Source organism: Eubacteriaceae bacterium ES3, assembly GCA_030586155.1.
GTDB lineage: Bacteria > Bacillota > Clostridia > Eubacteriales > Eubacteriaceae > Acetobacterium.
Genome location: CP130741.1, coordinates 692,059 through 807,401, shown reverse-complemented (window position 1 = coordinate 807,401; position 115,343 = coordinate 692,059). Strand labels below are relative to the sequence as shown.

Below are 115,343 nucleotides of genomic sequence, written 5' to 3'. Positions count from 1 at the left end.
TTCTACCAACAAGAATCATTTTTTTCATTGTTTACCTTCTATGTCGTCGTTATTTCACAAATAGTAAATTTAAGTGTATCTTTTAAGTATGACAAAATATTCTTAATTGCAGACTGGACCTCTGATATGCGCCCCGTAAACATCAGTGTTCCGCTGAATCGATCAATAAACCCCATATCTATAACCGCAGTTTTAATAGCAAGGTCGCCAGCGATAACTGATATCTCAGCCGGTGTCATGCTCAATATACCAATTGCTGCTTTCTGGTAGTCCACACTAGGATTAAGACCTAGCTTCTTATAGACAATTTCATCAGGTCGGGATATTATATGTGCCAGGGTGACTTGTTTGCCGGGAACGGTTTCCTGGATGATCCGTAATTTTCCTTCGTTCGAATCTAAAATACCTTCCATTTGAGTCCTCCTAAATATATGATTCAAATCATTATATCATTTTTTAAGTCCATTTATCTAATTGATTATCAGACAGTTTTAAGGCTTGTTTTGGTAATTTTTAGTCAAAATGTTGCTAGTCGAGTAATATTAAGCAATTAATTCACAAAAATATTTAACCATAGGTAAGACTTTATAACTTTGATAATTTTTCAAACAGTTTCTCTTCAGCCTGATAGCTACTTTTTTTCATCTCATACATCTCGATATCGGAAACATGAAGCAAAACATCAATATTATCACCATCATCTGGAAACAGTGAAGTTCCAATACTGAGAGTTAAGCTCTCCTTTAATTGGTTCAGGTTAAATTCTTTTTCAAAACATTCTGTTAACCTTTCACGAGCCACCAAAAGAGTCTTTCGGTCCTTAATTTCGGGGAGAATAATTAAAAACTCGTCTCCACCTAAACGAAAAGCGGCTTCATTTTTTCTGGTTCTCAGTCTAAGAATACGTGCAGTTTCAACTAAAACCATGTCACCCACATTATGTCCATAAGTATCATTGATTTTCTTAAAACGATTCAAATCCATACTCATAAACCCAACATGTTCATTATTTCTTTCTGCTAAAGCTAAGACCATATTTTGATATTCATTTAAATAATGTCGGTTATATAAGCCTGTCAAAGAATCATGGCTTGATAGTAATCTCAGCTTTTCATTTGCTTTCAAGGTTTTATAAGTAATAAAACCACTTCCAAAAGAAAGAACAAGAGCGATAATAATCAGGCAAAAACACATAAACCAATTGTTCGTCCAGCCATTAACTGGAGACACAATAACGTGCCAGTTAATTAATTCGGGTTCTATATCGAACGTTAAAAATTCATTCCCAACTATCTGCTTTGAGCCATAAAAAGGCTCCACTTCTGTATTATCATTAAATATTGCAACATTTAAAGCAGCCTCCTCAGCAAATTTATCGATTTCTTTAATCACCTTTTCGCCAACAAGAACCACACTTATTTGCCCCCAATACTCAGTATCATTATATACAATTGGCAAGCGCATAATAAAACCGGTACCACCCTGCACCAGCTCGACCGGTCCCTGCATCATTGGCTTAAGCTCATTTTTTACTGCAAAAATTAAATCTTTCTGGTTATCTACTTGTCCTAGATCTACTCCAATTGCCACTGAATTTGCTTCTTTGGGGTAATTCCAGATAATAGTTGTATCCTGTATAACACCGATATTTCTGACCTGGTTGTCATTTTTTGATAAAAGATTTTCTAGATAAATATAAGCTTCTTCTTCATTAAGATCCGGATTGACATTAATATAGGCTTCAAACCCGTCGATTAAAGTTTTATTGTTAAAAACCAGTCGTTCTATCTGGCTTTTGAAATTCATAAATTTATCTGTCGTTTGAATTATTTCCTGCTGTTTAAGATTATACATATACATGCCAATGATAGTTGATAATACCACTAGTATAAAAAGCGAGATAGCTATCGAAATAAAAATTTTCAGGGATCTTTTAGGCAGACCGGGATTTTGATCCATTTTTTTCTCCTATGATTCACTTCATCTTATCTTTATTATTCTAACATCAATTCAATTTAGGTTCCACTCTATTTTTTTCATATTTTTTTATAAAACACACTCATAATTTGAAAAAGTCTAAACCTAAAAGAACTATTTACAGTTGACATATAAAGCTAATAGTCAATGAATTTAATTGATTTTCCTGTAAAGGTTAATTTATAATAAATAGAAAAAAAGAGGTGAATTATGGCCGGTTTTAAACTTAAAAGAAAAATAAATGCTCCAGTAGAAAAAGTATGGGCAGCTGCAGATTTCACAACATCAGTAGATCCATATCGGATGGACGTACTCACAAAAGGTGATCCCAATAATAATTTGATCGGATTCACTCGAAAAATGTACATCGGAAAAAGAACTGCAGTTGAGCGACTACTGGAAGTCGATCCTTTGCATTCTTATACTTACACTTTAGATGAAGGAATTCCTATAAAAAACGACTATCGTGGAGTTGTAACATTTGAGAAAGTTAGAAACAAAACTAAATTGACCTGGAAGGTTAAATTTACTCCCAAAATTCTTGGTTCAGGTTGGTTGATAGCTCTAAAAATTAAAGGAATTGTAGGAGATATGATTGATGAGATCGAGAAGAAGTGCTAACTTCAGTAAAACTCTGAAAATACTACATAAATAAAACAGGTCTTCTATGATAAACTTAAAAATCATAGAAGGCTTTCTTATTTGTTTTGAATCTAAAACTAAACTTTATCTGAAGAAAGCAAGGAATCAGTCACAGACAATTCCTTGCTTTCTTAATCGAGCGCTAAACTCGTTTTATATTGAAATGGTGACCCATGGGCGACTTGAACGCCCGACACCCTGATTAAAAGTCAGATGCTCTACCAACTGAGCTAATGGGTCATGAATGTATTTAATTTTTGATCGTCTTCAGCCGGACGCACAAGCACTTTGTCTGCCTGACTTAGCGATTCACACAAAAATGTTCACTCCTGTCGTCGTGCATTTTTGGTTCTCTGCTTATACCAACTGAGCTAATGGGTCATATATTAAAAATGGTGGGAGAAGATGGATTCGAACCATCGTAGACGTTGTCAACGGATTTACAGTCCGCCCCCTTTAGCCACTCGGGCATTCTCCCACGATATTTAAACAAAAAAATGGAGCTGATGAACGGACTTGAACCGTTAACCTGCTGATTACAAATCAGCTGCTCTGCCAATTGAGCCACATCAGCTTAAATATATAGTGTTGCTATTCTTCTGTTGAGAAATGGCGACCTGGAAGAGACTCGAACTCTCGACCTCCAGCGTGACAGGCTGGCATTCTAACCAACTGAACTACCAGGCCGCATTATTGGTGACCCCTAGGAGAATCGAACTCCTGTTACCGCCGTGAAAGGGCGGTGTCTTAACCGCTTGACCAAGGGGCCTTATTAAATTTAGCGGATCTGAAACGGTGTCTCACACCCGCTTGTTTGACTAAATGGCTCCCCAGGCTGGATTCGAACCAGCAGCCTATCGGTTAACAGCCGAGTGCTCCACCGTTGAGCTACTGAGGAATATTCATGCCCCGCAACGTCCTATCCTCCCAGGCAGTCACCCACCAAGTACTTTAGGCGCTAGAGGACTTTACTTCTGTGTTCGGTATGGGAACAGGTGTGACCCCTCTGCTATCGTTACGGAGCAAATTAGCTTATTTATTTTTCTTTCCAGTGACATGGTCACTCGAAACAGCACAGTGTATAAATTCTTTTGGATCAAGACCTCGGCTGATTAGTACTGGTCCGCTCCATATGTTGCCATACTTCCACTTCCAGCCTATCGACCTGGTCGTCTACCAGGAGCCTTAACCTTGCGGTGAGATATCTTATCTTGAGGGGGGCTTCGTGCTTAGATGCCTTCAGCACTTATCCCTTCCAAACTTAGCTACCCAGCTATGCCCCTGGCGGGACAACTGGTGCACCAGTGGTTTGTCCATTCCGGTCCTCTCGTACTAGGAACAGCTCCTCTCAAATATCTAACGCCCACGACGGATAGGGACCGAACTGTCTCACGACGTTCTGAACCCAGCTCGCGTGCCTCTTTAATGGGCGAACAGCCCAACCCTTGGGACCTGCTTCAGCCCCAGGATGAGACGAGCCGACATCGAGGTGCCAAACCTCCCCGTCGATGTGGACTCTTGGGGGAGATAAGCCTGTTATCCCCGAGGTAGCTTTTATCCGTTGAGCGATGGCCCTTCCACTCGGTACCACCGGATCACTAAGCCCGACTTTCGTCCCTGCTCGAGATGTCTCTCTCGCAGTCAATCACCCTTTTGCCTTTGCACTCTAACAGATGGTTTCCAACCATCCTGAGGGTAACTTTGGGCGCCTCCGATACATTTTTGGAGGCGACCGCCCCAGTCAAACTGCCCATCTGACACGGTCCAATGTCCGGATTACGGACACTTGTTAGAATTCCAATAGTACAAGGGTGGTATCCCAACAGCGGCTCCTTCGAGACTGGCGTCCCAAACTCAATGCCTCCCACCTATCCTGTACGTCTACTACCAGAATCCAATGCCAGATTGCAGTAAAGCTCTACGGGGTCTTTCCGTCCTGTCGCGGGTAACTCGCATCTTCACGAGTACTACAATTTCACCGGGTGTGTTGTCGAGACAGCGCTCAAATCGTTACGCCTTTCGTGCGGGTCAGAACTTACCTGACAAGGAATTTCGCTACCTTAGGACCGTTATAGTTACGGCCGCCGTTTACTGGGGCTTAAATTCGCACCTTCGCGTTACCGCTAAGCACTCCTCTTAACCTTCCAGCACCGGGCAGGCGTCAGCCCCTATACGTCATCTTTCGATTTAGCAGAGACCTGTGTTTTTGCTAAACAGTCGCTTGAGCCTCTTCTCTGCGGCCCCCCTAAAGGGGCACTCCTTCTCCCGAAGTTACGGAGTCATTTTGCCGAGTTCCTTAACAACACTTCTCCCGCTCATCTTAGGATTCTCTCCTCGCCTACCTGTGTCGGTTTACGGTACGGGCACCTTCTCTCTCAATAGAAGCTTTTCTCGACAGCGTGAAATCAGCGACTTCCCTACTTGTTTTTCGTTCCCCATCACGCCTCAGCCTTATAACAAAGGGGATTTGCCTCCTCTGTAAGCCTCGACGCTTGGCCCGGCTCTTCCAATCGCCGGGTTCGCTTATCCTTCTGTGTCACTCCATCTCTCAAACAATTAAAGGTGGTACAGGAATTTCAACCTGTTGTCCATCGCCTACGCTATCCAGCCTCGGCTTAGGCCCCGACTTACCCTGAGCGGACGAGCCTTCCTCAGGAAACCTTGGGCTTTCGATGGTGAAGATTCTCACTTCACTTTCGCTACTCATGCCAACATTCTCTCTTGTCTGAAGTCCACCTATCCTTACGAATAAGCTTCGCCCCGCAGACATTGCTCCCCTACCACTATGGTAGTACCATAATCCATCGCTTCGGTGCCAGATTTTAGCCCCGTTTATTTTCGGCGCACAACCACTCGACCAGTGAGCTATTACGCACTCTTTAAATGTATGGCTGCTTCTAAGCCAACATCCTGGTTGTTTATGCAGTTGCACATCCTTTCCCACTTAATCTGGACTTCGGGACCTTAGCGGATGGTCTGGGCTGTTTCCCTTTCGACTATGAAACTTATCTCCCATAGTCTGACTGCCGTATATAAGTGTATGGCATTCGGAGTTTGATATGGTTCAGTAAGCTCTACGCCCCCTAGCCAATTCAGTGCTCTACCTCCATCACTCTCTCTACAACGCTAGCCCTAAAGCTATTTCGGGGAGAACCAGCTATCTCCGTGTTCGATTGGAATTTCACCCCTATCCACAACTCATCCAAGCCTTTTTCAACAGACACTGGTTCGGACCTCCACTTGGTTTTACCCAAGCTTCATCCTGGTCATGGATAGATCACACGGTTTCGGGTCTACGGCATACAACTAGTCGCCCTGTTAAGACTCGGTTTCCCTGCGGCTCCGTGCCTGAAGCACTTAACCTTGCTGCATACCGTAACTCGTTGGCCCGTTCTACAAAAAGCACACCGTCACTTGCGCTCCGGCTGCTTGTAGGCACAGGGTTTCAGTTTCTATTTCACTCCCCTTCCGGGGTTCTTTTCACCTTTCCCTCACGGTACTGTTCGCTATCGGTCACTCAGTAGTATTTAGCCTTGGGGGGTGGGCCCCCCATATTCCCACAGGGTTTCACGTGTCCCGTGGTACTCGTCGATTACCCACTCCTATTCCTTTCGCCTACGGGGATCTCACCCTCTTCGTCCGGCCTTCCCAGGCCGTTCGGCTAAAAATAGAAATTTGTTGTAATCCGGGCTCTTCCTCTTTCGCTCGCCGCTACTCAAGGAATCGATGTTTCTTTCTTTTCCTCCGGGTAATGAGATGTTTCAGTTCCCCGGGTTCCCTCCATGAACCTATGTATTCAGTCCATGGTGACTGACCTTCTGTCAGCCGGGTTTCCCCATTCGGATATCTGCGCTTCAACGGTTATGTGCACCTTCACGCAGCTTTTCGCAGCTTGTCGCGTCCTTCATCGGCTCTGAGTGCCAAGGCATCCGCCCTGTGCCCTTCATTTCTTGATCCTTAACTACTGACAGTAGAACTTCGTCAATAGTCTTGTAGTCCCTAAAGACTACGATCCTTTAAACTTACGTTTTTCATGTTGTTACATCTGAAATTGTATGTTTTCTTTTATACACTATGCTGTTTTCAATGACCATGCTTCCAATGACATTCCGTTCAAATAAAACAGAACATCCTGAAAAGTTATTCTGGTGGGCTTGGGAGGACTTGAACCTCCGACCTCACGCTTATCAGGCGTGCGCTCTAACCACCTGAGCTACAAGCCCGGTAAAAAAATGGTGGAGATGAGGAGACTTGAACTCCTGACCCCCTGCTTGCAAGGCAGGTGCTCTCCCAACTGAGCTACACCCCCACTTTTGACGTTTATGACAACTTTCATCCCTTATATTAACAAGGTAAATTGACAAAAACTACGTTCCTTATTATGCTGATTGCTTATGTATTTGTATAACCATAGGTCATACAAAAGAAAATAGTACCATGACTCCCTGTTTTCCTTAGAAAGGAGGTGATCCAGCCGCACCTTCCGATACGGCTACCTTGTTACGACTTCACCCCAATTACTGACCCCACCTTCGGCAGCTGGTTCCTTGCGGTTACCTCACTGACTTCGGGTGTTGCCAACTCTCGTGGTGTGACGGGCGGTGTGTACAAGACCCGGGAACGCATTCACCGCGGCATTCTGATCCGCGATTACTAGCAACTCCAACTTCATGCAGGCGAGTTGCAGCCTGCAATCCGAACTGAGATCTGTTTTAAGGGATTAGCTTCACCTCGCGGCTTCGCAGCCCTCTGTTCAGACCATTGTAGCACGTGTGTAGCCCAGGTCATAAGGGGCATGATGATTTGACGTCGTCCCCACCTTCCTCCGTGTTATCCACGGCAGTCTGCTTAGAGTGCCCAACTTAATGATGGCAACTAACCACAGGGGTTGCGCTCGTTGCGGGACTTAACCCAACATCTCACGACACGAGCTGACGACAACCATGCACCACCTGTCTCTCTGTCCCCGAAGGGAAAGTCCTATCTCTAGGATTGTCAGAGGATGTCAAGACCTGGTAAGGTTCTTCGCGTTGCTTCGAATTAAACCACATGCTCCGCTGCTTGTGCGGGTCCCCGTCAATTCCTTTGAGTTTCAACCTTGCGGTCGTACTCCCCAGGCGGAGTGCTTATTGTGTTAACTGCGGCACTGAGTTCCCCCAACACCTAGCACTCATCGTTTACGGCGTGGACTACCAGGGTATCTAATCCTGTTTGCTCCCCACGCTTTCGCACCTCAGCGTCAGTATTTGTCCAGCAAGCCGCCTTCGCCACTGGTGTTCCTCCTAATCTCTACGCATTTCACCGCTACACTAGGAATTCCACTTGCCTCTCCAATACTCAAGTTCTCCAGTTTCAAATGCATTTCCCCGGTTGAGCCGGGACCTTTCACATCTGACTTAAAAAACCGCCTGCGTGCCCTTTACGCCCAGTAAATCCGGACAACGCTTGTCCCCTACGTATTACCGCGGCTGCTGGCACGTAGTTAGCCGGGACTTTCTCCTTGGGTACCGTCTTTGTTCTTCCCCAATAACAGAACTTTACGATCCGAAGACCTTCTTCATTCACGCGGTATTGCTGCGTCAGGGTTTCCCCCATTGCGCAATATTCCCCACTGCTGCCTCCCGTAGGAGTCTGGACCGTGTCTCAGTTCCAGTGTGACCGTTCGCCCTCTCAGACCGGTTACCCATCGTCGTCTTGGTGAGCCGTTACCTCACCAACTAACTAATGGGACGCGGGTCCATCCTATGGCACCGGAGTTTTGATGCAAAAGCCATGCGACTTCTGCATATTATAAGGCATTACACCCAGTTTCCCGAGGCTATTCCTTTCCATAGGGCAGGTTACCCACGCGTTACTCACCCGTTCGCCACTTTCCGATTATTCTCTCACCCGAAGGCTCAATCATAATCTTCTCGTTCGACTTGCATGTGTTAAGCATACCGCCAGCGTTCGTCCTGAGCCAGGATCAAACTCTCTATAAAAAGTTTGTAAAGCCTTTCGGCTTAAGCTCATTTTTAACGTGATTTCACGTGTTGACATTTTTTAAAGAGTGCCGCTCTTATTGTTGTTGACCTAAGTCAACTGATTTACAGGTTTTATGGTACTATTCTCTTTTCTATGACCCTGCGTAAACGTTTAAGTTTCCGCCGCCTCTCTTAAGAAGCTTTTCTATTATATCGTCTTTACTTTATACTGTCAAGCACTTTTTAATTTTTCTTTTTTCATAAGTTTCTTAATCCGTGCCGCTGTCTCACGAGACAACTTCATTATTATACGAACATCTATCATTTTTGTCAATACATTTTAGAAAAAAAATTTTTATTTTAATTGCCTTAACTTTTCTATTTTAATGCCTCTTTCTTCTGATTAATGACTCATCGGTTCATTAATAAATTCATCTTATAATTAGTTACTCTATCCCTTCTAAAATTTGTTCCTCAGCCAAACACCTAAACTTTTTCACCAGAATATTTTGATATCTTACTAATCTAACAAAGCATTATAAGTTACTCCATCCTGTTTACCGTCATAATACTTTCTAAGCACCGTTTTAAAAATAGGATCATCACTAACCATCCCAAACAGAGTCATCGACGATTTAAGTTTTAAGTTATCCGGCCACCCCATCACTGCTTCCGGATTAGAAGATTTTAATTTCAATAATTCAGTTGAAATTTCAATCAAACGCTTTCCGAGAATGGGATGTTCCAGATATCTTATCGCCTCTGCCCTATCTTTAATTTCATAAAACTTTGCAGTTTCACTCCGACCCAATCCTCTTATTTGAGGAAAAATATACCACATCCAATGACTTTTCTTATGCCCGCTCTTTATTTCGTTCAAAGCTTGCTCATAAACATTTTCCTGCGCCTTTAAAAATCTTTCCAGTCCTTCCATTGCTTTAATCCTTTCTTTAATTCCTTTAACTGCTGAAAAAAATTCTCTCCCTACATGTCTATGTCCTTCTTCAGTAATTATTCTACATTTTCACTATTAACTTTAAGCCGACTTTTTTTATCGCATTCCAGATAAACGAATATTATAATACCGATGAAGTCAAACTGAAGCCTGTTCTTTTGTTGCTTGACAAGTTCTTAATTGGGTTGTATAATGCATTATAAGTAATAATGAGTTGTAATAAGTAATATTAAAATTTAAAGGAGGTATAACAATGAACGTTTTTAAATCTAAAAAAGGAAAAGAAAAAATACTCGGCTACTATAACAGTATCCTAAGTACCTTACCACTTACCCAAAAATATGTGGATACAGAATTCGGGAAAACATTTGTCCTGGAAGCTGGAGACCTAAAAAACCCTGCAGTTGTTCTTCTACATGGTTCATGCAGTAACAGTGCAGCCTGGCTTGGCGATTTACCAGCTCTGAGCCAAACTTATCATGTTTATGCGGTAGATCTTCCCGGCGAACCTGGAAATAGTAACGATAGACGTCTGAATTTTAATTCGGACGAATATCCCTGCTGGCTTAAGGACGTCCTAGATGATCTTGGTGAAGAAAACGCCATTATTATTGGCAACTCGATGGGTGGTTGGCTAGCTCTCCACTTTGCCGCCAATTTCCCGGATAGAACAAGAGCTCTGGCGCTTTTATCCCCATCCGGACTGATCCCACCCAAACAAGACTTTCTTGAGCAAACCGCTGATATCGCGAGCGATCCAAAAGCATCTGCAAATTCAAGCAGTGCAGTCATTGATCAGATTGATCTGCCAAAGGAAGTACTCGAATTTATGACACTAATCATGGAAAATTTCAATCCGTTTACTGGCGCTTTACCGATTCTTTCTGATGAACAGATGAACAATTTAAATATACCCGTTTTTTATATGGCGGGAAAAAATGATATTACCATGAATACTAAAGAAGCATCTCAGCGCCTTGAAAAGTTTGTTCCCCATGCTAAGATTATTCTTAATGATGGGGCTCATATTATTACTAGCGCTGCCGATTCCATTATCCCATTTTTAAAGGAGGCATTATCTTAATGAACATTATCAATCACAATGGTCAGAAAATTGCAATTGTTGATCCGAACATACAGATTAAAGACACTCAGGATGCCATGGATCTTATGGCAACTGCACAGTACAACGGTGGAAGTGGTACGCTGATCATCCATAAAGAATGTTTTACCGAAGATTTCTTTGACTTGAAAACCCGTCTGGCCGGCGAATTATTACAAAAGTTCGCAACCTATAGGATACGGCTTGCTATTATTGGAGACTTCAGTCAATATCAAAGCAAGGCACTCCATGATTTTATTTATGAATGTAATCAGGGGCGGCAGATCTTGTGGACTAATTCCGTCGATTTTGCATTAAATGCTTTGACAACAAAGTTCTAAACAATCAGGTCTGCTTTCCAGTTATCAGCTTAAATTATCATTTAACGGCTACTGGCTTTAATAGCAGCACGACAACTTTAAAACTTAAACCATTTTAAGAGATATTTCTGCAACCTGATCACGACGTTTCCTTCGTTCTGGTTGCAGAATATTTTTTATTATTTCTACCTTCTTAATCCTATATTTAGAAACAAGCAGCATATGAGATTTTATGACCTGACTTTACTTGACATATCAATTATTTGCATTATAATAGTTGATATGTCAAGTAAATACTGGAGGTCCTCTATGTCTAATGACTGCAATAACTCTGAAAAAAGCATCGGAAAATGGATATCATTATTACATCGCCAATTCCAAATTTATATCAATCATGTATTGAGTCCTTATCAAATAAATTCTTCGGAATATATTTATATTATGAATCTTACTGAAGAAAGCAGCATCAATCAGAAATCACTTTCTGAAAAAATTATAGTCGACGAAGCAGCTACCACAAGAGCACTTAAACGATTAGAAGCAAAAGGATATATATTGAGAGAACGTGATGCATTAGATAAGCGTCTTTATCGGGTTCGTTTAAGTTCAGAAGGAGCTGAAATAAAGCCGTTCATCCAGCAAAAGCTTGATTTCTGGACTGCCAAGCTATCACAAAATATGAATGAATCAGAAATTGATAAAATGATTACCACGCTTAAACATATGTCTGATTATGCTGTTTCTACTGCCAAAGGAGCGAAAAATGAATAAACTAAAAATTACTGTCTTGTCTTTATCTTTACTCACTGTCATGGCGGGTGCCGCTGTCGCCCCTGCACTGGGAACCATCGGCAGTTATTTTAATAGTGTCAATCCACTTATAATTAAGTTAATTATTACACTTCCAGCCTTAATGATCATTCTGACCTCTTTTTTCTTTGGTCCATTAAGCAGAAAACTTTCATCAAAAAAAATCGCACTGATTGGTCTTATGCTGTACATTATCGGGGGATGCGGTGCCGGTTTTGCAAACAATATTTATGTTTTGCTGGCTTTTCGGGTCTTTTTAGGTATTGGCGTCGGAATGATGATGCCTTTATCTACCGGACTTATCGCCTATTTTTTCAATAAAGATGAACAATCAAAAATGATGGGCTTTTCTTCAGCAATGAACAACCTTGGTGGAATTATCGCCACTGCTTTATCCGGACTACTTGTATCACTGAATTGGCGCGCCAGCTTTCTCATCTATCTAATGGGATTCTTTGTTTTCATTCTGGTTGTTCTGTATCTCCCAAGTTCTTCAGTTAGTCAAGCGCATCATAAAACAGATAAAAAAATGATTAAAAAAATCGCTCCCTTTTTATTCGCAATTTTTTTAACAATGGTTATTTTCTATGCCCTGCCGTCAAACTTCGCAATTATTGTTAATCAAGAAGGCGTCATTCCAACTTCGCTGGTCGGTCTTATCATGTCTGTCCAGAATATTTGTGCTTTTATCACAGGGCTGACTTTTACAAAGCTAACAAGTAGATTTGGCAAGTTTTCACCTTACTTCGCTGCTATTGTTTTGAGTCTCGGTTTTTTCAGTTTAAGCTTTTCTGAAGCACTTTTACCTCTATTAGTCGGCTTATTTCTAGTTGGCATCGGATTGGGTACTCTGGTACCAATCATTAATTCCCAGATCCCTTATTTTGTAGAGAAAGAAAATATCACCTCAGCAATGGCTCTGGTCAGCGCCGCTTTGTATTCTGGTCAGTTTTTATCTCCTTTCATCCTTGATTTTCTCAAGAATCTGTTTAACATCAATAATCTGTATGCACCTTATTACTTAGCCAGCTTATTGGGCGTTGTCCTACTAGTCTCACTGATTCCTACACCTTTTGTAATCAGCAATTCTAAGCATATTTCAAAAGAAACGGTATCTGATCAGGATTAATTCTAATCAGATACCAAAAATATATCGTCACCATCATAAATAGGTCTTTTATTATCCGGACAGGCCACTTAGTTTATAGGCAAAATAAAGACTGTAATAAGCAATAAAAAGAAAACCTGCTCTTTTAGTCAATTTGCCTTTCAAAAAGGATATCGCTATCAACAAAGCAGAAGCACCAATCATCACCAGAATATCAAAGTATACTTCCGTATTTGGAATCACAATGGGATTTATAAGTCCGCTGATTCCCAAAACAAATAAAACGTTAAAAATATTACTCCCAACAATGTTGCCTAATGCAAGACTGTCCTTTCTTTTGCTGACTGCTACGATACAGGTAACCAGCTCCGGAAGCGAGGTACCAAAAGCAATTACTGTAAAACCAATAAATTCTTCACTCCAGCCCATCTCATTAGCAATCTCCACGGCGCTGCTAACGACAAGTTCAGCCCCTAAAATCAGGCCCGTCAGTCCAAGCAATAGAAATATTACCTGCTTTTGCATAAAACGTCCGTTTTTAGCTCCACCACGCTTTTCTTCATCAGCAATACCAGCCATTACTTCTTCATCTTCAATGTATTCAAACAGTTCCTGTTCAAAAACCGAGTCAGGTTTTTCTTTCCTGGAAATCTGTGCCATCTCAGAAATCAGATAAACGCAAAATCCAACCATTCCCAGAAGCAGTACAACCGCCTCTATTCTTGTTAAGGCATGTGATGTAAGAAGCATCACTAACAACAATAGCTGAATCCCGACCGACAGTAAAAGGCCCCTTCTTAAAACTTGAGAATTTGCCTGGACCGTGAAAATTAATGCTGTCAGGCCTAAAACTAAAGCAATGTTTATAATACTGCTGCCCACGACATCTCCCAGGGTTAAAAGATTGTTCCCCTGAATCCCGGAAAATACACTAATCGCAGCCTCTGGTGCACTAGTTCCGATTGCCACCACCAATACACCAATGATAAACGAAGGAATCCTGAAAATTTCGGCAACTTTAGAGGCTGCGCTAATAAGACTGTCTGCACCTTTTACCAAAACAATTAATCCAACTGCTAATGTAATGTATGTAATAATCAATCTACTCCCTCCTGCCTTTCAAACCATTATCAACCTTACAACCAGCCAAAAAAGATATTAAAAGAAGCCTGCGACGACAAAACAACCTCTTTAAGTCACAGGCTTCATTTAATTAATTTTCTTTCCGCTTATCCAAATACTTATCTTTTTTTTCTGGCTTTATTAATTTTAGCAATATTTTTAAATTTTTCTTTCTTCTGTTCCATATAGTCAGCTTTGTTTTCTATATACGCATCTTCACTTTTAAGTTTTAGATATGCCTGCCAGCGCGTTTCTGATAAGTCGCCGCGTTCAATCGCTGCGACCACCCCGCAGCCAGGCTCAGTCGTATGGCTACAATCACGGAAACGGCATTGACCAAAATAACTTTCCACATCAGCAAAGGTTTTTTCAAGGCCTTCATCGGCGTTCCACATCCCCAGTTCTCTCATCCCTGGTGTATCAATGATCATTCCACCATCAGGTAATAATGTCAATTCACGACGAGTTGTTGTATGCCGCCCTTTATCATCACTTCTAATTCCCTGCGTATCAAATAATTCTTTTCCAGTTAATCGATTGATCAGAGTCGTTTTGCCAACACCGGAAGACCCCAACAGAGCAATCGTCTTTCCCTGCGCTAAATACGCCTTGACGTCCTCGTAACCATCTTTTTCAAAACTGGAAATACCCAGAATATCCACACCCATGGCAACTGAATCAACTGCCCTGAATTTTTGAAAGATGTCGTCTGTCAAATCGATCTTAGTTAGAACAACTACTGGCTTAGCACCACTCTCCCAGGCCAGGCTCAAGTATCGTTCCAACCGCCGCAGATTAAAATCCTGATTGACTGACATACAGATAAAGATGATATCGATATTTGCAGCCACTACCTGTTTTTCAACTGTTTTACCGGCAGCTTTTCTAATAAAATTGCTTTTTCGCGGTAAAACATAATGAATGATACCATGACCCTTTTCATCAGTATCCCGATCTAACATCACAAAATCTCCAACTGCTGGATAATCAGTCTGATGGATACTTTCAAATCTGAATTTTCCGGATATTTCGGCAAACAGTTCGCCCTGTTCAGTGATTACCCGGTAAATTCCCTTTGATTGAGAAAGAACTCTGCCCGGAAAAAGTTCAGGATATTTTTTTGCCTCTGATGAAAATTTCTCAGTCATTCCATACTTTTGCATTTCATTCATGGTTAAGTCCTCCAGACATCTCAGATTGTTTCTCTTCAATTCCCAAATCGACACTTTCTAGAGGAAATGGGGGATTTGCCAATGGATTCAATGCAATAGACAATAGTTTTATAGGATTATCATCAGCGGCAATTCGATTAAAACTCAGGTGACCGCACCGCCGACAACGATGAATGATTGCCCATTCTCCATTTTTTCGCACCCAGATACTGATTGCTTCCATAAGCCCACTGCAATTAGCCGCCCGATCACCCGGACACTCATCCACATGAAGACTTGATAAACAATAGGGACAATGATTTCGATGCTGACTTCCTGCACCATCTGGAATAATTGTCTTTCCACAATTTTTACAAATAAAATTTTCCTGACAGGGATGATTCTGATAATACGCTTTTCTTCTATATTTCAATTTTTATTTTCCTCCTTAAGTTTTTGCTTAACATATGGAGGTTATACCGAGATTATTTCGTGTAAACCTCCCGGCTTACCACACTTCTCAATAATTTATTCATAAACGTCTCCTTTTTTTAGTTTTGTTTATATTATAATCCAATTTTTTTTAATTTACCATAAATAAAAGTATAAAGACACTATAAAAACCCCTGAGCTTATAAGCTACTGGGGTTCTAAAAATTAAAATACATATTTTTTAAGCGTTAATCTCACCTGCTTCAATTTTCTTGATAATAATTGTTTCGCCAATTTCTTCAAGTTCCTTAGTCATCAGGGTGATATCGTAATTAATATCATTAATGAAATATTTACTTAAGATTTTGTGAACCTTTTCTTCATTATCCGCATTTTTTAACCATTCTTTTGGAATATAGATCATTATTTTCCCCTCCAATCTATTGGTTTTAATCTATTTTAGTGATTCTTATCTTTATATACCACCTTTACCTTTATTACAAACATCCTAACATTTATTATTTTTCTTTTCCTTATCTTCAGACACCTTTCAAATTACTTGGAACGCCATTGACAAGATAAGAAAAAATGCTATCATATTTTTAACACTTTCTCTTCCCATTCGCAAATAGACAAAATTTCTACCAACAAATATTTCTGTTTTTTAAAACAACAGTTTTAACTAAGCGATGCTACAAAAAAAGAAAATGAGGTTATTATGCATTTAAAAAAAGTTTTTAATGAGTACAGTCAAGACTATGATGCCAATCGAAAATATTTTATTCCTCTTTATGAAACATTTTATCAGGCTGCGGTTTCTCTTCTTAACTTTAAAACCCAAGCACCCAAAATCTTAGATTTAGGTGCGGGAACAGGATTAATGTCAGCCTTTGTTCTAACCGCCTATCCTCAAGCTCAAATTACTTTAATTGATCAGGCCGGAGATATGCTGGATCTAGCTAGAGATCGATTTGCCGGAAATGGCAATATTCAGTATATTGCTGACGATTATCTCACACATAATTATAATGAACACTTTGATGGAATCGTATCTGCCTTATCGATTCATCACCTAGAGGATCAAAAAAAGAAACAGCTCTACAAAAACTGTTTCTCAAGCCTAAAAGCTGGTGGAATTTTTGTTAATGCCGACCAGGTTTTAAGTCCTGATCCACAAATTGAAACTCAAATCATTTCAATTTGGCATGATTTTGTTAAAAAAAGCAATGTCTCCCAAAATGAACTTGATTCTTTTTATCACCGAACCTCGTATGATCAAACAGCTCCACTTTTCGCCCAACTAAACTGGCTTTCAGAACTGGGTTTTACAAAGACAGACTTCATTTACAAATATCTCAACTTTGCGGTATTTTTTGCAATTAAATGATGGGATGGGAAAAGCTATCTTCCCATCCTACAACAATCGATACATATGATTTAAGGGCCCGCTGCCCTTACCTAAATCTAAATCGGCCTCCAGCGCCCCTGTCAAAAATTCCTTAGCTTTTCTAACACTCTCCGACAACCCCATACCACTGGCCAAATTACAGGCTATTGCTGATGACAATGTGCATCCTGTACCATGAGTATTTGCGGTTTCAATTCTTCGGCTCTTAAAACGATTAAGCTCACCGTCTTTGTACAAAAGGTCTGTTGCATCTTCTCCCAGATGACCACCTTTTACAAGGATCGCACCATTCAGACTACGGCTTATAATCTTAACAGCCTTAAGCATGTCCGTTTCATCCTTTATCTCGATTTCACTTAATACTTCTGCTTCGGAAATATTTGGAGTAATAACAGTCCCAAGTGGCAGAAGGTTTGTTATCAGTGCCTCCATTGCATCATCCGAAAGCAACTTCGAACCACTCGTCGAGATCATAACCGGATCAACGACTATATTCTCAGCTTCATACTCTTTAAGCTTTTGGGCAATCACTTCAATAATTTCGTTACTTGATACCATCCCAATTTTAACCGCATCAGGTCGAATATCTTTAAAAATACAGTCAATCTGCTTTCCCACACATTCAGGTGAAACTTCCATGACACCATAAACACCCATTGTATTTTGGGCAGTAATTGCCGTAATCGCACTCATTGCATACATCTGATGTACTGTGATCGTTTTGATATCTGCCTGTATACCTGCCCCGCCACTTGAATCAGACCCAGCTATAGTCAAGATTTTTTTCATAACCATTTATCACTCCATTCTTTGTATGACGTTATGTATTCATCACATAATTCGATAATTTGAGCACTTTCATCCGATGATGATCTGTCATAGACTCCCGCAACTGTAAAACCTGCATTTTTAGCTGTTTCCATAGCATATAAAGCGTCTTCAAATACTAGTGTAGAGGCCTTATCAGTCCCCAATAGCTCAAGAGCCTGCTGATAAATTACCGGCAAATTTTTACCTGCCCCAACTTCTGTGCAGGTTAATATGCTGTAAAAATACTCATCAATCTGATGGTTCTTCAGCGTTGATTCAACCAAATATCTATCCGTAGCTGTCGCAGCACATATTTTTATATTTTTTTCGTTCATTATATTGAGCATTTCAGATACATAAGGTTTTAGCTTTACTTCACTTGCATAGATATTTTCAATCATCTGATTAACACCATCAATTATTGTTTGGACACTGTCTGTAAGACCATAGACCTGCTGATAATATTTGGCAGCCTCAACAATGCTCATTTTTTTAAATTTTTGATCAAGACCCACTTCAGGCTCTATACTCCGAGAAATCAGATACTCTGAACCAACAGATTCCCAAATAAACATTGAGTCAAACAAAGTACCGTCTAAATCAAAAATTGCTCCAGTTATTTTCACATTTTCACCATCTTCCCTGATAAAGACAGTAATGCTCTACATTCATTCTCGATGTCACGACTCGCAAAGATCGCACTCACCAACGCTACACCATCGATGCCCGTTCCTGCCAACTCCATCATATTTGCTTTACTAATCCCCCCGATAGCAACAACGGGAATAGAAACAGTATCACAAATAGCTTTAAGCGTTTGCTGACTGACCAGATCTGCATCCAGCTTTGTCGATGTCGCAAAAACTGCACCGACACCAAGACAATCAGCTCCATTTCTTTCGGCTTCCAGGGCCTGATCAACGGTCTGTACTGAAACACCCAGTAACATTTTGCTGCCAATTTTTTTCCGTACTTCACTGACAGCCATATCTTTTTGCCCAACATGAATTCCATCGGCACTACAATTTATAGCAACATTAACATTATCATTGATAATAAAGGGCACCCTATAACGACTGCAGACTTCTTTAATCATCACCGCTTCAGATAAGAATTCTTCATCACTTAGTGTTTTTTCTCTTAACTGAATACAAGTCGCACCACCTTTTATAGCCTTCTCAACCTGATTTGCCAGAGTATTTCCATCTAGCCAAGCGCGATCTGTAACAGCATATAGGAGCAGATCTTTTTCAGTGAATTTCATAATTCGCCCCAGTTTCCAATGAATCACCATCCAAATTATAGACTGCGTCAATCAGATAATTTCGATAACTTGAATTTCCATCAGCTTGACTCATTCGTTGAAATGCAATTTCTCCGCAAAGCCCCATAGAGCAAACTGCCGCTATTACTGCCTCAAAAATATTATCCTGATTGGCTACTATATAGGCAGCCAAAAGCGTACTTAACATACAACCTGTCCCTGTAATTTCTGACATCATCTGATGCCCGTTTTTTATCACACAAGCTCTTTTCCCATCTGCAACAATATCTATAGCCCCAGTAATTACTATGACTGATTCCATATCTTTTGCAAACTGATTAGCAAAAGCAATAACTTCTGCTAGTGTTTCAACAGTCACAGTATCTGCAACATCAGCATCAACACCTTTGGTCGTCCCAGTACCCAGCGCTAATGTCTTAATCTCTGATATATTTCCTTTAATAACAGAAAATTTAATATCCTTAAGGAGCTGATTAGCCGTTTCAGTTCGAAGTTTCGAAGCACCAGCCCCTACCGGATCCAATACAACTGGATGACTGAGCTCGTTTGATTTTCTTCCAGCAGCCAACATAGCCGGAATCGTCTTCGTGTTTAATGTTCCAATATTAATATTAAGACCACCACAGATAGCTGTAATGTCAATAACATCTTCTATCTCATCAGACATAATTGGTGAACCTCCGCAGGCAATTAAAATATTGGCGCAATCGTTGACCGTTACATAGTTAGTTATATTATGAACGAGTGGAACCGTATTACGCACATTCTCGAGTATTTCTTTCAGCATTTTTCTTTCCTCCAAATAATTTATTCATTCCAAAGCATATTAATCCTGTTATTATCATTACCGGCAAGGTATTACCGACGGGGGTATCAATAACCATAAATCCCCGATAAATTGAGAAACCTAGCAGCCAAACAATCAGATTTATCAAATTAAAATTTTTTTGAGAATAGTCAGATTTTAAAATAAAGTAGTCCACAACTTGAATCGCCATCATTGGTGCAAACACTGAACTGATCAAATACAAAAAGTTCTCAAATTGATTCGTTGGAGTAAAGATTGCAATGGCCATACCGATTACACTTATAATAATCGCGGCCTTTTTCTCACTGACTTTTTCAGATACACTATAAGCACTTACACCAGCTGAAAACACATCTAAAAATGTTGTTGTAACGGTAGAAAATACGATTATTATCAAACCCGCAACTCCGAACCCGGCTTTTAGCATGATATTGGCTACATCTGTTTCCCCAGTAAATGAAGCTGCTCCCATACCAATAACAAACATCCAACAGCTTACAAGCGAATAAACACCTGCACTCCAAATTGCTGATGCCTGCTTACGTTTTGCAAAACGAGTATAATCAGAGATTAGCGGCAACCATGAAATTGGCATTGCGGCACTTAATTCAACAGCTGCTCCAAAACTCATGGCTGAATTAGAAATTTCAACCAAATTATTGTCTTTAAAAACAACAATACTCATAACAATTGTCAAAATAAATAATGCACTCATAGCAACAATATTAACTTTATATAGTTTTTTAATCCCTATTATTATCCAGACCGTTATAAGCCCTCCAATAATCATAGACCAAACCCAGTTACCTCCCAGATCCCAAATCGCTCCAGCTGCACTCGCTGCACTAACAATCATAACCGCTGTCCAACCAATAAGCTGAAGAACATTAAGTGACGAAAATAAAATTGAGCCTTTTTCGCCAAAAGCCATTTTTACAGTTTCCATTGAACTTTTTTCCGTTTTTGCTCCGATTATTCCGGCCAGGTACAGCAGCACGCCTCCAATTAAATGACCTATTATTATTGCGGCAAACCCTCTGCTAAATCCAAGTGGAGCTATTAGCATACCGGTTAGAATCTCCGCAATTGAAACCCCCGCCCCAAACCAGATCAAACTGTTTGCAAAAACTGAAGTTCTTTCATTGTCCATAAACCAATTCCTTTCTCTTTGTTATGCAGTTTAAGGGCTTTACCTGAATTTAAAATCTATATTTCACCGTAAACAAATGTCAGCTGCAAGAGAAATCACGGCCTTAATTAATGACTTTTATTGTAGTTAATTTGTAAAACGATGTCAAAACGTTATTTTAATTCGGAACATTTTTCATAAACAGCCAAAAAAGACTTCCGATTTACGGAAGTCTAACGACAAGCAGTTTTATCCACTTCCTACGACGGCATTATCCGTATCAGGTAAAGGGTCGAAGCTATATACTTCCTCTCAGCCTGTCATACAAGCTCCCCTGTGCAATTTTAAATTTTATTAATTATAACATAGTCATGCATATTGTCAACAATTATAATTTTCGTTAGCCGCAACTTTTCATAAATGTAAAGATAATGAAACTGGCTGATAATCAAATTTTCCAATCATTGTTTCGAATAACTTATTTACCGCTATCTCAATTGAATGAAACTTAAAGAACATTAATACTAATTATGGTCCGGTTTCCAATAACGGGAACCATTGACCGTACGTTTTAAAAGTCCATAGTCAATCAATTCTCTTCGCAATATAAAATAATCATCAAAAGTATGCCATACTTGACACATTTCATTGACCTCTTTTTCTGTATAATCCTTGTTTAGGTCAAATTTCTGAGTCAAGTAAGTTAAAATTTCTAATCTTGTGGTTTTCTTTTTAGGTAGCTGATTTATTCTACCACGCTCATCAAGAAACTTACTGATATTAATATTAGTTTTTAAATTGTTTGCTTTAGTCATTTGACAGCGCTCTCCAATCGTTTAATTTCCTAAGAAAATCCTAACATTCATCTTTAATTTTCTACTTATCTTTTTATTTTAAAAATAAGACATAAATTTAAACACGCACTCAAGACATTATGTCTTTTTAACCACCCAATAAATGGTCACTGAGCTTATTATTACTTTAAATTTTCTTATGCTATAATTATAAACTCAGTCTAATAAATTGTTCAATAAACGCTCCGTAGAGTTTTGATGAATTAGGAAAATGAATCCGTGCACTCGTTACGCTAACGCTGCACTCGTCGCGGGCTTCTCCCTATAAAAAAATAGAGCACCAAAACTGATTATTAAGCGAGCTAATCAAATAGGCCATTGAACATACTGCAGCGAAACAACGAACCATGGGGCACTCGGTTCCGCTAACGCTCCACCTCGTCGCGTCAGTCGCCAGATGGCTCCTTCCTACTGTAAAATAAAAAATGAGCTTTAAAACAAACACGCTTGTAAGTTACAGAGTCGAAAATGAATCCGTGCACTCGTTACGCGCAGTACGCACTCGTCGCGGGCTTCGCCCTATAATCCCTTTTAACATACTGCAGTGAAACAACGAACCATGCGGCACTCGGTTCCGCTAATGCTCCACCTCGTCGCGTCAGTCGCCAGATGGCTCCTTCCTTCTAAAGAATAAAAAAAGAACTTAAAAACAAACACGCTTGTTTTTAAGTTCTTTTTCTATTTTTTAGAGCCGCATGGCTCGTTGTTTCACGCAAAAAAAGCCCCGCAACGTCCTATCCTCCCAGGCAGTCACCCACCAAGTACTTTAGGCGCTAGAGGACTTTACTTCTGTGTTCGGTATGGGAACAGGTGTGACCCCTCTGCTATCGTTACGGAGCAAATTAGCTTATTTATTTTTCTTTCCAGTGACATGGTCACTCGAAACAGCACAGTGTATAAATTCTTTTGGATCAAGACCTCGGCTGATTAGTACTGGTCCGCTCCATATGTTGCCATACTTCCACTTCCAGCCTATCGACCTGGTCGTCTACCAGGAGCCTTAACCTTGCGGTGAGATATCTTATCTTGAGGGGGGCTTCGTGCTTAGATGCCTTCAGCACTTATCCCTTCCAAACTTAGCTACCCAGCTATGCCCCTGGCGGGACAACTGGTGCACCAGTGGTTTGTCCATTCCGGTCCTCTCGTACTAGGAACAGCTCCTCTCAAATATCTAACGCCCACGACGGATAGGGACCGAACTGTCTCACGACGTTCTGAACCCAGCTCGCGTGCCTCTTTAATGGGCGAACAGCCCAACCCTTGGGACCTGCTTCAGCCCCAGGATGAGACGAGCCGACATCGAGGTGCCAAACCTCCCCGTCGATGTGGACTCTTGGGGGAGATAAGCCTGTTATCCCCGAGGTAGCTTTTATCCGTTGAGCGATGGCCCTTCCACTCGGTACCACCGGATCACTAAGCCCGACTTTCGTCCCTGCTCGAGATGTCTCTCTCGCAGTCAATCACCCTTTTGCCTTTGCACTCTAACAGATGGTTTCCAACCATCCTGAGGGTAACTTTGGGCGCCTCCGATACATTTTTGGAGGCGACCGCCCCAGTCAAACTGCCCATCTGACACGGTCCAATGTCCGGATTACGGACACTTGTTAGAATTCCAATAGTACAAGGGTGGTATCCCAACAGCGGCTCCTTCGAGACTGGCGTCCCAAACTCAATGCCTCCCACCTATCCTGTACGTCTACTACCAGAATCCAATGCCAGATTGCAGTAAAGCTCTACGGGGTCTTTCCGTCCTGTCGCGGGTAACTCGCATCTTCACGAGTACTACAATTTCACCGGGTGTGTTGTCGAGACAGCGCTCAAATCGTTACGCCTTTCGTGCGGGTCAGAACTTACCTGACAAGGAATTTCGCTACCTTAGGACCGTTATAGTTACGGCCGCCGTTTACTGGGGCTTAAATTCGCACCTTCGCGTTACCGCTAAGCACTCCTCTTAACCTTCCAGCACCGGGCAGGCGTCAGCCCCTATACGTCATCTTTCGATTTAGCAGAGACCTGTGTTTTTGCTAAACAGTCGCTTGAGCCTCTTCTCTGCGGCCCCCCTAAAGGGGCACTCCTTCTCCCGAAGTTACGGAGTCATTTTGCCGAGTTCCTTAACAACACTTCTCCCGCTCATCTTAGGATTCTCTCCTCGCCTACCTGTGTCGGTTTACGGTACGGGCACCTTCTCTCTCAATAGAAGCTTTTCTCGACAGCGTGAAATCAGCGACTTCCCTACTTGTTTTTCGTTCCCCATCACGCCTCAGCCTTATAACAAAGGGGATTTGCCTCCTCTGTAAGCCTCGACGCTTGGCCCGGCTCTTCCAATCGCCGGGTTCGCTTATCCTTCTGTGTCACTCCATCTCTCAAACAATTAAAGGTGGTACAGGAATTTCAACCTGTTGTCCATCGCCTACGCTATCCAGCCTCGGCTTAGGCCCCGACTTACCCTGAGCGGACGAGCCTTCCTCAGGAAACCTTGGGCTTTCGATGGTGAAGATTCTCACTTCACTTTCGCTACTCATGCCAACATTCTCTCTTGTCTGAAGTCCACCTATCCTTACGAATAAGCTTCGCCCCGCAGACATTGCTCCCCTACCACTATGGTAGTACCATAATCCATCGCTTCGGTGCCAGATTTTAGCCCCGTTTATTTTCGGCGCACAACCACTCGACCAGTGAGCTATTACGCACTCTTTAAATGTATGGCTGCTTCTAAGCCAACATCCTGGTTGTTTATGCAGTTGCACATCCTTTCCCACTTAATCTGGACTTCGGGACCTTAGCGGATGGTCTGGGCTGTTTCCCTTTCGACTATGAAACTTATCTCCCATAGTCTGACTGCCGTATATAAGTGTATGGCATTCGGAGTTTGATATGGTTCAGTAAGCTCTACGCCCCCTAGCCAATTCAGTGCTCTACCTCCATCACTCTCTCTACAACGCTAGCCCTAAAGCTATTTCGGGGAGAACCAGCTATCTCCGTGTTCGATTGGAATTTCACCCCTATCCACAACTCATCCAAGCCTTTTTCAACAGACACTGGTTCGGACCTCCACTTGGTTTTACCCAAGCTTCATCCTGGTCATGGATAGATCACACGGTTTCGGGTCTACGGCATACAACTAGTCGCCCTGTTAAGACTCGGTTTCCCTGCGGCTCCGTGCCTGAAGCACTTAACCTTGCTGCATACCGTAACTCGTTGGCCCGTTCTACAAAAAGCACACCGTCACTTGCGCTCCGGCTGCTTGTAGGCACAGGGTTTCAGTTTCTATTTCACTCCCCTTCCGGGGTTCTTTTCACCTTTCCCTCACGGTACTGTTCGCTATCGGTCACTCAGTAGTATTTAGCCTTGGGGGGTGGGCCCCCCATATTCCCACAGGGTTTCACGTGTCCCGTGGTACTCGTCGATTACCCACTCCTATCCCTTTCGCCTACGGGGATCTCACCCTCTTCGTCCGGCCTTCCCAGGCCGTTCGGCTAAAAATAGAAATTTGTTGTAATCCGGGCTCTTCCTCTTTCGCTCGCCGCTACTCAAGGAATCGATGTTTCTTTCTTTTCCTCCGGGTAATGAGATGTTTCAGTTCCCCGGGTTCCCTCCATGAACCTATGTATTCAGTCCATGGTGACTGACCTTCTGTCAGCCGGGTTTCCCCATTCGGATATCTGCGCTTCAACGGTTATGTGCACCTTCACGCAGCTTTTCGCAGCTTGTCGCGTCCTTCATCGGCTCTGAGTGCCAAGGCATCCGCCCTGTGCCCTTCATTTCTTGATCCTTAACTACTGACAGTAGAACTTCGTCAATAGTCTTGTAGTCCCTAAAGACTACGATCCTTTAAACTTACGTTTTTCATGTTGTTACATCTGAAATTGTATGTTTTCTTTTATACACTATGCTGTTTTCAATGACCATGCGCTTAAAAAATGCACCCGAAGATGCTTTCTTTAAACTTTTTTGTATAACCATAGGTCATACAAAAGAAAATAGTACCATGACTCCCTGTTTTCCTTAGAAAGGAGGTGATCCAGCCGCACCTTCCGATACGGCTACCTTGTTACGACTTCACCCCAATTACTGACCCCACCTTCGGCAGCTGGTTCCTTGCGGTTACCTCACTGACTTCGGGTGTTGCCAACTCTCGTGGTGTGACGGGCGGTGTGTACAAGACCCGGGAACGCATTCACCGCGGCATTCTGATCCGCGATTACTAGCAACTCCAACTTCATGCAGGCGAGTTGCAGCCTGCAATCCGAACTGAGATCTGTTTTAAGGGATTAGCTTCACCTCGCGGCTTCGCAGCCCTCTGTTCAGACCATTGTAGCACGTGTGTAGCCCAGGTCATAAGGGGCATGATGATTTGACGTCGTCCCCACCTTCCTCCGTGTTATCCACGGCAGTCTGCTTAGAGTGCCCAACTTAATGATGGCAACTAACCACAGGGGTTGCGCTCGTTGCGGGACTTAACCCAACATCTCACGACACGAGCTGACGACAACCATGCACCACCTGTCTCTCTGTCCCCGAAGGGAAAGTCCTATCTCTAGGATTGTCAGAGGATGTCAAGACCTGGTAAGGTTCTTCGCGTTGCTTCGAATTAAACCACATGCTCCGCTGCTTGTGCGGGTCCCCGTCAATTCCTTTGAGTTTCAACCTTGCGGTCGTACTCCCCAGGCGGAGTGCTTATTGTGTTAACTGCGGCACTGAGTTCCCCCAACACCTAGCACTCATCGTTTACGGCGTGGACTACCAGGGTATCTAATCCTGTTTGCTCCCCACGCTTTCGCACCTCAGCGTCAGTATTTGTCCAGCAAGCCGCCTTCGCCACTGGTGTTCCTCCTAATCTCTACGCATTTCACCGCTACACTAGGAATTCCACTTGCCTCTCCAATACTCAAGTTCTCCAGTTTCAAATGCATTTCCCCGGTTGAGCCGGGACCTTTCACATCTGACTTAAAAAACCGCCTGCGTGCCCTTTACGCCCAGTAAATCCGGACAACGCTTGTCCCCTACGTATTACCGCGGCTGCTGGCACGTAGTTAGCCGGGACTTTCTCCTTGGGTACCGTCTTTGTTCTTCCCCAATAACAGAACTTTACGATCCGAAGACCTTCTTCATTCACGCGGTATTGCTGCGTCAGGGTTTCCCCCATTGCGCAATATTCCCCACTGCTGCCTCCCGTAGGAGTCTGGACCGTGTCTCAGTTCCAGTGTGACCGTTCGCCCTCTCAGACCGGTTACCCATCGTCGTCTTGGTGAGCCGTTACCTCACCAACTAACTAATGGGACGCGGGTCCATCCTATGGCACCGGAGTTTTGATGCAAAAGCCATGCGACTTCTGCATATTATAAGGCATTACACCCAGTTTCCCGAGGCTATTCCTTTCCATAGGGCAGGTTACCCACGCGTTACTCACCCGTTCGCCACTTTCCGATTATTCTCTCACCCGAAGGCTCAATCATAATCTTCTCGTTCGACTTGCATGTGTTAAGCATACCGCCAGCGTTCGTCCTGAGCCAGGATCAAACTCTCTATAAAAAGTTTGTAAAGCCTTTCGGCTTAAGCTCATTTTTAACGTGATTTCACGTGTTGACATTTTTTAAAGAGTGCCGCTCTTATTGTTGTTGACCTAAGTCAACTGATTTACAGGTTTTATGGTACTATTCTCTTTTCTATGACCCTGCGTAAACGTTTAAGTTTCCGCCGCCTCTCTTAAGAAGCTTTTCTATTATATCGTCTTTACTTTATACTGTCAAGCACTTTTTAATTTTTCTTTTTCACAAGTTTCTTAATCCGTGCTGCTGTCTCACGAGACAACTTCATTAGTATACGCTCTTTACCTTCCACTGTCAAGACTTTTTTAAAATTATTTTTTATTTCTCCTGACAGTCATATAAATACCCGCCACTTATCACTCTAAACATCCTTTTTAACATTATTTTAATAATTTTTAACATCCTGCGATTCATTAGCTAATATTCAGGTTTGACCAAAATAAAAGCGGGTATACCAACACTATAGCCAATAGCAAATGTTTAAAAAATTAAAAAAGAGGTGTGAAAATGAAAAGACTTATTTTGATTGGCATTCTTCTACTTACCGTCACAGGAATTCTAACTAGTTGCAGCTCTTCAACTGGAACAGATACCCAAACTACTGCTACAGCCAGCCGTTACCAGGTAAATGAAATTCAAGAATACCAGGGAACAAATCTTGACCCTTCTATTGGACCCAGAGATAATTCTATTAAAGGCGTTCAATTTGTAGATATCGATTCGTATACTCTCTCCGTATTCGGTCTTGTAGATACACCCATATCATTAACTTATGACGAAGTATTAAAACTGGATTCCTACGAGCGCCTGATCACCCTCCACTGCGTAGAAGGTTGGGATGCAACGATACTTTGGAAAGGGGTTCTTTTAAAAGATATAATGGATTTATCTGGAGTTCAGTTCCAGGCTAACACCGTAATTTTTCATTCTGTCGATGGCTACACTACTTCATTACCTCTTGAGCAAATTGTTTCTCATAATCTTATTTTGGCATATAGTGCAAATGGAATTGATCTGCCTCCAGAGATGGGCTATCCTTTCATTGTCGTAGCTGAAGACAAACTGGGTTATAAATGGGCTCGATGGGTTTCAGGAATTGAACTCTCTGATGACCCTAATTATTTGGGTTATTGGGAGAGTTTAGGCTATAGCAACGATGCAACTTTAAACTAAAAAATGTCAGCTGACATTCCCATCTTTTCTAATTTGTCCAAAACTTTAATTATCGTCATACAAAAATAACCTCGCCAGTTAAAGTCTCTATCTGGTGAGGTTATTAATTTCTTATCAGTGGCTTTCACAAAGATAACTTTTTCATATTAAACTTCTTGCATTTGATTTTAATAAACTTAATTATCCACTGGTTTCATCGTCGGGAATAAAATAACGTCACGAATGCTGTGTTGATTTGTAAACAACATCACTAAACGGTCAATTCCGATCCCTAAACCACCTGTTGGAGGCAAACCCACTTCCAGCGCATTAATAAAGTCTTCATCAAAAGGATGGGCTTCATCATCACCTTCAGCTTTTTTCTGAACTTGTGACATAAATCTTTCTTTTTGATCAATAGGGTCGTTTAGTTCTGAGAACGCATTTGCACATTCTGCTCCATTAATATATAACTCAAAACGCTCTGTATATCGAGGATCTTGCGGATCTCGTTTTGCCAATGGTGAGATTTCCACAGGATGCATTGTTACAAAAGTAGGTTGAATAAGTTTATCTTCTACATATTGATCGAATACTTCAGCCATAATTTCGCCAACAGAATTCTGGTCTTCAACATCCACATTCAGTTTTTTCGCCGCTTCTTTAGCCTCAGCCACATCAGTCATCACGTCAAAGTCAACCCCAGTATGTTCTTTGACCAAATCCACCATTCGCTCCCGTTTAAACGGTGCTTTCAAACTAATCTGCTCTTCTCCATATTGAATGAGTTCAGAGCCGTTAACCTCTTTACCCAGATAGCTGTACAATTCTTCCAGCATATCCATAAGGTTATGATAGTTAGCATAGGCTTCATAAGATTCAAGCAGAGTAAACTCTGGGTTATGGGTTGCATCCATCCCTTCGTTTCTAAACACCCGGCTAACTTCATAGACTTTGTCAAAGCCCCCAACAATCAATCGTTTAAGCGGTAATTCCAATGCTATTCGCAAATATAGTGGAATATCCAGGGCATTGTGATGTGAAATAAATGGTCGGGCATTGGCACCACCAGCTAGATTTGACAGAACTGGCGTTTCCACTTCAATAAATCCACGGTTGTCATAAAACTCCCGGATTTTTCGAAGCAGCTGTGATCTCACCTGAAAAACTGTTTTAACTTCAGGATTTACAATCAAATCTACATAGCGCTGTCGATATCTCAGTTCCATATCTTTCAGTCCGTGGTATTTTTCAGGCAAAATTTGAAGCGATTTACTAAGAAGCGTAAGCTCCGAAACCCGTACGGAAATCTGCCCCATTTTAGTTTTAAAAACCTCACCGGAAATGCCGACAATATCGCCAATATCATAGGTTTTTATTTCGTCATACCGTTCAGAAAGATTGTCTTTTTTGAGAAACATCTGAATTCTTCCAGTCGAATCCTGCAGATCATAAAAAGAAACTTTCCCCTGTCCACGTTTTGACATAATCCGTCCAGCCATGGACACTTTTACTTCTTCATACTGTTCATAGTTCTCTTCAATCTCTTTTGCATAGGCACTGATATCGTAATGTGTTTCTTTAAAAGGATCTTTTCCAGCTTCCTGAAGTTTTTTTAACTTATCCCGTCTGATTTCCAATAATTCACTAAGATTTTCTGTTGACAACTGCTTTACTCCTATCTTCTGATTTCCAGAATTTGATAATCTACTTCACCATCTGGAATCTGAACTTTAACAACTTCTCCAACTTTTCCACCAAGTAAAGCTGACCCAATAGGCGATTCATTAGATATCTTATTGTTCAGCGGATCTGACTCGGCAGATCCGACAATTTTATACTCAGCAACAATATCCATCATCGAATTTTTAATTTTGACAGTACTTCCGACGCCTACATCTTCAGTATGAATTTTTTCATCATCAATTACTTCAATGATTTTTAGTTGCTGTTCCAGCTCAGAGATTCGACCTTCAATGAAGCCCTGTTCATTTTTCGCTTCATCATATTCAGCATTTTCACTTAAATCACCAAACTCACGTGCAGTTTTGATTCGTTCTGCCACTTCATGACGTCTCACAGTTTTAAGATGGTCCAGTTCCTGTTTCATTTTATTAAAACCATCTTGTGTAACCATTTTTCTATTATTTGCTTCCATTTTTACTCCTTCAACCATTTCCGGCTTATGCTCAAATTATGTGAGTCATTATAATTAATAACCGTTTTTATGTCAAGTTATTACCTTAACATGACCAATTATTTTCCAATCGTTTCTATTCCCCACATGGCGTGTACCAGTTTTTCTGGTACTGTTACTGTTCCATCAGCATTCTGATAATTTTCCAGTATTGCTGCCAGGGTTCGTCCAACTGCCAGTCCCGAACCGTTTAGCGTATGAACAAATTGCGGTTTTTTCGTCTTTTCGTCACGGTACCGAATATTTGCCCGGCGAGCCTGATAATCCTCGAAGTTTGAACATGATGAAATTTCCACATATCGATTGTAGCTCGGCATCCAGACTTCAATATCATAAGTCTTAGCAGAACTGAATCCCAAATCTCCAGTACAGAGCTCCACTACACGATAAGGGATTTCCAGCAACTGAAGAATTTCTTCCGCATCGTTTGTCAGTCTTTCAAGCTCCTCATAAGAGCGATCTGGATGGGAAAACTTGACCATTTCCACCTTATCAAACTGATGATTTCTAATTAACCCTCTGGTATCACGCCCAGCCGATCCGGCTTCCTGTCTAAAGCATGGCGTATAGGCTGTCAGATACTGTGGCAGATCATCTTCTGTAAGTATCTCATCACGATAGATATTTGTCACTGGCACTTCTGCGGTTGGCACCAGAAAATAATCTTTAGAAGGCAAATGAAAGGCATCCTCTTCAAACTTGGGCAATTGTCCAGTTCCCGTCATACTGTCACGATTAACCATGAATGGTGGCGAAATTTCAGTATACTGATGTTTTGTACAGTGAATATAGAGCATGAAGTTAATTAGTGCCCGTTCAAGCCTTGCCCCTTCGGCCTTGAACATCGAAAATCGTGCACCAGTAATTTTTGCTGCCCGTTCAAAATCAAGAATATCCAGGTCAACACCAATATCCCAGTGAGCTTTTATTTCAAAATCAAAAACTCTCGGCTCACCCCATTTACGGACTTCCTTATTAAAAGAATCATCTTTCCCAACGGTCACATCAGGATTGGGGACATTGGGTAAGCTTAACAGCTGAAAGCGCAGTGACTCGTCAACTTCTCTGATTTCGCCATCCAGTTCTTTAACCCGGTTGGCAAGCTCTTTCATTTCTTCAAAAATTTCGGTACAGTCTTTATTTTCTTTTTTCAGTTTTGGAATTTCTTTATTAACCTGATTCTGACGTTTTTTCATTTCCTCTACCTGCTGTAACAGGCTTCGTCTTTTCTCGTCCAGTTCCAGAACCGGCTGCAAATCATAATCTCCCCGCTTATTCAGGCCTTCCTGAACAAGTTCCATATTCTCTCGAATTCTTTTTATATCAAGCATTTTAACCTCCTGCTTTTTACTCTGTAGTTTGGTTTTGCATATTTTTCAGAACCGCTTCCAGTTCATCTAATTTTTGGCCATAAAGGGCCCAGTCGCCAGCCTGCTGAGCAGCCTGAGCTTCATCAAATAAGGCGTTTGCCTGCGAAACCAGACTGGTCGAAACATTTCCATCCTGCTGCACTGAAGATGATTCTTCAGGCTGTCCATCTGATGTAACACCAAATAACTGTTCAATTCCTTCACCTAGTGAATCCGCCATAATCATTCGATCCTGATAGGACAGAATAACTTTCTTCACTTCCGGTAAATTATTATCGCCACTAGAAGCCTGAATATACACCGGCTCAACATAAACTATAGCATTCTCAATTGGAATCGGCATCATGTTTCCGCGAAGCACCCGTGATCCCTGCTGACTTAAAAGCGTCAGCTGCGGCGATATTGTGGTGTCCTGATCAATCCGCTGCTCTATTTGCATCGGACCATAAATCAGCTGTTGCTTAGGGAACTGATATAAAATCAGTTTTCCATAATCCTCACCATCAGAAACACCTGCCAGCCATGCATTCATATTATCTTTATTCTTAGGTGTAAACGTTGTGGTCAACATGAATTCCTCTTCCCGCTCAGGAAGTTTCATCATAATATAGGACGAAGGCAGCAGCACTTCAGATTTCTCTGTTTCATAAAACTGAGTCGCTGTTTCCCATTGGTCTTCCTTGTTATAGAACACCTGCGGGTTAGACATATGGTATGTCTTATAAATTTCTGACTGTATATCAAATAGGGTTTTAGAATACCTGGTATGAATTCTAATTGACTCCGGCATTTCAGAAAGGTCTGTCAGCCACTCCGAATAAATGTTTCCAAACGTATCAATCAAGGGTTCATCTTCAACCTGATAAAAGGTAACATCACCATTATACGCATCTACTACAACTTTAACAGAATTTCTGACATAATTATCCCCCGCTTCATTAAAAGACTGGGAATAAGGGTAACGATCACTGCTGGTAAAAGCATCGATTATCCAGTACAAACGTCCATCAGCAACGACGAGATAAGGATCACTATCGTAAGATAGGAATGGCGCAATGGTTGAAATCCGATCAATGAGATTACGTCTAAAAATCATCTTGCTGTCCGAAGTGATTTCATTAGCCAAAAGAAGTTCCGGCGAACCATAATAAAGGGCAAAGGATAACCGGTTGAAAAACGACATATTGATTCCAGCCGAGCCGGAATATATTGTTTCCTGATTGTTCTCCCCTTGTGGGTAATCAAACTCAGCGGTAGTACAGTTGGTTATAATGTAATCATCATCACTTTCCCCAAAATATATCCGCGGTTCTTCAATCGTAAGCTCTGAATATTCTGAACTTGGCGGAATATCTTTAATAATCAACTCCGGTTGCCCAGTAGCAGTCGTTTTATTTACTGGTGACATGGCTAAACCAAAGCCGTGAGTGTATTTAAGGTGTTGATTAACCCACGTTTTTGCTTCATCCGGCAAAAGATCGTTGTTCATCTCACGGGCTCCCAAAAACACCTGGGTATATTCGTCATCAATCATGTAACGATCTACATCAACATCATAAAACTGATAATAGTTTCTGATCCCCTGCAAAGAGTTGTACATATCCTGGGTAGGATCCTGATCATTTATTGGAATATTTTCTATCGTTATCTCATTTTCGGCGATATCTTCAGCGGTTAATGTCTGATCACCCGAGAATTCAACTACTTCTACCTCCAAAAGATCATAGGCTGTCTGGGTAAAATTAATATTATATGCTATATAAGCTTCTTCCTTAACCAACTGGTTCGGCACCACAATCAATGACTCATACGCTGCCTGACCAAGAGTTCCAACCACTGTAATCACAATCAAGACAACCGGACCACTAAGAAGCAGTCTGAATTTCTTCTGATATCCGGCCCAAATCACCATAAGACCCATTGCAAATGCAAGCACAGCCTTTATGATCACAACTTTTAAACCCACATCAACATCACTGGCTCCAGCTCCCACTACAATACCACTGCTTGAATAGAGCAAATCAAAAGCTTCAAAAATATACTGCGGTACCAGTAAGATTAAGAATATCCCAAGGAGGATACCAACAAGTTTTATATTATTGGTAATCAGGTCTTTTATAAAACGTCCGGAATTATTTTTAAGATCTTCTAGATTCTGCTGATTTGATAAATCAAAGTGATTTTTTAGCGATAAATAACCATAAGCCACCAAAACAATCAGTGCTAACCCAGTATAAAAGAAACGTATAATATTATATAGGCTCTCAAGAAACGGCACAGTATAAATATAAAACCCTAAATCCTTATTAAAAATCGGATCTGTGACATTAAAAACCGTCTGATTAGTGAACTCCAGAAATTCATACCAGATTCTGTTGATGACAAAAACCGTCATCAACAAAGAAACCCCTAAAACTAGGAGTGCATAAAAGAAAGTAATCCATGATTTTTTTGTCTTGTTATCACCAATGGTTAAGCCAATTTTTCCTTTTAAAAAGCGAATAAAGAAAAACATAATCACCGACAGAACGATAAAAATAGGAATACCTAATTGCAGTTTGGTGATCAGCTCTTTAAAAAATATTTCAGTATATCCAGCTTCATCAAACCAGAGATAATCAACATAAAAATGATTCAACGATAGAAGTACCATCAATAAACAGGCTGCTACACCAAGGCCAATCCACAATCCTCTTTTCTTAATTGTCATCTCTCCTCCTCTATATAAAGCATATCAATTTTATTATTATAACATAAATTTGAGGAAATGGAGACAAATTCCAATAGTTTCACAGAGATTTTATCTAATGATGAAATCAAAACAGATTTTTTTATATGGTTCATCTTTTAATGTGAAATGCCACCATTCATATTCAAAAGGAACAAATCCTTCTTGCATCATAATATCTCGTAACCAGCATCGGTTTTTCTTCTGGATTTCAGACAAGTTTTTATAGTCAAAATATGATACTTCTGAAAAAAAATCAAATGATCCACCCATATCGATATCCTGATGGCTTTTCAAATTTATCAGTGTAAGATCTACAGTAGAACCTCTTGAATGAGCAGAAGGACTGGCAATAAATCCTTTCTCAAAAATTTCATTTCTAGTAAAATCTGGATAATAATCAGCTTTTGTTAAACCATTTTCATGCTCCTGTCCCCATTCAAAAAAAGCTTTCACTGCTCGTACAGGGCGGTAAGCGTCAAAAATCTTTAAGCCATAACCACTTTTCACAAGCTTATCCTGAACTTTTTTTAACGCCAGTGCAGTTCTCTTTGTCGCATAAGCTATATCTGCTTCATAGCCTTCAATCCGTTCCCCAACAAAGTTATCGTTGCCAAAATATTTCAAATCTACCAAACAATCTGGAATCACAACTTTTAGGTCCACAAAATCATCCGATCTTTCTCTTATTATTTTTTCCATACCATTTATCCAGTCTATCATTATTTAATATTTTATTGTAACTCCAATAATACAATTTTGCATTAAAAAAACAATCTGCTTTCCCTTTAAAAGGACTCAGATTGTTTATAATTAATTGAAGAGCTCCGCTCCACTTTCTTCCAACTGCACATTCGATAACCCGCATTCATGGCAGAACCTAAGTTCGTCAAGGGTTCCTTTTCCATGAGGCACCAGAGTCGCGCCGGAGTCACTTCCAAGTGCGATTTTCACTCCCAACTCAATGCCTTTTCTGACTGCTTTCTTATGTCCTTCAAAATACATCATTGAAACCTCTCGATATACTGCCATCGGATGATCTTTAGGGCAGTTTGCAATATTGGCAAAGGGGGCCAATGTCGGTACCCAGATCGTCTCACTTTGAGCCAATAGTTCCAGACAAGAATCATCAATGCAATACCCATGCTCAATCGTATCAGCCCCAGCCTTAATTGCCATCTTGATGGCCTCCGGTGTATTGACGTGAACCATCGCCTTTAAACCTAGTTCATGGGTATAATCAATCATTTTTTTTAATTCTGTTTGAGAAAATTGTACCGGATCAGTCTGACCAAATACGTCAAAACTCATGATTCCTGTTAAGACAATTTTTATAAAGTCAGCTTTTTTTTCCTTAAGTTCCCTGATCCTTTTGCAGGCTTCATCTCCATTTTTAACTGCCTGACCCAAAAATTCGCCATAACACCCGTCTTTATATATTGCAAAAATTGGAGTTAAAAATGTCACTGGATATTCATCTGCGATTTCTTTCAAAATCAGACCAGCCTCCCATTTGTCTCCGCCATCCCTAATCCTGTCTATCCCCATATCCAGATAATTCTCCAGCATCTGCCTAAAACCTTTTTTAAGCTCTTCACCATCGAGATTTTTAACTGAAAAGGGCTGACCTAATCCACAATGAATGTGCGCATCATATAACATTTCTCCTCCTTACAAAAACAAGCCTTAGCCTTTATGAACGCTAACCCCATGGACATCATGGAGAGCTTCCATAATAGCTTCTGATAAAGTTGGATGGGCATGAATCACATCACCCACCAGCTCAGCTGTTAATCCGGCATGAACCGCCAAACTTAGTTCACTCAGTAAATCCGTTGCATGAGCGCCAACTACCGCCGCGCCGATAATGACATCATCAGAATCAACTATGACTTTGACAAACCCCTGAATTTTCCCCATCGCCTGCGCCTTACCAAGTGCTCTAAAATCAAATTGTCCGATTTTGTACTCGATCCCTTGCGCTTGACAATCTTTTTCTGTTAAACCAACCGATGCCACCTCCGGATCGGTATATACGCAACGTGGCACAGCTTTATAGGATATTTGCTTGTCAGCCGACTTAACCGCATTATAAACCGCTACAATTCCTTCTTTCGAGGCAACATGAGCCAAAAATGGAGATGCGACAATATCACCAATCGCGTAGACTCCGGCTACGCTGGTTTCCATTTTATCATTTACTATAATCCGTCCCCGGTCATCCATTTCAATCCCGATAGCCGAAGCATTAAGCTGATCGCAGAAACTTCTACGTCCAATTGCCACTAGCATTTTTTGCGCTTCGACAATTTTATCATCCGATAGGGTTGCTGTAACTCCTGAACCAGTGACTTCTACACCTTTAATTCCATTACCGGTGATTACTTTTATTTTTTCCTTTTTAAATTGTCTGGCTAACTGTTTGGCAGTTTCATCATCTTCCAATGGCAGCAGCTGTTTTTCCATTTCAACTATGGTAATCTGGCATCCCATTCGCTTTAAAAATTGTCCGATTTCGCAGCCGATAACCCCACCACCTACAATAATCAAGGACTCTGGCACTTCTTCCAATTCCAAGACTTCATCACTGCTTATCACTGTTTGACCGTCATATTCAAACATTTTGGGAATAACCGGCACCGAACCCGTCGCCAAAATAATTTTATCCCCTGTTAATGTCTGGGTTTGACCATCTTCAGCAGTAACTTCGACTGTATTTTTATCAACCAGACTGCCGACTCCTTTAACCATGGTTACATTATTGGCTTTAAATAAAAACTCAATCCCTTTTACCAAACCACTAACAACCTTATTCTTGCGTTCCATAACGGCTTTAAAATCAGCTTCTGCTTTTTCATTCAGCGTAAGCCCGAATTGTTTAGCATTATGCATAATATCCAGTGCATCAGCTGTTGCCAATAACGCCTTAGTAGGAATACAACCACGATTTAGACAAGTACCACCTGGCAGATTTTTTTCTACTACCGTTACTTCTGCTCCCAGTTTTGCAGCCATGATTGCCGCTTCATATCCGCCTGGACCGGCACCAATTACAATTATTTTCATTTCTATAACCTCAAATTCTTAAACTTAAATACAGACATATAGTGTTAATCCACCGCTATTTTCTTCTGCCTAATTCTGATTTCAGTAATCAAATGGAAGACTAAACACATTTATAAATTATTATACATGAAATATGTGTTTTTAAAACTATTTCAACTCATCATTTTATACATAAAATTGAAAACTCTACCCAACTGACTTTCTTAATAAATATAATAATTATACTGCATTTTTTCTTATTCTATATTATCTAAGCCGATTTGTCCAACACTTCCTGTTTTATAAAAACGTCTTTTCGCCAAAAGAAAAACTCCTCTTTGGATACTGCTTATTATGAAACCGCAGCATTTCTAAAGAGGAGTTTTCTTAAAGTTTATTTAATTATTTAATCGGTGCTACACCAGCAAGGTCTAGTATTTCAGGAATTCTATTTTCCCATCCAAGAGACATAATATGAACACCCTGACAATGGTCCTTACACTCTTTAATTATTTTAGCGCAAAGTTCAACTCCAACATCACCAGACTTAGTACGTTCTTTGTCTTTTTTAAGCTCTTCAATCATATCTTCAGGAACATGAACGCCAGCGACATTAGCATTCATATAGCGACACATTCCAACATTTTTAGGAATGATCACCCCTAATTGTACTGGTACATCAAATTGTTTTGCTCTTTCCATAAAATCAAAGAATTTTTCTGGTTCATATACTCCCTGAGTTTGGAAATATTGAGCTCCAGCTTTGACTTTTGCTTCCATTTTTGCAAGCTGAACATCAACGGAATCGCTACAAGGAGAAACAACAGCACCTTTAGCAAACTTTGGTGGTGTTCCATCCACTTCGTTACCAGCAAGGTCAAATCCTTCCTCAAGACGTTTAACAGCATAGGTTAAAGATACAGAATCAAGATCAAAAACCGGTTTCGCCTGTGGATGATCACCTAATGTTGTGTAATCGCCAGTTAAAAGCAGTAGATTTTCAATCCCCAGAAGTGCTGCACTTAGGATATCTGACTGCAAAGCAATTCTATTTCGGTCACGGCAGGTAACCTGGAAAATCGGCAGCAAGCCTTCATCTTTTAATACTTTACAAGTAGCCAGCGAACCCGTTCTCATAACAGAAGACTGATTATCAGTTACATTTAGTGCATGAACTCTGGTTTTTAAATATTCATGCGCATCTTTAATCAGATGATCAATCTCAACCCCTTTTGGTGGCCCAACTTCGGCAGTAACTACAAACTCACCTTTATCGAACAATTCAGTTATTCTCATTTATCATTACTCCTCATCATCAAAAATTATTGCTTTTCTTCAATTTCTTCATTTGGATTCCAATAATTACGCACTTTCGGAGCATATTTAAGGGTATCCAGTTTATCAAGTTTTTCCAGCTTTCGGTAGATTCGTTCCCATCCACATTCCATATCTTTGTCAACCTCGCACATACCATTTTTGGCACCGCCGCATTGACCATTGATCAGACTCTTAGAACAGGCTGTAATTGGACAGATCCCACCAGTATAATTCAGATAGCATTCTCCGCATTGTCCACAATCAACATTCAGAGGAGTGACGCCCTGGAAACCCGGCAAGGGATATGTATCACAGCAGGAATAGACGCGTTTTTCAGCGAACATATTGGCAACCGTCTGGATTCCAACTCCACATGAGAATACCAGAATGGTATCACAGGCTTCTATTGTTTCCATATGTTTTTTAAGCTGAAGTTTTAGGTTATCCGGATTACATATATAATCAGTCGTTACAATTTGTGTAACCTCTTTGGATTCCGCTAACTCTTTTTGCATTGTATCTGCTTCATGTTCTGCAAAATAGACTTCTTTACAGCCATGACAATTGATGATAACAGTCTTCCCTTTTGTCAGAGATTCGATGACTTCTTTAGATTTTAGTTGGGTAATCAGCATATTATTTACCCTCCCTTATGGCAGTTTTTCCAATTTTAATGCGTTCAACAATTGGAATTTTTGATGAGCAGATGTACTCACAACATCCACATTCGATACAATCCATGACGTTCTGTGTTTGAAAGCCTTCCCAGTTTTCAGTCGTTGCATATTTTGTATAATATAATGGTCGTAATTCCATTGGGCAAACATCTGCACAACGACCACATTTAATACACTCAACAGCTTCTTTAACCGTCGTTTCAACCGCAATTACACCGTTTGAGCATTTTAAAACCGGAACATTCAGATCCGACACTTCAAATCCCATCATCGGACCGCCGATTTTGATGGTCGTATCATCGCCCTTTACGCCACCACACTGATTAACGACTTCTTTAACAGAAGTACCAATTTTAATCACGAAGTTTTGTGGTTCCACCATCCGTTCTCCAGATACTGTTACAACCCTCTCAATCAAAGGCATGCCTGTCTGAATTGCGTCCGCAATTGCTTTGGCAGTACTTACGTTACTAACTACTGCTCCCACATCCATCGGTAGGCCACCACTTGGTACTGATTTACCCATCACCCGTTTAATCAGCATTTTTTCAGCACCCTGAGGATATTTAGTTTTAGCTACAACCACTTCGATATTATCTAGTACTGCTGTTTTTTGCTCAAGAAGTTCTACTGCATCCGGTTTGTTGTCTTCAATCGCAATAACACCTTTAGGCGCACCTGATGCTTTCATCATAGCCTGAAGTCCATAAACAACCTCATCAGCATATTCTAACAGTACACGATGATCCGCAGTTAAAACCGGTTCACATTCACATCCGTTTAAAAGTACCAGTTCAATTGGTTTTGGCGCTTTAAGTTTAACAGCTGTTGGGAATCCGGCTCCACCCATTCCGACAATCCCTTTATCTCTAACCAATTCAATGATTTCATCAGCCGATAAACTGTCAATATCACCAGCAGGTTTAATGGATTCGTCAAGAGTATTCTTTCCGTCTGATTGAATAACAATTGCCAGGGAATCCAGTCCACTGACGGTATGGCGTCTCGGTTCAACAGCAACTACCGTACCACTTACGCTTGAGTGAATATTGCTGCTGATTAAACCATTTGCTTTAGCAATTAGCTGACCCATTTTAACCTGATCACCAACTGCTACAACTGGCTCAGCTGGCGCACCGGCATGTTGAGACATTGGTATTACTATATTTAAAGGATCCGGGAATCGTTTTAAACCCAATTCTTCGCTTAGTTCTTTGTGTTCAGTAGGATGAATTCCACCATAGTAACCATCGTAACGGGATTCGCGAACTGCTTTTACGTATTCATTAACAAATTTATGATTAACTTTCGAATAATCACGGATTTCCACAGGTTTTTGCAGCCATTCTTCCAGGCGTCCCTGTTTTTCCAGCCGTTCATAAATCATCTGCCATCCGCAGTCCATCTCTTTATTAACTTCACATTTACCGTTCTTAGCGCCCCCGCACTGACCATTTAACAAGCTTTTCGAACAGTCAACAATGGGACATATACCACCTGTTTCATTGAGATAGCACTGGGCACAGGCTTCACATAGCGTTTCTGTCAGCGCCATTCCGTGCTGACCATCAACTTTAATGGTATCACTTCCTGCATAAACTGGAATTTCTGCCATATCAGCGATGGTTTGAATACCAAGGCCACAAGAAATGACAACTATATTTTTCGCTTCTCCAGGAAGAACTGATTCAAATGTTTTCTTTGTCAGAGGTTCATTACAAAGAAAATCAACTTGTACTGAGCCGACAATATTTTTACCCTGTCCTTTTGCAAGTTCCGAAAACTGTCCGCATTCCGGCTCATCAAAGTTTTCAAGCTCTTTGTAGCATTTACTGCAAGCCATCACAAACAGTTCATTTTTATCTGCCAGAAGTGCTTCAAGTTCTTCCTTTCCTTTTAGTTTAAATTTCGTATAATCCTCCAATTACATGCCTCCTCTATATTATTTTTTTATTTCTAAAGCAAGTCGTTCTGGATTTTACAGGCTTTAATAACATGTTTTGCAAGTAATGCGGTGGTAATTGGTCCGGTTCCTCCACCACAGCCTGGTGTTGCCGAAGTAATCATTGCTACTTTTTCAAGACAATCTACATGAGCATCACCGGTTCGGATTTTTTTACCTTCTTCATTTAAGACAAATTCTTTGTTTTCATCTTTCATTTGAGCCATCGCTACATCAATCAGGATACAGTCTTCATTAAGCATATCAGGTTTAACCAATCCATAGATCCCTGCTGCTGTTACAACGATATCAGCTTTTTTGGTGTATGAAGGCGTATCTTTAGTAAATACGTGACACATAGTTACAGTCGCAAATTCGTTAGTTAACATGATTGCCAGCGGTTTACCCAAAACATTTGAGTTATTAATAATAACAACATCTTTGCCTTTTACTTCAATGTCGTAATATTTGAACATTTCCATAACACCTTCAGCAGTACAAGGGAAGAAACCACGCTCGTCTGCAATCATTAATTTACCAAGGTTGGTTGGATTTAAAGCATCCGGATCTTTTTCAGGACTTAAAATGTACTTGATTTTTTCGGCATCAATCTGTTCTGGAAGCGGCTGGAAGATCAATACAGCATGAATATCTCGGTCTTCGTTAATAGCATGCAGTTTATCAATAAACTCCACTTCAGTTACATCAATTGGAAACTGAACCGATTCTACTTCGATATTGGAGTTACCCATTCGTTTAATGATGCTTTTTTCATATGAAATGGATCCTGGATCTTCACCCACTCGCATAATTGCCATCTTAACCTGGATGCCTTTTTCTTTTAATTCATTTGCATCCTTTAAAACTTCTGCCAACATGGACTCACTAACTTCTTTTCCACTTAACAATTTTGCTGCCATTTTTTTCTCCTCTTATTTCAAAATTTTTATTAAAGCAGTTGTTTTTCAACTTCTGTATAAACACGGTCACAAATTTCGACACCTTTTTCCATCATCGGTTTGATTCTATTATTCACATCATCAACATAATCCTGATCTTTAATTGTTTTGATGTTAATCAGCACATTCACCCAACCACTAATCATTGCCGCCCGTAAGCATTGTACACCGCAGGCCACATCACTAATCGCCAGTTTTGATCCTTTGCCAACCAGTTCTTCTTGTAATAGAACTGCTTTATAACATACTTCAACAATTTCCAGTGGAATACTGCATGCCACTTTCGTGCATTCTTCCAGCGTTTTTTCCTTGTAAGCTTTTTCTTCTTCAGTTTCCTTAGGCAGTCCATAAGCTTTTGATAAAGGTAAAAAATTCTTTGCATCTTCATCTATCATCGCCATCAGACGATCCTGAAGCACCTGAGCATCTTTTAAAATACGCTGAATATCATCTTCAAACTCAGCATATTTTTTCTTGCCAGTAGTCAGATTTCCAACCATACCTGCCAGTGCCGTGCCTACTGCTCCAACTAAAGCTGCAGCCCCACCACCGCCGGGAACAGCAGCTTTACTGTATAAAGCTTCCACAAATTCCGTACATTTTTTTTCCGCAATTATTTCTACATTTACTGTAGTATCGAATTCCATATTTTCACCACTTTCCTTATTTATCCAAGTAACCATCTGATCTAATCGTTTATTCTTTTTTATCTAAAAGAAGGCTAGTCAATATAATGCTCAAACATGAAGATTAACCGGCGATTAAATTATTTCACCTACATCAATACGCTCTGCTATCGATACTTTCGTCAGTTATTTTAAAGACATTATCTACTTGTGACTTATACAACCTTACGTCCATACTACCTCATAGCAGATTAAGATTTCTGGTAACTTCTCGAATCTTCTACGGTGTCTCGTCCTGCGCAATCTCGATGTCAGATCTAAAACCCATAACATCTCCTCCAATACTTTGATAAATTTTTAACATCTACAACAATAATAGCTGAAATCATTTTGAAAATCAAATACTATGTATGACAATTTTTTATTGTAAATTTCATGAATTTGTTTTCAAAATTAAGGGTTTTAAGATGGCTAAGAACAATAATTTACTCTATCTTTGTTACCTAAATAACAAAGTCGATAATTAGTTTCTTTTTTCTACATAAATAGGTATTCATTTCTATGTAATTTCTTTTTTATCGATATTTTAATCCTAAAATGATAATTTTTATTTTTCGTAATTACTCTTATTTTAGCGATACTTTTAACTTTTTTTTAAAATCCACGCAGCCTAATAAACTTCTTCAGATTTCATCCGCAACTTTTAATAAAAATAGCCTAGGTATCAATGCCTTTACTATCATCATATAAATCTATTTTTAGGAATAAAAATAAGCCGAGGAAGGTCCTTCCCCTTCTTCGGCTTTAATCGTCTTAGAATAATCCGGAAATTAGACCATTTTCACTTACATCAATTTTTTCAGCTGCTGGAACTTTAGGCAGTCCAGGCATTTTCATAATTTCGCCAGTCAATGCTACGATAAATCCGGCTCCTGCTGAAATATTTAATTCTCTAACAGTTACTCTAAACCCTGTTGGTCTACCCAGTTTTTTCTGGTCATCAGTTAATGAATATTGAGTTTTAGCCATACAGATCGGCACATTATCAAAGCCAAGACTTGTCAGTCGTTCCATTTCTTTAGCTGCTGCAGGTGCAAAATCAACACCATCTGCTCCATAAATGCGAGTCGCAATGGCTTCAATTTTTTCCTGAATAGACATATCTAAATCATAGCTATATTCGAAGCTGCCGTCATTACCTTCAACTAAACGTATAACTTCGCTGGCAAGCGCTTCTCCACCTTCGCCACCTTTTGCCCAGACCTGAGAAATAGCAACATTAACACCAAGTTTCTGGCATTCACTTTTAACCAGCTCCAGCTCAGCTTGTGTATCGAACGGGAATTCATTAATAGCAACCACAGCCGGTAATTTAAAGACCTGTGTAATATTTTCAACATGTTTTAACAGATTTGGAAGTCCGTTTTTCAATGCATCCAGATTTTCGTTATTTAAATCTGCTTTGGCTACGCCACCATTATATTTAAGGGCTCGAACTGTTGCAACAATAATAACTGCGTCTGGTTTTAAACCAGCCATTCGACATTTAATATCAAGGAATTTTTCAGCGCCAAGGTCTGCACCAAATCCAGCTTCAGTAACTACATAATCTGCAAAATGCATTGCCATTTTAGTCGCAATCAGAGAGTTACAGCCATGGGCGATATTGGCAAAGGGGCCACCATGAATAAATGCTGGTGTGCCTTCTAATGTCTGAACCAGATTTGGTTTCAGGGCATCTTTTAATAATGCTGCCATTGCTCCATTAGCTTTTAACTGCGCTGCAGTAACAGGTTCTCCATCGATTGTGTAAGCAACGATGATTCGACCTAAACGTTCTTTTAAATCTGTAATATCATTAGATAAGCAGAAAGCTGCCATAACTTCAGATGCAACCGTAATATCAAAACCATCCTGTCTAACAACACCATCACCTGATGTTCCCAGACCATCGATTACATTACGTAGCTGACGGTCATTCATATCAACACAACGTCTCCATGTAATCTTTTTCAAATCAATCTTTAATTCATTCCCCTGTTTGATATGGTTATCAAGCATTGCAGCCAATAAATTGTTAGCCGCACCAATAGCGTGGAAATCTCCGGTAAAATGAAGGTTAATATCTTCCATCGGAACTACCTGTGCATAACCACCGCCGGCAGCTCCTCCTTTAACACCAAATACTGGTCCCAAAGATGGCTCACGTAAAGCAACCATAGTATTTTTACCCAGACGTGATAAAGCATCTGAAACACCAATTGTCGTTGTGGTTTTACCTTCTCCAGCCGGGGTAGGATTAATCGCAGTCACAAGAACCAGTTTAGCATCCTTGCCCGTTTCTTGTTTCAGTAGATTGTAATCAACTTTAGCTTTGTATTTTCCGTATAAGTCCAGGTCATCTTCTGTTAAGTTTAATTTTTTTGCAATCTCACGAATGTCCTGCGGTGTAGCTTCCTGTGCAATCTCAATATCTGATTTAAAACCCATGTTATTTCCTCCACTTTTTTCCAAAATTATTTTATTACCATTTTAACCATTTCCCTGTAAAACGATTACTTTTAATCGTTTTCGCTTTAATTTAATTAGTATGACGCCATTAATTAAATTTGTATATAGATGACTTGCCTTTGCTGTTTACTTGTATATACAATTTAGAGTAAGATTATCACTTTTTATTATTCTTGTCAATATATTTTCTTTTTATATCTATATTTTTTCATTTTTGTTTGTTATTTCTCAAACAATATCAACTTTGTATATATTTTAACAGGTTTGGAGCCTCATTATGAGCCTATCTTGTTAAATATAAGTCAATATTTTACTCATAAAAAAACAGACCAAAAGATATTGATAATTAATTATCAATATCTTTTGGTCTTGATTCAATTCAGCTATTTTTTTAAACAAGCAAAGTATGCTACAAAAGGAACTAGTATTCCTCCACCAATAATATTTCCAATCGTAACTGGAATCAGGTTATTTAAAACAATCTGTCCCCAGCTAATATCTGCACCGACAAAATATCCCATTGGAATAAAGAACATATTAGCAACGCAATGCTCAAAACCGGAAAGTACAAACAACATAATCGGGAACCAGATAGCAAATATTTTACCAACAATGTCTTTTGCGCCAGCCTGCATCCATACAGCTAGAACCACAAAGATATTACAATATATCCCCCTAATTACAGCTGCCCCAAAGGGAATCGCTACTTTAGCTTCTGCAATACCAATGGCTTTAGCCACCATTGCTTCACCATATAAACCTGATTGAAGAAACAGCCAAGCTAAAAACACCGAACCAATAAAATTGCCAATATAAACAATACCCCAGTTTTTTAACATCTGCCCCATTGAAATTTCTTTTGTCAGAAGTGAAATAGTCATTAAATTATTGCCTGTAAAAAGCTCTGCACCAAAGAAAACGACAAACATCAAACCTACCGGGAAAACGCTGGCACCTAAAAATTTGGCCATTATCGCCTCGAAACCGGTAGCAACCCCAGCATTAGCCACGGTACATCCATACGACCCAAAACCAATAAACATACCTGCACATATACCAAGAATCAACATTTTCGCAACTGACAGGTTAGCTTTTTTTTTCCCTACATTTTTAAAGCTTTCCGCGATTTCTTTTGGTGTTAAAAAATTACTCATTTTTTCTCCTCGTTTTCACTTTTGATAGAGTTTTATTCTGTTTATCAAAATTTTGGCGTCAACTAACGAGATTAAATATGAATGACCTCCTGTGCTGCTTACCTGTATATACAGTTTATGTAAAGCATAACATCTGCAATAAGAGTTGTCAATATTATTTCATTTTAATCCAATTTTTTACTCTCTTCGTTTGCTATTTCTCAAACTAATTATAACCAAATCTACCTACCCCAAATACAAATTTCACCACAAGCAGTCTTCTCTCTAAATCCCTCTTTTATAAACGCCCTATAATAATCATAAGAAAAGAGAAGGCAAGGCCTTCTCCTTTATATCTTTTTTTTAGAATAGACCGGCAATTACGCCATTTTCATCAACATCAATCCGCTCTGCTGCTGGCACTTTTGGAAGACCAGGCATTTTCATAATTTCTCCAGTTAAGGCAACAATAAATCCTGCACCAGCAGAAATTGTCAACTGGCGAACGGTAATTCTGAATCCGGTTGGTCGTCCCAGCTTAGTCTGATCATCAGTCAGCGAATACTGAGTTTTAGCCATACAGATCGGCACTTTGTCAAGTCCCAGGCTAGTCAGTCGTTCCATTTCTTTTGCTGCTGCTGGGGTAAAATCAACGCCATCTGCTCCATAGATTCGAGTTGCAATAGCCTCTATTTTTTCTTTAATAGTCATATCCAACTCATAGCAGAATTCAAAAGTTCCTTCGCTTTCTTCAATCAGCTTAATGACTTCTTTAGCTAATTCTGTTCCACCTTCACCGCCTTTTGCCCAGACCTGTGAAATAGCAACATTAACGCCCAGTTTCTGACATTCAGTTTTTACCAGATCCAGTTCTGCCGGAGTATCCAATGGGAATTCATTGATGGCAACTACTGCCGGTAATTTAAATACCTGCGTAATATTTTCAACATGTTTTAAGAGGTTTGGCAACCCTTTTTTCAGAGCTTCCAGGTTTTCTTCATTTAAATCAGCTTTGGCTACACCACCATTATACTTAAGAGCCCGAACTGTTGCTACGATGATTACAGCGTCTGGTTTTAAACCAGCCATCCGACATTTAATATCCAGGAATTTTTCAGCACCCAAGTCAGCACCAAAACCACCTTCTGTTACCACATAGTCTGCAAAATGCATAGCCATACGAGTCGCAATTACTGAGTTACAGCCATGTGCAATATTGGCAAAAGGTCCCCCATGAATAAAGGCTGGTGTTCCTTCCAGTGTCTGTACCAGGTTTGGTTTAAGCGCATCTTTTAGCAGCGCTGCCATTGCCCCATTAGCTTTTAATTGAGCTGCTGTAACAGGTTCACCTGTTACACTGTAGCCGACAATAATCTTGCCAAGACGTTCTTTCAGGTCAGAAATATCGCTTGATAAACAGAAAGCAGCCATAACTTCAGAAGCAACTGTAATGTCAAATCCATCCTCACGCACCACACCATCTCCTGAACCGCCCAGACCATCGACGATATTTCGCAACTGTCTGTCATTCATATCGACGCATCGTCTCCAGGTAATTTTCTTGGGATCAATTTTTAACTCGTTGCCCTGTTTAATATGGTTGTCAAGCATCGCAGCCAGCAGATTGTTTGCTGCTCCAATTGCATGAAAATCTCCGGTGAAATGCAGGTTTATGTCTTCCATTGGCACTACCTGTGCATAACCGCCACCAGCGGCTCCCCCCTTAACACCAAACACCGGACCCAGCGAGGGTTCACGAAGAGCAACCAGAGTATTTTTCCCCAGCTTAGATAATCCGTCTGCCACCCCAATGGTAGTAGTAGTTTTTCCTTCACCTGCAGGTGTCGGGTTAATCGCCGTTGTCAAAATAAGTCTGGCCTTTTTACCTGTTTCTTTTTTTAAAAGATTATAATCGACTTTAGCCTTATACTTGCCGTATAGATCCAAGTCATCTTCCGTCAGATTCAGTTTTTTTGCAATCTCCCTGATATCTTGAGGTGTCGCTTCCTGCGCAATTTCAATGTCCGATTTAAAACCCATAACATTTCCTCCAATACTTTGATAAATTTTTAACATCTAAAATAATGATAGCTGATTCCATCGTAAAAATCAAATATTAGGTATGATATTTTTTTGACAATATATTCCAATTATTTTTCTAATTCCCCCGTATTTAGAAGAAAACTCAGCAAAATATTATCATTATTCTGCTCCTCCCCATAAATATTCTTCAAATTATCAGTTCTTATTATTTTTTTATATCGATTATCTTATTTGATGTGTTCTATTATTTCATATTTTTAGTAAGTTATTTATATTTACAATTTTTCTCTATGCTTTATTCTTTTTTTAAAATTCAAAAATTTAATTTACTATGATTTTTACTTATCCAGCATTACAATTTATAAACCCGCCTTGTAAACGTGTTCGCAAAAGCGTATAATACTATCTGATATAAAAATTTATCAATTCGGCTTTAGAAAGGATTAACTATGTCTCACTCGATTGAAGTTTTATTCCCTCTGCTGCGAAAAAAAATTCTCTGTGATCCTGACATTACAGTTGCCGAAGCCTGTTCGCAGGCCGGCTACCCAAGAAATCTTGTTTGCGGTGGAAAAGGAACCTGTAAAAAGTGTCTTGTGTCAGTCAAAGAGAACGGCATCATGACAGAAGTACTAAGCTGTCAATATCATATTTCTGACGGAATGGAAGTATTTATCTCTCAGGAAGCAGTCCAATCACAAATTCTGGAAACTGGTAATCAGGAAGATTTTTCTTTCGACCCTCAGTTGAAGGTTTATACTGTTGCCTATGATCAGATAAAAACCAGTTTGGGTTCTTACGACTTGGAAACAATCAAAAAAATTACCGCTGCTAATCTGAAGTTTAAAAAGATTGCTCTGCAACAACAGGCCGTCTCAACCTTTCATCAAAAAAATGTAAAATATTTGCACTTGGTAACTTTTAATGAAGAAATCATTGATCTTGTCCCCTCAGATAATAGTATTAACGCCTATGGAATTGCGTTCGATATCGGAACAACTTCTGTTGTAGGCTATCTTTATGATTTGACTAACGAAGTACTTATCAATCAGCATTCTACCTTAAATCAGCAAATTTCTTTTGGCGGTGATGTTATTTCACGTATTGATTACGCATCCAAGTCTCAAGAAAATTTGAACAAAATTCAAAAGTCAGTTCATTCAACAATTAATGAAATTATATCAAATCTTTGTTCAAAAAGTGCTATTTCACCTGAGCAGATTTATCACTGTGTTTTCTGCGGTAATTCTACAATGGCTCAGCTTTTCCTCGGTATAAATCCGAATTACCTTGGTATTTCGCCATTTACTGCGGTTTCTAAGGATGGTGTAATGCTTGAAGGTGCATCAACCCACTTCCCAATGCATCCTAACGGAAAAGTCGAATTTTTACCATTACTCGGTGGGTTTGTCGGTGCTGATACCACCTCCGTGCTTTTAAGTCTGCCGAAAGACGATAAACCTCGCTTAATGATTGATCTTGGCACAAATGGTGAAATTGCCGTTGGTAATCATCAACGTTTTTACTGTGCTTCTACCGCCTGCGGGCCTGCTTTGGAAGGGGCTGGAATTCATATGGGGATGCGCGGAACCCATGGAGCTATTGAAAAAATCAGCTTTGATGGCTCGAAAATCCACTGCAAGGTCATCGGCGATGCCGCTCCTGAAGGTTTTTGCGGTTCTGGAATTATCGATGCTATTGCCTTTTTATACCGTGAAAAACTCATTTATGCTAAAGGAAATTTTATAAAGGATAATGATCTGGATGCCCACCCTTTAAAAGAACGCTTCGGTATCGATGAAAATAACCAACGTTACTTTAAAATTGTAACTGCCGAAGAAAACCCCAGCGGCAAAGAAATGATTATTACACAAAAAGATATCAGACAGGTTCAACTTGCTAAAGCAGCCATTTATACCGGATGCAGCCTTTTAATTAAAGAGTTCGGAATAAATGGCTGCGATTTAGAAGAAGTTGTGCTGGCAGGAGCTTTTGGTAATTATATTGATATCCAAAATGCTCAATTTATCGGACTCCTTCCTGAAGTTGAAGGTGTGCCTATCCGTTCCATTGGTAATGGTGCAGGAACAGGTGTTCAGCTCTATCTGCTTTCACACGATGAAGCAAGTTTTTGCCAAAACATTCCTCCAGTTACAACTCATATTGAACTGGCTACCAACCAGGACTTTACAAATACTTATATGATGAATACAACACTTGGTCAAAACGACCCGCTATAAACAAATAAGCCCTTTTTAGAAGGGCTTTTCTTCATATGAAATCATGTTATAATTGCTTTATTCCTATATGAAAGGCTTTTAATATGCAAACTAAAGAAAAAATTCTACTTGTTTTAACTGGCGGTACTATCGGCAGTGCTGTTTCTGAGCATTGTATAGATGTGAGTGAAAATAGAGGCGACGATTTAATATCTCTTTTTAAAGAAAAAAGTAATCTTGCGGTTGATTTTGAAGTCCTTCGTCCTTTTCAGATTCTAAGCGAAAATGCGGATCCCTCTCACTGGCTAATGCTAATTAAGCTACTACGCGATACTAATTTAACCGAATATGCGGGAATTCTTATCGCTCATGGCTCTGATACCCTTCCTTATACTGCGGCAGCAATAAGCTACGGTCTCGACACTCCTAAGATCCCAATCGTTCTAGTAGCAGCTAACTACGCCATTGGCGAGCCCGGCAGCAATGCGTTAACTAATTTTTCTTCCAGTGTTTCCTTTGTAATAAACCTGAAACTTCCTGGTGTATTTACACTTTATGAAAACAGCGATCAAAAAATAAACGTCCATCTTGGAACACGCTTGCAAGAAGCCGACTGGATCCACGATGATTTTCAAAGTTTTGGCGGTGCTTTAGGTGTATACAATCATAATGGTTTATGTTGCCAACCTCTCAAAACCAACCCTTCAATGCCAGAATTATACAACCCAGAAACGCAGCTGGTTCCTCTGGTCGAATCCATCAAAAATCAGATTTTTGCATTACGTGCCTATCCAGGCCTTGATTATTCCTGTATCGACCTTAAGGCAAAACCATTTCGGGCTGTACTCCATTCATTATATCATTGCGGAAGCGGAAACGTAACAGGAACTAACGGGCTGTCACTAGTAGAATTCATTCGAAACAACCCTCAACTTGACCACTATATGATTTCATACAAAGATGTACGAGGTAACCTTTATGTCTCCAGCCGCACGCTAATTGATGCAGGGGCCATTCCTTTGGAGAATATCTCCTTTGAAGCAAGTCTTGCCAAACTTTTCTTAGCCTACAATCAATTTGAAATGTCACCCCTGCAATATATGAAAAAAGAATTTTTTCATGAATTTGTGAGGGAGCGTAAAGAAACCGGGTATATATTTTAGAAGACTAAAAATAAGGAGAAAATTATGTACGATATTATCATTATTGGTGCAGGCGCAGTTGGAACCTCAATCGCCCGTGCCTTAAGCCGTTATCAATTGAAGGTAGCCTTAATCGAAAAAGAAAATGATGTTTCAATGGGTGCAACCAAAGCTAACTCAGCTATCGTTCATGGCGGCTATGCTGAAGCCCACTCAAAAGTCAAAGGTCGATTGTGTTATAAGGGTCGGCAACAATTTGATAAACTCAATGCAGAGCTCAATTTTGGATTTGACAAAATTGGTTCATTAGTACTGGCATTTGAAGATGAACAGCTTGATAAACTCAAAGACCTTTATGAAAACGGTCTGAAAAACGGTCTCACTGATTTGGAAATTTTAAATCATGACCAGATAATGAAACTCGAACCAAATGTAAACCCTGAGGTAAAACACGCTTTATACTGTAAGGGCGCTGGGGTCTGCTGTCCCTTCAGTTACACGATTGCTCTTGCTGAAAATGCTGTTGCCAATGGCGTCGAACTGTTTCTTAACACCGAAATATCGTCAATTAAGAAAGACAATGATAGTTTCACTTTAACTGATCAAAACAGTCAGAGTTATCAATCAAAATTTGTGATAAATTGTGCCGGCGTTCAGTCTGATTTGATTGAACAGATGGTTGGCCTCAGCAACTTTACCATCACTCCCCGTAGCGGCGAATATATGCTGATGGTTCGTGGATCCGGTAAAATTGCAAATACTGTACTTTTCCAGATGCCAACAAAAATGGGTAAAGGCATTCTTGTTTCACCAACCTATTACGGTAACCTGATTATCGGACCGGATGCAGTCAACCTTAATGAGGGTGATAAATCAACCCACACTGATCGACTACTAAACATCTATAAACAAGCTCGCCACACTACTGACAAAATAAATATTAAACAGTTTATTAGAAGTTTTACAGGGGTAAGAGCTGTCAGTTCCACAGATGATTTTGTGATTGGTAAAACAGAAGTTGAAGGCTTCATTAATTGTGGCGGCATTCAATCGCCCGGTCTAACTTCTTCTCCAGCTATTGCTGATATGGTCCTTGACTTACTGGATCAGGAAGGATGCAAGTTCATCAAAAATCCAGAATTCGATCCATATCGTAAACCAATTATTGAACGAAAAACATTTAAATCACCACACGAAATCGAACCTCTGGTAAACCTGGAATCGGGACCAGAAAGAATTATCTGCCGCTGCGAACAAGTCGAAGAAGCTACAATTATTGATTCTATGAATCGTGGTATCCCTGTTACAACAGTCGATGGAATCAAGCGCCGCACTAGAGCAGGAATGGGCTGGTGTCAGAGTAGTTTTTGTCGAGAACGGGTTGTTGCTGTAATGGAAAGTGTTCTTGGTCATCCTGTCGATCCCGGATTTGATATTGAACACAGCGGGATTAATAGAGTCGGGAAAAATGAAATCGTTGATTATATTAATTCGCAATCCGAATAAAAAAAGGAGCAATGCTCCTTTTTTTTATTTGAAAATTTGATAATTAGACTAATCCTTTTTTTTAAACGTCAAAATAACTCCTTCTGTTGTACTGTTGGCCCATCCACCGTCGTTTGAAACGACAACATGCTGACCTTGTATAAGCGGTGTAACAGAAAAAAGATCATAGCCTTTATCGTCGTATTCATTTGCTTTATCATCAATTAAAAGCGCCAAATCAACCGCCTTGCAACGCCTAAGTCCTTTGTTATAGTCATTACCGGTGGCTTCAACCTGATCATCAAGTACTATACTAATGTATTTCTTCATTATTGTCTCCTTTATAATAAAAAACGCCCCTATTCAGGGGCGAAAAATTCAATTTATGCTTTGTACCAAAGAACTGATCTAATGGTACCAAAATCTTTTTTATTTTATATACAATCTTAGTCTTCGATAATTTTAGCAACAACTCCAGATCCAACAGTACGTCCACCTTCACGAATAGCGAATCGCAGTCCTTCTTCGATAGCGATTGGTGTGATCAGGGTGATTTCCATCTGAACGTTATCTCCTGGCATTACCATTTCTACGCCTTCTGGTAATTTGATTACACCAGTTACGTCAGTTGTTCTGAAGTAGAACTGTGGTCGGTAACCATCAAAGAATGGTGTATGTCGTCCACCCTCTTCTTTTGTCAGTACATATACTTCTGACATATAGTGGGTATGTGGTTTGATTGATCCTGGTTTAGCCAGTACCTGTCCACGTTCGATCATTGTTCGGTCAATACCTCGAAGCAGGGCTCCAACATTGTCTCCCGATCGTCCTTCGTCCAGTAATTTTCTAAACATTTCGATTCCGGTTACTGTTGTTTTCTTCACTTCGTGAATACCAACGATTTCCACTTCTTCACCAACTTTTACAACCCCACGTTCGATACGTCCGGTTGCTACTGTTCCTCGTCCAGTGATTGAGAACACGTCTTCTACTGGCATCAGGAATGGTTTGTCTGTATCTCGTTCCGGTTCTGGAATCCATTCGTCTACTGCTTTCATCAGCTCAACGATTTTATCTCCCCATGGTCCGTCTGGATCTTCCAGTGCACGAAGGGCTGATCCCATGATGATTGGTGTATCATCGCCTGGGAATTCATATTCATCCAACAGTTCCCGAACTTCCATTTCTACCAGTTCAAGCAGTTCTTCGTCATCTACCATATCTACTTTGTTTAAGAATACGATGATATAAGGAACCCCTACCTGACGGCTTAACAGGATATGTTCACGCGTCTGAGGCATTGGACCATCAGCTGCACTTACTACCAGGATTGCTCCATCCATCTGAGCAGCACCAGTGATCATGTTTTTTACGTAATCGGCATGGCCTGGGCAGTCTACATGGGCATAGTGACGGGCATCTGTTTCATATTCAACGTGGGCTGTTGAAATAGTGATTCCTCGTTCTCTTTCCTCAGGTGCTTTATCAATGTTTTCAAAAGCAACTGATTCACCTGTGCCGTATCGTTTGTTTAATACGGTTGTGATTGCTGCTGTTAATGTTGTTTTACCGTGGTCTACGTGACCGATTGTTCCAATGTTAACATGGGGCTTGGTTCTTTCAAATTTTGATTTTGCCATTTGTTCTTCTCCTTAATTAATATAGTTAAACAGAGTTCTATTTTCTGCCTTCAATAATTTCTTCAGAAACACTTTTAGGAACAGCTTCATAATGTGAGAATTGCATTGTATAAACGCCTCGTCCCTGTGTTTTACTTCTTAGTGTTGTCGCGTATCCAAACATTTCAGCCAGTGGTACATAGCCATTAATAACCTGGGCGCCACCGCGCATTTCCATTCCTTCAACACGGCCTCGTCGAGAGTTAATATCCCCCATAACATCACCCATGTATTCTTCAGGAATAACAACTTCCAGTTTGAAAACAGGTTCAAGAATAACCGGATCAGCTTTTCTCATACCATTTTTGAACGCCATAGATCCGGCAACTTTAAATGCCATTTCTGATGAATCGACATCATGATATGAACCATCATATACTGTTACTTTTAAATCCAACACGGGATATCCAGCCAATACACCATTTTGCATTGCTTCTTCAATCCCCTGGTTAATTGGGTTAATGAATTCTTTTGGAATTGATCCCCCAACAACTTTATTTTCAAAAACATAACCAGTACCTGGTTCAACAGGTTCCATACGGATTAAACAGTGACCGTACTGACCACGACCACCTGATTGTCTTGCAAATTTACCTTCTGCTTCAACAGCTTTAGTGATTGATTCTTTGTACGCTACCTGTGGTGCTCCAACATTGGCTTCAACTTTGAATTCTCGAAGCATACGGTCAATAATAATATCCAGGTGAAGTTCACCCATTCCTGAGATGATTGTCTGACCAGTTTCTTCATCAGTACGCGTTCTAAAAGTTGGATCTTCTTCTGCCAATTTCTGTAAAGCAGTAGACATTTTTTCCTGTCCTGCTTTTGTTTTTGGTTCAATCGCTACATGGATTACCGGTTCAGGGAATTCCATCGACTCAAGAATAACTTTTGCTGAATCATCACAAAGTGTATCCCCTGTTGATGTATCTTTTAAACCTACTGCAGCAGCAATATCTCCGGTATAAACCGTAGAAATTTCTTCACGGTGATTTGCATGCATCTGAAGAATTCGACCAATTCTTTCTCTTTTTCCTTTTGACGAGTTATATACATAAGAGCCAGAGTTTATCGTTCCAGAGTACACTCTAAAGAATGCCAATTTCCCAACAAATGGGTCTGTCATGATCTTGAAAGCCAATGCTGCGAAAGGCTCATCATCGCCAGCTTTACGCACTTCTTCTTCTTCTGTATCCGGATTAACACCAGAAATTGGTGGTACATCCAGCGGTGATGGCATGAAGTCAATAACTGCATCCAACATCAGCTGCACCCCTTTATTTTTATAAGAGGATCCACAAACTACTGGAATAATATCTACATTAAGAGTCGCTTTACGAATTGCTGTTTTAAGTTCTTCAACACCAATTTGTTCGCCTTCAAGGAATTTCTCCATGATAGCATCATCATAATCAGAAACTGATTCAATCAGTTTTTCACGATATTCTTCAGCTAATTCTGACATATCTTCTGGAATGTCAACAATATCAATTTGTTCTCCCAGATCATCGCGATAAATTCGGGCATTCATTTCAACAAGGTCAATAATGCCTACAAAATCGCTTTCTTTCCCGATTGGTAACTGGATTGGAACAGGATTCGCACCCAATCGATCAACCATCATATCCAAAGCGTTATAAAAATCAGCCCCTGTGATATCCATCTTATTGATGTATGCCATTCGTGGAACATGATATTTATCAGCCTGTCTCCAGACAGTTTCTGACTGCGGTTCAACCCCACCTTTAGCACAGAATACTGCTACCGAACCGTCAAGCACTCGAAGTGAACGCTCAACTTCTACGGTAAAATCAACGTGGCCTGGTGTATCAATAATATTGATACGATTTTCTTTCCAGAAACAGGTTGTTGCAGCTGAGGTAATGGTAATCCCTCTTTCCTGTTCTTGCTCCATCCAGTCCATCTGGGCTCCCCCTTCATGGGTTTCACCAATCTTATGGATTTTTCCGGAATAAAACAAGATTCGTTCTGTGGTGGTTGTTTTTCCTGCATCAATATGTGCCATAATACCAATATTTCTTGTTTTTTCTAAACTATACTCTCTAGACACCGATGCTTTCCTTTCTTACTTTAAAATGAATTCTACCAACGGTAATGTGCAAATGCTTTATTAGCTTCTGCCATTGCGTGAGTGTCATCTTTTTTCTTCACAGCTGCACCACTGTTGTTGAGTGCATCCATGATTTCTCCAGCTAAACGATCCTTCATAGTTTTTTCAGATCGTTTTCTTGAATAGTTTACTAACCATCGTAATCCAAGAGCCTGTTTACGATCTGCTCGAATTTCAATTGGAACCTGGTATGTTGCCCCACCAACACGTCGGGCTTTAACTTCCAGCACAGGTGTAATGTTTGCTAAAGCTTCCTGAAAAGCTTCTAAAGCATCCTTACCTGTTTTCTCACTGACTTTTTCAAAGGCATCATAAACGATTCTCTGGGCTACCCCTTTTTTCCCGTCAAGCATAACGTTATTTACTAGTTTAGTAACAACAACGCTACCATAAATCGGATCGGGCAATACTTCTCTTTTTGGAACTGCTCCTTTTCTAGGCACTTTACTTCCCTCCTTAACATTATTTTATGTTCATCGGTACTCGACATCCAACGTAAGTTGTTGTGCGTCTAGTGTCACTAGCATATATGTGGTCTCTTTTATTGAGCGCTTTAATATGCAGCACTATACACTACTACTTCTTAGGCTTTTTAGCCCCGTATTTGGATCGAGCTTGTCTACGCGCGTCAACACCAGCAGTGTCGAGCGCACCACGGATGATTCGATAACGAACCCCTGGTAAATCCTTAACACGACCGCCTTTAACAAGAACGATACTATGCTCCTGCAGATTATGTCCAATACCTGGAATATAAGCGGTTACTTCCATTCCGTTTACTAAACGAACTCTGGCAATTTTTCTAAGAGCCGAGTTTGGTTTCTTTGGTGTTGATGTTCTAACTGCTGTACACACGCCTCGTTTTTGAGGATTCGCTTTTAACGCCGGTGTTTTGGTTTTATCTTCCGAACGTTCTCTTCCTTTTTTTACAAGCTGATTAATGGTAGGCATTTAGTCCTGCACCTCCTTTTTAATATTTATATTAACCTCTCAATGAGCTGCTAATCACTTTAATGGCAGGCCGCAAGCAGCCTGCCTATTACTTTAATATTGCTACAACTGCGGCAGAACGGTCTATTCCAACCACTTTACCCAGTCCCAACTTGGTATCAAAATATTTTATCATGACCTGATAGTCTTTACAGGCATTTTGGATATCCTGTTTCAGCTTTTCGTCAGTATCTTCGGCTAAAATAACCTGCTGTACTTTACCTTCTTTAACAGCTTTAAGTGTCTGCTTGGTGCCAATCACCTTACTAGCTCCACTAAAATCATTCAACCCATTCACCTCCTGAAATGCTTCATAAAAAACATACCAATTTACTATACACGTTTCAATAGCAATTGTCAAGAATTATTGTTCATCCAAAAAATCTATATCGAACATATCCAAATCTGAAATAACATCATCTTCAGCCTGTTTCTGTTCTTCTTCTACATGAGCATTAATTATTTCATCATCAAACAGAATGTCCGAAGTTTCAACTAAATCAGGCGATTCCTCAATTTCATTATAAATTTCTTCCTCTTCACGCTCGTAAGTCAGCTCTATTTCACCATAGGTTTTTACACCAGTTCCAGCCGGTACAAGCTGCCCGATGATGACATTTTCCTTAAGACCAATTAAAGGATCAACTTTACCTTTAATTGCTGCATCTGTCAATACTCTGGTTGTTTCCTGGAATGAAGCAGCAGACAGGAAGGAATCAGTAGCCAAAGAGGCTTTTGTAATCCCCAGGAGTTCTCGGCCAGCCGTTGCAAGATTGCCTCCTGCTTCCATCGCTGCCTTATTCTCTTCTTCAAAGTTAAAAATATCAACCATACTGCCCGTGAGGAGATTAGTATCACCCGCATCTTCAACTTTTACTTTTCGAAGCATTTGTCTGATAATCAGCTCAACATGTTTATCACCGATATGCACACCCTGCTGACGGTAGACTTTCTGAACTTCCTGAAGTAAATACTGCTGTACTTCGTCAATTCCCTGAATTCTTAAGATATCACTTGGATTAATTGAACCTTCAGTGATCTCATCACCAGCTTTAATCACGTCGCCTTTGTGAACTCGTAAACGAGAACCGTAAGGAATCAGATAGACTCTGGTATCGCCATCTTCTCCAGTGATAACTGCTTCCTGTTTTTTCTGGGTTTCCTGAATATCAACTTTACCGTCGATTTCTGAAATGATCGCCTGACCTTTTGGCTTTCTGGCTTCAAAAAGCTCTTCAATACGTGGAAGCCCCTGGGTAATATCGTCTGCTGAAGCCACACCACCGGTATGGAAGGTACGCATGGTCAACTGAGTTCCCGGCTCACCAATTGACTGAGCTGCAATAATACCGACTGCTTCCCCAATTTCAACTGGCCGCCAGGTGGTTAAATCAACACCATAGCATTTTTTACAAACTCCGTACTGCGACTGGCAATTAAAGACAGCCCGAATCAATACTTTTTTAATGCCGGCATCAACAATACTTGCCGCCACCGCTTCAGAAATGATTTCATCACCTTTAGCCAGCACCTCTCCGGTTTCAGGGTGGAGGACATCTTCAAAAGCATATCGGCCAATCAGACGTTCTTCCAGACCTTCAATCATGCCGCCGTGATCATTAATTTCCGAGACTTCATAGCCTCTGGTCGTTCCGCAGTCATCTTCTCTAACAATTACATCCTGGCTGACATCGACAAGACGTCTAGTCAGGTATCCTGAATCGGCTGTTCGCAGAGCAGTATCCGCCAAACCTTTTCGAGCCCCATGAGTTGAGGAGAAGAATTCCAGAACATTAAGACCTTCTCGGAAAGATGATCGAATCGGTAACTCGATGATTCGTCCGGTCGGATTCGCCATCAGTCCACGCATTCCCGCCAGCTGCTTAATCTGGTTTTTGCTACCTCGAGCTCCAGAATCCGCCATCATATTAATAGAGTTAAGTCTGTCAAGATTTGCAAGCAGGGCATCAGCTACTTCATCAGTTGCCTTATTCCAGATTGAAACAACATTGTTATAACGCTCCTCGTCACTGATGAAACCCTGACGATACATCATCATATTTTCAGCAATTCTTCCATCCGCTTTAGCCAGAATCTCCTGTTTGTTGCTCGGCACTTCCATATCGCTGACTCCAACAGTGATGGCACCCTTAGTCGAGAAGGTAAAGCCCAGCCTTTTAATATTATCCAGCACTTCCGAGGTAATCGTCGGACCGAAGTTTTTATAACATCGTTCAACAATCTGCGACAATGTTTTCTTGGTTACCTGCATATCAATTTCCAGCTTAAACGTATCGTCTAATGTTTCACGTTTCTGAAAACCCAGTTCCTGCGGAATAACCTGATTAAATATAAATCGTCCTACCGTACCCTCGACCAACCGAGTCACTGGTGTCCCATCAAGCTCTTTGGTAATTCGCACTTTAACCCTGGCATGGAGTTCCACTTCATGGTTGTAGTATGCCATTTCCATTTCATCAAGGTCTTTGAAAACCGATCCGACACCTTTGCAGTCATCTTTTTCCATGGTCATATAATACGAACCAAGGATCATATCCTGTGTTGGTGCCACTACCGGAGATCCGTCCTGCGGTTTTAGAATATTGTTTGAAGCCAGCATCAGGAATCGAGCCTCTGCCTGAGCTTCAACCGATAAAGGAACATGGACAGCCATCTGATCTCCATCAAAGTCAGCGTTATAAGCTGTACAAACGAGAGGATGGAGTTTGATCGCCTTTCCTTCTACAAGGATCGGCTCAAATGCCTGAATACCCAATCGATGCAGTGTCGGTGCACGATTTAATAGTACTGGATGCTCCTGAATAACATCTTCCAGGACATCCCAAACCAGAGGATCTAGTTTTTCAACCATTTTTTTTGCACTTTTAATATTCTGTGACAGGCCACGACCTACCAGCTGACGCATTACAAATGGTTTAAATAATTCGATCGCCATTTCTTTAGGCAGTCCACACTGATACATTTTCAGTTCCGGACCAACTACGATAACTGAACGGCCTGAATAGTCAACACGTTTTCCCAGCAGGTTCTGACGGAAACGTCCCTGTTTCCCTTTAAGCATATCACTGAGTGATTTAAAGGGTCGGTTACCAGGTCCTGTTACTGCCCGCCCGCGACGTCCGTTATCAATCAAAGCATCAACCGCTTCCTGAAGCATACGTTTTTCATTCTGAACAATAATATCAGGCGCATCAAGCTCCAACAATTTCAGAAGCCGATTATTTCTGTTGATAACACGACGATACAGATCATTAAGATCCGAAGTCGCAAATCGTCCACCATCAAGCTGGACCATCGGTCTCAGTTCCGGCGGAATAACCGGAATTGTTTCAAGAATCATCCACTCCGGACGGTTTTCAGAACTTCTAAAAGCTTCTATTGCCTCTAAACGTCTGGCAATCCGAATTTTTTTCTGTCCTGAACTGCCTTTTAAATCTTCTTTTAAAACTTCCGCTTCCTGATCCAGATCCACTGTTCTTAATAGTTCCTGAATTGCTTCAGCCCCAATACCGGCAGTGAATTTATTACCAAATTCAGCTTTGGCTTCTTTATATTCAGATTCGGTCAGAATCTGTTTATAATCAAAATTACTTTCACCAGGATCCGTCACCACGTAAGATGCAAAATAAATAACTTTTTCCAGATTTCTCGGAGACATCTCCAGGATCAATCCCATTCGACTGGGAATCCCCTTGAAATACCAGATATGAGAAACTGGTGAGGCCAACTCGATATGCCCCATCCGTTCACGTCTGACCTTAGCTTTTGTAACTTCTACCCCACAGTTTTCACAGACAATGCCCTTGTGGCGGATTCGCTTATATTTCCCACAATTACATTCCCAATCCTTCTGAGGTCCAAATATTTTTTCACAAAACAATCCTTCTTTTTCCGGTTTTAATGTCCGATAGTTGATTGTTTCAGGTTTCTTGACTTCGCCTCGTGACCATTCTCTGATTTTATCAGGTGAGGCCAATCCGATCTGTAAAGATTTGAAGGTGAATTCCTCGTTTAACAAATGGCTCGCTCCCTTCTATAGTTCACTCAAAATATTATTCAAAAAAGATGTCGTCATCTTCATCGCCTTGTTCATCGTCTGCTGAGCTTATCTGGTAAGCATCATTTAATTTCTCTTCATCTTCCTCAGAAATTTCCGCTTTGCCAATTTCGCTTGTCAGTTCTTCAATTGGATCTGGCTCGTCCATCTCTTCATCCAGAAGTCTGATCATTTCCTGATCATTGAGCACATTTACATCCAATCCCAAACTCTGGAACTCTTTCATCAATACTTTAAAGGATTCCGGAATACCTGGTTTCGGAATATTCTCACCTTTAACAATGGATTCATAAGCTTTTACACGGCCAACCACGTCATCCGATTTAATAGTCAGGATTTCCTGCAGTGTATGAGCTGCCCCATACGCTTCCAGGGCCCAAACTTCCATTTCACCAAAACGCTGACCGCCAAACTGAGCTTTACCACCCAGCGGCTGCTGTGTTACCAGTGAATATGGTCCGGTTGAACGGGCATGCATTTTATCGTCAACCAAATGATGGAGTTTTAAGATATACATATAGCCAACAGTAACCGGATTATCAAAAGGCTCACCGCTTCGACCATCAAACAACTGGATTTTTCCATTTTCCGGCAATCCCGCCTGATCAAGCAGTTGCATAATATCATCCTCATGAGCACCGTCAAATACTGGTGTCGCAATATGATAGCCAAGTTCTCGCATGGCCAGTCCCAGATGGACCTCCAGAACCTGCCCAATATTCATTCGCGATGGCACCCCCAAAGGATTTAAAACAATTTCAAGTGGTGTTCCATCTGGCATAAAAGGCATATCCTCTTCCGGCAGAATTCTCGAAATAACCCCTTTGTTACCATGTCGACCAGCGATTTTATCACCTACCTGAATCTTACGTTTAACCGCAATCAGGACTCGAACTAGGGTATTTACGCCCGGTTTTAAGTCTTCATCTTTATTTTCTCTGGAGAAAACTTTAACATCCAGAACAATACCAGATTCACCATGAGGTACTTTTAATGAAGTATCTCTGATTTCACGCGCTTTCTCACCAAAAATCGCCCGCAGAAGCTTTTCTTCAGCCGATAAATCAGTTTCGCCTTTCGGCGTTACTTTCCCAACCAGAATATCTTCTGATTTAACTTCAGCACCAACATAGATAATTCCACGTTCATCAAGGTTCTTAAGCGAATCTTCGCTGACATTTGGTATATCTCTGGTAATTTCTTCTGGACCTAATTTGGTTTCTCGAGCTTCACATTCAAATTCCTCAACATGAATGGATGTAAATACGTCTTCTTTTAATATTTTCTCATTAATCAGAATCGCATCCTCGTAGTTATAACCTTCCCAGGTCATAAAGCCGATTAAGATATTCTGACCAAGGGCCAGTTCACCCATCTCTGTTGAAGGTCCATCCGCAATAATATCGCCAGCTTCAACACGTTGCCCTTTTGAAACCAGAGGCTTCTGGTTCATACAGGTTCCCTGGTTGGAACGTTTGAATTTAATCAGTGGGTATTTGTCCAGGTCGCCCTCATCATTTCTGATATAGATGCAGGCCGCTTCGACCCGTTCAATAATCCCTGATTTTTTGGCGATCGCACAAACACCGGAATCTTTGGCAGACTTATGTTCCATCCCTGTACCAATTACTGGCGCTTTGGGGATTAACAATGGCACAGCCTGACGCTGCATATTCGCTCCCATCAGGGCTCGATTGGCATCATCATTTTCAAGGAAGGGAATTAATGAAGTCGCGACTGATACAACCTGTTTGGGCGAGATATCCATATAGTCAACGCGATCAGCGGCAATCAATACAAAATCACGCTTGCTGCCGGCACGCCCAGTAACCTGTTTACGTACGAATGCACCATTTTCATCTAACGGTTCATTGGCCTGAGCAATTGTATAGCGGCCTTCTTCATCGGCGGCAATATAGTCAATTTGTTCAGTTACAACCCCATTCACAACTTTACGGTAAGGCGCTTCGATAAAACCGTACTCATTCACTCGGGCAAAGGTACTTAGTGAACCGATCAGCCCGATGTTAGGACCTTCAGGCGTTTCAATCGGACACATACGACCATAATGGCTATGGTGAACATCACGGACTTCAAATCCCGCTCGCTCTCGACTAAGACCACCTGGTCCCAAGGCCGATAAACGTCTTTTATGTGTCAGTTCTGCCAGAGGGTTAGTCTGATCCATAAACTGAGACAGCTGGGAAGACCCAAAGAATTCTTTTAAGGCCGCGTTAACTGGTCGTGTGTTGATCAATCCCTGCGGTGTTAAAACTTCATCATCCTGAACCGACATTCGCTCACGAACTACTCGTTCCATTCGAGATAAACCAATTCTGAACTGATTTTGCAGCAACTCTCCTACTGACCGCAGACGTCGATTTCCTAAGTGGTCAATATCATCGATCGCCCCAATATCGTAATTAAGTCCAATAATATAAGAAATAGATGCATGAAGATCTGAGATCAAAACGTGTTTTGGAACCAGTTCATCCATCCGTTTTTTCATTGTTTTTTTCTTTTCTTCATCACTTATGTCAGCTTCGAGGATCTCTTGGAGAACCTCATAACAAACCATCTCAGTGATATTCAGATCAGTTATATCAAATGGTATATCCTGTGCATAAATATCCACAAATCCGTTTCCGATAATTCGTGCTACCATTCCTTCAGGACGATCTTCTGTTCCTTCTTCGACTCGTACATCCACCACGTTGATACCGGCGTTTTGAATATCTACAGCAACATCACTTGAAATAATCTCCCCTGCTTCAACAAACACTTCTCCGGTTTCGGTATCAATGATTGTTTCTGCTGCCCGTTGACCAGCTATTCTGGTTGACAGAGCCAGCTTCTTATTGTATTTATGCCGTCCGACTTTCGCCAAATCATAACGGCGATCGTCAAAAAACATGGAGTTCAGAAGTGATTGAGCACTTTCTACCGTAGGGGGTTCGCCTGGTCTAAGTCGCTTGTAAATCTCAATCAGCCCGTCTCGGGTTGATTTCATATTGTTGTTTTCATCTTTTTTGATAGTTTCGATCAATCTAAGATCTTCACCATAAAAATCAAGTATTTCCTGATTAGTTCCCAGACCAAGTGCTCTGATTAAAGCAGTAATTGGCAATTTTCTGGTCCGGTCAATCTTAACGTACATAATATCATTGGAATCTGTTTCGTATTCCAACCAAGCCCCTCGGTTTGGGATAACTTGGGCAGAAAACAGTTTTTTTCCAAGTTTGTCTCGTGTCAGTGAAAAATATGCGCCTGGTGAACGCACCAACTGACTAACGATAACCCTTTCAGCTCCATTTACAATAAACGTCCCGGTATCGGTCATTTTATGTAAATCAGCCATGTATACTTTCTGTTCTTTTACTTCGTTCTTTTCCTTGTTGATCAGTCGAACAGTTACTTTTAGAGGTATAAAATAGGTTTGATCCCTTTCTTTACACTCTTCTACCGAATACTTTGGTTTCCCTTCAATGGAATAGTCCACAAATTCCAAAACTAAATTCCCAGTGTAGTCTTCAATTTTGTCAATGTCATCGAATACTTCCTGTAGCCCTTTTTCAATAAACCAATCATAAGAGTCTTTCTGGACTTCGATTAAATTAGGCATCTCAATAACCTCTTTAATCTTGGAAAAGCTTTGGCGTGTTCTCAATCCATTTCTCTCAGGATGCATTATTTCCATCCGCTATCACCCCTCACAAAAATACTCGGCAACTGATGATTATAAGCTCAGCCTGCAAGATACGTTTCATCAAAATTTGCCTGTTGTTTTTCATCTCTCCATGTGTTATTATAAACAGGAAATCAGCCTGAATCTTTTCGAAAACCATCCCCTTTGATCAGTTTTGGTCCCTCGAAATATTCGCCGGATTTCGCTAGTTTTTAAACGCACGCAGAAGCATAGAAACCTCATTTTAAAAGATACCAATGCAATTTTATATACTATCACAAGTTTTTTAATTTGTCAAGATAACCAGTGGGAAAATAATAATATTTGTTCTTCACACACAAATATATCTATCTCAAAGAATGAACCGCAAGAAAATACTGCTTTAACAGGCATTTTCTTGCGGTTCATTTTTTTATTCTTATTAAATCCAACGGTCAAAATCAACAAATTTATTGCCGATATCTTTGTAATTATTATTGATATCGCTTAAGTCGGAAGTGTTTTTTTGTTTTTTCTTTCTCGCGAATAATACTCTTTAAGAATTCACAAGTTCTCTGCTCTTTAGGGTTTAAGAAAATTTCATCCGGCGACCCTTCTTCCAGAATAATTCCGGAATCCATAAACAAAACCTTATTGGCCACTTCTCTGGCAAAACCCATCTCATGGGTAACCACCACCATGGTCATATGCTCTTCAGCAAGACTTTTCATGACATTTAAAACCTCTCCGGTTAATTCGGGATCTAAAGCTGAAGTCGGTTCATCAAACAGCAGTATGTCAGGGTTCATCATCAAGGCTCGAGCAATCGCCACACGCTGCTTTTCCCCTCCAGACAAAGTGGACGGCATTGCATCAATCCGCCCAGATAAGCCTACTTTTCTCAAATAGGTTTCACATTTTTCTTTCATTTCCGAGGTTTCCTGTTTTTTAACGACTTTAGGCGCCAATTCAAGATTTTCCCGTACGGTTAAGTGCGGAAAAAGATTGAAATGTTGAAAGACCATCCCCATCTTCATAATGATTTCCCGAATTTCTGATACTGCTGGATAATTCCCTTCTTTTAACAATGGTTTTCCCTCAATTAGAATGTCTCCCTGATCTGCTTTTTCGAGATCGATTAAACATCGTAAAAGGGTTGATTTTCCAGATCCCGAGGATCCGATAATCGCCACCACATCACCTTTATTAACGGAAAAAGAAATGTTTTTAAGCACATGATTTTCGCCGAAACTTTTATTTAGCTGATTAACTTTAATTACTTCCATTTTTTCTCCTAAAATTCATATCTGGTCTCAAGTTTTTTGAAGATTAATGTAATGACAAAGTTAATTGCCAGATAGATCAGCGCTGCCACTATAAAAGCAAAGGTATCTGCTTCGCGATTCACCGTGGTCTTGGCATAATGCAACACTTCAGCCACTCCAATTACCGTAACCAATGCTGTATCCTTAACTAGCGTTATAGTTTCATTGCTGATGGACGGCAGGCAAACCCTAACCATCTGAGGAATGACTACCCGAGTCATTGTTTCAAACCGAGTCAGCCCCAGTACCTTGGCTGCCTCATATTGTCCTTTATCAATGGCCAAAAGTCCTCCGCGAAAAATTTCCGCAAAGTAGGCTGCATAATTCAGGCAGAAAGCAATACAGGCAGCCTGAAAACGTCCGAAAATCAGAAAATCACCAACCACGGGCAGCAGTGGCAAACCAAAATAAACAAACATCAATTGCAGCAAAAGCGGAGTTCCCCGCATCACATAAATATAAAGCCTGGCAAAAGCCTGCAGCGGTTTAACCCGACTTTGCACCATCAATGTAAACATAAAGCCAAGGGGAATTGAACAAACAATGGTCACTCCAAAAACGCCCAGTGTTGCCCCTAACCCCTGTAAGATTGGCAGGGTAATCCTTAAAAAATAGCTTATAAAATCCGACATATATATCTCCTGAAAATAGTCATAATAGTTTAACAATGTGAACAGAAAAAACATAACCATCGTCTGTGCTTGAACGCCACACAGGTTCTATTTTTTCCGGTCGCAAGGTTACATTTCTGACGTAAAAAATCGGATAATTCTATCCGATTTTTACGTCGATAATTTTTATCTCATTAGTTCTTTAAAACAATATCTTCGCCAAACCAGTTTGTTGAAATTTCTGCGGCTGTTCCATCCTCATTCATTGCATCAAGTGCTTCCTGAATCTGATCCAGAAGTTCCGTGTTGCCTTTTTTAACCGCTACACCGTACTCTTCCGGTGCCAGGCTTTCTTCAAGAATAGTAAACTCAGCATTTTCTGATGTAATATAGTATCTGGCGACAATCGAATCTACAATTACTGCATCAATTCTACCAATACCCAGGTCAGCCAAAGCTGATACATTTTCCGGATATTCCGTCAGATCAGCAACCTCAGTACTGATTTCATCAGAGGTGAAAGCATCATATGCAGAGGATCCTTTTTGAACACCAATATTTTTTCCAGCCAAATCTGCTTTGGTCGCAATATCTGAACCGTTTTTCACCACTATTACCTGATCATTTTCCAGATAAGGTTTGGTGAAATCCATCACTTCTTTTCTTTCTTCGGTAATCGTTAGACCATTCCAGATAACGTCAATATTTCCTGAGTCCAGTTCCAGCTCTTTTGTGTCCCAGTTAATTGGCTGCAGTACCACTTCCATGCCTAAGCGCTCACCGACCTCTTTGGCCAGATCCACGTCAAATCCCACGATTTCATTGTTTTCATCTCTGAAACCCATTGGTGGGAATGAATCATCCAGACCAACAACAAAGGTCTGATCGTCATTGTCACCAGTTGCTTCAGCTTCGGTTGAATCAGAGCTCGAGCAACCCGCCAACAAAACAGCAAGGCTTAATAACAGCAGCAATAAACCAGCAATACTTTTCTTTTTCATTCCTGTTTCCTCTTTTCCTAAAATATTACAGAGCCTATTATACACTTTATCACGTTAATTTGCCAACCCTTTACTGCAAACGTCTTATATTTTTTATCAGTGCTTTATCATCTTTTTAACTTCTTTAAAACAGCTAAGAACATCATACTTTCATTTTTCCTCCCAGAGGGCATTTACCATTCTTTTTACCCTATCAAACACCACTTTAATCAATATAAAAAAGAGAGCTATTCCGACAAGATATTTTATCCCTTCGTCAGAACAGGTCTCTTTTGCATTATAGTCATTTCATGATTTACGGCATGTTATTGTAAAAAATTGCCATAATGGCCGCACTGGAAGCTGAACCAGGATCTCGGTGACCGATCGCTCTTTCACCTAAACGCATTGCCCGACCTTTTTTAGCTACCAGCGGAATAGTCGAATCCGAACCTGCTTCTGCCACTTCAACCGCTTTTTTCATCGCTTCCTTGGGTTCAAGACCGTCTTCAGTGTAAGCTTTCTTCAAAGCATCAATGGCCGGTCGCAAGGTATCAACCATTGTTTTATCACCCACTACTGCTTTGCCTCGTTTTTCAATAATAGCGATACCCGCTTCCATCATTGCCAGATAGTCATCAAAAGTCACTTCTTCTTTTCCTTTGATTGGCACGCCCATTTTAGTAAAAAAGCCACCATAAAGAGGACCTGACGCACCGCCAACTTTATCAAGCAGAGCTGTACCAACATTTTTAAAAAGCGAACTGATATCCCCATCCTTCCACTCTTCCAGATTTTTATTAACTTCCCTGAAACCAATGCTCATGTTCATCCCATGATCTCCATCTCCGATTGCTGAATCAAGCTCCGAGAAGTATTCCTTTTTTTCTTCCGCTAAAGTGATCAAATCAGTCATCACATTAACAAAATAATCTTTATTTAAAATATATTCGCTCATCTTAATAGCCTCCTTAAGTAGTTAAAGGGCTGGCAGCTTTCTGCCAACCCGAATAATAACAAAGTTATCGCGGGCATATTCCCTCGTCTCTGTTATCTGTTATCTTAATCTTTTACCGTCTTATTTAAAACTGTTTAAAATAAGGTGTATCACATGGATAGTCTAGCAATTCCTTCATTTCATCGTCTAGTTTTACTAATGTCACAGACATTCCAGCCATATCCATAGAAGAAGCAAAAGAACCGATCAGCGATTTATAAATAGTAATCCCTTTTTCAGCTAAAATCTGAGAAACTCTTCTGAAGCAGATATGCAGATCCATTAAAGGGGTTGCGCCAAGACTGTTGACCAGAACATAAACTTCGTCTCCACTTTCATACGGAAGATCAGCAAGAATCGGTTCCATTATCTGATCAATCACCTTATCAGCGGGCTCAATTTTTCCTCGACGCACGCCTGGTTCCCCATGGATCCCCATACCGATTTCCATATCGCCATCTTCCATTTCAAAAATCGGACCACCTTTAGATGGCAGAGTTGCTGACGACATGGCTACACCCATGGTTCTGGTCACATCATTACATTTTTTAGCAGCAGCAACAACTTCATCCAGATCTCCACCCATTTCAGCTTTTGCTCCAGCAGCTTTGAAAACAAAGAAATCTCCAGCAATCCCACGACGATCTTCAATATTTTCAGAGGAAATAACATCATCAGTTACCAGTACCGTTTCAACCCGGATACCATCTTCTTCATCAGCTTTTTCAGCACCCATATCAAAGTTCATGACATCACCAGCGTAGTTTCCATAAAGATAAATACAGCCTTTTCCGGTATCAATCGCCTTAACAGAAGCATAGCACGGATCTGGAGAAGGAGATGTATTGATATTTCCGATAACCGCTGCATCTGCAAAACCTTTTCCGACATAGCCTAAAAATAGCGGTTCATGTCCCGATCCACCACCAATGATTACACCGACTTTGTCTTTTTGCTTAGCAGACTTGCTAACAACAACCCTTCCCTGGGCTTCAGAAGACTGGTCCATGACCACATGATCTTTGTGCGCTGTTACATAACCTTCAAGCATTTCTTCCACTACATCATAAGCATCATTAATTAACCGTTTCATTTTATCCTCCTAAATTTTATCTGAATACGTTTTCTATAAAGCAAATAATATGCCAATCAAAAATCGGCCTAAAATAAGGCTTTCACTTCTTTTCATCAACAAATTGATGGGGAATTATTCCCATCCGGGTGTTTATTCCCCATTAGTTAACTTTTTTAATGGTCGCACCCTCTTTAGCGGTATTAATAATGGCATCAAGGTCATCAGAAATTGTTGCCTGTACAACGCCTCCAACTACCCCTTCTACAAGCGGTGCATCCACAATATGCACTTTCTCCTGCAAGCCCTCGTCATCCAGCATTTCAATAGCTGTTTCACTGCAAATCACTGCTGACCCCAAATCCACAAAAATAAGAATCTGATCCTTATCATGCAAACTTTCAATCGCATTTTTAATTCTGTTGGTATTCGTCCCAATTCGGCCGTCACCAGTGCCTCCCGCGGCAATTATTTCCACACTGCCGTCATTCATTTCCATCACAATGTCGCGCAAGCCTTCTGCCAGCTTTTCACTATGGGATACAATAATCACACCTGTCATTAATGCTCCTCCTTTTCTGGTTATTGGCATTTTAAAAAGCAAATTTTATGCCAATCTTATAAAAGCTGATATTTCCTGGCTTTTGCCGCAACCGTTTTATGATCAATCCCCAGTATTATCCCTGCCTGACGGTATGAACCAGCTTTTTCCAGGGCTTTTGCGATCAATTCTTTTTCCATCTCCTCCAAGCTGGGTAAATTCTCCCCACCCCAATCCAAGGCCGCTTTATCTCCTTCATCAGGCTGCCTCAAATATGCCGGTAAATCTTGAAGTGTTACCCAGTCATTATTTGACAAAGTTACACCGGACTCAATAATATTCTCCAGTTCTCTGATATTTCCCGGAAAATGATATTGTTCCAGAGCTGCTAAGGCTTTTTTAGTCATTGTACAACGAGGAAGATCGTATTTTTTACTGATCTTCTCCGAAAAATGATCCACCAGAAGCGGAATATCCCCTTTTCGCTGACGCAAAGGGGGAAGCATTACCGTGATAACATTTAAACGATAATATAAATCGTTTCGAAATCTACCTTCTTCCATCAATTTTTCCAGTGGTGCATTGGTAGCCGCAATCACCCTTACATCAATCTTTATCGGTTGGATACCACCAATACGCTCAATTTCCTGTTCCTGCAAAACCCGTAAAAGTTTTGCCTGCATCATCTTATCCATATCTCCAATCTCATCTAAAAATATGGTTCCGCCATCAGCTACTTCAAATTTCCCTCTCTTTTCCTTGTAAGCTCCTGTAAATGCACCTTTCTCATACCCAAACAGTTCACTCTCCAGGAGATTAGGCGGAATCGCTGCACAGTTCATGCTGACAAAAGCTTTTTTCCCCCGGCTACTGGCCCGGTGAATGGCTCTGGCCACCAGTTCTTTACCAGTCCCACTTTCACCTCTAACCAAGACTGTTGCGTCAGTCCGGGCCGCTTTAGAAGCAATTGTCAAACTTTCAATAAGCGCTCCGCTTTTCCCCATTATACAATTAAAGGAAGGATTAAGTTCTTCTTTCTTGGATAGCTCATCCTGGAGATAAGACGCTTTAGCACTCAATGCTTCCACCCGCTCCACCAGCTTTTCAATCTCCGTCAATTCCCTCGCTACCAGTACATTGCCTCGACGTTTGTCTTCTATAATAATCGGCCGGGACATCATAATCAGCTCTCTGCCATTATCAGATTTAATCATCAGATCCTGAAGTCCATCAAAAAAAGCATCAGTAAAATTTTCCCCGATAAATAAATCATCAATCGCGCGTGACAAGACCTGTGTTCCATCCTTTTTGAACATCTTAACAAAAGGATAATTGACATAAGTAACCCTTCTTTTCTGGTCAATCATACAGATCCCATCGTCAACCGTTTCCAGAATGGTATTGAGTTTCTCTTTCAGTTCTTTGATACTGTGCAGCTCCCAGGACATTTCTTCTATCTGCGAAATATCCTGAAAGACGACCACACCACCGACAATTTCATCTCCAGCAATAATCGGGCTTTTATTGGTGACCACCCATTTTTTTCCAATCTTGTGCTTTAGTCCCAACTTTTCATCTTTAGAATGCAAAAGATCCTGCAGATTAAAGTTCGGCACCCAGTCGTCACCTTTTTTTCCAATAATATCACTGGCTTTAATCCCAGTAATTTCCTCGGCAGCCCGATTGAAAATATTAATAATCCCTTCACTATCCATGGCAATCAGACCGTTATCAATGCTTTCAAAAATTTTCTCACTGGCCAAGGTGCTTTCTTGCAGTAAATTATCGACTGCTTCGATTTCCGGTAATTCAAGCAGTGGAATTTGTTCTAAGAAGTCAATCAATCCCAAAACGGCATTTTCTCCATCTGAACTGTCGCTATAAATTGTTGCCTCTTCGCCATATTTTATTTTTAATGATACCAGCGGTAAAACTGAATTACAGGGCACTCCCGTCCGCGAACCGAAACGTTTAATAAACAATCGACAATTATAAGTTTTTTCAATGCTTTGAGACTGCCTTGCTACCATGGCTGCAACACGGGTATGTAGACCATTTTTATTTTTAATCACTATCGTTTTTTCCATTATTACTCCAATTTTTCAAAAGCTTTTTCGTTACCGTTACTTCAATTCTTACCTAGTCAAATTATAGGCCATCCTCAGCATCCCACTCATTAACACAAACATAAGAACATCAAATTTCTTTGTCTACGGCTATTAAATTTATACTAATTGCTAGTCTTTACAAAGACTAATGTCTGTGACATAATGATAACGTATTGATAAAAGCAATACCTTAAACGCTATACGAAAGCCATTGTTAGGAGGTTTTTAGCATTCCATGCTAAAAACCTTCCCCACATAACCTTTCAATCCCACCATAAAATAAGGAGAAAATTATGAAAATTGCCATTGATTGTGATGATGCTGCTATTGATTTTAAAGATCAAATTTTTGAATACCTAAAGAATGCCGGCTACGATATAACAGATTTAAAATATTCATCTACTCATGAATGCGATTATCCGGATATTGCATTTAATCTGGCCGAGACTATCAAAAACAAGGAATTTGATCGTGGTTTTATTTTCTGTGGAACCGGACTGGGAGTTGCCATGATGGCCAACAAAGTCCCAGGCGTTTTTGCCGGGACCTGTCACGATGTTTATTCAGCTGAACGCCTGGCCAAAAGTAATGATGCCAACATCCTGACAATGGGAGCCCGAGTAATAGGCGTCGAATTGGCAAAAATGATTGCTGAAGCCTGGTTAAAGAGCAGCTTTCAGGGCGGGGGCTCAACTCGGAAAGTCGAAAAAATGCGTGATTTGGAAAAAACATATATGAAGTAGGTCCGGGATGAAAAAATTTTTATTGGGCACCAATTGGAAGATGAACAAAACCCTCGCTGAAGGGCTAGAATATACAGAGCAGTTAATGCAAATTATTAAGTCTTATGAGGACTTCGACTTTTTTATTATCCCACCCTATACCCATCTCTGGAAGATCAAAGAACTGATTGAAGAAAAATGCAGCCCACTTAAACTTGGCGCTCAGAATATGCACGAAGAAGATTTCGGCCAGTTTACCGGTGAAATCTCACCGATAATGCTAAAAGAAATTGGCCTGGATATTGTTGAATTGGGGCACTCAGAACGCCGACAGTATTTTAATGAAACCGATGAAGCCGTTAACCGAAAAGCTCTGTCAGCCCTCAAACACGGATTTACTCCCTTAATCTGCATCGGCGAAAGAATCGAAGACAAGCATTATGGCGTTTCCAAAGAAATGTTGGCTAAACAACTAAAGATTGCCTTAACAGGTTTTTCTACTGAAGCAATCGGGAATTTCTGGATCGCTTACGAACCTGTCTGGGCAATTGGAGTAGGCGGCACACCAGCGGAAACTCCTTACGTCAAAGAAATCCATGATTATTTACGGACGGTTCTCATCGAACGATTTGGAGAAAAAGGCTCGCAGATCCCTTTATTATTCGGTGGAAGTGTTAATATTCATAATGCCAGCGACTATGCCGCACTCGAAAACGTAAACGGCCTGTTTATTGGTCGCAGCGCCTGGCAGCCCGACCTATTCAAAGAAATTATGAAATCGGTCCTTCATACTTTAAGCAATTAACGTCTCCTAAACTGATTTTTCACAAAAACAAGCCTGCATATTACTATGCAGGCTTATACTATTTTACAATTAGTACCGGTTGGCTGGCAAATTTCAGAATTTTCGAAGTGACACTGCCAATCAATAATTGATGAAGCATTGAAACTCCTACTCCGTTAGACCCCATGACAATCATATCAACCTCATGTTCGTCAAGGTAATCTTCAATCCGCTCAGCTGGATCGCCATATAAAAGAACAGTTTCAATTTCACCAGCAAATCCCTCAACGCTGTTTCTTGCATCCTCTAAATACAATTCTGCATTTGTCTTAAACTTAGAAACATACTCCTGCATCTCCAGACCTTCTTTGATTACTTTATTAGATGTTTCCTTTTCCGGTGGGGTCGAACCACTTGCCACACTGAGAAAAATCAAATCGGACTGAAATGCTTCTGCCATTTTTTTCGCCTCGGCAACCGCTTTAACTGATAAAACCGAACCGTCAACGGGAACAAGTATTTTTTTCATCTTTTCCTCCCTTTCTGTCAAGTTGCTTTTCATCCATTTTGAAAAGCCAAGACACAACACTTCTTTGAAGTCTTACTTAAATAATTTCCGGGAATGCTTTAAGAAAACTGCGAATCCGTTCTTCTATTATTCCACATCCACCAACTTCGTCTGATTCAATATTAAGGGGTAAAATCGGATCATGCAGAGACAACCTCAACAGACACCAGCCATTACCCGCAGTTTCATTACAATTAACCCGAACCCCTTCAAAATTGGGTTCTTCAAGACTCCAACCCGACTGCTTTTCTGCAAAATCTGAAAAAGCGTCGAGCACCTTTTGTCCATAGGTCTTAAAATCATCAGCTTCAATTTTTAGTCTGATTTCTTTAGCTTCAACGGGCTCTTTTAACTTTGTTAGTACCGAGCTGATGGTTTTTCCTTCTTTTAATAACTGAGCGTAGCGGATTAATACCATGGTCACCAAATAAGCACCATCATCCAGAAAATAATTTTCTTTTATCGCACCGTGACCACTGGTTTCCATAGCCAAGTGAGTTTCCACCCCTGTCTCATTTAAACGGATCGCTTCGTTGATAACATTTTTATACCCACGTTTAAAGCGATAATGCTTTCCACCCAAAAATTTTATATATTCCGCAAGCCCAGTGGAAGTCACTGAATCTGTCACAATTGTCGATCCCGGATACTGTTCAAGCAGGATTCCGGCTATAAAAGCAATAAATCCGTTACGGTTTATTGCCTTCCCAGTTTCATCAATTATCGCAGCCCGATCTACATCTGTATCGAAGATGATACCCAGGTCAGCCTGATTTTTAAGGACCGCTTCTGTAATATGGGCAATTGCTGTTTCATCCTCAGGATTTGGCACATGGTTGGGAAAGTTTCCATCAGGCTCAAGATACAGGCTGCCTTCAGTGTTAGCACCTAATGGTTTTAAAACCATATCAGCGAAGAAACCGCCAGCTCCATTGCCGGCATCCACCACAATGCGACTGTTGCTTAAAGGTCTTTCTTCTCCGGTTTGATTTCTGATGATTTCAACAATCCGATTCGCATAAACTGCAATAAAATCAAAATCCTCTGCCTGTCCGCCGGGAAGAAAATCAGTCACAACTGTTTCAGCAGTTTTCAGAATTTCAGCAATATCTTCTTTGTTCAAACCGCCATCACGATCGAAAAATTTCAAGCCATTACGATTAAAAGGTAAATGACTGGCGGTTACCATAATCGCACCATCCGCTTTCAAATTTTTATCAACAGTTGTCATGAACATTGCCGGGGTCGTAGCTATTCCACACCGATAAACTTTTGCTCCACGGCTCACGAGCCCCAGTGCTGCTGCCTGCATTAGGTGTTCTCCTGTAATTCGACTATCTCTGCCAATTGCAAAAGTCAACTGTTCCTTACCCAGCTTTTTAGAAAGCCATAGTGCAAATGAATAGGCAATTTTCATCGTCATATCCTGGGTAAAATTAACCGCTTCTCCGGGAACACCTTCGATGGCAATTCCTCTGACATCCGATCCATTTTGAAGCTTACTGATTTCTTTTATTTCCATTTTTCGTTTTATTCCCCCACCAGTGTTGCACACATTACCGCTTTAATAGTATGCATCCGATTTTCCGCTTCATCAAAAACCAGAGAATGCTGACTACGGAAAACTTCGTCTGTCACTTCCATCTCAGAAAGACCAAAGCGAGCCTTCACATCTTTAGCCACTTCTGTTTCCAGGTCGTGGAAAGAGGGCAGACAATGAAGAAAGATCACATCAGGGTTTTTCGTAGCTTTTACCATATCCATATTGACCTGATAGTCCTTTAATAATTCGATTCGCTCGGCCATCTGAGCTTCTTCACCCATCGATACCCAAACATCGGTATATAATACATCAGCCCCTAAAACACCCGCTACAATATCTTCGGTGAGAGTGATTGAACCACCTGTTTCAAGACAAAGTTGTTTCATTTCTTCAACCAGTTCATCTTCAGGAAATAAAGACTTTGGGGCTACTGCCACAAAATGCATCCCCATTTTACTGCAGCCAATCATCAAAGAATTCCCCATGTTATTTCTGGCATCCCCCACATAAACTAACCTTCGCCCTTTTAAAGCACCAAATTTTTCCTGTACTGTTAAAAGATCAGCCAGCACCTGAGTAGGATGGTACAAATCTGTTAGACCGCTCCAGACTGGGACTCCGGAATATTCGGCTAATTGATTAACCGTTTCCTGTTCAAAACCACGAAACTCTATTCCATCATAGAAGCGTCCTAAAACTACAGCTGTATCTTCAACGGATTCTTTTTTGCCCATCTGGCTATTGGTTAAAAAGGTTACATTGGCTCCTTCATCAAAAGCAGCCACTTCAAAAGCACATCGTGTTCGAGTCGAAGTTTTTTCAAAAAGAAGCACGATATTTTTGCCTTTTAACAGCTCTCCTATTTCACCTGATTGTTTTTTCTTTTTAAGTCGTCCCGCGAAATCAATTAAATACTGAATCTCCTCCGGGCTGAAATCTTTCAATGTCAATAAATGACGTCCTTTTAAATCCATTGTGCTCCTCCGCAATTCATATCTTTTTTATATTTTAACTGATATTCTTAATTTTTAACAGTCTTATTTATTCAACAAAATGAATACAATTATATTTTTTCGCGATACAAAGGCATGGTCATACACCTTGGACCACCTCTTCCCCGCACCAGTTCAGAAGCCTCTATTCCTATTACTTCTACACCGTTGTCTTCAAGCACTTCATTGGAACGCTCGTTTCTGGCGTAGGCCACAATCACTCCCGGCGCAATCGCCAGGGTATTAGTACTGTCATTCCACTGTTCCCGGGCTGCCACTACCGGATTTCCACCACCGCTTTCAATTAGCTGAACCTGTCTTAAACCCAACACCTCCGCTAAAGCCTTTTTCAGCGTTTCTTCTTGATGAAACATCAGACTATTATTCTTTCCACGACTAATAATAACGGTTTCCACCTGATCTAAAATCCCCGGAAAGACGATAAACTGATCTCTATTGACCATCGTAAAGACCGTATCCAGGTGCATGAATGCTCGATTATTGGGAATTCTCACCGCCAGCACCTGTTCTATTTCTTCATTATCTTCAAACAGATTTTTGGCCAGCTCTTCCACTGCCTGAACTTTTGTACGTTCGCTACATCCGACAGCTACAGCTTTTTCACTTAAAACCAATACATCTCCACCTTCTAAAGAGAAAAATTTCTGATGAGAATAGTATTTTTTATCATTTGCTCCTATAAATAAAGGATGTTGGTCGTAAATGGCATCCAGGTATTGACTTTCCCGTTTACGGGTTTTTGTCGCCATCGATGAAATACACATACCATTTCCAATAGTCACCGCCGGATCACGCATAAAATAAAGATTAGGCAGAGGATTCAAATAAAATGCATAAGGTTCAGGATCTTTTAAATAATCCGTTAACACCATATTTCTTTCTATATGATCGAGTTCTTTCTGCAGCACTCCCGCGATTAAGGCTTCTGAAAGCCGCTCACTCTCCATTCCCATCAGATACTCAGTTAAGAATCCATCAATATAATTCCCGGAAGATGGATTCTGATCAATTACCTCAAGGATAAGCGCTTCCCTCACAGTCTTATTTTTTAAAACTTCCTTAAGCAGATCTTCAACATACAAGACTTCGACACCACGACCTCTTAGAATTGCGGCAAATTCATCGTGTTCCTCCTGCATCCGCTTAAGCCAGGGAATATCCTCAAAAAGCAACTCCTTTAAAGAATCTGGTACAATCCGTTCAAGTTCTTTTCCCGGTCGGTGAAGTAGCACCCGTTTGAGGGGTCCAATTTCTGAATTTATATTTATAAAGTTCTTCATTTTTTCCTCATTCTATCATTTTTTCGTATTATAACATTTTTTTCAACACTTCCCAAACGAATCCTTAATGACTCAGAAAACAATTATATCTTTTTGGGGTTTGCTAAATCTTTTTATAGTTGCGAAAAACTACAAATTTATTTTCTCAAAAAGAAAAACAATCATCAAACGCATTGCGTTCTGATGATTGCCTCTTTTATCTTATTACTAGGATGCCAGTATCGACTGATCGCTTCCATTCTCATCCAGTAATACAATTTTGACACTTTGGGTCAGTAAATCAGAATAGCTGAAAGACAGTTTCTGTTCTTTTCGCTGATCCTCCTGAATCCGAACTGTAAAAATGCTGGGATATGTTTCCGCTAAAATCCCTTCTTTTTGGTAGAGCTTTTTCTTGCTTTTATGTGCTTCCAGTTTGACTCGTCTGCCCAGATAGTTTTCCACCTCGCGTTTAATGTCCATTATCGTAGCTTTTGGCATAAACTTCACCTCTCTGTGGTATTCTCTTAGATAGTATAACACAAGATAGGCAAAATGTAAAATTTTTTATTATAACAACCTGCTTATTCTTTGTCAATATGAAAATTGCATTTTTATTTTCAAATTGTTTTCGTTTACAGTTTATTCTTTTCCCAATAGCTTTTTTTCTCCTCATGCGGATGCTTTTCTGGCTCTTCATTAAATACATGATATAATTCTTTACCATAGCGCAGAGCATCAACAACACGCATAGGGTTATGAATCCATATTGCATCATCAAGAGCCGTAATCACATCAATATCTTCAAAACCCCAGGTACACAGAACGCACAGCATTCCAGCGTTTTTCGCGGTTTCATAATCAACCAGAGAGTCTCCTACATAAAGACAGTCTGAAGGCTCCAATCCCATTTCCCTACACATTTTAAAAACTGTTGCAGGGTCAGGCTTACGCGGTTCCTGATCCGTCTCGCCAATTACATCCACAAAGTTATATTTTTTCAAAACAGTTTTGACCAGTGATTTGGCCATAGGATCCGGCTTATTTGTACAAACGCCAAAAGGCAATTCATGATAGGTCAGATAATCCAATAACTTTTCAATTCCCGGATAAGCTTTCGTTTTTTTAGTGTAATTATTTCCATACTCTGCCCGCATCATATCTGTCAGTTCATCGAGGAAAACATCGTCTTCCCTGTATTCTTCAGGAATCGCCATTTTCATGAGGTTTTTCAAGCCCCTGCCGATCAATTTTTTCCCTTCTTCATAACTATGGGTTGGAAACTTATGATATTTCATGATTTTATTGCAAGAATCCATTATATCATGCAATGAATCTACCAGCGTTCCATCCAGATCAAACACAACTCCTTTATAACGATGCATCTTGATCCCTCCTCTTCTTTTTCCATTTCAAATGACCAGACCAGGCATCACCCCATTGTAAAGCTGTCTGAGTCATCTCATAGAGTATTATACCCATTTTTTATTTAATATTTTATTTTTTGAAACTTTTCGTTTATAATAATATAGAATTTAACATTTATTTAACGGAGGTATAACTTTTGGGGTTTAAAGACGAGAATTATCAGAACCTGGCTCAGTCTCTGATTAAACGGTTTGAAAAGCGAAAATTTGAAGGATATTATTGCAAAACAAAGGCCGAGGCCTTAGAACAATGTTTAGAACTAATCCCACAAGGAGTGTCTGTCACCCATGGCGGATCTGAATCAATTAAAGAAATCGGTTTACTGGATGCGATTAAAAACGGAAATTTCGAATATATTGACAGAGGAACAGCTAAAAATTATCAGGAGACACGGGAAGTCATAGCCAAAGGGATGCTATCTCATACTTTTTTAATGGGAACAAATGCGATCACTATGGACGGCGAGCTGGTCAATGTCGATGGCAACAGCAATCGGGTCAGCCTTTTATGTTTTGGACCAGAGCAGGTAATTGTCCTGGCCGGTATGAACAAAGTTGTTGCCAATACTGATGCTGGGGTTTATCGGGCCCAGAACACCGCTGCTCCAGTGAACGCCATCCGCTTGAATAGAAAGACTCCTTGTTATGACAAAGGACAATGCTACAACTGTTATTCCGAAGACTGTATGTGCTCCAATATTGTCATTACCCGCCAGTCAGGTATTCCCGGACGCATCAAGATCATTCTGGTCGGCGAAGACCTGGGTTATTAAAATGGATTATCTCAAATCACTTAATCAGGCTTTTTCTGACTATCCTTACACACTGGAAGAAAATCCAAAAGTTGCCTATGCTGGTACTGCCGGTTCATACGGCGAGGAAGCTTCACTTTCTTTTTTTAATGATAATTGTGAACTCAAGCCTTTTCAGAGCTTTGATGAGGTTTTCGATTGTATTCATAACAATCAATGTGATTACGGGGTTTTACCAATTGAGAATTCTTCTACCGGTTCAATAGCCAGTGTTTACGATCTACTGTCAAAGTATCATTATTATATTATCGGCGAAGAAGAAGTCCGGGTAAAACACTGTCTGCTGGCACCTCCCGGAGCCACTATCGAAAATATTAAAGAGGTCTATTCCCACCCCCAGGGTTTTTCCCAGTCCCAGCTTTTTTTAAAAGACTATCCGGACTGGATCTGCATCCCTTATCACAATACAGCCATCGCTGCTGCTTATGTCGCTGAACAGAACGATCTGACAAAAGCAGCTATCGCCAGTAAGAAAACCAGCACTCTTTATGACTTGGATATTTTAGCTGATGATATCAGTTTTTCTCAGACTAATGTGACAAGATTTGTGGTGATTTCCAAAGAACTTAAACTAAGAAATAATCCTTCCCGGGTCAGTATGGTGTTTAACCTCCCCCACCGACCTGGCGCTCTTTATGAAATTATTGGGATTTTTTCGGTATTTTCTCTTAATCTCTGCAAGATTGAATCCCGGCCGCTTTTAAAAGAGAACTGGGAATACCTGTTTTTTATGGATTTTACCGGTGATATTTCTCAGAATACCCTGATGAGTATTTTACCTATTATTGAAGAGAAAACGGAAACCTTTCAGTTTCTGGGGTATTATCCGCAGTACGATAAACAATAAATCAAATTTTAGAATGCTTTCATCTCATTGATAAACACTACAGAAGAAAGTCGGCTTAGCAATCTTCGTCTACTAAACGTAATCTATTATTCTGAAAAAATAAAACCCCAGGTTGTCCGACCAAAAGTCGTAAGCCTGGGGTTTTTAAATTTCTTTAATCATAAAAGGCGATTCTCACCTTTCCGTCTTTGTCTGTTACTATACTGTAGTCAGCTGAGCCACATTTAGGGCATCTCGCTTTAGCATTTAAGCGGTAGTGACCATTTTCACATGTTCCAGCAATCGCTTCAATTTTCTCATTGCGGCTTAAGGTTTGATTCTGGTCCGGTAATGCTTTTTCAACTTCTTTGGTGCTCAGCTCTTTTTCTTTACCGCAGCTATTGCAATGCAGCAAATAAAAATTTAGGCCACCGCCTTCTCGGACATCAAATTCAGTCTGACAAACATTACATCTTGCTGTAAACTTTTTTCCCATCTAAATCGCCTCCTTTTACGCCAGTAACTGCATTACCCCTTGTGGTTGCTGATTAGCCTGAGAAAGCATGGCCTGGGCAGATTGCATCAGGATATTCTGCTTGGTAAGGGTCATCATTTCATTAGCCATATCCACATCTCTAATCTGAGACTCTGACTTACTTAAACTTCCTGAGGCAGACATAAGATTAGACGAGGTATGCTCTAATCTGTTCTGATAGGCCCCAAGCCGAGAGCGTTCGGCAGAGACCATAGTCATGGCCGAATCACAGGTACTGATCGCTGTATTGGCCTGAGAATGTGATGTCACCCGGATCTCATCAAGACCCAGAGCTTCGGCCCGCATGTCACTGGTACTGATGGTCATTTTCTGCCCTGTATTGGCACCAATCTGCATGGTAAAGGATTGGGCTACTGAATCAGATAGATTTGGCCAGATAACTGTGAAATGATCTAAAGGTTGTTCTTCCTCAGCACCAGCAGCTCCACCTGTTTCCGACATAATATCTTCAGCATTCAAATCTCCACCAGTCCCACCTTCAGATCCGGTAGCTGAACCGGTATCATCTTCGGCACCAGCATCTAAAATAATGCCAGTTTCTGCAACATATGTAGCATCAGAAACAGATGCGGTAAAATCAGCGACAAAAGATGCTGAATCATTAAATGTAAGGAAAACATAATTATTCTTTGCATCTGCCAAAGCATCATCAAGCGTATCGTTTGGATTATCTTTTAAATACTGAAGTACTTCTTTAACCCCCGTTCCACCTTCCGCTTTGATTTGTTGATCCATATAACGCACAGCCAAATATGCCGATCCATAATCATTTGCTACACCATTCCAATCCGATTCTGCGCCGGTACCAAAGTTTGCAACTACCGCGTTAATACTACCAAGTGAAGCAATTGCAGATTCTAATCGTTCATCGCCACCATGGGTAAATTCAGCAACACCTTCAGAGAACCAAGTTGAGAGATCTCCAAAATTCATGGTCCGCATCATGACTGCATGGGTCATTTCATGAGCAATCACCCGATCTACATACTGAGGATAGGTTCCTCCATCTGCCGTATCAGTCGGCTGAGAATAAGCCATATTAATTTTCAATGTCAGATTTGAGCCCTTTCCAGTGATATCCTCTGCACCGACTGTATCACCCGGCACATAAGTGTAACTTCCTACAACCATTGCCGCATAGGAGCTGGATGTATCATTGGTAAATTCAACAGTCAATGAAACATTGTCAGCCGTTAAGCCATAACTATCTTCCACCAGCTTTTCAGCATCGAAAAGCCAGTATTTTTTTAGACTGGAAATCAAATTCTGCTGGTCAGCCATTGACATCGACGCATTTCCCTTATTCAAAAGCTTTATAGTGTTATATTCGGTATTGTTACCGATCCGGTCGACATCTTTGACCAGCTCATCAATTTCCAATTGAATGGCTTCCCGATCTTCTGTCGCGTTGGTATCATTGGCCGCCTGAACAGAAAGTTCACGTATCCTTTGAATGATTGAATGGGTTTCATTTAGAGCACCTTCGGCTGTTTCGATCATCGAAATAGCATTCTGAGTGTTTTTGTCTGCCTGATCTAAGCCTCTGATCTGACCACGCATTTTTTCGGAAATTGCAAGGCCCGCTGCATTGTCGCCAGCCTTATTGATACTAAGTCCAGAAGATAGTTTTTCGATAGACTTTGCTACTGCAGTGTTATTTTGATTGAGCTGGCCATAGCTGTTCAATGCCGTCATATTATGATTAATTCGCATACTCTAACCTCCTTTCTTCAAGATTATCAATAACTGTCTGTATCTCATTACCGACTATAATACCATTATTTTGACCAATACCGTCGCCGGCATATTATTACAGTCTTTATTGATTAATAGTAATATCGGCACACTTATTATTTTACATTAGAGCATTTCGCAATTTTCCCAATATTTTTATTCTTATGCTTTTTAAATAACATCACCGCTCTAATTGCTGTCATACTTTGCCTTTACTATATTACTCCCTTCCTGATGAAATTTAAAGCCCACATCGAAGATTATTTAAACTTCGACGCAGGCTTTGAATATTATATTTATTTAATTTTTAACCTAAATTTTTTCAACACCCACTTTTACATCATGCCCATTCAAATTAAAAACTTCCCCATCATTAGAAACAGTAATCTGATCTGCCAGGGTTTCTTTCATAATAAAATCTTCATACTTTTTAACAGCAGCGGTGAATTCTTCATCCGCCGCATAAAAGATTTTGATATGGTCCATCACTTCAAAACCGCTTGACTTTCGCAGCTGCTGGATTCTTGATACCAGTTCTCTGGCATATCCTTCATCAAGAAGCTCCTGATTCAGGCCAGTATCGAGGATGATAAACTGGTTGTTAAGCATCTGAACATTAAAGCCTTCTTTAGCTGAAATTCGAACATCAATGAAGTCTTTTTTAATCAGCAGCTTTTCTCCTTCAAATTCGATGGTCATTTCACCATCTGCCTCCAATTTTGAAACGACTTCCATCGGATCAACTGTTGCTAATGCTTTACCCAACAGTTTTACATTCTTGCCCAATACTGGTCCAGCAACCTTGAAATCGGGTTTTAATGAATAGTTCATGAAATCACTCAAGTTTTCTTCATAAACTACTTCTTTAATATTTAATTCTTCTTCAATCAGGTCAGTCAAATTACCGATCAGTTCCTTATGCTTGCCATCAATAATCATTTTTGACAGTGGCTGGCGGACTTTGATCTGGGCATCTTCTCTAGCCGATCGACCAAGTGATACAAGATCTCTAACCAGATCCATAGGTTCCTCGATAGAGCCCTGAATCAGGTATTCATTAACACTTGGATAGTCAGCCAGATGGACCGATACTTCTCCAGTTAAATTCTGATAGAGTTCTTCTGTGATATAAGGTGCAAAAGGAGCGCAAAGTCTGACGACTCCTTCCAGAACTTCCCAGGTTGTATTATAAACAGCCTTTTTATCTTCTGTCAGCTCACTAGCCCAAAATCGACGGCGATTTCTTCTGATATACCAGTTTGACAAATCCTCATTGACAAAATTCTGGATTTTTCGAACTGCCTTTGTGAGGTCGAAAATATCCATCTCAGCCCGTACTTCATTAACCAGACGATTATATTTTGAAAGAATCCAGGCATCGATATTTGGTCGTTTTTCATATGGAACAAAGAAACTCCGAGGATCGATTGAATCAGTGTTGGCATACATTGCAAAAAACTGATAGGTATTCTTCAAAGTATTAAAGAACTTGCTCTGAACTTCTTTTAAACCTTTGACATCAAAACGAGTCGGTGTCCATGCCGGTGAGACGTAAAGTAAATACCATCTCAGGGCATCGGCCCCAAACTGCTCAAACATTTCAAAAGGATTAACCGTGTTGCCCTTAGATTTTGACATCTTATGGCCATCAGCATCCAGAATCAGATCATTAACCAGCACACGTTTATATGGCGATTTACCAGTCACAAAGGAAGAAATAGCCAGCAGTGAATAGAACCAGCCACGAGTCTGATCAATCCCTTCACAAATAAAATCAGCCGGATACTGTTCTTCAAATAATTCTTTATTTTCAAAAGGATAATGATACTGGGCAAAAGGCATAGAACCGGAATCAAACCAGCAGTCAATAACATCTTTTACCCGCGTCATGGTTTTGCCGCAATCCGGACAAGTCAGGTGGACCTCATCCACATAAGGACGGTGAAGTTCGATGGATTCATCAATATTTTCTACTGCTTTTTCTACTAGTTCCTTTCGTGAACCAATCGATTCAAGCTTGCCACACTCTTCACATCGCCAGACGTTTAAAGGGGTTCCCCAATAACGACTTCGCGAAATCGCCCAGTCATTCAAGTTTTCCAGCCAGTTGCCAAAACGTTTTTCACCAACAAAATCCGGATACCATTCAACCCCATTATTATTTTCAATCAGACGATCCTTGATCTTTGTCATCTCCAGATACCAGCTGGGTTTTGCATAATAGAGCAGGGGCGTTTTACATCTCCAGCAATGGGGGTAATTATGCGAAACTTTTTCTTTTTTAAAGAGCTTATCCTCTCCCTTCAGCCATTTGATGATTTCTACATCGGCATCCATGACAAATTGCCCCTTCCAGGGGGTTTCTGTATATTTTCCGTCCTCAGCTACCGGCTGCAGTACCGGCAGATTGTATTCTCGACCAACCTTGTAGTCATCCTCACCAAAAGCCGGAGCAATATGAACGATACCGGTCCCGTCTTCGGTGGTGACATAATCGGCACAGGTTACATAAAAGGCCTTCTTATCTGCCGCCACAAAAGGCATGAGCTGCTCGTATTCAATATATTCAAGGTCTCGACCCTTCATTTCTTCCAGCACTTCATAACCTTTAGAAAGAAGTGACGGTGCCAATACCTTAGCACAGATCACAACCATCTCATCGACTTTAGCTTTAATATAGTCGGCATCCGGATGGACCGCCAAAGCGACATTAGAAGCCAGGGTCCATGGAGTAGTTGTCCAAACCAGGAAATACTCATCGGCATCTTTTCGTTTGAATTTTACAACAACGGTATTCGACTTGATCTCCTCATACCCTTGCGCGACCTCATGAGAAGCCAGACCGGTTCCACATCGTGGACAATACGGCAGAATTTTATGACCTTCATATAAAAAGCCTTCTTCATGAAATTTATTTAAAATCCACCAGACCGATTCAATATAATTATTATCCAGGGTAATATATGGGTCTTCCATATCTATGAAGTATCCCATTTTTTTCGTCATTTCTTTCCATTGACTTTCATAATTAAAAACCGAGTCCTTACACTTCTGGTTGAATTTATCAATCCCGTAGGCTTCAATTTCCGGCTTGCTGGATAGTCCCAGGGATTTTTCCACCTCAATTTCAACCGGCAGACCATGAGTATCCCAACCAGCCTTTCTAACAACCCGATAACCATCCATTACCTTATACTTACAGACCGTATCTTTAAGGGTTCTGGCCAGAACATGATGAATTCCCGGTCGACCATTAGCAGTCGGCGGACCTTCATAAAAAACGTAATTTTCGCACCCTTCACGATTGTCGATGGATTGTTTGAGAAGATTCATCTCCTCCCATTTTTCAGCCATCACATTTTCTTTTTCTCCTACTTGCTCTTCCGATATCAGTTTAAACTCTGCCAAATCTGTACCTCCTGTTTATGTACATTCATAGTTTCACAAATCCCTATGAATCGATTTTTTCCTCGTTTTGGACTTGCCGTGCATTCGGTGTCGCTGTCGCGCCACCTCATCGCGGGCTTCGCCCTCCCTTGTCTTTACAAAGCTGAAAAACATTGCCGTGCATTCGGTGTCGCTGTCGCGCCACCTCATCGCGGGCTTCGCCCTCCGCAGATTGAGATAATTAATCCGCTTCTGAAAGCGAGCTTTCAATCGGATTAATTATCTCAATCTGCGCACGGCTTCATTTTTCGCGCAAAAAAGTCCCCTGATAAAATCAAGGGACGAAAAGTTCGCGGTACCACCCAAGTTGACACAAAATGCCCACTCATTTATGAATATAACGGTTCCCCGGGATACCCTAATCTAAAGAATTCAAATATGAAAAACTTTATTTCAGGTAGCCTGTTCAAAGGTGATCCACCGGAAGTTTAGTATTAATCTCTCACCAATTGATTAATTCTCTGTCTTATGGCAACTCCCAGACGTCCTTATCAAAACATTTAATTTTTCTTTATTACTGACTCATATTCTAACCAAAACTGCCTGTAAAATCAAGTTTTTTGAAATCTTTATTTGAAACTTTAAGTATTTCGTTTATAATAATATGATAAGTGGAATTTCATTCCATTATTTATTAAAAGGAGAACCTAATGAAAAAACGTTCAATTATCATAACGGTGATACTCGTTGTCGTTCTACTTGCAGCAATGGTTTTTTTAATTCCTCAATTAAAAGATCAAAATACTGCCAGCGATCAGACATCAGAGGAAACCACTACAGATACTACCGACACCACCACTGATGCTTCTGACGATAAGACAACAGATGAAACCCCTGATACTTCAAACATTCCCGACGAAACCCCTTCTGCCGCAATTGAAGTGCCTCAGGCCGTTCAACAGATTATTGCCGACAATCAGGATGCCATGTATGATGATAGTTCAAACCTTTTGGCTTCTGGCTATCCCAGTGAGCTGATTCCTTTGTACAATGCCACTATGGTTTCTGAATCCCAGCTAATCACCAGTGCATCTGGTAACCCTGGCTGGTTGACTTCTTTCGTCTCGCAAAACAGTACTGATGAACAGGCCGCATTTTACCGCAGTCTGATGTCAAACCTCGCCGATTTTAGTGAAGAAACAGTATCTGAAACAACCAATTTCACAGCAACTTCAGGCGCGTACTCTGTTCGTGTATCTATTTCGCCAAACATTCAGGAGAAAACAGATCTGCCAGGGAATAGTGCTGCCAGTATTTATATCGAACAGATCAGTTAATCTCACATCTACAAAACCCGATGATCTCTCATCGGGTTTTGCTTTTACATATAGCCTTTCATCGTATCCAAATATTCTTCAGCATTATCCCGTATAGACTGGATCTCTTCTTCAGAAAGGGTTCGGACCGCTTTAGCCGGGCTACCAATAATTAAGGAATTTTGTGGAAACACCTTTCCTTGAGTAACCAGCGCACCAGCCCCAACGATAGAATTATCACCGATCTGAGCTCCATTTAAAATGATCGCCCCCATCCCTACCAGTACATTATCACCAATTGTGCAGCCGTGAATGATCGCATTATGGCCCACACTGACACCTTCACCAATAATCGTCGGGTGCCCCGGCGCCACATGCACCACAGTTCCATCCTGTATATTTGTATTATTGCCAATCGTAATGCTGTCTACATCACCACGGATTACAGCCTGAAACCAGATACTAACAAAATTCCCCAATTTAACGCGGCCAACAACATCCGCACTTTTTGCAATAAATACGGTCTTACCGAGCATCATACTTTTACCTCCATATGTTCAAGGCCTGACCTAAAAATCAGCCTCATTCTTAAAACATGATTTACTTTAGCAGCATATCTCCTAAACATTGTCACTTTAATGGATTTCCAAATATCTTATCAAAAATACTACATTAATTACTTTCCGTCTTTAAATATGTATTATTGTAACATAAATTCAAGCTAATATAACTGTTCAAAACCCCTTATAATCTGTTAATTTTAGTTAGAACGCCTAAAAAAATAAAATAAATTTTAATCGCTGCCAGTCTTATGTTAAAATATGTTTACTTCAAATTAAAAGGAATGAATATGCATATTGCACAAATCGAAAACCTGACCAAAACCTATGGCGAAAAAATACTTTTTTCAGATCTCAATTTTGGAATTGATGAAAATGACAAAATAGGTCTGATTGGCTTAAACGGCACCGGAAAAACTTCATTAATTAAGGTACTTGCTGGAACAGAACCGCCTGACGCAGGAACTGTCACTTTTTTTGGCAGCAAACGTATCGAATACCTGCCTCAAGACCCGATTTTTGAGGCAGACCTGCCTATTCTTGAAGCTGTCCTGAAAATGGATTCACCGGAAATCTCTCTGATACGTGATTATGAAGAAACTCTTGAACTGGTAAACGAGAATCCCCATGATAAAAAACTTGAAGGCCGACTTTTATCACTTTCTCAAGTTATTGATGACCAGAGTCTCTGGGATTTTCAGGCTCAGATCAAGACCATCCTGTCACGACTTGGCATCAACCACCTGCAACAGAAAATTGGTGAATGTTCCGGTGGACAAAAGAAACGCGTTGCTCTGGCAGCGGCGCTTTTGTCAGATTGCGATTTGTTAATCCTTGACGAACCGACTAATCATTTGGACAATGAAACGATTGACTGGCTGGAAAACTATTTAATGAATCGACAAGGATCCTTGTTAATGGTTACCCATGACCGGTATTTTTTAGATCGGGTTGTCACCAAAACCTTTGAACTTTCGCAGGGAAATCTCTATGAATACTCAGGAAATTACGCAGCCTTTCTGGAACTCAAGGCCACTCGAGAAGAGATGGCACTTGCCAGCGAACAGAAAAGACAAAATCTTTACCGCCAGGAACTGGCCTGGATCAGACGCGGAGCCAGAGCCAGAACCACAAAACAAAAAGCCCGTATCCAGCGCTTTGAAGAACTTAAAGATCAGGAAGTCAATTTAAACCAGCAAAAACTTGATATCGGCCTATCAACCACCCGTCTGGGAAAAAAAGTCATCGAGCTGGACCATGTTTCAAAATCCTTTGCTTCTAAAAAAGTCCTTGATGACTTTAGCCTGATTATTGGCCAGGGTGAACGGATCGGTATTATCGGGAACAATGGTTTGGGCAAATCAAGCCTCTTAAATCTGCTTACAGGACGCATACAAGCGGATCAGGGCCATATTGAGATCGGTGAAACGGTCCGCTTCGGTTATTTTTCTCAGGAATCCGAAGAAATGGATCAAAATCTCAAAGCCATTGAATATATCCGAGAACTGGCCGAAACAGTCACAGACAGCACCGGACAAACGGTAAGCGCCGCTCAAATGATGGAAACCTTTCTATTTGACCGAAACAAGCAATGGGTCTATATTAAACAGCTGTCAGGCGGCGAACAACGGCGTCTCTATTTAATGGGCATCCTGATTCAAAAACCAAATGTATTGCTTTTTGATGAACCTACAAACGATTTGGATCTGGAAACACTGTCAATCCTTGAAAGCTATTTGGACGACTTCCCCGGTTCTGTCATTACTGTTTCTCATGACCGGTATTTTTTAGACCGTACCTGCGAAAAAATCATTGCCTTTATTGGCGATGGTAAAACAATCGTTCAAACCGGTAATTATTCCGATTATATTGCCAAAAAAGGCTTATCTGAAAGCATATCTGATGCCACGACTAAAAAATCAGGTGGCAGACCACCCAAAGAAAATGTTCGCAAAGGCCTGACTTACAAGGAAAAACGTGAATTCGAAGCCCTCGAATGCGAAATCCCGGAAATTGAAAATCGACTTGAGCAAATTAGTACAGAAATGACTCAAGATCTCAGTGATTACGTCAAACTTGAGCAGCTGAATAATGAAAAAGATCAACTTGAAGATCGCTATCTTGAGGCAATGGAACGACTAGAAGAACTGGAAACTTTAAAAACAGCTAATTAAAGACCACGAAAAAAAGAAACGGATAAACTGTTTCTTTTTTTAATAGCCAAGCCGTCTAAGAGCTTCTCTGGCAGTGTCCCATTCATTGTAATAAAGGGTTTTTTCTTTTAGTATTTCCTGCTTTTCATGCCCTTTTCCAGCCAACACCAATACATCTCCAGCTTTACAAAGTCGTGCACCGTGAAAAACACCTTCCTGTCTGATTTCCTCTATTGCATACTGATCAGTTTTTTCCTGCACACCCGATAGTACCGCTTTAATAATAGTTAATGGTTCTTCACTGGCCGGATTATCAGAGGTAACAACGATAAAATCTGCCAATTCACCGGCAATCTTCCCCATAATTGGCCGTTTTTCTTTATCTCGATCACCATTGCAACCAAAAACCAAAATGATCCTGCCATCAAAAATCTTGCGGACCGACAATAAAAGCTTCTCCAGAGAATCCGGGGAATGAGCATAATCGATAACTACCCCAAATGGTGCTTTAGTTTCTAAGATTTCCATTCGTCCCTCAACTCCGGGAAAATGCGCGACCGCTTCTATAATCAGCGACATTGGTACCTGTTCACGACAAGCGACAATCATCGCTGCCATGGCGTTGTAAATCATAAATTCCCCAGGAATATTAATATATATTTGCTCTTCACCAGTCGGTGTAACTAAGGTAAAATGCGATCCTTTTTTTGTCATTTCAATATCGGTTGCAAAATAATCACATTTTACATCCATTCCATAAGTAATAATCGGTATATCAGTCTTTTCCTCCAGGGTATCTCTTAATATGCCACCCCATTTGTCATCCGCATTAATTATGGCTGCTTTTTCAGTCTGAAAAAATAGTTTTGACTTAGCTTCAAAATAATTTTCAAAAGTTTTATGATAATCCAAATGATCCTGAGTCAGATTCGTAAAAATTCCGTAATCAAAATGCACACCATTAACTCGATCTAAAGCTAAACCATGTGATGAAACCTCCATAAAAAGATGGCTACACCCATTATTTTTCATCTCCGCAATAGTTTCTTGTACTTCAAGGGATTCAGGCGTTGTTCGTCCTTTATTATCAATTATCTTATCACCAATCAAATTATTAATGGTGCCAATTAATCCGCATTTTTTTCCTGTTGTTTCAAAAATATGTTTGAGCATACTGGTGACCGTCGTTTTTCCATTTGTGCCCGTCACCCCAGTCATCATCATACCCTGAGACGGATCGCTATAAAAAGCACTGGCCAATAATCCCAATGCGTGGCGAGAATCAGCCACTTTTACAAACGCAACCTTTTCAGGATATTTGTCTAGCTCCTTTTCATGGATAATAACAACCGCCCCCTTATCAATCGCCTGCTCAATATAAAGGTGACCATCGGTAACGTATCCGTCAATTGCAACAAAAATACCCTCTTGTATAACTTTTCGCGAATCATAAGCGATTCCCTCAATCTTTCGTTTCTTATCAAGATTTTTTATATCAGTAATTTCTATATTATTAAGTAGTTTTTCTAATTTCATTCCTGCGTTCTCCTTATTTGCTCTTAACATTATACTTCTTCGGCTTTTTCTTGTCTACTTTCTATCATCTGAAAAACGCTTTTTCTATTGTTATTGTGCATAAAGAAAAACCCCTTTACATTATCTGTCAAGATTCAGCAAAAGAGTTTTCTGTGTTTTTGTAGTCGTTTACGATTATTTATCAATAACCATTGGGAATGAAGTAGAAAAACCAGCAATAGTGCACTCCATTCCAAAATCATCTTTACTAATCATTCTACCCGGTTCAAATTCTGCAACCTGACGATCCCAATTCAGTGATAAGAACTTTTCCAATAGACCGACATCGCCCGTCATCGTTTTAAAATCCAACTTTAGAACCTGACTCAAGTGTTTAGCACAATAAACCCAACTGTCTAAACTATATGCTCCAGCGTCAACCATAACCATCGATTTATAATTCTTAAACATTATCCCCATAATTGCTTCAGCACGTTTAGATCCATAGCGTCTAATCGCGTAATGGTATTCCTCTTTCAGGGATTTCTTACTGTTTAACCAGGCTTTGGTGATAAAATAGGATTCCCCACGAATTTTTTTTAAATTTTTTTCATTATGTAAAAGGACATGAATGCAATCTTCCAGTCTCAAACAGGCCAGTCTGGTGTTTTGGCTGACCAGCCCTACCAGGCCATGTCCGCAATTCCCATATGCCAATAAGATCAACCCATAGTTTTGATTATTATCAATTGCCTTTTGCAGTTCATTTCGAAGAAGATCAGGATTGATGTGCAGTTCCGCCGGCATCCAAATGGTATCATAAAAAATTCCACAATTCTCCATTGCCAAGCTCAATTCACCTTTTATCATGCCACAAGCAATCAGTAAAACTTTTTCTTTCATGATCTCCCCTCTGTTCATTGCTAATCAAAGGATGCGACTGCTTCCAGACCTGCATCTTCTCCTGAAAAATACATTAAACCCCAGCCAATGGGATGATCTTTTTCATCAAGTAGTTTTTGTTCAACGACCAGTACCGGTTCGCCATCCAAAATATCAAGCACCTGGCTCACTTCACCTTTAGCTGCAGCTGCACGAATCTTTAGTTTTTTAGTCATCGCAAAAATGGAGTTTTTCTTGGCTACCATTTCCGGAAAAGTCGCATAACGTATTTCCTTCTCGACAATCGGTATTCCGCGATAATAGGGAATATACTTGACATCAAATGCCTTAACAATCCCATCATTAACGAAAACGCGTTTTACAACAATAACGTGTTTGTTTTCCTGAATTTCCAAATTGAAGCCAACCTCATAACTGGGTTTGATGACATTAACTTCCATTAAGCGAATTTCTTCACCCTTTTTCTCGCTCGGCAACATTTCATCAAAATGCAGGGTATATAAATCAAGATCTGGTTCACAAACGTAATTCCCTTTTCCTGGAATAGAATAGATATACCCTTCATTAACCAAAACTGCCAAACCCTTGCGGACGGTCATTCGACTGACATTAAACTCCTCACAAAGAAGATTCTCCGACTGTATGGCATCACCTGGCTTAATTTCTTCGCTGGTTATCTTTTGCTTAATTGCTTCTACTATTCTTAAATATTCGGGAGATCCCATATACTCACCACCTTGGTCCACTCGTTTCTATTATTTACCGGATTTTTCAAGCATCCACAACTTACATTTATCAACCCCTAGGGTCACATCCTTTGTTGCAAAATCTGCTCCCACAATCTGACCGGCCTTTTCATCAATCACTGCCCCACCAATAATTATTTTATAGTCGTCACGAATACCACGATTAATTAATTCACAGACAATTGCCCGCATTTCGTAAAGCGTTTCCTGTTGCATCCCACTAAGAGCAATAATATCAGGCTTATATTTTTCAACAGACGAAATAACCGTATCCAAGGGCACATCTGTTCCAATGTCAATAATTTCAAAACCGGCGGTCCTTGAGAATGAACCAAAAATATTCTTCCCAATATCATGACAATCTCCAAAGACCGATAATAACAACATTTTTCCAATAGTTTGTTCAGGCGCAGGCTGATTAAAAGCTATCAGCTCTTCTAGCTCCATAACCTCCTGAAAGATTATTCCGGCAAAAATCAGATCGGCAATAAAATAATCACTGGTCTCGTATAATTTGCCCACTCGTTCCATCCCTGCCTGCAACCAGTTAAAAATATCGATGGGTTTAAACCCTTTTCGTATGGCTATTCTTACGAGCTCCAGAGTCCGATCTTCGTATAGTCCTTCTATCGATCTAACAATACTCTGTTTCATCCCTCTGCTCCATTTATCCTAATATACAATAAAACCTCAGGTACAGCGTCTCGTCTGTCAACCGAAGTCTTGCCTGAATCTATGTTCTTGTTTAAGTATACTGTTTTTTGTTAAAATAAGACTTTCATCTTTTGGTTGAAATAGAATTCATCAACCATATTTCGTTTGCAATTGAATTTCAAAAAAATTTCATTTTACAAATAATCTCTGCTACTAAACACTTTTATATTTATTCCAATGACATGGAAAAATTTGTTCAATTCAGATCCAGTCTTTTTATCATTTGAAATCGTTTGATAAATTATAGCATACTTATATCGACCTGTATATACAATTATCATCAAAAGTTCTTAATTTTTTATTAAGTAACTGCCAGCCTTACTGTTATGCAATATTGATATATACCTCTAACTTAAAAAAGGCACCTGTAATGGATGCCTTATAATGCTAAATCCAAGCTTGACACATTTTTACGCCTTCAGCCGCATTAGTTGTATAATTATCTGCTCCCACAAATTCACAGGCTTCTTTAGTGACCGGATTTCCGCCAATAATTATTTTGGCGTTAACACCTGCCGCCTTTAGCGAATCAACTGTATCTTTCATCGAATCAATTGCCAAAGTTAAAACCCCACTCATACCGATAATATCCGGCTGAACGGCTTTAGCCTTTTCGACAAAAATTTCTGGTGCAACATCAATCCCCAAATCAACAACTTCAAAACCAGCTGCTTCACACATGCTCTTGAAAATATTTTTTCCGATATCATGGAGATCTCCATGTACGGTTCCAATAATAATTGTTCCACTTGAACCTGCACCACTTCCTCCCAGAACAGGTTTTAATGTATTGATTGCTTCTGTTAGTAATTCTCCGGCAAAAATCAGATCTCCAACAAAATATTCACCTTTTTCAAACAGGTCGCCAACAATCGCCATTCCTCCCTGGCATGCTGCTACGGCTTCCTGCGCCTCATCCTCAGAAGGGTTTGTTTCTACAAACTCATTTAAAAGATCAATTACCTCTTCTTCTTCCAAGTCTCCCACCGCTTGAGTTAACACTTTTAAATCCAACATAGCTTTACCTTCCTTATTACAATAAGAATAACATGTTTAGCTTGTGTGTACATGTTTATGAGGGTATCATACACTTTTCTCTGTCTAATGTCAAGTAAACGCTTCCACATTATAAGAAAGAAGTGAACATCAGTTCACTTCAGTAGGTTTCAAATTCATGGTATCTCGCCTATCATTTCCTGACCGACCTTGGTATCTTAAAATCCGGCTAGTATTGAGGATCGTAATAACCGCAGCCCCGACATCGGCAAATACTGCCATATACATCTCACCGAAGCCCATTACTGTCAGTCCCAGTACCAGAAATTTTATTCCCAGAGCCAAAACAATATTTTGAATCATGATTTTTCGAGTATATTGAGCTATATCAACAGCTTTTAGAATATCCTGGGGATCATCCTTCATCAGTATAATATCGGCTGCTTCAATCGCCGCATCGGATCCTAATCCTCCCATTGCCATACCGGCATCAGAAATTGCCAGAACCGGAGCATCATTCATCCCATCGCCAACATAGACCGTCTTTTTACTTGTCTTCTTAATCTTTTCAAACTCAGAAACTTTATCCTGGGGCAGACAATCTCCAACCACCTGATCAAGTCCAAGGATTCGACCGACTCTATCAGCCGTTTTCTGATTATCGCCACTAAGCATTACGGTTTTCTCGATCCCAATATTTTTTAATCCAACTACCATTTTTTCAGCATTTTCTTTTATCTGATCACCAAGAATCATCATTCCTGCAAATTTTTCATCAATTGCCACATAAACAATGGTCCCTTCGCCGTCCCAATCAGGTGTTACTATTTCATTTTCGCTGAATAAACTCTTATTGCCCACCAGCACGCTTTTGCCTTCCCATTTAACCTGGGTTCCTTTACCCGGTATTTCTTTATGTTCGGACAAAGACTTTTCCGAAATCCGGCATTTTGAATAATCTCTAACAGCTTCTGCAATAGGGTGATTGGAGAAATATTCTCCAGCCGCTGCGGCTTGAAGAAAGTCGTCTTTTTGTATCCCTTCAGCCAGCTCCACCTGCAAAACTGAGAATTCTCCAAGGGTCAGGGTACCGGTTTTATCAAAAACAAAAGTATCAACCTGATATAAAACATCCAGGTAATTACCGCCTTTTATTAAAATCCCTTCTTTTGAAGCCCGGCCAATGCCGCCAAAATACGAAATCGGGATTGATAAAACCAAAGCACAGGGACATGAAACGACAAGAAAAATCAAGCTCTGATAGATCCAGGTTTCAAAGCTTGCGCCTTCTATCAATAGCGGTGGTATAATAGCCAAGAGCAGAGCCGATATAACAACAGCTGGGGTATAGTATCGAGAAAACTTAGTAATGAATTTTTCTGTTTTCCCTTTCCGATCACTGGCCTCTTCGATAAGGTGCATAATTTTTACTGCAGTTGAGTCTTCATAATCTTTTGTTACCCTGATTTTCAGAACATCCTGGCCGTTAATCATGCCACTGAGAACTGTATCGCCAACATTTACTTTTCGAGGGTAAGACTCGCCGGTCAGCGGTGAAGTATCAAGATAAGAAAGTCCTTCAAATACTACTCCATCAGCCGGAATCTTTTCCCCTGGCTTAACCAGTAGCAGATCATCTTTCCTGATCATCGTTGCGTCAACGGTACGGGTGCCCTCACCATCAATCAGATGAGCGTTTTCGACACTGAAATGAATGGTTTCGGAGATCGCATTTCTTGCATTATCAACGGCTTTAGCCTGAAAATATTCTCCGACACCAAAGAAAATCATGACCCCAGCCGCTTCCGGCCATTCACCTAAAATAAGAGCACCCACCGTAGCAATGGCCATCAGGAAATTTTCATCAAAAATCTGACCATGTCCGATGTTTTTGAGCGCCAGCAGAATAACGTGATAACCAGCCAGGAGATATGCTCCCAAAAATATTCCCATTGAAACCGCTGCAAGTGTTTCTGGCATCAAAGCTTTGGTCACAAATCCACCGACAAATAAAATCATGGCAATCAGCAATTCAATTTTCTCACGCTTTTCCATTTCTCCATGCTGATGTCCGTCATGTCCATGATGGTGGTCTTCATGTTCTGAATGTGTTTCAACATGACCAGAGCAGCAGCTCCCTTCATGACAGTGACAATCAGGTTTTATCGTCTCGCTAAATTTTGTTTTACTGACGACTACATGTGGTTCCAGTGATTTAACCAGCTTGACCACCGCATCAAAGGTAACTTCCGGCGAGAAATCCATTCCCTCTTCAATATTTAAGGTTCCAGTAGCCATTGAAAAACTTACCTCATTAATATTAGGCATTTTACTAACCAAACGTTCAATTTTTCCTGCACAGCTTGCGCAGGTCAGCCCATCTAAATATAATTTCATTTTGTCACCTCTTTTTTTACTGATGCTGTAAATGTATAATGCTTAACCGGACAATATCCTCAATATGATGATCATCCAGCCGATAATATTTCATCTGGCCATCTTTTCTGTTAGATATGATTCGATTATCTTTTAAAACCCGCAACTGATGGGATACGGCAGTTCTTGAAACCTGAACCTGATCAACTATATCACCGACACAAAGCTCTCCCTGTTCAAATAAGAGCGAAACTATTTTAATCCGAGTGGAATCTCCTAATACTTTAAAAAATTCTGCTGCAGTGAACAGGAGATCATCATTATAACTGACTGATTCTTCTTTTATCATAAGCCCTCCTCCATTCAATACGTGAACACTTATTCACATATTGATTATACCAAATTTCCCCTTATTGTCAATCTATTTTGTTTTAATACAAAAAAAAGAATCCCATCGGATCCTTTTTCACATTACGATAAACTACGTAACCAGGCAATTTCATCAGCATAACCCAAATAGTTATCATAAGGTGTTTCCAGAAAAAAAGGAATATCTTTGAGTATTGGTTCTGTAACGATTTTTTCAAAGGCCTTTTTCCCAATCGTTCCTTTTCCCAGTTTTTCATGGCGATCTTTATGACTTTCAAATGGCATCATGCTATCATTTAAATGAATCGCTTTTAAAAATTTCAGTCCAATCATGCGGTCAAACTGATCAAGCACAGACTGAAGTTCTTCCGTAATATTATAGCCGGCTGAATAGACATGGCAGGTATCCAGACAAACTCCGATTTTATTTTTTAACGAAAGATCATTAATGATTGCTCTCAGCTCACCAAAACTACGACCAATTTCGCTTCCTTTTCCCGACATGGTTTCCAGTAACACTGTTGCTTTCTGGTCTTCCCACATCAATTCATTCAGAGCATCAACGATCAGCCCAATCCCTTTTTCCACCCCCTGACCAGTATGACTGCCCGGGTGAAAATTGTAAAGCTGGCAAGGTAAGTCTTTAAGCCTTAGCAGATCCTCTTTAAAAACTGTCTGAGCAAATGCTCTGGTTTCCGGATTTTCTGAGGCCAGATTCATGGTATAGGGTGCATGGGCTAAAAGTGGTCCAAAATTGTTTTCTTCCATAATATCTACAAGACCTTCAACATCTTTCTGTTCCAGGTCTTTTGCCTTTCCACCCCGAGGATTTCTGGTGAAAAACTGAAAAGTATTGGCATTTATTTCAAGTGCAGTCTGTCCTGCTTTGGTAAATCCTTTAGCAATAGACAAATGTGGTCCAATAATTAGCATAAATTATCCTCCTCTTAACTTGTATAAATAAAGGTTATCATGTAAAATTGATTTATACAATTTAAAAAAAGGAGAAACAAAATGGAATTTTTGAAATCTATGAAGATTTTCGGTATTATTGTATCAATTCTCATGATTGTCATGGGCGTTCTTGTATTTACCAAACCTGTCTTTGCCGCTGAAATCATTTTTTGGCTTTTTGAGCTGGGGATCCTGGCTTATGGTATTTTCAGTATTGTGACTTATGCAAAGAGCACGGTTAAAAATGGCTGGACACTGGTCACAGGGATTATGGCCGTTGTTTTGGGTATTCTTTTAGTTATGTCCAGTACGCTGCAGACAGCCGGTACATTTGCTTTCATGCTGGCTTTTATGTCCATGTCGGCTGGTATTAATCAGCTTTCTGCCGGGATGACTATTAAAAAATCCGGTGCTGAAGGCAGCGGATGGCTGATTGCTTCCGGTGTCATCAACCTGTTGCTATCAGTATTCCTGATTTTTGCACCTGTTGCCGCTCTATTAGGATTCGGTTTTATCGCCGGCATTTATCTGATCGTCGGTGGGATTGCACTTTTTGCTGAAGTCATGTCCACACACACTATTCGATAAAAATTAATTCTTCTATAAAGTATTGAGAAATATTTATTGTTATTTTGAAACTTTATATTAAGCAAAAAGGCAGTCACAATTTTGTGACCGCCTTTTTAAGTTTAAGCGCCTTTTATAGCATCCAGTTCAATTTCCACCAATTGGCTTTCCCGGTTTAGCATGGTTGTCCCAACCATTGTAAATAATGGTTTGACCTCAAAAAATATTTCCGTATAGGCTCTAGCAATCTGCGGAGCATAAGCCATATCAGTCGTATAAACTTTGACTTTTGTCACATCAGCAACAGATGCATCAGCCTGCTTAAGCAGATCCACAAATTTTTCCAGCACATACTTTGTCTGACCATAAGGATCATCAATCCCATAAACGCTGCCATCTGGCTGCACGGAAGTTGTCCCGCCAATGGATACAAAGGGACCTACTGATACCATGCGGGAATAGCCCGCTTTCTCTTCCAAGGGTGCTCCTGATGAATAGTTTTTTCGAATCATTTCCATTTTTTTGCCTCTTCTATTTATATCTTTGTTTTAAACCGATCATACCTAAATGCCGACGTGTCTAAGGTCGTTTCCTGGTCCATCGCCATTTCTGACAACAGCAATCCAACGGTAGGCGAAATCCCAAAACCATGTCCGGAAAAACCACACGCCAAAATCAGTCCCGGTACCTCTTCAACATGACTGATTACCGGAATATGGTCTACGCAATCATCGATTGTTCCGGCCCAGGTTCTGATAATTTTAAATTCCTTCATTTCAGGAAAATATTTTAAGATTCCCCGACAAATACAGGGCGCCGTTGCACTCTGGGTTGCCTGTTCCGGATCATATTCCTGATAAGCGTCCAAGCCCGATGTCCCGCCAAAGACAAATGAACCATGAGTGCTCTGATGACCATAGAAATCTGCTTCAGCAGTCCCCAGCATCTGATAGAACATCTCAGGCTGGGCCTCTGTAACCAGAACTTCTAACAGAACCGGATTCATCGGTACATCAAGGCCAATTGTATTGGCAATTTTTCGACTGCCTAGCCCTGCCGCCAAAATAATTTTATCCGCTTCATAAGTATTTGTCTGCGTTACAACTTTTCTGGCAGACCCTCTGACTTTTCTTATCTCCAGCACTTCTTCGCCAGTGACGAATTGAGCTCCTAATTCCCGAGCTTTTTTATAATAGGCCATAGTGACCAACAAAGGATTGGCATGACCATCAGTCGGGCACCAGCTGGCACCGATGACCTCATCAGACAGATAGGGATTTATATCTCTAGCCTGCTCACCATCAATCATCTCAACTTCCAGACCCAGTGTCTTCGCCCGATCAGTCAGGCCGTTTAGAATATCCAGATGTTTATCAGTTTTTCCTAACCTCAAATTACCTTCCTGATAATACTCCACATCAACGCCCAGGTCTTCTGACAGATTAGGCCATAAATTTTTCACTCCGAACATAGCCAGCGGCAGCTCTGCTGGATGTCGTCCCGATTGTCTGACACCGCCACCATTTCTGGTTGAGCCGCCGTCACCGATATTATCGTCCTTTTCCAGAACAATCACTGATTTTCCCGCTTTAGCCAGGTGATAAGCCGCTGCATTACCGATCACACCGGAACCAATAATAATTACATCTGCTTTGTTCATCTTAACCTACCTCCGCGGCATCATTAGCCAGAGCCTGCATTTCTATCGGACGCATAGGTGCTCTGCCAACTGCTGATTCCAGCTCTATTGGCTTCATTCCCAGTTCTTTGGCAATAATTCCTTTAACCAGTCGGCCGCAAGTCTGTCCCTGACACAAGCCCATTCCAGTACGCAGGAACTTTCTGACTTCTTTTAAAGTAAACATACCGGCATGCACCGCTCTTCTAATTTCGCCTTTAGTCACTTCTTCACAGCGACAGATAATCATCTCATCATCAGCCATTGGAACAAATTCACCGATATCTCTTGAACGATCATTTAGTCTATCCAACTGGATTCACCTCCTGTTTAAAAAATCGGGCCTTCATTCCCATCTCCCGGGGAACCCTTATGGTCAGCAAATTGGTCTTGTCAAAGGCTTTTACTGATTTAACATCGACCACCTGGCTTTCGCATAATACCGTTCCACCTCTACCCAGTGCAAATCCGTTTACGCCAGCTTGCGGAAGAGGCAAAAATTCGTAGGGAATGGTAATGTGGGTGTGTGTCGCTTCAGCTTCTTCATTAATTAAGAATATCGATTGTCCGGAACAGGCCGCTACACACATTCCGCAGCCAACACATTCTGTTTCTGTATCAAATTCCGGCAAGGCTGTGATATTCTCACCTATTTTAATGCACCCCTTTGGGCAAGAATCCTGGCAGGGATTACAGGGAATATTCTGTGTGCATTCAATGACTGGATGTATGCTGATACACTTTTTAACACCAGGATAGCCTTCAATTTCATGGTCAGCAATATATCCTTTTTCTAAGAGGGATTGCGAAACTTCATAACCTTCATCTGTTTTGGTCAGGACTTTACCCCGATTTTCTGGTGCAAACATACCCTGACGCAGTTTCTCAAGGGACTTTTCCTGAAGTTTAACAGAGCTTTCAAGCTTTTCCTTATCAATATAACCAAGATATTCTGCTACCGACAAACCAGCAATCCGCCCTTCAATCATGGCCGAGCTGGCTTCTTCGATCCCCGAAACATCACCGGCAACAAAAATTCCCCTAATCGAGGTTTCACCACGCTCAGAACATACAGGAACAGTACCGCCTTTTTTCGGATCCTCCACCATCTCACAGCCAGCCATTCTTAAAAGCTGTGACATCGGAGAGAGCCCGACAGCCAAACAAATGGTATCCACATCAAATGTTTTTTCTGAACCACTGATAATCTGCCAGTTTTCATCAACTTGGCCGATGGTCACTTTTTCCAGGGACTCCGCTCCCTCCGCTTCAATAATGGTGTGCGATAGATAAAAAGGAACGCCCGTTCGTGCTACTTTGGCCGCATGGACACCATAACCGCCTACTCTTGGGGCTGCATCAACAATTCCTACAACCTCACAGCCAGCCTGCAAAAGTTGAAAGCTGACAACCAGGCCAACATTTCCACTCCCCAGCATTAAAACTTTTTCCCCTGGTTTTACACCATGCAGATTCATCATCGTCTGAGCTGCTCCGGCACCAATCACGCCCGGCAAAGTCCAGCCTTTAAAATTGATCATATTTTCCGAAGCCCCAGTAGCCACAATGATGGCATCAGCTTTATAGTGAAAAACCCGCTCGTCTTTCATCACAACCACTTCCCGGTTGGGATAAATTCCGGTAACAATGGTTGAAAGACTTACTTCCACACCAAGTTCAGAAGCTTCTTTAAGCAGCTGATCACCAATTTTAAAGCCGCGGATTTTTGCCTGATGTTCCTTAGAGCCAAAGAATTTATGGATTTGCTTAAAGAGCTGACCACCCGGCATTGCATTTTCATCAAAGACAATAACATTCAAACCTGCCCCAGCGGCCTCAATTGCTGCTGAAAGTCCAGCTGGCCCAGCCCCAACAATGATTAAATCATAACGTTTCATTTTTTACGCCTTTCCTGTCATTCCTATTTTGTCCCAGCCGAAACCCCATACTGAGTTTCAACAATCATGCCTGCTTCCAATGGTGTCACGCAGGTTCTAACATTAGGTTTTCCGTTAACGACCATAACGCAGTCAGTACATCGGCCTATGGCACAAAAGATGCCTCTGGCCGATTCCTTTTTAGTATGTCGATGGACCAGCAGCCCAGCCGCTCTTAGTGCCGCAGCGATAGGCTCCCCGTCAAAACCGGTTAAGATTGTGCCATCCATTTCAAACTCTACCAGGCTTCCTTTTTGAACTTCGCCTAAAATAGGGTGCTTTTCGATTCTCATAGTCTTTCTCCACTTAAGCCAGATGAGGTTGATTCCACAAGTTGATTTTTTGTCCGATACTATTTTCAAGGGCATTTCGATAAACAACTGTTCCCCAAGCCACATCTTCTATTGGCATTCCACCAACAGAGAAAATAACAATTTCATCCTCTTTTTTATGAGCAGGTTTTTTGCCAACCATAATATCACCCAGATCATCAATTCCATCTTTGGGAAGCTTACCGTCCGCAATCAGGTCCATACAATTAACTGCCGGAATCGGAATAATGTTGTATGCCGGATATGGCATTTCATCTGCCCATGCTTCATATAATTCAATATTATCAGCAACATTGTGGGCACGGTTAATAATAAAGTCTTCATCAAATCGGGCTGATGCGGGACAACAAACCACTGCACCCGGTTTAATCCACTCTTCTTTTACATAAGGGTAAATAGAAGGATCTCCTGTTTCCGTAGATGTCGCAATGATGACCACATCTGAACCTCTAACTGCAGATTCAATATCTTCAACGATTTCGATAGTTTTAATGCTTGGTAATTCTTCTTCGATATATTTTACAAAAGCATCCAGAGATTTTTTACTTCGTCCTTTTATTTTTACTGTTTCAATACCTGGTCGAACAGCCACACTGGCCGCCAGGGCCGTTTTACTCATAACACCTGGTCCGACAATCCCTATCACTTTAGCATCTTCTTTAGCAAAATACTTAACACCAACGCCAGGTACCGCACCCGTTCGGTAGGCACTTAAAATATTGGCTGACATATAAGCCAGTGGTGCTCCAGTATCCTTATCATTTAAAGTCAGCATCAGAATCGATCGGGGTAGACCCTTCTGTTTGTTTTCTGTATTTGATCCATACCATTTCATACCGACCATATCAAATTCGCCACCCAAGTAAGCCGGCATGGCCATAAACCGTCTATCCGGTCCGTCAACTGGCATATTAGGGAACTCTGATTCAATAGGGAATGTCATCATCACCCCGTGAGAATTTCCGTTGGCACCACCCATACGGTAATCCCCCATTTTCAGCAATCGGAACATATTATCCATGGCTTCAACACAACCAGCCATATCTTTAACACCTGCTTTAATCATATCCTCTTCACTTAAGTATAAAAAATCAATTTTTGGATTCATCATTTTTCTCCTTTAATTCATATTTTTTCATTTCGCTTATCATTTACATTAACTTTAATTTATTTATATTCTATATTTATTGTAAATTTCAGAACATTTTGCTTTTTATTGCTATTCAATCCGAGCAGTAATTATTCGACACCTAAATTAGCAATCGCTTCACTCTCTTCAGAATCATCTCCCCAATTTGCACGCTCATCCTCTACACGATCCATAGCAATTACGTCATCAATTGATACTGTTTCAAAAAGTCGTTTTTTCATTACAAATTTCACCCAAACAGCTGAATAAACTACTAAAACCAACATCAGAACTGCAGTAGTCATATAAATTGATGCTTTAATCTCCGGATCATCAATCACATTGGCAATCATATAGACCATCCCGGCAATCCCGATAATTTGTGGCAGACCACCCAATTTTACAGAAAAAGTTCGCGGACGATTAGGATATTTCTTTCTCAGAACTAATACATTGATGTGGGCAATAATATAGGCGATCATCCAGAAGGTGCATCCTGTTAGAATGAAACGAATCAGATCATCAGCAGACGTAATTCCAGATAGAAGCGCTATTGAAATCAGACCATAAAGAACAATTAAACTGATATAAGGTACATTGTATTTATTTGTTTTAGCAAAAACTTTTGGTAGCATTCCACTTTCCGCCAGTCCCATCAGCATTCGTGGAACACTGGCAAGGACAGTATTTAAGGTCGAGATAACCGCTCCTACACTGATAATTAGCATCCAGTTGGTTCCAAAATCTCCTAACATCATACGAGCAAACTCCATATGTGGCTGATTTGATGTTACAAGAATATCGTATGGAACATAGTTTGAAATGGCAAATACCATCACCGACTGCACAACTAATAGTAGCAGTAAAGAAATAATCATACCTCGAGGAATGTTTTTCTCCGGATTTTTTATATCTTTGGTAAGAGGTGTTACAAATTCACATCCAATAAAGAGCCAGAAGGCTAACGCTGTTAAACTCAACACGCTCATTCCCATCGGATTAAAGTCAGTTACCGCCTGAGTCACCACTTGTCCACTGCCAATCTGTGTTGCACCAATAACGCCCAGTAAAATCAACGAACCCAACATAAAAGCAGTAACCAGAATCTGTGTAACTGCGTATGATTTCATTCCAAAATAATTGATAACAAATAAGGCGGTTAAGGCAATTAATGTAATCAGAATCGGATCCATATTTGGCAGAACCGTTGAAGTTACCACAAAACCGATCATTGCCGCTTCAGAGCTGGCTGTAAAAATATTGGTAAATAGATAACCGCCTATTACTGCGATCATCGAAACAAATGGACCTAACGATGCCAAAGTATACTGTCCAAGTCCACCGGTAATTGGCATTAGAGCATTGAGCTCCGCAAACGAAAAGGCAACCAGTATATTAAGCGCACAGGCAATCGCCATGGCTATTATAAATCCCTTGCCAGCAATTCCTACCCCCTGTGATAATGATACCAGACAGCTGGTTGCAACAATCAGACCAACACCGGCTGCTATCGCACTAGATAAACCTAATTTTTTTCCTAACATCTTAGTTCTCCTTTTTTATAGCTATTTTCGAATATTACTTGAGGTTATAGTGTAACGAGGTTTCACTTTTAGCGAAAAAAAACGCCATTGTCCTTTCAAAGGACAATGGCGTCGTTGCCGTTTCAAACAATAATCAAATTTGATGTTGTCATTATAGAGGATTCTCACTATCATTATCTTGTAAAAATCGGAAGTGATTCAATCTTTTCTTGCAATTTTTTATAAATACTATATAATATTTGCAGAAGGTAAAGAGGCCAAACCCCGAAAGGTTAGGTCTCTTTTTGCTATTCTAGATGAAAAAAATTAACTATTCATTTGAGGTGATTACACATGCATTCTATGTTACAACCATACTTCGTTTTATCGACTGAAAAATATCTTAAAGCAATCATCAATAATTATGGAATTTCCCATTTTTATTCATTTACAAAAAACGCCGCTACCGAACAGGAAATAATCGCTGTTCCCGATGGCTGCATTGATATTCTGTTTACCTGCGATGAACATCATCCAATTGCAGAAATTTGCGGCTCTGTCTTAAAACCTCAAAATGTACTTGATCAGCCAACTCGATATTTCGGTGTACGTTTTTATCCCGGCCAATGCATCTTAAACCGTAATCTAGATATTAAGGATGTGATTGGTAACCAGATCGGTCTTCTAGACATCTTCGATGCCGGTTCGGTTTTTGAAACAATTATCACTAATACCGATTTTAATGTCCAGGTTTCAACATTTCTAAATTTTTATCTCAAAACTGTCGTTAAGAATGATAGTTGTTTAAAAACAGATGAACTAAAAGGACATCTATTAAGTCAAATTCTTAAAAGCAAAGGTCAAATCAAAGTAAAAGAACTAGCTAGCGATGTTGGCTATAGCGAACGGACTATCAACACCAAGTTTATGAATTATTTCGGGATCTCCCCCAAGGTATTGTCTAAAATTGTTCGCTTTCAGAATGTATTATCTGAGTTGAATCGCAGCAATACTATTAAAAACCCAGACAGTCTGATCGACATTGCTTATAATGCCGGATACTTTGATCAGTCCCATATGTATAAGGATTTTAACGAATTTTCAAAAACTTCTCCCGGACATTATCTGGAAATTTTAAAAAACAATCATTATAACGATCGACTGGTAGTTGTATAATTTTAGACTTTCTTAATTTGAGGACCAGAAATATTTAAAAAGTTTTCCAATTACTAAACTATCTAATAGCTTTTTTAAGGGCTTTACTCCTTATAAAAGCTTTTTTATTTGTTAAATTTATCGATAACAAATTAAAAAGAAAGTTGACAAAATAAAAATGCGTATTATAATTGACTCAGTCAACTATTTTATTGAAGGAGCATTTATGAACAACATTTTCAAAAGCCCAAAAGGAATTATACTTTCTATCATTGCTATCATTATTTTAACTGTAATCCTCGTTATAACTGGTATGATCATTTATCTAAAACAATATACAAACCCATCTGATAAAATACTTTCCGAAGCTGGCATTACTGAAAAAACTGCAAAAGTTGGCGAGATAAATTTCAATTATGCAGAAGGCCCTAATAACGGTCCACCACTCTTACTCCTGCATGCTCAACTGTTAGATTGGTATACATATAACCTTGTATTACCTGAATTGTCAGAACATTTTCATGTTTACGCAGTCGATTATCCAGGTCATGGAAAAACCACCTATCCAGAAGGCTACAAAATGAATGCCAATCAGATTGGCAGTGATCTTGCTGCTTTTATCGAAACAGTTATTGGCCAACCCGCATATATCAGTGGTAATTCATCCGGTGGACTCTTGACCACCTGGCTGGCTGCAAACAGACCTGATCTGGTAAAAGCCATTGTCCTTGAAGACCCGCCACTATTTGCTTCAGAATATCCACAAATCAAAGAAACCATTGCTTATAAATCTTTTTCAACCAGCAATAAGGCTATCGAAGAAGGCTATCAGGGCAATTTTCTTGATTACTGGGTTGCCAACAGTACCGAATTCTTTAAAACTTATACTGGACCTTTTTCCCAGCAGCTAATCCAGTATGCCGTTTCAAGCTATAAGAATGCCAATCCTGGCGAGCCTGTTGAAATTGCCTTTCTTCCTGCCTCCGTTCAGGAAATGCTTAGAGGTCTTAATTATTACGATCCAAGTTTTGGACAAGCTTTCTATGATGGAATCTGGAACGAAGGATTTGACCATGCCACTGCTTTATCAGAAATTCAATGTCCCGTACTTTTAATTCAGGCTGATTTTTCCTATAAAGAAGACGGTACCCTGGACGGGGCCATGTCTCAGGAAATGGCAGATCGAGCTGTAGCATTAATCCCCAACTGTACTTATGTAAAAGTGGATGCTGGTCACGTCACCAATCTGGAGGTAGCAGAACAGTATTCGCAGATTCTAGAGGATTTTTTTCTTATCAACAAATAAATTCTAATGAAAGGAAAATGATTTTAATTCATATAAACTAATATGGACGAACTTACAATTATCAGAAGTCTTGGCATTCTTTCGCGAACATTTGTTAGTACGATGTCAAAAGAACTCACCGCAACTCACCTCTCCTTCTCTGAGAGCATCTTTCTAATCAATATCGGTGAAAATGAAGGAATTACTCAAGAGGCACTTGCCTCTTTTCTAGCAATTGATAAAGCAGCCGTTGCCAGAAGTGTCAAAGCTCTTGAAACGAAAGCTTATCTATTAACTAAAAAATCTGCGTCTGATAAAAGAGCCAAGAATCTTTTCCTGACAGAAAAAGGGCATACGCTTTATCAGGAAATATATGAACTTCATATTAAATGGGCAAAAAAAGCGCTTAGTGATTTATCCCAGGCAGAAATCCATCATTTTGCGTCAACCATAGAGAAAATCTCTGAGCAGGCAAAACAATCTGACGAAGAAAGGTCAAAATAAATAATCCTGAACTTCGGGACTAGAATACCTACACTTTTTTAGATACCGTAACATAACTGCCTCAGACGAGCCTTATGGATCAGACCACTAAAATATTTTGTAAAAATATCATGATTTTCCAAAAACCACTTGTCAGACTAATACTTTTGTTTTATACTTGAATTAAATATATCTCCGATAAAGGCAAACCATTTGAAAATTTGGGACGCAAAGCCACGGGTCTAAGGCATTTCGCTAAGACAGCCGGGTTGCCGAAGAGGGCACGGTCATAACTGTGTGCCTTTTTAGGCATACAGTTTTTTTAATGGAGAGCAAATGAAAGGAGTCTTTTTATGAAAAAAAGATTAACGTTCCTATTGGTCTTAATGCTGGCATTCTCAATGCCGGTTATGGCTGCGCCGAAAGATAAGGGTAACAACGGTAAAAAAACGACTGTCGAACCCCCTGTCATTTCTGCCCCAGCGGTTGACATAACTGAAGATACTACTGACGAAACAGATGTAGTTGATGAAACAGTTGTTGATGATACAACTGATGAAGCCTCTGAGCAAGAGGGAAAACCGGATAAAGAAAAACCATCCAAACCCAAAAATGATTTCAAACAGGAATTAAATGAACAGAAAAAAGAACTGACACAGGAAAAATCAGCAATCGCTGAAGAAAAGGAAGCTCTAGAAGCGGAATATGAAGCACTTTTAGCTTCCGGTGATACAGAAGCTGCTGAAGCACTGCTTAGTCAGATTGATGAACTTAACAAATCCATGGATGCTTTAAAAGATCAGATCAAAACGATCATCAACGAACGACATATGGTCGTTAAAACTATGTATACCGACGAAGAATTGGCTCAGTTTGATACAGCTGCTGACCTAATCGAGCAGATGTATGAAGATGCCCAGGCATTAGATGCAGGAAGTTTAACCATCAATAATCAGCTGATTAAATTTCAGGCGCCAATTTATATTAAGGGCGGCGATGTGATGGTTCCTGTAAAGGCCCTTACTGAAAAAATGGGAGCCGAAGTTCTATTTGATGAAGAAACTAAAACTCTTACCATTACTAAAGATTCGACTGTAATTACCGTTACCACTGCCGATGTTGAGGTCACTATCGATGGAGAGGTCATTGATATCACTGATCAAATCGAAGTCACCTGTGGTCGAACCTACATTAATATGGAAGTGTTATCTGAACTGTTAGGTCTTGAATCCAGCTATGATGAAGAAAATGAAATCATTGAGATTGAAGAACCAGCTGAAGAAGATACTGATACACCAGTAGATGAAACTGCCGATACTCCTGCCGACGATGCTACCGATGAAACTGTCGATACTCCTGCTGATGAAACTACAGATGAAACTGCTGACAGCCCAGTTGAAGACACTCCAGATACATCTGCAGATGAAGATCCTGTGACACCTGATCTTGGTGAAACACTTTAGTTTGACCTCCTTATTTAACGGTTGGGGAATAATTTCCCCTGCCGTTTTTTTCTTGCTGATAATCTTACAGTTTTTTAAACTAATTAACCGACACGGAGATAGTCAATTAACTGTAAGTTAAATTGACTATCTCCGGTCGGTTAAAATTTTCCAATATTTTATTAATCCTATCCGATATAAAGTAAAATTATCGTCTTCTGTTTCTATTATTATTTATTTTCCGACGCCGGGACACCAACGGTTTATCTTCTGCTAACGATACTTTTCTAAGTCGACCCTTGATTTCTTTCGTTTGCAGGGCTTTAAGTACCATGTTTCCCTTGTTATTTAAAATCTCCACAAAGGTTGAAACATCAAGAATCGTGATCACCCCAATATCGTCAGCGGTCATCCCTTCAAGTGAACAAAGGGTTCCAACAATATCTACTGGCCTCATCTTTGTCTTTTTACCGGCATTAATATGGAGCTTGGTAATCTCTTTGCTTAGTGCGTGTGCTTTGTCTAGCTTTTCTTCGGGTTTACGGTTTAATTTCTCAAGGTAGTCTGCTTTATGCGCCTCCACTTCTTCATCTGTTGGCGCAACTTTTTCGATCATTTCCTGTCCGGTGAATTGAATAATATCTTGGACTAGTCTACTATCCCTATTCGAAGCTAAGGTAATTGCTTTTCCGCTTGTTCCCCTCCTGCCGGTACGGCCAATCCGATGAACATAGGTTTCTGTTTCCCATGGTACATCGTAATTAATCACCAGCTCAATTTCATGAACATCAATCCCCCGAGCTGCCACATCAGTCGCAACCAAATAGCGAAATTCTCCTTTTTTAAAACTGTTCATCACCTGTGTCCGCTCATCCTGCTCCATGCCACCATGAATTTTTCCAAAAGCCTGATTACTTTTTCCAAGTTCATTGTAGATAGCATTAACGACTTCCCGGGTGTTGCAAAAGATGATGGCAGAATCAGGATTTTCCATTATTAAAAGATCCGAAAGAAGCTCCAATTTTTCACTTCCACAACAAATCATTTGCTTAATGGCTGGCTGATTGCTGACTTGGGATTTAATCTCAATCAGTTGGGGATCTTTCATATAATTTTTAGACAGTCTGACTACTGCTTCTTCCATCGTTGCCGAAAATAGCATGGTTACACGCTCTTTAGGTAAAGTCTCAATGATTTCCTCAACCTGATCGATAAATCCCATATTCAGCATCTCATCCGCTTCATCAAGAATCAGCCATTTAATCTGATCTGTTTTAAGATTGCCCCGATCGATATGATCCATTACCCGACCTGGCGTTCCCACCACCACATGGGTTTTCTGCTTCAGCTCCCGCTCCTGTCGTTTAATTGGGGATTTTCCATAAAGAGCAGAAACTTTCACCCGCTTAAAGCGGCCAATATTAAAAATATCCTCATTTACCTGTAAAGCCAATTCTCTGGTAGGAGTCAGCACCAGCACCTGAGGGCTATTTTCTTCCCAATCCAGTTGCTCGCAAATGGGAATTCCAAAAGCTGCCGTTTTACCGCTGCCGGTCTGGGCCTGACATAAAATATCTTTATTTTCCAGCGCCACCGGAATTACCGCCTGCTGTACCGGGGTCGGCTCTTTATAGCCCAGTTTCTCGATCGCTTTAAGAATCGGCTCACTGAGCTGATACTGATTGAATTGATTATTTATCACTTTTCTTCACTTTCTTTAAAAAATTTCAAATTAAAAAGCTGTATCCACCCAAAGAAGATACAGCTGTCTGTAAGCTATCATAATTATAACCGATCTATGCTGTTTTAACAAGCATTATCATATTTGTTCGAATTACCTTTAAGGGTCTTACCCTAAATATTGAAACCTCGCCGAAAGATTATTCTGCGAGGTTTCAATAAATCTCATATTTATTTAATCCGCATTAAACAACGGTTCCAGCTGATCTGCATATTCGTTTAAGGCTTCCAATACAAAAGTATCCCAGTGTCTGGCATCCGCTTCACTGTCGCCAAAGACATAATCTTCCTGACCGTAATCAATCACATCAAATCCCGGAATAGCCTTGCTAGCACCAGCCGTTCGATACGCCACAGCATCGGCCAGTGTGAAACTGACATTACTTAAATCTGTGCTATTAACCCAGCTGCTGATATCTGTTCCTGTAGTTTCTATTTCAGTTCCATTTTCGGTCTGTTGTGTAGCCCCCGCTTTTGTCACTGTAACAGCTCCATCAACGTATTCTCCGTACATTTCATCCACATACAGGGATAATGAATTGCCGAAAATTTCCGAAGGCACATGACCACCGTCCCATTGCCATTCAATCACCGAATCAACACCAGCATTTAACCAGGCAATTTGCAGATTAAGTGAATTTAGCATTGACATGTCTCCCTCTGAAGCGCCCATGACTATTCTTGTCCAAGTT

92 protein-coding genes, 8 tRNA genes, 6 rRNA genes and 2 riboswitches (2 of these 108 only partly in view) are annotated in these 115,343 nt (G+C 40.5%); of the genes, 21 read left to right on the top strand and 85 right to left on the bottom strand.

What is annotated here, in order from left to right:
- From eutP to Q5O24_03605, 3 genes are all read right to left on the bottom strand, one after another.
- Nucleotides 1-28 carry the 5' end (the start) of a EutP/PduV family microcompartment system protein gene (eutP, locus tag Q5O24_03615; protein WKY48415.1) on the bottom strand. It extends 473 nt beyond the left edge of the window, so the window shows 28 of its 501 coding nt (coding positions 1-28); it begins with the start codon at nt 26-28; the stop codon falls past the left edge of the window.
- Between the two features lie 10 nt (nt 29-38).
- Nucleotides 39-413, bottom strand: coding sequence for a BMC domain-containing protein (locus Q5O24_03610; protein ID WKY48414.1), 375 nt, complete (start codon nt 411-413; stop codon nt 39-41).
- 172 nt (nt 414-585) lie between these two features.
- A complete protein-coding gene (locus Q5O24_03605; GenBank protein WKY48413.1) occupies nt 586-1,959 on the bottom strand; it encodes a diguanylate cyclase in 1,374 nt (457 codons plus the stop codon).
- A 228-nt stretch (nt 1,960-2,187) separates the two neighbouring features.
- On the opposite strand from Q5O24_03605, the gene Q5O24_03600 reads away from it, so the two are divergent.
- Entirely contained in the window at nt 2,188-2,598 is a 411-nt protein-coding gene (locus Q5O24_03600; GenBank protein WKY48412.1) for an SRPBCC family protein, read from the top strand.
- Nucleotides 2,599-2,783: 185 nt separating this feature from the next.
- Here the strand turns inward: Q5O24_03600 and Q5O24_03595 are convergent.
- The 12 genes from Q5O24_03595 to Q5O24_03540 form a co-directional block, all read right to left on the bottom strand.
- Nucleotides 2,784-2,859, bottom strand: a tRNA-Lys gene (locus tag Q5O24_03595).
- 153 nt (nt 2,860-3,012) lie between these two features.
- Nucleotides 3,013-3,097, bottom strand: a tRNA-Tyr gene (locus Q5O24_03590).
- Nucleotides 3,098-3,117: 20 nt separating this feature from the next.
- Nucleotides 3,118-3,193, bottom strand: a tRNA-Thr gene (locus tag Q5O24_03585).
- A gap of 36 nt (nt 3,194-3,229) precedes the next feature.
- Nucleotides 3,230-3,306, bottom strand: a tRNA-Asp gene (locus Q5O24_03580).
- A gap of 7 nt (nt 3,307-3,313) precedes the next feature.
- Nucleotides 3,314-3,388 (bottom strand) — tRNA-Glu (locus Q5O24_03575).
- 54 nt (nt 3,389-3,442) lie between these two features.
- A tRNA-Asn gene (locus tag Q5O24_03570) sits at nt 3,443-3,517 on the bottom strand.
- 8 nt (nt 3,518-3,525) lie between these two features.
- Nucleotides 3,526-3,642: ribosomal RNA gene (rrf, locus tag Q5O24_03565) — 5S ribosomal RNA — on the bottom strand.
- 69 nt (nt 3,643-3,711) lie between these two features.
- A 23S ribosomal RNA gene (locus Q5O24_03560) occupies nt 3,712-6,575 on the bottom strand.
- Nucleotides 6,576-6,765: 190 nt separating this feature from the next.
- Nucleotides 6,766-6,842, bottom strand: a tRNA-Ile gene (locus Q5O24_03555).
- A 10-nt stretch (nt 6,843-6,852) separates the two neighbouring features.
- Nucleotides 6,853-6,928: transfer RNA gene (locus tag Q5O24_03550), tRNA-Ala, on the bottom strand.
- Between the two features lie 149 nt (nt 6,929-7,077).
- Nucleotides 7,078-8,600: ribosomal RNA gene (locus Q5O24_03545) — 16S ribosomal RNA — on the bottom strand.
- The 16S, 23S and 5S rRNA genes sit together here with 8 tRNA genes alongside, the layout of an rRNA operon.
- A gap of 502 nt (nt 8,601-9,102) precedes the next feature.
- Nucleotides 9,103-9,516: a DUF1810 domain-containing protein gene (locus tag Q5O24_03540; protein ID WKY48411.1), complete on the bottom strand. Its 414-nt coding sequence runs from the start codon at nt 9,514-9,516 to the stop codon at nt 9,103-9,105.
- Nucleotides 9,517-9,790: 274 nt separating this feature from the next.
- Between Q5O24_03540 and Q5O24_03535 the strand changes: the two genes are divergently transcribed.
- The 4 genes from Q5O24_03535 (at nt 9,791) to Q5O24_03520 (ending at nt 12,898) form a co-directional block, all read left to right on the top strand.
- Nucleotides 9,791-10,621, top strand: coding sequence for an alpha/beta hydrolase (locus Q5O24_03535; protein WKY48410.1), 831 nt, complete (start codon nt 9,791-9,793; stop codon nt 10,619-10,621).
- The gene (locus Q5O24_03530) at nt 10,621-10,980 is read left to right on the top strand and encodes a DUF4180 domain-containing protein (protein ID WKY48409.1); all 360 of its coding nucleotides are present in this window, start codon (nt 10,621-10,623) and stop codon (nt 10,978-10,980) included. The genes Q5O24_03535 and Q5O24_03530 overlap by 1 nt, the downstream gene beginning before the upstream one ends.
- A 288-nt stretch (nt 10,981-11,268) precedes the next feature.
- Nucleotides 11,269-11,730, top strand: coding sequence for a MarR family transcriptional regulator (locus tag Q5O24_03525; GenBank protein WKY48408.1), 462 nt, complete (start codon nt 11,269-11,271; stop codon nt 11,728-11,730).
- Complete coding sequence (locus Q5O24_03520; GenBank protein WKY48407.1) at nt 11,723-12,898, top strand: MFS transporter; 1,176 nt, start codon at nt 11,723-11,725, stop codon at nt 12,896-12,898. Before Q5O24_03525 ends, Q5O24_03520 begins: the two co-directional genes overlap by 8 nt.
- Before the next feature lie 51 nt (nt 12,899-12,949).
- Here Q5O24_03520 and Q5O24_03515 read toward each other — a convergent pair whose 3' ends face one another.
- From Q5O24_03515 to Q5O24_03500, 4 genes are all read right to left on the bottom strand, one after another.
- Nucleotides 12,950-13,978 carry a calcium/sodium antiporter gene (locus tag Q5O24_03515; GenBank protein ID WKY48406.1) on the bottom strand — a complete coding sequence of 343 codons (1,029 nt, stop codon included), beginning with the start codon at nt 13,976-13,978 and terminating at the stop codon, nt 12,950-12,952.
- Nucleotides 13,979-14,118: 140 nt separating this feature from the next.
- Nucleotides 14,119-15,171: a ribosome small subunit-dependent GTPase A gene (gene rsgA, locus Q5O24_03510; protein WKY48405.1), complete on the bottom strand. Its 1,053-nt coding sequence runs from the start codon at nt 15,169-15,171 to the stop codon at nt 14,119-14,121.
- Nucleotides 15,164-15,583 carry an RNHCP domain-containing protein gene (locus Q5O24_03505; protein WKY48404.1) on the bottom strand — a complete coding sequence of 140 codons (420 nt, stop codon included), beginning with the start codon at nt 15,581-15,583 and terminating at the stop codon, nt 15,164-15,166. The genes rsgA and Q5O24_03505 overlap by 8 nt, the downstream gene beginning before the upstream one ends.
- 240 nt (nt 15,584-15,823) lie before the next feature.
- Nucleotides 15,824-16,006, bottom strand: coding sequence for a hypothetical protein (locus Q5O24_03500; GenBank protein ID WKY48403.1), 183 nt, complete (start codon nt 16,004-16,006; stop codon nt 15,824-15,826).
- A 294-nt stretch (nt 16,007-16,300) separates the two neighbouring features.
- Between Q5O24_03500 and Q5O24_03495 the strand changes: the two genes are divergently transcribed.
- Nucleotides 16,301-16,969 (top strand): methyltransferase domain-containing protein, encoded by a 669-nt coding sequence (locus Q5O24_03495; GenBank protein ID WKY48402.1) that lies wholly within the window; start codon nt 16,301-16,303, stop codon nt 16,967-16,969.
- Nucleotides 16,970-16,996: 27 nt separating this feature from the next.
- Here the strand turns inward: Q5O24_03495 and thiD are convergent, their stop codons facing one another.
- From thiD to Q5O24_03450, 9 genes are all read right to left on the bottom strand, one after another.
- A complete protein-coding gene (gene thiD / locus Q5O24_03490) occupies nt 16,997-17,779 on the bottom strand; it encodes a bifunctional hydroxymethylpyrimidine kinase/phosphomethylpyrimidine kinase (protein WKY49204.1) in 783 nt (260 codons plus the stop codon).
- Nucleotides 17,776-18,426, bottom strand: a complete 651-nt coding sequence (locus Q5O24_03485; GenBank protein ID WKY48401.1) for an HAD family phosphatase — start codon at nt 18,424-18,426, stop codon at nt 17,776-17,778. Before Q5O24_03485 ends, thiD begins: the two co-directional genes overlap by 4 nt.
- On the bottom strand, nt 18,423-19,064 hold the full coding sequence (gene thiE, locus Q5O24_03480; GenBank protein WKY48400.1) for a thiamine phosphate synthase: 642 nt from the start codon (nt 19,062-19,064) through the stop codon (nt 18,423-18,425). The genes Q5O24_03485 and thiE overlap by 4 nt, the downstream gene beginning before the upstream one ends.
- On the bottom strand, nt 19,051-19,872 hold the full coding sequence (gene thiM / locus Q5O24_03475; GenBank protein ID WKY48399.1) for a hydroxyethylthiazole kinase: 822 nt from the start codon (nt 19,870-19,872) through the stop codon (nt 19,051-19,053). Before thiM ends, thiE begins: the two co-directional genes overlap by 14 nt.
- Nucleotides 19,841-21,043, bottom strand: coding sequence for a putative hydroxymethylpyrimidine transporter CytX (gene cytX, locus Q5O24_03470; protein ID WKY48398.1), 1,203 nt, complete (start codon nt 21,041-21,043; stop codon nt 19,841-19,843). The genes thiM and cytX overlap by 32 nt, the downstream gene beginning before the upstream one ends.
- A 219-nt stretch (nt 21,044-21,262) precedes the next feature.
- Nucleotides 21,263-21,368, bottom strand: a riboswitch (TPP riboswitch).
- A 178-nt stretch (nt 21,369-21,546) separates the two neighbouring features.
- Entirely contained in the window at nt 21,547-21,837 is a 291-nt protein-coding gene (locus Q5O24_03465; protein ID WKY48397.1) for a DUF2087 domain-containing protein, read from the bottom strand.
- Between the two features lie 760 nt (nt 21,838-22,597).
- Nucleotides 22,598-22,714, bottom strand: a 5S ribosomal RNA gene (rrf, locus tag Q5O24_03460).
- A gap of 69 nt (nt 22,715-22,783) precedes the next feature.
- Nucleotides 22,784-25,647: ribosomal RNA gene (locus Q5O24_03455) — 23S ribosomal RNA — on the bottom strand.
- Between the two features lie 238 nt (nt 25,648-25,885).
- Nucleotides 25,886-27,408, bottom strand: a 16S ribosomal RNA gene (locus Q5O24_03450).
- A 524-nt stretch (nt 27,409-27,932) separates the two neighbouring features.
- Between Q5O24_03450 and Q5O24_03445 the strand changes: the two genes are divergently transcribed.
- Entirely contained in the window at nt 27,933-28,598 is a 666-nt protein-coding gene (locus tag Q5O24_03445) for a molybdopterin-dependent oxidoreductase (GenBank protein ID WKY48396.1), read from the top strand.
- 176 nt (nt 28,599-28,774) lie between these two features.
- Here Q5O24_03445 and lysS read toward each other — a convergent pair whose 3' ends face one another.
- The 15 genes from lysS to Q5O24_03370 all read right to left on the bottom strand — a co-directional run bounded on the left by lysS (nt 28,775) and on the right by Q5O24_03370 (nt 49,122).
- Nucleotides 28,775-30,244, bottom strand: coding sequence for a lysine--tRNA ligase (lysS, locus tag Q5O24_03440; protein ID WKY48395.1), 1,470 nt, complete (start codon nt 30,242-30,244; stop codon nt 28,775-28,777).
- 11 nt (nt 30,245-30,255) lie between these two features.
- The gene (gene greA, locus Q5O24_03435; GenBank protein ID WKY48394.1) at nt 30,256-30,735 is read right to left on the bottom strand and encodes a transcription elongation factor GreA; all 480 of its coding nucleotides are present in this window, start codon (nt 30,733-30,735) and stop codon (nt 30,256-30,258) included.
- A gap of 98 nt (nt 30,736-30,833) precedes the next feature.
- Nucleotides 30,834-32,105: a serine--tRNA ligase gene (gene serS / locus Q5O24_03430; GenBank protein WKY48393.1), complete on the bottom strand. Its 1,272-nt coding sequence runs from the start codon at nt 32,103-32,105 to the stop codon at nt 30,834-30,836.
- Nucleotides 32,106-32,121: 16 nt separating this feature from the next.
- Nucleotides 32,122-34,854, bottom strand: a complete 2,733-nt coding sequence (locus Q5O24_03425) for a UPF0182 family protein (GenBank protein ID WKY48392.1) — start codon at nt 34,852-34,854, stop codon at nt 32,122-32,124.
- Between the two features lie 90 nt (nt 34,855-34,944).
- Entirely contained in the window at nt 34,945-35,574 is a 630-nt protein-coding gene (locus tag Q5O24_03420) for a M15 family metallopeptidase (protein ID WKY48391.1), read from the bottom strand.
- 111 nt (nt 35,575-35,685) lie between these two features.
- A complete protein-coding gene (locus Q5O24_03415) occupies nt 35,686-36,534 on the bottom strand; it encodes an amidohydrolase family protein (GenBank protein WKY48390.1) in 849 nt (282 codons plus the stop codon).
- Between the two features lie 24 nt (nt 36,535-36,558).
- Nucleotides 36,559-37,938, bottom strand: a complete 1,380-nt coding sequence (lpdA, locus tag Q5O24_03410; protein WKY48389.1) for a dihydrolipoyl dehydrogenase — start codon at nt 37,936-37,938, stop codon at nt 36,559-36,561.
- 381 nt (nt 37,939-38,319) lie between these two features.
- The gene (locus Q5O24_03405; GenBank protein WKY48388.1) at nt 38,320-39,213 is read right to left on the bottom strand and encodes a methylenetetrahydrofolate reductase; all 894 of its coding nucleotides are present in this window, start codon (nt 39,211-39,213) and stop codon (nt 38,320-38,322) included.
- A 26-nt stretch (nt 39,214-39,239) separates the two neighbouring features.
- Nucleotides 39,240-39,869, bottom strand: a complete 630-nt coding sequence (locus tag Q5O24_03400) for a methylenetetrahydrofolate reductase C-terminal domain-containing protein (protein WKY48387.1) — start codon at nt 39,867-39,869, stop codon at nt 39,240-39,242.
- 1 nt (nt 39,870) lies between these two features.
- Nucleotides 39,871-41,835, bottom strand: a complete 1,965-nt coding sequence (rsxC, locus tag Q5O24_03395; protein ID WKY48386.1) for an electron transport complex subunit RsxC — start codon at nt 41,833-41,835, stop codon at nt 39,871-39,873.
- 32 nt (nt 41,836-41,867) lie between these two features.
- Complete coding sequence (locus tag Q5O24_03390) at nt 41,868-42,773, bottom strand: tetrahydrofolate dehydrogenase/cyclohydrolase catalytic domain-containing protein (GenBank protein WKY48385.1); 906 nt, start codon at nt 42,771-42,773, stop codon at nt 41,868-41,870.
- 29 nt (nt 42,774-42,802) lie between these two features.
- Nucleotides 42,803-43,459, bottom strand: a complete 657-nt coding sequence (locus Q5O24_03385) for a cyclodeaminase/cyclohydrolase family protein (protein WKY49203.1) — start codon at nt 43,457-43,459, stop codon at nt 42,803-42,805.
- Between the two features lie 792 nt (nt 43,460-44,251).
- Nucleotides 44,252-45,928: a formate--tetrahydrofolate ligase gene (locus Q5O24_03380; GenBank protein WKY48384.1), complete on the bottom strand. Its 1,677-nt coding sequence runs from the start codon at nt 45,926-45,928 to the stop codon at nt 44,252-44,254.
- 404 nt (nt 45,929-46,332) lie between these two features.
- Nucleotides 46,333-47,103 carry a formate/nitrite transporter family protein gene (locus Q5O24_03375; protein WKY48383.1) on the bottom strand — a complete coding sequence of 257 codons (771 nt, stop codon included), beginning with the start codon at nt 47,101-47,103 and terminating at the stop codon, nt 46,333-46,335.
- Between the two features lie 342 nt (nt 47,104-47,445).
- Nucleotides 47,446-49,122: a formate--tetrahydrofolate ligase gene (locus Q5O24_03370; protein WKY48382.1), complete on the bottom strand. Its 1,677-nt coding sequence runs from the start codon at nt 49,120-49,122 to the stop codon at nt 47,446-47,448.
- A gap of 452 nt (nt 49,123-49,574) precedes the next feature.
- Here Q5O24_03370 and Q5O24_03365 point away from each other — a divergent pair, with 452 nt between their 5' ends.
- The 3 genes from Q5O24_03365 to Q5O24_03355 all read left to right on the top strand — a co-directional run bounded on the left by Q5O24_03365 (nt 49,575) and on the right by Q5O24_03355 (nt 53,992).
- On the top strand, nt 49,575-51,365 hold the full coding sequence (locus Q5O24_03365) for an ASKHA domain-containing protein (GenBank protein WKY48381.1): 1,791 nt from the start codon (nt 49,575-49,577) through the stop codon (nt 51,363-51,365).
- A gap of 83 nt (nt 51,366-51,448) precedes the next feature.
- Entirely contained in the window at nt 51,449-52,507 is a 1,059-nt protein-coding gene (locus tag Q5O24_03360) for an asparaginase domain-containing protein (GenBank protein ID WKY48380.1), read from the top strand.
- Between the two features lie 24 nt (nt 52,508-52,531).
- On the top strand, nt 52,532-53,992 hold the full coding sequence (locus Q5O24_03355) for an NAD(P)/FAD-dependent oxidoreductase (GenBank protein ID WKY48379.1): 1,461 nt from the start codon (nt 52,532-52,534) through the stop codon (nt 53,990-53,992).
- 48 nt (nt 53,993-54,040) lie between these two features.
- Here the strand turns inward: Q5O24_03355 and Q5O24_03350 are convergent, their stop codons facing one another.
- The 15 genes from Q5O24_03350 to Q5O24_03280 form a co-directional block, all read right to left on the bottom strand.
- Nucleotides 54,041-54,301, bottom strand: a complete 261-nt coding sequence (locus Q5O24_03350) for a hypothetical protein (protein ID WKY48378.1) — start codon at nt 54,299-54,301, stop codon at nt 54,041-54,043.
- A 116-nt stretch (nt 54,302-54,417) separates the two neighbouring features.
- Entirely contained in the window at nt 54,418-55,611 is a 1,194-nt protein-coding gene (tuf, locus tag Q5O24_03345) for an elongation factor Tu (GenBank protein WKY48377.1), read from the bottom strand.
- A 37-nt stretch (nt 55,612-55,648) separates the two neighbouring features.
- The gene (fusA, locus tag Q5O24_03340) at nt 55,649-57,721 is read right to left on the bottom strand and encodes an elongation factor G (GenBank protein WKY48376.1); all 2,073 of its coding nucleotides are present in this window, start codon (nt 57,719-57,721) and stop codon (nt 55,649-55,651) included.
- Nucleotides 57,722-57,753: 32 nt separating this feature from the next.
- Nucleotides 57,754-58,224: a 30S ribosomal protein S7 gene (gene rpsG / locus Q5O24_03335; GenBank protein ID WKY48375.1), complete on the bottom strand. Its 471-nt coding sequence runs from the start codon at nt 58,222-58,224 to the stop codon at nt 57,754-57,756.
- 133 nt (nt 58,225-58,357) lie between these two features.
- Nucleotides 58,358-58,732: a 30S ribosomal protein S12 gene (rpsL, locus tag Q5O24_03330; GenBank protein WKY48374.1), complete on the bottom strand. Its 375-nt coding sequence runs from the start codon at nt 58,730-58,732 to the stop codon at nt 58,358-58,360.
- A gap of 88 nt (nt 58,733-58,820) precedes the next feature.
- Entirely contained in the window at nt 58,821-59,060 is a 240-nt protein-coding gene (locus Q5O24_03325) for a ribosomal L7Ae/L30e/S12e/Gadd45 family protein (protein ID WKY48373.1), read from the bottom strand.
- 75 nt (nt 59,061-59,135) lie between these two features.
- A complete protein-coding gene (gene rpoC / locus Q5O24_03320) occupies nt 59,136-62,810 on the bottom strand; it encodes a DNA-directed RNA polymerase subunit beta' (GenBank protein ID WKY48372.1) in 3,675 nt (1,224 codons plus the stop codon).
- A gap of 34 nt (nt 62,811-62,844) precedes the next feature.
- The gene (locus Q5O24_03315; GenBank protein ID WKY48371.1) at nt 62,845-66,546 is read right to left on the bottom strand and encodes a DNA-directed RNA polymerase subunit beta; all 3,702 of its coding nucleotides are present in this window, start codon (nt 66,544-66,546) and stop codon (nt 62,845-62,847) included.
- Between the two features lie 461 nt (nt 66,547-67,007).
- Nucleotides 67,008-67,799 (bottom strand): amino acid ABC transporter ATP-binding protein, encoded by a 792-nt coding sequence (locus Q5O24_03310; GenBank protein WKY48370.1) that lies wholly within the window; start codon nt 67,797-67,799, stop codon nt 67,008-67,010.
- An 8-nt stretch (nt 67,800-67,807) separates the two neighbouring features.
- Nucleotides 67,808-68,470, bottom strand: coding sequence for an amino acid ABC transporter permease (locus Q5O24_03305; protein WKY48369.1), 663 nt, complete (start codon nt 68,468-68,470; stop codon nt 67,808-67,810).
- A gap of 173 nt (nt 68,471-68,643) precedes the next feature.
- Nucleotides 68,644-69,450: an amino acid ABC transporter substrate-binding protein gene (locus Q5O24_03300; protein ID WKY48368.1), complete on the bottom strand. Its 807-nt coding sequence runs from the start codon at nt 69,448-69,450 to the stop codon at nt 68,644-68,646.
- A gap of 295 nt (nt 69,451-69,745) precedes the next feature.
- A complete protein-coding gene (gene dhaL / locus Q5O24_03295) occupies nt 69,746-70,387 on the bottom strand; it encodes a dihydroxyacetone kinase subunit DhaL (protein ID WKY48367.1) in 642 nt (213 codons plus the stop codon).
- A gap of 124 nt (nt 70,388-70,511) precedes the next feature.
- On the bottom strand, nt 70,512-71,519 hold the full coding sequence (locus Q5O24_03290) for a dihydroxyacetone kinase subunit DhaK (GenBank protein WKY48366.1): 1,008 nt from the start codon (nt 71,517-71,519) through the stop codon (nt 70,512-70,514).
- Nucleotides 71,520-71,661: 142 nt separating this feature from the next.
- The gene (dhaM, locus tag Q5O24_03285) at nt 71,662-72,060 is read right to left on the bottom strand and encodes a dihydroxyacetone kinase phosphoryl donor subunit DhaM (GenBank protein ID WKY48365.1); all 399 of its coding nucleotides are present in this window, start codon (nt 72,058-72,060) and stop codon (nt 71,662-71,664) included.
- A gap of 56 nt (nt 72,061-72,116) precedes the next feature.
- Nucleotides 72,117-74,126, bottom strand: a complete 2,010-nt coding sequence (locus Q5O24_03280) for a sigma 54-interacting transcriptional regulator (GenBank protein WKY48364.1) — start codon at nt 74,124-74,126, stop codon at nt 72,117-72,119.
- A gap of 314 nt (nt 74,127-74,440) precedes the next feature.
- Here Q5O24_03280 and Q5O24_03275 point away from each other — a divergent pair, with 314 nt between their 5' ends.
- Together Q5O24_03275 and Q5O24_03270 are read left to right on the top strand one after the other, a co-directional pair.
- Entirely contained in the window at nt 74,441-74,890 is a 450-nt protein-coding gene (locus Q5O24_03275; protein WKY48363.1) for an RpiB/LacA/LacB family sugar-phosphate isomerase, read from the top strand.
- Nucleotides 74,891-74,897: 7 nt separating this feature from the next.
- Entirely contained in the window at nt 74,898-75,674 is a 777-nt protein-coding gene (locus tag Q5O24_03270) for a triose-phosphate isomerase (protein ID WKY48362.1), read from the top strand.
- 58 nt (nt 75,675-75,732) lie between these two features.
- Here Q5O24_03270 and Q5O24_03265 read toward each other — a convergent pair whose 3' ends face one another.
- The 6 genes from Q5O24_03265 to Q5O24_03240 all read right to left on the bottom strand — a co-directional run bounded on the left by Q5O24_03265 (nt 75,733) and on the right by Q5O24_03240 (nt 81,421).
- The gene (locus Q5O24_03265; GenBank protein ID WKY48361.1) at nt 75,733-76,182 is read right to left on the bottom strand and encodes a universal stress protein; all 450 of its coding nucleotides are present in this window, start codon (nt 76,180-76,182) and stop codon (nt 75,733-75,735) included.
- Nucleotides 76,183-76,258: 76 nt separating this feature from the next.
- The gene (locus Q5O24_03260; protein WKY48360.1) at nt 76,259-77,743 is read right to left on the bottom strand and encodes a phosphomannomutase/phosphoglucomutase; all 1,485 of its coding nucleotides are present in this window, start codon (nt 77,741-77,743) and stop codon (nt 76,259-76,261) included.
- An 8-nt stretch (nt 77,744-77,751) separates the two neighbouring features.
- Complete coding sequence (gene argF, locus Q5O24_03255; protein ID WKY48359.1) at nt 77,752-78,738, bottom strand: ornithine carbamoyltransferase; 987 nt, start codon at nt 78,736-78,738, stop codon at nt 77,752-77,754.
- Between the two features lie 89 nt (nt 78,739-78,827).
- The gene (arcA, locus tag Q5O24_03250; GenBank protein WKY48358.1) at nt 78,828-80,057 is read right to left on the bottom strand and encodes an arginine deiminase; all 1,230 of its coding nucleotides are present in this window, start codon (nt 80,055-80,057) and stop codon (nt 78,828-78,830) included.
- A 207-nt stretch (nt 80,058-80,264) separates the two neighbouring features.
- A complete protein-coding gene (locus Q5O24_03245) occupies nt 80,265-80,537 on the bottom strand; it encodes a Veg family protein (protein ID WKY48357.1) in 273 nt (90 codons plus the stop codon).
- 134 nt (nt 80,538-80,671) lie between these two features.
- Nucleotides 80,672-81,421: an HAD family hydrolase gene (locus Q5O24_03240; GenBank protein ID WKY48356.1), complete on the bottom strand. Its 750-nt coding sequence runs from the start codon at nt 81,419-81,421 to the stop codon at nt 80,672-80,674.
- Between the two features lie 179 nt (nt 81,422-81,600).
- Here Q5O24_03240 and Q5O24_03235 point away from each other — a divergent pair, with 179 nt between their 5' ends.
- Nucleotides 81,601-82,236 carry a lactate utilization protein gene (locus Q5O24_03235; protein WKY48355.1) on the top strand — a complete coding sequence of 212 codons (636 nt, stop codon included), beginning with the start codon at nt 81,601-81,603 and terminating at the stop codon, nt 82,234-82,236.
- Nucleotide 82,237: 1 nt separating this feature from the next.
- Nucleotides 82,238-83,122: a prephenate dehydratase gene (pheA, locus tag Q5O24_03230; GenBank protein ID WKY48354.1), complete on the top strand. Its 885-nt coding sequence runs from the start codon at nt 82,238-82,240 to the stop codon at nt 83,120-83,122.
- A 154-nt stretch (nt 83,123-83,276) separates the two neighbouring features.
- Here the strand turns inward: pheA and Q5O24_03225 are convergent, their stop codons facing one another.
- The 3 genes from Q5O24_03225 to ileS all read right to left on the bottom strand — a co-directional run bounded on the left by Q5O24_03225 (nt 83,277) and on the right by ileS (nt 88,799).
- On the bottom strand, nt 83,277-83,597 hold the full coding sequence (locus Q5O24_03225; protein ID WKY48353.1) for a hypothetical protein: 321 nt from the start codon (nt 83,595-83,597) through the stop codon (nt 83,277-83,279).
- 15 nt (nt 83,598-83,612) lie between these two features.
- Nucleotides 83,613-85,370, bottom strand: a complete 1,758-nt coding sequence (locus tag Q5O24_03220) for a flagellinolysin (protein WKY48352.1) — start codon at nt 85,368-85,370, stop codon at nt 83,613-83,615.
- Nucleotides 85,371-85,703: 333 nt separating this feature from the next.
- On the bottom strand, nt 85,704-88,799 hold the full coding sequence (ileS, locus tag Q5O24_03215; GenBank protein ID WKY48351.1) for an isoleucine--tRNA ligase: 3,096 nt from the start codon (nt 88,797-88,799) through the stop codon (nt 85,704-85,706).
- A 689-nt stretch (nt 88,800-89,488) separates the two neighbouring features.
- On the opposite strand from ileS, the gene Q5O24_03210 reads away from it, so the two are divergent.
- Complete coding sequence (locus tag Q5O24_03210) at nt 89,489-90,115, top strand: hypothetical protein (GenBank protein ID WKY48350.1); 627 nt, start codon at nt 89,489-89,491, stop codon at nt 90,113-90,115.
- Between the two features lie 44 nt (nt 90,116-90,159).
- Here Q5O24_03210 and Q5O24_03205 read toward each other — a convergent pair whose 3' ends face one another.
- The gene (locus tag Q5O24_03205; protein ID WKY48349.1) at nt 90,160-90,633 is read right to left on the bottom strand and encodes a gamma carbonic anhydrase family protein; all 474 of its coding nucleotides are present in this window, start codon (nt 90,631-90,633) and stop codon (nt 90,160-90,162) included.
- A 311-nt stretch (nt 90,634-90,944) separates the two neighbouring features.
- Between Q5O24_03205 and Q5O24_03200 the strand changes: the two genes are divergently transcribed.
- Nucleotides 90,945-92,828, top strand: a complete 1,884-nt coding sequence (locus Q5O24_03200) for an ABC-F family ATP-binding cassette domain-containing protein (GenBank protein WKY48348.1) — start codon at nt 90,945-90,947, stop codon at nt 92,826-92,828.
- 39 nt (nt 92,829-92,867) lie between these two features.
- Here Q5O24_03200 and Q5O24_03195 read toward each other — a convergent pair whose 3' ends face one another.
- The 8 genes from Q5O24_03195 to Q5O24_03160 form a co-directional block, all read right to left on the bottom strand.
- A complete protein-coding gene (locus tag Q5O24_03195) occupies nt 92,868-94,343 on the bottom strand; it encodes a UDP-N-acetylmuramoyl-L-alanyl-D-glutamate--2,6-diaminopimelate ligase (GenBank protein ID WKY48347.1) in 1,476 nt (491 codons plus the stop codon).
- 174 nt (nt 94,344-94,517) lie between these two features.
- Complete coding sequence (locus Q5O24_03190) at nt 94,518-95,225, bottom strand: DUF1638 domain-containing protein (protein WKY48346.1); 708 nt, start codon at nt 95,223-95,225, stop codon at nt 94,518-94,520.
- 20 nt (nt 95,226-95,245) lie between these two features.
- On the bottom strand, nt 95,246-95,950 hold the full coding sequence (locus Q5O24_03185) for a GntR family transcriptional regulator (protein WKY48345.1): 705 nt from the start codon (nt 95,948-95,950) through the stop codon (nt 95,246-95,248).
- A 30-nt stretch (nt 95,951-95,980) separates the two neighbouring features.
- Entirely contained in the window at nt 95,981-96,625 is a 645-nt protein-coding gene (locus Q5O24_03180; protein ID WKY48344.1) for a cobalamin-dependent protein, read from the bottom strand.
- Between the two features lie 447 nt (nt 96,626-97,072).
- On the bottom strand, nt 97,073-97,702 hold the full coding sequence (locus tag Q5O24_03175; GenBank protein WKY48343.1) for a cobalamin-dependent protein: 630 nt from the start codon (nt 97,700-97,702) through the stop codon (nt 97,073-97,075).
- 129 nt (nt 97,703-97,831) lie between these two features.
- Complete coding sequence (locus Q5O24_03170) at nt 97,832-100,078, bottom strand: heavy metal translocating P-type ATPase (GenBank protein ID WKY48342.1); 2,247 nt, start codon at nt 100,076-100,078, stop codon at nt 97,832-97,834.
- Between the two features lie 16 nt (nt 100,079-100,094).
- Nucleotides 100,095-100,406, bottom strand: a complete 312-nt coding sequence (locus Q5O24_03165; GenBank protein ID WKY48341.1) for a metalloregulator ArsR/SmtB family transcription factor — start codon at nt 100,404-100,406, stop codon at nt 100,095-100,097.
- A gap of 122 nt (nt 100,407-100,528) precedes the next feature.
- The gene (locus tag Q5O24_03160; protein WKY48340.1) at nt 100,529-101,359 is read right to left on the bottom strand and encodes a deoxyribonuclease IV; all 831 of its coding nucleotides are present in this window, start codon (nt 101,357-101,359) and stop codon (nt 100,529-100,531) included.
- A gap of 81 nt (nt 101,360-101,440) precedes the next feature.
- Between Q5O24_03160 and Q5O24_03155 the strand changes: the two genes are divergently transcribed.
- The gene (locus tag Q5O24_03155; protein WKY48339.1) at nt 101,441-101,968 is read left to right on the top strand and encodes a DUF308 domain-containing protein; all 528 of its coding nucleotides are present in this window, start codon (nt 101,441-101,443) and stop codon (nt 101,966-101,968) included.
- 101 nt (nt 101,969-102,069) lie between these two features.
- Here Q5O24_03155 and Q5O24_03150 read toward each other — a convergent pair whose 3' ends face one another.
- From Q5O24_03150 to Q5O24_03120, 7 genes are all read right to left on the bottom strand, one after another.
- On the bottom strand, nt 102,070-102,465 hold the full coding sequence (locus tag Q5O24_03150; GenBank protein WKY48338.1) for a Rid family hydrolase: 396 nt from the start codon (nt 102,463-102,465) through the stop codon (nt 102,070-102,072).
- 17 nt (nt 102,466-102,482) lie between these two features.
- Nucleotides 102,483-103,607 (bottom strand): FAD-binding oxidoreductase, encoded by a 1,125-nt coding sequence (locus Q5O24_03145; GenBank protein WKY48337.1) that lies wholly within the window; start codon nt 103,605-103,607, stop codon nt 102,483-102,485.
- Nucleotide 103,608: 1 nt separating this feature from the next.
- A complete protein-coding gene (locus tag Q5O24_03140) occupies nt 103,609-103,938 on the bottom strand; it encodes a (2Fe-2S)-binding protein (GenBank protein WKY48336.1) in 330 nt (109 codons plus the stop codon).
- On the bottom strand, nt 103,931-105,523 hold the full coding sequence (locus Q5O24_03135; protein ID WKY48335.1) for an FAD-dependent oxidoreductase: 1,593 nt from the start codon (nt 105,521-105,523) through the stop codon (nt 103,931-103,933). Before Q5O24_03135 ends, Q5O24_03140 begins: the two co-directional genes overlap by 8 nt.
- A gap of 23 nt (nt 105,524-105,546) precedes the next feature.
- On the bottom strand, nt 105,547-105,855 hold the full coding sequence (locus tag Q5O24_03130; protein ID WKY48334.1) for a (2Fe-2S)-binding protein: 309 nt from the start codon (nt 105,853-105,855) through the stop codon (nt 105,547-105,549).
- Nucleotides 105,856-105,868: 13 nt separating this feature from the next.
- Nucleotides 105,869-107,005 carry a tyramine oxidase subunit B gene (locus Q5O24_03125; protein WKY48333.1) on the bottom strand — a complete coding sequence of 379 codons (1,137 nt, stop codon included), beginning with the start codon at nt 107,003-107,005 and terminating at the stop codon, nt 105,869-105,871.
- A 128-nt stretch (nt 107,006-107,133) separates the two neighbouring features.
- Nucleotides 107,134-108,567 (bottom strand): APC family permease, encoded by a 1,434-nt coding sequence (locus Q5O24_03120; protein WKY48332.1) that lies wholly within the window; start codon nt 108,565-108,567, stop codon nt 107,134-107,136.
- Between the two features lie 333 nt (nt 108,568-108,900).
- On the opposite strand from Q5O24_03120, the gene Q5O24_03115 reads away from it, so the two are divergent.
- From Q5O24_03115 to Q5O24_03100, 4 genes are all read left to right on the top strand, one after another.
- On the top strand, nt 108,901-109,722 hold the full coding sequence (locus Q5O24_03115) for a helix-turn-helix domain-containing protein (protein WKY48331.1): 822 nt from the start codon (nt 108,901-108,903) through the stop codon (nt 109,720-109,722).
- 205 nt (nt 109,723-109,927) lie between these two features.
- Nucleotides 109,928-111,007 (top strand): alpha/beta hydrolase, encoded by a 1,080-nt coding sequence (locus Q5O24_03110; GenBank protein ID WKY48330.1) that lies wholly within the window; start codon nt 109,928-109,930, stop codon nt 111,005-111,007.
- 42 nt (nt 111,008-111,049) lie between these two features.
- Nucleotides 111,050-111,490, top strand: coding sequence for a MarR family transcriptional regulator (locus Q5O24_03105; GenBank protein ID WKY48329.1), 441 nt, complete (start codon nt 111,050-111,052; stop codon nt 111,488-111,490).
- Nucleotides 111,491-111,662: 172 nt separating this feature from the next.
- A riboswitch (cyclic di-GMP riboswitch) is annotated at nt 111,663-111,746 on the top strand.
- Nucleotides 111,747-111,822: 76 nt separating this feature from the next.
- A complete protein-coding gene (locus Q5O24_03100; GenBank protein WKY48328.1) occupies nt 111,823-112,932 on the top strand; it encodes a copper amine oxidase N-terminal domain-containing protein in 1,110 nt (369 codons plus the stop codon).
- A 187-nt stretch (nt 112,933-113,119) separates the two neighbouring features.
- Here the strand turns inward: Q5O24_03100 and Q5O24_03095 are convergent, their stop codons facing one another.
- Entirely contained in the window at nt 113,120-114,613 is a 1,494-nt protein-coding gene (locus Q5O24_03095; GenBank protein ID WKY48327.1) for a DEAD/DEAH box helicase, read from the bottom strand.
- A gap of 213 nt (nt 114,614-114,826) precedes the next feature.
- Nucleotides 114,827-115,343, bottom strand: the 3' portion of a protein-coding gene (locus Q5O24_03090) for a hypothetical protein (GenBank protein WKY48326.1). Its footprint extends 1,694 nt past the window's final position; only the last 517 of its 2,211 coding nucleotides appear in the window; its start codon lies beyond the right edge, outside the window; its stop codon occupies nt 114,827-114,829.

What these genes read in the sequence shown, in the direction of transcription:
- Q5O24_03610 (WKY48414.1), bottom strand. Translation starts at nt 413, where the DNA reads ATGGAAGGTATTTTAGATTCGAACGAAGGAAAATTACGGATCATCCAG.
- Q5O24_03605 (WKY48413.1), bottom strand. Translation starts at nt 1,959, where the DNA reads ATGGATCAAAATCCCGGTCTGCCTAAAAGATCCCTGAAAATTTTTATT.
- Q5O24_03600 (WKY48412.1), top strand. Translation starts at nt 2,188, where the DNA reads ATGGCCGGTTTTAAACTTAAAAGAAAAATAAATGCTCCAGTAGAAAAA.
- Q5O24_03540 (WKY48411.1), bottom strand. Translation starts at nt 9,516, where the DNA reads ATGGAAGGACTGGAAAGATTTTTAAAGGCGCAGGAAAATGTTTATGAG.
- Q5O24_03535 (WKY48410.1), top strand. Translation starts at nt 9,791, where the DNA reads ATGAACGTTTTTAAATCTAAAAAAGGAAAAGAAAAAATACTCGGCTAC.
- Q5O24_03530 (WKY48409.1), top strand. Translation starts at nt 10,621, where the DNA reads ATGAACATTATCAATCACAATGGTCAGAAAATTGCAATTGTTGATCCG.
- Q5O24_03525 (WKY48408.1), top strand. Translation starts at nt 11,269, where the DNA reads ATGTCTAATGACTGCAATAACTCTGAAAAAAGCATCGGAAAATGGATA.
- Q5O24_03520 (WKY48407.1), top strand. Translation starts at nt 11,723, where the DNA reads ATGAATAAACTAAAAATTACTGTCTTGTCTTTATCTTTACTCACTGTC.
- rsgA (WKY48405.1), bottom strand. Translation starts at nt 15,171, where the DNA reads ATGAATGAAATGCAAAAGTATGGAATGACTGAGAAATTTTCATCAGAG.
- Q5O24_03500 (WKY48403.1), bottom strand. Translation starts at nt 16,006, where the DNA reads ATGATCTATATTCCAAAAGAATGGTTAAAAAATGCGGATAATGAAGAA.
- Q5O24_03495 (WKY48402.1), top strand. Translation starts at nt 16,301, where the DNA reads ATGCATTTAAAAAAAGTTTTTAATGAGTACAGTCAAGACTATGATGCC.
- thiD (WKY49204.1), bottom strand. Translation starts at nt 17,779, where the DNA reads ATGAAAAAAATCTTGACTATAGCTGGGTCTGATTCAAGTGGCGGGGCA.
- thiE (WKY48400.1), bottom strand. Translation starts at nt 19,064, where the DNA reads ATGAAATTCACTGAAAAAGATCTGCTCCTATATGCTGTTACAGATCGC.
- thiM (WKY48399.1), bottom strand. Translation starts at nt 19,872, where the DNA reads ATGCTGAAAGAAATACTCGAGAATGTGCGTAATACGGTTCCACTCGTT.
- cytX (WKY48398.1), bottom strand. Translation starts at nt 21,043, where the DNA reads ATGGACAATGAAAGAACTTCAGTTTTTGCAAACAGTTTGATCTGGTTT.
- Q5O24_03465 (WKY48397.1), bottom strand. Translation starts at nt 21,837, where the DNA reads ATGACTAAAGCAAACAATTTAAAAACTAATATTAATATCAGTAAGTTT.
- Q5O24_03445 (WKY48396.1), top strand. Translation starts at nt 27,933, where the DNA reads ATGAAAAGACTTATTTTGATTGGCATTCTTCTACTTACCGTCACAGGA.
- greA (WKY48394.1), bottom strand. Translation starts at nt 30,735, where the DNA reads ATGGAAGCAAATAATAGAAAAATGGTTACACAAGATGGTTTTAATAAA.
- serS (WKY48393.1), bottom strand. Translation starts at nt 32,105, where the DNA reads ATGCTTGATATAAAAAGAATTCGAGAGAATATGGAACTTGTTCAGGAA.
- Q5O24_03425 (WKY48392.1), bottom strand. Translation starts at nt 34,854, where the DNA reads ATGACAATTAAGAAAAGAGGATTGTGGATTGGCCTTGGTGTAGCAGCC.
- Q5O24_03420 (WKY48391.1), bottom strand. Translation starts at nt 35,574, where the DNA reads ATGGAAAAAATAATAAGAGAAAGATCGGATGATTTTGTGGACCTAAAA.
- Q5O24_03415 (WKY48390.1), bottom strand. Translation starts at nt 36,534, where the DNA reads ATGTTATATGATGCGCACATTCATTGTGGATTAGGTCAGCCCTTTTCA.
- lpdA (WKY48389.1), bottom strand. Translation starts at nt 37,938, where the DNA reads ATGAAAATAATTGTAATTGGTGCCGGTCCAGGCGGATATGAAGCGGCA.
- Q5O24_03405 (WKY48388.1), bottom strand. Translation starts at nt 39,213, where the DNA reads ATGAGAATAACTGAATTGTTCGATAAAGGTGAGTTTGTAGTTACTGCC.
- Q5O24_03400 (WKY48387.1), bottom strand. Translation starts at nt 39,869, where the DNA reads ATGCTGATTACCCAACTAAAATCTAAAGAAGTCATCGAATCTCTGACA.
- Q5O24_03390 (WKY48385.1), bottom strand. Translation starts at nt 42,773, where the DNA reads ATGGCAGCAAAATTGTTAAGTGGAAAAGAAGTTAGTGAGTCCATGTTG.
- Q5O24_03385 (WKY49203.1), bottom strand. Translation starts at nt 43,459, where the DNA reads ATGGAATTCGATACTACAGTAAATGTAGAAATAATTGCGGAAAAAAAA.
- Q5O24_03380 (WKY48384.1), bottom strand. Translation starts at nt 45,928, where the DNA reads ATGGGTTTTAAATCAGATATTGAGATTGCACAGGAAGCTACACCGCAG.
- Q5O24_03375 (WKY48383.1), bottom strand. Translation starts at nt 47,103, where the DNA reads ATGAGTAATTTTTTAACACCAAAAGAAATCGCGGAAAGCTTTAAAAAT.
- Q5O24_03370 (WKY48382.1), bottom strand. Translation starts at nt 49,122, where the DNA reads ATGGGTTTTAAATCGGACATTGAAATTGCGCAGGAAGCGACACCTCAA.
- Q5O24_03365 (WKY48381.1), top strand. Translation starts at nt 49,575, where the DNA reads ATGTCTCACTCGATTGAAGTTTTATTCCCTCTGCTGCGAAAAAAAATT.
- Q5O24_03360 (WKY48380.1), top strand. Translation starts at nt 51,449, where the DNA reads ATGCAAACTAAAGAAAAAATTCTACTTGTTTTAACTGGCGGTACTATC.
- Q5O24_03355 (WKY48379.1), top strand. Translation starts at nt 52,532, where the DNA reads ATGTACGATATTATCATTATTGGTGCAGGCGCAGTTGGAACCTCAATC.
- Q5O24_03350 (WKY48378.1), bottom strand. Translation starts at nt 54,301, where the DNA reads ATGAAGAAATACATTAGTATAGTACTTGATGATCAGGTTGAAGCCACC.
- tuf (WKY48377.1), bottom strand. Translation starts at nt 55,611, where the DNA reads ATGGCAAAATCAAAATTTGAAAGAACCAAGCCCCATGTTAACATTGGA.
- rpsL (WKY48374.1), bottom strand. Translation starts at nt 58,732, where the DNA reads ATGCCTACCATTAATCAGCTTGTAAAAAAAGGAAGAGAACGTTCGGAA.
- Q5O24_03315 (WKY48371.1), bottom strand. Translation starts at nt 66,546, where the DNA reads ATGGAAATAATGCATCCTGAGAGAAATGGATTGAGAACACGCCAAAGC.
- Q5O24_03310 (WKY48370.1), bottom strand. Translation starts at nt 67,799, where the DNA reads ATGGAAGTAATTAAAGTTAATCAGCTAAATAAAAGTTTCGGCGAAAAT.
- Q5O24_03305 (WKY48369.1), bottom strand. Translation starts at nt 68,470, where the DNA reads ATGTCGGATTTTATAAGCTATTTTTTAAGGATTACCCTGCCAATCTTA.
- Q5O24_03300 (WKY48368.1), bottom strand. Translation starts at nt 69,450, where the DNA reads ATGAAAAAGAAAAGTATTGCTGGTTTATTGCTGCTGTTATTAAGCCTT.
- dhaL (WKY48367.1), bottom strand. Translation starts at nt 70,387, where the DNA reads ATGAGCGAATATATTTTAAATAAAGATTATTTTGTTAATGTGATGACT.
- Q5O24_03290 (WKY48366.1), bottom strand. Translation starts at nt 71,519, where the DNA reads ATGAAACGGTTAATTAATGATGCTTATGATGTAGTGGAAGAAATGCTT.
- dhaM (WKY48365.1), bottom strand. Translation starts at nt 72,060, where the DNA reads ATGACAGGTGTGATTATTGTATCCCATAGTGAAAAGCTGGCAGAAGGC.
- Q5O24_03280 (WKY48364.1), bottom strand. Translation starts at nt 74,126, where the DNA reads ATGGAAAAAACGATAGTGATTAAAAATAAAAATGGTCTACATACCCGT.
- Q5O24_03275 (WKY48363.1), top strand. Translation starts at nt 74,441, where the DNA reads ATGAAAATTGCCATTGATTGTGATGATGCTGCTATTGATTTTAAAGAT.
- Q5O24_03270 (WKY48362.1), top strand. Translation starts at nt 74,898, where the DNA reads ATGAAAAAATTTTTATTGGGCACCAATTGGAAGATGAACAAAACCCTC.
- Q5O24_03265 (WKY48361.1), bottom strand. Translation starts at nt 76,182, where the DNA reads ATGAAAAAAATACTTGTTCCCGTTGACGGTTCGGTTTTATCAGTTAAA.
- Q5O24_03260 (WKY48360.1), bottom strand. Translation starts at nt 77,743, where the DNA reads ATGGAAATAAAAGAAATCAGTAAGCTTCAAAATGGATCGGATGTCAGA.
- argF (WKY48359.1), bottom strand. Translation starts at nt 78,738, where the DNA reads ATGGATTTAAAAGGACGTCATTTATTGACATTGAAAGATTTCAGCCCG.
- arcA (WKY48358.1), bottom strand. Translation starts at nt 80,057, where the DNA reads ATGAAGAACTTTATAAATATAAATTCAGAAATTGGACCCCTCAAACGG.
- Q5O24_03245 (WKY48357.1), bottom strand. Translation starts at nt 80,537, where the DNA reads ATGCCAAAAGCTACGATAATGGACATTAAACGCGAGGTGGAAAACTAT.
- Q5O24_03240 (WKY48356.1), bottom strand. Translation starts at nt 81,421, where the DNA reads ATGCATCGTTATAAAGGAGTTGTGTTTGATCTGGATGGAACGCTGGTA.
- pheA (WKY48354.1), top strand. Translation starts at nt 82,238, where the DNA reads ATGGATTATCTCAAATCACTTAATCAGGCTTTTTCTGACTATCCTTAC.
- Q5O24_03225 (WKY48353.1), bottom strand. Translation starts at nt 83,597, where the DNA reads ATGGGAAAAAAGTTTACAGCAAGATGTAATGTTTGTCAGACTGAATTT.
- Q5O24_03220 (WKY48352.1), bottom strand. Translation starts at nt 85,370, where the DNA reads ATGCGAATTAATCATAATATGACGGCATTGAACAGCTATGGCCAGCTC.
- Q5O24_03210 (WKY48350.1), top strand. Translation starts at nt 89,489, where the DNA reads ATGAAAAAACGTTCAATTATCATAACGGTGATACTCGTTGTCGTTCTA.
- Q5O24_03205 (WKY48349.1), bottom strand. Translation starts at nt 90,633, where the DNA reads ATGATGCTCGGTAAGACCGTATTTATTGCAAAAAGTGCGGATGTTGTT.
- Q5O24_03200 (WKY48348.1), top strand. Translation starts at nt 90,945, where the DNA reads ATGCATATTGCACAAATCGAAAACCTGACCAAAACCTATGGCGAAAAA.
- Q5O24_03195 (WKY48347.1), bottom strand. Translation starts at nt 94,343, where the DNA reads ATGAAATTAGAAAAACTACTTAATAATATAGAAATTACTGATATAAAA.
- Q5O24_03190 (WKY48346.1), bottom strand. Translation starts at nt 95,225, where the DNA reads ATGAAAGAAAAAGTTTTACTGATTGCTTGTGGCATGATAAAAGGTGAA.
- Q5O24_03185 (WKY48345.1), bottom strand. Translation starts at nt 95,950, where the DNA reads ATGGGATCTCCCGAATATTTAAGAATAGTAGAAGCAATTAAGCAAAAG.
- Q5O24_03180 (WKY48344.1), bottom strand. Translation starts at nt 96,625, where the DNA reads ATGAAACAGAGTATTGTTAGATCGATAGAAGGACTATACGAAGATCGG.
- Q5O24_03175 (WKY48343.1), bottom strand. Translation starts at nt 97,702, where the DNA reads ATGTTGGATTTAAAAGTGTTAACTCAAGCGGTGGGAGACTTGGAAGAA.
- Q5O24_03170 (WKY48342.1), bottom strand. Translation starts at nt 100,078, where the DNA reads ATGAAATTATATTTAGATGGGCTGACCTGCGCAAGCTGTGCAGGAAAA.
- Q5O24_03165 (WKY48341.1), bottom strand. Translation starts at nt 100,406, where the DNA reads ATGATAAAAGAAGAATCAGTCAGTTATAATGATGATCTCCTGTTCACT.
- Q5O24_03160 (WKY48340.1), bottom strand. Translation starts at nt 101,359, where the DNA reads ATGCTAATTATTGGACCACATTTGTCTATTGCTAAAGGATTTACCAAA.
- Q5O24_03155 (WKY48339.1), top strand. Translation starts at nt 101,441, where the DNA reads ATGGAATTTTTGAAATCTATGAAGATTTTCGGTATTATTGTATCAATT.
- Q5O24_03150 (WKY48338.1), bottom strand. Translation starts at nt 102,465, where the DNA reads ATGGAAATGATTCGAAAAAACTATTCATCAGGAGCACCCTTGGAAGAG.
- Q5O24_03145 (WKY48337.1), bottom strand. Translation starts at nt 103,607, where the DNA reads ATGAACAAAGCAGATGTAATTATTATTGGTTCCGGTGTGATCGGTAAT.
- Q5O24_03135 (WKY48335.1), bottom strand. Translation starts at nt 105,523, where the DNA reads ATGAAACGTTATGATTTAATCATTGTTGGGGCTGGGCCAGCTGGACTT.
- Q5O24_03130 (WKY48334.1), bottom strand. Translation starts at nt 105,855, where the DNA reads ATGAGAATCGAAAAGCACCCTATTTTAGGCGAAGTTCAAAAAGGAAGC.
- Q5O24_03125 (WKY48333.1), bottom strand. Translation starts at nt 107,005, where the DNA reads ATGATGAATCCAAAAATTGATTTTTTATACTTAAGTGAAGAGGATATG.
- Q5O24_03120 (WKY48332.1), bottom strand. Translation starts at nt 108,567, where the DNA reads ATGTTAGGAAAAAAATTAGGTTTATCTAGTGCGATAGCAGCCGGTGTT.
- Q5O24_03115 (WKY48331.1), top strand. Translation starts at nt 108,901, where the DNA reads ATGCATTCTATGTTACAACCATACTTCGTTTTATCGACTGAAAAATAT.
- Q5O24_03110 (WKY48330.1), top strand. Translation starts at nt 109,928, where the DNA reads ATGAACAACATTTTCAAAAGCCCAAAAGGAATTATACTTTCTATCATT.
- Q5O24_03105 (WKY48329.1), top strand. Translation starts at nt 111,050, where the DNA reads ATGGACGAACTTACAATTATCAGAAGTCTTGGCATTCTTTCGCGAACA.
- Q5O24_03100 (WKY48328.1), top strand. Translation starts at nt 111,823, where the DNA reads ATGAAAAAAAGATTAACGTTCCTATTGGTCTTAATGCTGGCATTCTCA.